Source organism: Delftia sp. DT-2 (genome assembly GCF_028401915.1).
Lineage (GTDB): Bacteria > Pseudomonadota > Gammaproteobacteria > Burkholderiales > Burkholderiaceae_C > Comamonas > Comamonas tsuruhatensis.
Genome location: NZ_JAQOTI010000003.1, coordinates 114,556 through 228,518, shown reverse-complemented (window position 1 = coordinate 228,518; position 113,963 = coordinate 114,556). Strand labels below are relative to the sequence as shown.

98 protein-coding genes, 2 tRNA genes and 1 pseudogene (2 of these 101 only partly in view) are annotated in these 113,963 nt (G+C 67.7%); 41 read left to right on the top strand and 60 right to left on the bottom strand.

Annotated features, from left to right (window positions below):
• Positions 1-756, bottom strand: the 5' portion of a protein-coding gene (locus PO605_RS05930) for a LysR family transcriptional regulator (RefSeq protein WP_012203593.1). Its footprint begins 135 nt before the window's first position; 756 of the gene's 891 nt are visible here — the first part of the coding sequence; its start codon is at positions 754-756; its stop codon lies off the left edge, out of view.
• A gap of 106 nt (positions 757-862) precedes the next feature.
• Between PO605_RS05930 and PO605_RS05925 the strand changes: the two genes are divergently transcribed.
• Both PO605_RS05925 and PO605_RS05920 read left to right on the top strand, forming a co-directional pair.
• Positions 863-1,462: a short chain dehydrogenase gene (locus PO605_RS05925; RefSeq protein ID WP_047474127.1), complete on the top strand. Its 600-nt coding sequence runs from the start codon at positions 863-865 to the stop codon at positions 1,460-1,462.
• 78 nt (positions 1,463-1,540) lie between these two features.
• A complete protein-coding gene (locus PO605_RS05920) occupies positions 1,541-1,999 on the top strand; it encodes a DUF1841 family protein (RefSeq protein ID WP_012203591.1) in 459 nt (152 codons plus the stop codon).
• A gap of 70 nt (positions 2,000-2,069) precedes the next feature.
• On the opposite strand, the gene PO605_RS05915 is transcribed toward PO605_RS05920, so the two are convergent.
• Complete coding sequence (locus tag PO605_RS05915) at positions 2,070-2,744, bottom strand: c-type cytochrome (protein WP_012203590.1); 675 nt, start codon at positions 2,742-2,744, stop codon at positions 2,070-2,072.
• Between the two features lie 116 nt (positions 2,745-2,860).
• Between PO605_RS05915 and PO605_RS05910 the strand changes: the two genes are divergently transcribed.
• From PO605_RS05910 to PO605_RS05870, 9 genes are all read left to right on the top strand, one after another.
• On the top strand, positions 2,861-3,715 hold the full coding sequence (locus tag PO605_RS05910; protein WP_016450128.1) for an AAA family ATPase: 855 nt from the start codon (positions 2,861-2,863) through the stop codon (positions 3,713-3,715).
• 8 nt (positions 3,716-3,723) lie between these two features.
• Positions 3,724-4,458, top strand: coding sequence for a GNAT family N-acetyltransferase (locus PO605_RS05905; RefSeq protein WP_047474128.1), 735 nt, complete (start codon positions 3,724-3,726; stop codon positions 4,456-4,458).
• Positions 4,459-4,489: 31 nt separating this feature from the next.
• A complete protein-coding gene (locus PO605_RS05900; protein ID WP_016453729.1) occupies positions 4,490-5,677 on the top strand; it encodes a vWA domain-containing protein in 1,188 nt (395 codons plus the stop codon).
• A 4-nt stretch (positions 5,678-5,681) separates the two neighbouring features.
• Entirely contained in the window at positions 5,682-7,604 is a 1,923-nt protein-coding gene (locus PO605_RS05895; RefSeq protein WP_374725853.1) for an autotransporter assembly complex protein TamA, read from the top strand.
• A gap of 2 nt (positions 7,605-7,606) precedes the next feature.
• Entirely contained in the window at positions 7,607-11,926 is a 4,320-nt protein-coding gene (locus PO605_RS05890) for a translocation/assembly module TamB domain-containing protein (RefSeq protein WP_272206187.1), read from the top strand.
• Positions 11,927-12,003: 77 nt separating this feature from the next.
• Positions 12,004-12,078, top strand: a tRNA-Arg gene (locus PO605_RS05885).
• Between the two features lie 599 nt (positions 12,079-12,677).
• On the top strand, positions 12,678-14,750 hold the full coding sequence (locus PO605_RS05880; protein WP_231574462.1) for an IPTL-CTERM sorting domain-containing protein: 2,073 nt from the start codon (positions 12,678-12,680) through the stop codon (positions 14,748-14,750).
• A 331-nt stretch (positions 14,751-15,081) separates the two neighbouring features.
• Positions 15,082-16,578, top strand: a complete 1,497-nt coding sequence (locus tag PO605_RS05875; RefSeq protein ID WP_272206186.1) for a tyrosinase family protein — start codon at positions 15,082-15,084, stop codon at positions 16,576-16,578.
• A 9-nt stretch (positions 16,579-16,587) separates the two neighbouring features.
• Entirely contained in the window at positions 16,588-17,346 is a 759-nt protein-coding gene (locus PO605_RS05870; RefSeq protein WP_047472867.1) for a copper chaperone, read from the top strand.
• Between the two features lie 19 nt (positions 17,347-17,365).
• Here PO605_RS05870 and PO605_RS05865 read toward each other — a convergent pair whose 3' ends face one another.
• Positions 17,366-17,818 carry a helix-turn-helix domain-containing protein gene (locus PO605_RS05865; protein ID WP_231574464.1) on the bottom strand — a complete coding sequence of 151 codons (453 nt, stop codon included), beginning with the start codon at positions 17,816-17,818 and terminating at the stop codon, positions 17,366-17,368.
• 222 nt (positions 17,819-18,040) lie between these two features.
• Between PO605_RS05865 and PO605_RS05860 the strand changes: the two genes are divergently transcribed.
• The gene (locus PO605_RS05860; RefSeq protein WP_047472869.1) at positions 18,041-18,700 is read left to right on the top strand and encodes a hypothetical protein; all 660 of its coding nucleotides are present in this window, start codon (positions 18,041-18,043) and stop codon (positions 18,698-18,700) included.
• A 407-nt stretch (positions 18,701-19,107) separates the two neighbouring features.
• Here the strand turns inward: PO605_RS05860 and PO605_RS05855 are convergent, their stop codons facing one another.
• A complete protein-coding gene (locus PO605_RS05855; protein WP_156136094.1) occupies positions 19,108-19,746 on the bottom strand; it encodes a hypothetical protein in 639 nt (212 codons plus the stop codon).
• Positions 19,747-20,428: 682 nt separating this feature from the next.
• Here PO605_RS05855 and yfcF point away from each other — a divergent pair.
• Positions 20,429-21,076, top strand: a complete 648-nt coding sequence (yfcF, locus tag PO605_RS05850) for a glutathione transferase (RefSeq protein ID WP_272206185.1) — start codon at positions 20,429-20,431, stop codon at positions 21,074-21,076.
• Between the two features lie 23 nt (positions 21,077-21,099).
• Positions 21,100-21,324 carry a hypothetical protein gene (locus tag PO605_RS05845; RefSeq protein WP_026062392.1) on the top strand — a complete coding sequence of 75 codons (225 nt, stop codon included), beginning with the start codon at positions 21,100-21,102 and terminating at the stop codon, positions 21,322-21,324.
• Positions 21,325-21,356: 32 nt separating this feature from the next.
• On the opposite strand, the gene PO605_RS05840 is transcribed toward PO605_RS05845, so the two are convergent.
• Complete coding sequence (locus PO605_RS05840) at positions 21,357-21,890, bottom strand: DUF2939 domain-containing protein (protein ID WP_047217496.1); 534 nt, start codon at positions 21,888-21,890, stop codon at positions 21,357-21,359.
• 442 nt (positions 21,891-22,332) lie between these two features.
• Between PO605_RS05840 and PO605_RS05835 the strand changes: the two genes are divergently transcribed.
• Entirely contained in the window at positions 22,333-23,940 is a 1,608-nt protein-coding gene (locus PO605_RS05835; protein WP_272206184.1) for a methyl-accepting chemotaxis protein, read from the top strand.
• A 103-nt stretch (positions 23,941-24,043) separates the two neighbouring features.
• On the opposite strand, the gene PO605_RS05830 is transcribed toward PO605_RS05835, so the two are convergent.
• The 11 genes from PO605_RS05830 to PO605_RS05780 form a co-directional block, all read right to left on the bottom strand.
• The gene (locus tag PO605_RS05830; RefSeq protein WP_047472769.1) at positions 24,044-25,075 is read right to left on the bottom strand and encodes a sensor domain-containing diguanylate cyclase; all 1,032 of its coding nucleotides are present in this window, start codon (positions 25,073-25,075) and stop codon (positions 24,044-24,046) included.
• A gap of 168 nt (positions 25,076-25,243) precedes the next feature.
• Entirely contained in the window at positions 25,244-26,704 is a 1,461-nt protein-coding gene (locus tag PO605_RS05825) for an ATP-binding protein (protein WP_272206183.1), read from the bottom strand.
• Positions 26,701-27,375 carry a response regulator gene (locus PO605_RS05820; RefSeq protein WP_017405435.1) on the bottom strand — a complete coding sequence of 225 codons (675 nt, stop codon included), beginning with the start codon at positions 27,373-27,375 and terminating at the stop codon, positions 26,701-26,703. Before PO605_RS05820 ends, PO605_RS05825 begins: the two co-directional genes overlap by 4 nt.
• 60 nt (positions 27,376-27,435) lie before the next feature.
• Entirely contained in the window at positions 27,436-27,840 is a 405-nt protein-coding gene (locus PO605_RS05815) for a hypothetical protein (protein ID WP_012203525.1), read from the bottom strand.
• 35 nt (positions 27,841-27,875) lie between these two features.
• Positions 27,876-29,411 (bottom strand): phosphatase domain-containing putative toxin, encoded by a 1,536-nt coding sequence (locus PO605_RS05810; protein ID WP_272206182.1) that lies wholly within the window; start codon positions 29,409-29,411, stop codon positions 27,876-27,878.
• A gap of 286 nt (positions 29,412-29,697) precedes the next feature.
• Complete coding sequence (locus PO605_RS05805; protein WP_016447917.1) at positions 29,698-31,251, bottom strand: Do family serine endopeptidase; 1,554 nt, start codon at positions 31,249-31,251, stop codon at positions 29,698-29,700.
• 95 nt (positions 31,252-31,346) lie between these two features.
• Positions 31,347-31,715 carry an arsenate reductase (glutaredoxin) gene (arsC, locus tag PO605_RS05800; RefSeq protein ID WP_016447918.1) on the bottom strand — a complete coding sequence of 123 codons (369 nt, stop codon included), beginning with the start codon at positions 31,713-31,715 and terminating at the stop codon, positions 31,347-31,349.
• 31 nt (positions 31,716-31,746) lie between these two features.
• Positions 31,747-33,063 (bottom strand): nucleobase:cation symporter-2 family protein, encoded by a 1,317-nt coding sequence (locus PO605_RS05795; RefSeq protein ID WP_047473117.1) that lies wholly within the window; start codon positions 33,061-33,063, stop codon positions 31,747-31,749.
• A 206-nt stretch (positions 33,064-33,269) separates the two neighbouring features.
• Positions 33,270-34,655 (bottom strand): 8-oxoguanine deaminase, encoded by a 1,386-nt coding sequence (locus tag PO605_RS05790; RefSeq protein WP_012203520.1) that lies wholly within the window; start codon positions 34,653-34,655, stop codon positions 33,270-33,272.
• Positions 34,656-34,767: 112 nt separating this feature from the next.
• Positions 34,768-35,676 (bottom strand): LysR family transcriptional regulator, encoded by a 909-nt coding sequence (locus tag PO605_RS05785; protein ID WP_016447921.1) that lies wholly within the window; start codon positions 35,674-35,676, stop codon positions 34,768-34,770.
• Positions 35,677-35,733: 57 nt separating this feature from the next.
• Entirely contained in the window at positions 35,734-37,380 is a 1,647-nt protein-coding gene (locus tag PO605_RS05780) for an ABC transporter permease (RefSeq protein ID WP_272206181.1), read from the bottom strand.
• 212 nt (positions 37,381-37,592) lie between these two features.
• Here PO605_RS05780 and PO605_RS05775 point away from each other — a divergent pair, with 212 nt between their 5' ends.
• From PO605_RS05775 to PO605_RS05760, 4 genes are all read left to right on the top strand, one after another.
• Positions 37,593-38,690 (top strand): ABC transporter ATP-binding protein, encoded by a 1,098-nt coding sequence (locus tag PO605_RS05775; protein ID WP_034347786.1) that lies wholly within the window; start codon positions 37,593-37,595, stop codon positions 38,688-38,690.
• Between the two features lie 97 nt (positions 38,691-38,787).
• Positions 38,788-40,161, top strand: coding sequence for a SpoIIE family protein phosphatase (locus PO605_RS05770; protein WP_047474746.1), 1,374 nt, complete (start codon positions 38,788-38,790; stop codon positions 40,159-40,161).
• Entirely contained in the window at positions 40,158-40,790 is a 633-nt protein-coding gene (locus PO605_RS05765) for a DUF6272 family protein (protein WP_047474749.1), read from the top strand. The genes PO605_RS05770 and PO605_RS05765 overlap by 4 nt, the downstream gene beginning before the upstream one ends.
• A 35-nt stretch (positions 40,791-40,825) precedes the next feature.
• Positions 40,826-41,212, top strand: coding sequence for a DUF1987 domain-containing protein (locus PO605_RS05760; RefSeq protein ID WP_016447926.1), 387 nt, complete (start codon positions 40,826-40,828; stop codon positions 41,210-41,212).
• Positions 41,213-41,237: 25 nt separating this feature from the next.
• Here PO605_RS05760 and PO605_RS05755 read toward each other — a convergent pair whose 3' ends face one another.
• The 7 genes from PO605_RS05755 to PO605_RS05725 form a co-directional block, all read right to left on the bottom strand.
• A complete protein-coding gene (locus tag PO605_RS05755; RefSeq protein WP_047474751.1) occupies positions 41,238-41,714 on the bottom strand; it encodes a GNAT family N-acetyltransferase in 477 nt (158 codons plus the stop codon).
• Between the two features lie 14 nt (positions 41,715-41,728).
• On the bottom strand, positions 41,729-42,478 hold the full coding sequence (locus PO605_RS05750) for a lysophospholipid acyltransferase family protein (protein ID WP_047474755.1): 750 nt from the start codon (positions 42,476-42,478) through the stop codon (positions 41,729-41,731).
• Positions 42,479-42,642: 164 nt separating this feature from the next.
• Complete coding sequence (locus PO605_RS05745; protein ID WP_016447929.1) at positions 42,643-43,938, bottom strand: dihydroorotase; 1,296 nt, start codon at positions 43,936-43,938, stop codon at positions 42,643-42,645.
• 274 nt (positions 43,939-44,212) lie between these two features.
• Positions 44,213-45,175 carry an aspartate carbamoyltransferase catalytic subunit gene (locus tag PO605_RS05740; protein WP_272206180.1) on the bottom strand — a complete coding sequence of 321 codons (963 nt, stop codon included), beginning with the start codon at positions 45,173-45,175 and terminating at the stop codon, positions 44,213-44,215.
• Between the two features lie 2 nt (positions 45,176-45,177).
• The gene (gene pyrR / locus PO605_RS05735; RefSeq protein ID WP_013804027.1) at positions 45,178-45,696 is read right to left on the bottom strand and encodes a bifunctional pyr operon transcriptional regulator/uracil phosphoribosyltransferase PyrR; all 519 of its coding nucleotides are present in this window, start codon (positions 45,694-45,696) and stop codon (positions 45,178-45,180) included.
• Positions 45,693-46,151: a Holliday junction resolvase RuvX gene (gene ruvX, locus PO605_RS05730; RefSeq protein ID WP_016447930.1), complete on the bottom strand. Its 459-nt coding sequence runs from the start codon at positions 46,149-46,151 to the stop codon at positions 45,693-45,695. The genes pyrR and ruvX overlap by 4 nt, the downstream gene beginning before the upstream one ends.
• The gene (locus PO605_RS05725) at positions 46,148-46,747 is read right to left on the bottom strand and encodes a YqgE/AlgH family protein (RefSeq protein ID WP_012203507.1); all 600 of its coding nucleotides are present in this window, start codon (positions 46,745-46,747) and stop codon (positions 46,148-46,150) included. The genes ruvX and PO605_RS05725 overlap by 4 nt, the downstream gene beginning before the upstream one ends.
• 24 nt (positions 46,748-46,771) lie before the next feature.
• Between PO605_RS05725 and PO605_RS05720 the strand changes: the two genes are divergently transcribed.
• Positions 46,772-48,253 (top strand): cryptochrome/photolyase family protein, encoded by a 1,482-nt coding sequence (locus tag PO605_RS05720; RefSeq protein WP_272206179.1) that lies wholly within the window; start codon positions 46,772-46,774, stop codon positions 48,251-48,253.
• 89 nt (positions 48,254-48,342) lie between these two features.
• On the opposite strand, the gene PO605_RS05715 is transcribed toward PO605_RS05720, so the two are convergent.
• Genes PO605_RS05715 through PO605_RS05690 form a run of 6 tightly spaced genes read right to left on the bottom strand, consistent with a single transcriptional unit; the run spans position 48,343 to position 58,488 of the window.
• Positions 48,343-54,660, bottom strand: coding sequence for an Hpt domain-containing protein (locus PO605_RS05715; protein ID WP_272206178.1), 6,318 nt, complete (start codon positions 54,658-54,660; stop codon positions 48,343-48,345).
• 50 nt (positions 54,661-54,710) lie between these two features.
• Positions 54,711-56,963, bottom strand: coding sequence for a methyl-accepting chemotaxis protein (locus PO605_RS05710; RefSeq protein WP_016447934.1), 2,253 nt, complete (start codon positions 56,961-56,963; stop codon positions 54,711-54,713).
• A gap of 18 nt (positions 56,964-56,981) precedes the next feature.
• The gene (locus tag PO605_RS05705) at positions 56,982-57,509 is read right to left on the bottom strand and encodes a chemotaxis protein CheW (protein ID WP_016447935.1); all 528 of its coding nucleotides are present in this window, start codon (positions 57,507-57,509) and stop codon (positions 56,982-56,984) included.
• 15 nt (positions 57,510-57,524) lie between these two features.
• Positions 57,525-57,890: a response regulator gene (locus tag PO605_RS05700; RefSeq protein WP_016447936.1), complete on the bottom strand. Its 366-nt coding sequence runs from the start codon at positions 57,888-57,890 to the stop codon at positions 57,525-57,527.
• Complete coding sequence (locus tag PO605_RS05695; RefSeq protein ID WP_016447937.1) at positions 57,890-58,288, bottom strand: response regulator; 399 nt, start codon at positions 58,286-58,288, stop codon at positions 57,890-57,892. Before PO605_RS05695 ends, PO605_RS05700 begins: the two co-directional genes overlap by 1 nt.
• Before the next feature lie 47 nt (positions 58,289-58,335).
• On the bottom strand, positions 58,336-58,488 hold the full coding sequence (locus PO605_RS05690) for a rubredoxin (RefSeq protein WP_017406135.1): 153 nt from the start codon (positions 58,486-58,488) through the stop codon (positions 58,336-58,338).
• A gap of 115 nt (positions 58,489-58,603) precedes the next feature.
• Between PO605_RS05690 and thiD the strand changes: the two genes are divergently transcribed.
• Positions 58,604-59,563: a bifunctional hydroxymethylpyrimidine kinase/phosphomethylpyrimidine kinase gene (thiD, locus tag PO605_RS05685; RefSeq protein WP_070080647.1), complete on the top strand. Its 960-nt coding sequence runs from the start codon at positions 58,604-58,606 to the stop codon at positions 59,561-59,563.
• A 74-nt stretch (positions 59,564-59,637) separates the two neighbouring features.
• Positions 59,638-60,954: a glutamate-1-semialdehyde 2,1-aminomutase gene (gene hemL / locus PO605_RS05680; RefSeq protein WP_370690594.1), complete on the top strand. Its 1,317-nt coding sequence runs from the start codon at positions 59,638-59,640 to the stop codon at positions 60,952-60,954.
• Between the two features lie 50 nt (positions 60,955-61,004).
• Here the strand turns inward: hemL and PO605_RS05675 are convergent, their stop codons facing one another.
• The 6 genes from PO605_RS05675 to PO605_RS05650 form a co-directional block, all read right to left on the bottom strand.
• Positions 61,005-61,604, bottom strand: coding sequence for a DNA-3-methyladenine glycosylase I (locus PO605_RS05675; protein ID WP_016447940.1), 600 nt, complete (start codon positions 61,602-61,604; stop codon positions 61,005-61,007).
• Between the two features lie 2 nt (positions 61,605-61,606).
• Positions 61,607-62,083 (bottom strand): c-type cytochrome, encoded by a 477-nt coding sequence (locus tag PO605_RS05670; RefSeq protein WP_047471706.1) that lies wholly within the window; start codon positions 62,081-62,083, stop codon positions 61,607-61,609.
• Positions 62,083-63,702: a bifunctional phosphoribosylaminoimidazolecarboxamide formyltransferase/IMP cyclohydrolase gene (gene purH / locus PO605_RS05665; RefSeq protein ID WP_272206177.1), complete on the bottom strand. Its 1,620-nt coding sequence runs from the start codon at positions 63,700-63,702 to the stop codon at positions 62,083-62,085. Before purH ends, PO605_RS05670 begins: the two co-directional genes overlap by 1 nt.
• A gap of 44 nt (positions 63,703-63,746) precedes the next feature.
• A complete protein-coding gene (locus PO605_RS05660; RefSeq protein ID WP_016447943.1) occupies positions 63,747-63,980 on the bottom strand; it encodes a Fis family transcriptional regulator in 234 nt (77 codons plus the stop codon).
• Positions 63,977-65,047: a tRNA dihydrouridine synthase DusB gene (gene dusB / locus PO605_RS05655; RefSeq protein ID WP_017406139.1), complete on the bottom strand. Its 1,071-nt coding sequence runs from the start codon at positions 65,045-65,047 to the stop codon at positions 63,977-63,979. Before dusB ends, PO605_RS05660 begins: the two co-directional genes overlap by 4 nt.
• Before the next feature lie 143 nt (positions 65,048-65,190).
• Positions 65,191-65,778, bottom strand: a complete 588-nt coding sequence (locus PO605_RS05650; RefSeq protein WP_016453185.1) for a hypothetical protein — start codon at positions 65,776-65,778, stop codon at positions 65,191-65,193.
• 107 nt (positions 65,779-65,885) lie between these two features.
• On the opposite strand from PO605_RS05650, the gene PO605_RS05645 reads away from it, so the two are divergent.
• Positions 65,886-66,407 carry a YqaA family protein gene (locus PO605_RS05645; protein WP_016447946.1) on the top strand — a complete coding sequence of 174 codons (522 nt, stop codon included), beginning with the start codon at positions 65,886-65,888 and terminating at the stop codon, positions 66,405-66,407.
• A gap of 39 nt (positions 66,408-66,446) precedes the next feature.
• Here PO605_RS05645 and PO605_RS05640 read toward each other — a convergent pair whose 3' ends face one another.
• Complete coding sequence (locus PO605_RS05640) at positions 66,447-67,370, bottom strand: LysR family transcriptional regulator (protein WP_034364263.1); 924 nt, start codon at positions 67,368-67,370, stop codon at positions 66,447-66,449.
• A 102-nt stretch (positions 67,371-67,472) separates the two neighbouring features.
• Here PO605_RS05640 and PO605_RS05635 point away from each other — a divergent pair, with 102 nt between their 5' ends.
• From PO605_RS05635 to PO605_RS05610, 6 genes are all read left to right on the top strand, one after another.
• Entirely contained in the window at positions 67,473-68,177 is a 705-nt protein-coding gene (locus tag PO605_RS05635; RefSeq protein ID WP_016447948.1) for a pirin family protein, read from the top strand.
• A 108-nt stretch (positions 68,178-68,285) separates the two neighbouring features.
• Positions 68,286-68,984, top strand: a complete 699-nt coding sequence (locus PO605_RS05630) for a hydrolase (RefSeq protein WP_016447949.1) — start codon at positions 68,286-68,288, stop codon at positions 68,982-68,984.
• Positions 68,985-69,023: 39 nt separating this feature from the next.
• Positions 69,024-69,296 carry a XapX domain-containing protein gene (locus tag PO605_RS05625; protein ID WP_012203487.1) on the top strand — a complete coding sequence of 91 codons (273 nt, stop codon included), beginning with the start codon at positions 69,024-69,026 and terminating at the stop codon, positions 69,294-69,296.
• 124 nt (positions 69,297-69,420) lie between these two features.
• Entirely contained in the window at positions 69,421-71,319 is a 1,899-nt protein-coding gene (locus tag PO605_RS05620) for an amidohydrolase (RefSeq protein WP_047471102.1), read from the top strand.
• 23 nt (positions 71,320-71,342) lie between these two features.
• Positions 71,343-71,786, top strand: coding sequence for a DoxX family protein (locus PO605_RS05615; protein WP_193615990.1), 444 nt, complete (start codon positions 71,343-71,345; stop codon positions 71,784-71,786).
• The gene (locus PO605_RS05610) at positions 71,776-73,428 is read left to right on the top strand and encodes an MFS transporter (RefSeq protein WP_272206176.1); all 1,653 of its coding nucleotides are present in this window, start codon (positions 71,776-71,778) and stop codon (positions 73,426-73,428) included. The genes PO605_RS05615 and PO605_RS05610 overlap by 11 nt, the downstream gene beginning before the upstream one ends.
• A gap of 50 nt (positions 73,429-73,478) precedes the next feature.
• On the opposite strand, the gene PO605_RS05605 is transcribed toward PO605_RS05610, so the two are convergent.
• The 9 genes from PO605_RS05605 to mdlC form a co-directional block, all read right to left on the bottom strand.
• Positions 73,479-74,111 (bottom strand): response regulator transcription factor, encoded by a 633-nt coding sequence (locus PO605_RS05605; protein WP_272206175.1) that lies wholly within the window; start codon positions 74,109-74,111, stop codon positions 73,479-73,481.
• Complete coding sequence (locus PO605_RS05600; RefSeq protein WP_272206174.1) at positions 74,104-75,204, bottom strand: sensor histidine kinase; 1,101 nt, start codon at positions 75,202-75,204, stop codon at positions 74,104-74,106. The genes PO605_RS05605 and PO605_RS05600 overlap by 8 nt, the downstream gene beginning before the upstream one ends.
• A gap of 218 nt (positions 75,205-75,422) precedes the next feature.
• Positions 75,423-76,742: a TolC family protein gene (locus PO605_RS05595; RefSeq protein WP_272206173.1), complete on the bottom strand. Its 1,320-nt coding sequence runs from the start codon at positions 76,740-76,742 to the stop codon at positions 75,423-75,425.
• Positions 76,743-76,753: 11 nt separating this feature from the next.
• Positions 76,754-79,927, bottom strand: a complete 3,174-nt coding sequence (locus PO605_RS05590; protein ID WP_272206172.1) for an efflux RND transporter permease subunit — start codon at positions 79,925-79,927, stop codon at positions 76,754-76,756.
• On the bottom strand, positions 79,924-81,123 hold the full coding sequence (locus PO605_RS05585; protein ID WP_272206171.1) for an efflux RND transporter periplasmic adaptor subunit: 1,200 nt from the start codon (positions 81,121-81,123) through the stop codon (positions 79,924-79,926). The genes PO605_RS05590 and PO605_RS05585 overlap by 4 nt, the downstream gene beginning before the upstream one ends.
• Before the next feature lie 441 nt (positions 81,124-81,564).
• A complete protein-coding gene (locus tag PO605_RS05580; RefSeq protein WP_016447958.1) occupies positions 81,565-82,563 on the bottom strand; it encodes a Bug family tripartite tricarboxylate transporter substrate binding protein in 999 nt (332 codons plus the stop codon).
• A gap of 68 nt (positions 82,564-82,631) precedes the next feature.
• Positions 82,632-83,606 (bottom strand): Bug family tripartite tricarboxylate transporter substrate binding protein, encoded by a 975-nt coding sequence (locus PO605_RS05575; RefSeq protein WP_272206170.1) that lies wholly within the window; start codon positions 83,604-83,606, stop codon positions 82,632-82,634.
• A 42-nt stretch (positions 83,607-83,648) separates the two neighbouring features.
• A complete protein-coding gene (locus tag PO605_RS05570) occupies positions 83,649-84,587 on the bottom strand; it encodes a ketopantoate reductase family protein (RefSeq protein WP_074922769.1) in 939 nt (312 codons plus the stop codon).
• Between the two features lie 29 nt (positions 84,588-84,616).
• Complete coding sequence (gene mdlC / locus PO605_RS05565; protein ID WP_442874696.1) at positions 84,617-86,263, bottom strand: benzoylformate decarboxylase; 1,647 nt, start codon at positions 86,261-86,263, stop codon at positions 84,617-84,619.
• Positions 86,264-86,393: 130 nt separating this feature from the next.
• Here mdlC and PO605_RS05560 point away from each other — a divergent pair, with 130 nt between their 5' ends.
• Entirely contained in the window at positions 86,394-87,323 is a 930-nt protein-coding gene (locus PO605_RS05560; protein ID WP_016453174.1) for a LysR family transcriptional regulator, read from the top strand.
• Between the two features lie 157 nt (positions 87,324-87,480).
• Complete coding sequence (locus tag PO605_RS05555; RefSeq protein ID WP_012203473.1) at positions 87,481-88,263, top strand: 3-hydroxybutyrate dehydrogenase; 783 nt, start codon at positions 87,481-87,483, stop codon at positions 88,261-88,263.
• Between the two features lie 37 nt (positions 88,264-88,300).
• Here PO605_RS05555 and PO605_RS05550 read toward each other — a convergent pair whose 3' ends face one another.
• The 5 genes and pseudogenes from PO605_RS05550 to PO605_RS05525 form a co-directional block, all read right to left on the bottom strand.
• Entirely contained in the window at positions 88,301-89,305 is a 1,005-nt protein-coding gene (locus PO605_RS05550; RefSeq protein ID WP_016453172.1) for a tripartite tricarboxylate transporter substrate-binding protein, read from the bottom strand.
• 194 nt (positions 89,306-89,499) lie between these two features.
• Positions 89,500-90,381 (bottom strand): carboxylating nicotinate-nucleotide diphosphorylase, encoded by an 882-nt coding sequence (nadC, locus tag PO605_RS05545; RefSeq protein ID WP_047474403.1) that lies wholly within the window; start codon positions 90,379-90,381, stop codon positions 89,500-89,502.
• A 124-nt stretch (positions 90,382-90,505) separates the two neighbouring features.
• Positions 90,506-91,456, bottom strand: a complete 951-nt coding sequence (locus PO605_RS05540; protein WP_013804059.1) for an NUDIX hydrolase — start codon at positions 91,454-91,456, stop codon at positions 90,506-90,508.
• A gap of 198 nt (positions 91,457-91,654) precedes the next feature.
• Positions 91,655-92,802 (bottom strand): annotated as a pseudogene (locus tag PO605_RS30960) (PDDEXK nuclease domain-containing protein).
• Positions 92,803-93,232: 430 nt separating this feature from the next.
• The gene (locus PO605_RS05525; RefSeq protein WP_047474405.1) at positions 93,233-94,132 is read right to left on the bottom strand and encodes an SMI1/KNR4 family protein; all 900 of its coding nucleotides are present in this window, start codon (positions 94,130-94,132) and stop codon (positions 93,233-93,235) included.
• Between the two features lie 277 nt (positions 94,133-94,409).
• Between PO605_RS05525 and PO605_RS05520 the strand changes: the two genes are divergently transcribed.
• Together PO605_RS05520 and PO605_RS05515 are read left to right on the top strand one after the other, a co-directional pair.
• On the top strand, positions 94,410-94,991 hold the full coding sequence (locus PO605_RS05520) for a hypothetical protein (protein ID WP_272206169.1): 582 nt from the start codon (positions 94,410-94,412) through the stop codon (positions 94,989-94,991).
• Positions 94,954-95,496, top strand: a complete 543-nt coding sequence (locus PO605_RS05515; RefSeq protein WP_156136146.1) for a hypothetical protein — start codon at positions 94,954-94,956, stop codon at positions 95,494-95,496. Before PO605_RS05520 ends, PO605_RS05515 begins: the two co-directional genes overlap by 38 nt.
• A gap of 131 nt (positions 95,497-95,627) precedes the next feature.
• On the opposite strand, the gene PO605_RS05510 is transcribed toward PO605_RS05515, so the two are convergent.
• The 3 genes from PO605_RS05510 to PO605_RS05500 all read right to left on the bottom strand — a co-directional run bounded on the left by PO605_RS05510 (position 95,628) and on the right by PO605_RS05500 (position 98,358).
• Entirely contained in the window at positions 95,628-96,170 is a 543-nt protein-coding gene (locus tag PO605_RS05510) for a CbrC family protein (RefSeq protein ID WP_047474407.1), read from the bottom strand.
• A 157-nt stretch (positions 96,171-96,327) separates the two neighbouring features.
• A complete protein-coding gene (gene ychF, locus PO605_RS05505) occupies positions 96,328-97,422 on the bottom strand; it encodes a redox-regulated ATPase YchF (protein WP_016447967.1) in 1,095 nt (364 codons plus the stop codon).
• 69 nt (positions 97,423-97,491) lie between these two features.
• Entirely contained in the window at positions 97,492-98,358 is an 867-nt protein-coding gene (locus tag PO605_RS05500; protein ID WP_047474408.1) for an MOSC domain-containing protein, read from the bottom strand.
• 175 nt (positions 98,359-98,533) lie between these two features.
• Here PO605_RS05500 and PO605_RS05495 point away from each other — a divergent pair, with 175 nt between their 5' ends.
• The 5 genes from PO605_RS05495 to PO605_RS05475 all read left to right on the top strand — a co-directional run bounded on the left by PO605_RS05495 (position 98,534) and on the right by PO605_RS05475 (position 103,659).
• Positions 98,534-99,679 (top strand): FAD-dependent monooxygenase, encoded by a 1,146-nt coding sequence (locus PO605_RS05495; RefSeq protein ID WP_026062153.1) that lies wholly within the window; start codon positions 98,534-98,536, stop codon positions 99,677-99,679.
• A gap of 144 nt (positions 99,680-99,823) precedes the next feature.
• The gene (locus PO605_RS05490) at positions 99,824-100,534 is read left to right on the top strand and encodes a DsbC family protein (protein ID WP_034364245.1); all 711 of its coding nucleotides are present in this window, start codon (positions 99,824-99,826) and stop codon (positions 100,532-100,534) included.
• Positions 100,535-100,655: 121 nt separating this feature from the next.
• Entirely contained in the window at positions 100,656-102,578 is a 1,923-nt protein-coding gene (locus PO605_RS05485; RefSeq protein ID WP_047474409.1) for a M61 family metallopeptidase, read from the top strand.
• Between the two features lie 95 nt (positions 102,579-102,673).
• A complete protein-coding gene (locus PO605_RS05480; RefSeq protein ID WP_047474411.1) occupies positions 102,674-103,453 on the top strand; it encodes an enoyl-CoA hydratase in 780 nt (259 codons plus the stop codon).
• A gap of 129 nt (positions 103,454-103,582) precedes the next feature.
• Positions 103,583-103,659 (top strand) — tRNA-Met (locus tag PO605_RS05475).
• 106 nt (positions 103,660-103,765) lie between these two features.
• Here PO605_RS05475 and PO605_RS05470 read toward each other — a convergent pair.
• The 4 genes from PO605_RS05470 to PO605_RS05455 form a co-directional block, all read right to left on the bottom strand.
• Positions 103,766-104,968, bottom strand: coding sequence for a DUF1513 domain-containing protein (locus PO605_RS05470; protein ID WP_047474413.1), 1,203 nt, complete (start codon positions 104,966-104,968; stop codon positions 103,766-103,768).
• Complete coding sequence (locus tag PO605_RS05465) at positions 104,952-106,037, bottom strand: imelysin family protein (RefSeq protein ID WP_047474415.1); 1,086 nt, start codon at positions 106,035-106,037, stop codon at positions 104,952-104,954. Before PO605_RS05465 ends, PO605_RS05470 begins: the two co-directional genes overlap by 17 nt.
• Positions 106,037-107,536 (bottom strand): di-heme oxidoreductase family protein, encoded by a 1,500-nt coding sequence (locus tag PO605_RS05460; protein ID WP_047474417.1) that lies wholly within the window; start codon positions 107,534-107,536, stop codon positions 106,037-106,039. The genes PO605_RS05465 and PO605_RS05460 overlap by 1 nt, the downstream gene beginning before the upstream one ends.
• A gap of 105 nt (positions 107,537-107,641) precedes the next feature.
• Entirely contained in the window at positions 107,642-108,838 is a 1,197-nt protein-coding gene (locus PO605_RS05455; protein ID WP_047474419.1) for an imelysin family protein, read from the bottom strand.
• 725 nt (positions 108,839-109,563) lie between these two features.
• Here PO605_RS05455 and PO605_RS05450 point away from each other — a divergent pair.
• Positions 109,564-110,721, top strand: a complete 1,158-nt coding sequence (locus PO605_RS05450; protein ID WP_231574542.1) for an MFS transporter — start codon at positions 109,564-109,566, stop codon at positions 110,719-110,721.
• 94 nt (positions 110,722-110,815) lie between these two features.
• Here the strand turns inward: PO605_RS05450 and PO605_RS05445 are convergent, their stop codons facing one another.
• From PO605_RS05445 to PO605_RS05435, 3 genes are all read right to left on the bottom strand, one after another.
• The gene (locus PO605_RS05445) at positions 110,816-111,226 is read right to left on the bottom strand and encodes a hypothetical protein (RefSeq protein ID WP_047474424.1); all 411 of its coding nucleotides are present in this window, start codon (positions 111,224-111,226) and stop codon (positions 110,816-110,818) included.
• Between the two features lie 96 nt (positions 111,227-111,322).
• Positions 111,323-111,598: a hypothetical protein gene (locus PO605_RS05440; protein WP_047474426.1), complete on the bottom strand. Its 276-nt coding sequence runs from the start codon at positions 111,596-111,598 to the stop codon at positions 111,323-111,325.
• Between the two features lie 170 nt (positions 111,599-111,768).
• Positions 111,769-112,620 carry a TOBE domain-containing protein gene (locus PO605_RS05435; RefSeq protein WP_047474428.1) on the bottom strand — a complete coding sequence of 284 codons (852 nt, stop codon included), beginning with the start codon at positions 112,618-112,620 and terminating at the stop codon, positions 111,769-111,771.
• 103 nt (positions 112,621-112,723) lie between these two features.
• Here PO605_RS05435 and modA point away from each other — a divergent pair, with 103 nt between their 5' ends.
• Together modA and modB are read left to right on the top strand one after the other, a co-directional pair.
• Positions 112,724-113,485 (top strand): molybdate ABC transporter substrate-binding protein, encoded by a 762-nt coding sequence (modA, locus tag PO605_RS05430; protein WP_047474429.1) that lies wholly within the window; start codon positions 112,724-112,726, stop codon positions 113,483-113,485.
• Positions 113,486-113,625: 140 nt separating this feature from the next.
• On the top strand, positions 113,626-113,963 hold the 5' end (the start) of the coding sequence (gene modB, locus PO605_RS05425; RefSeq protein WP_013804076.1) for a molybdate ABC transporter permease subunit. It continues 343 nt past the right edge of the window; the window shows 338 of its 681 coding nt (coding positions 1-338); the start codon lies at positions 113,626-113,628; its stop codon lies off the right edge, out of view.

Sequence of the window (113,963 nt, the reverse complement as noted above, 5' to 3'; positions counted from 1 at the left end):
GCCCGCGGCCATGTCGGCGGCCAGCAGCACCTCGGGCTGCAGGATCAGGCCCAGGCCGCGCAGCGCCGCATGGCGCAATCCATCGCCGCTGTTGCAGCGCAGGCGGGCGTCTTCGGGCCACTGCACCGAACCCGAGCCGTCGCCGCGCAGAATCCATTCCGAGCGGCGCTGCCAGACCGCGTAGCTCAGGCAGTCATGGCGCGCCAGATCGTCCACGCCACGCGGATGCCCGCGCCGCCGCAGGTACGAGGGCGCCGCCGCAATCACCATGCGATAGGGCTGCAGCGGCCGCGCCACCAGGCCTTCGCCGCCCACGGGGCCGATGCGCACGGCCACGTCGATGTTCTCGCCCACCAGGTCGGCCATGCTGTCGCTCAGTTGCAGGTCCACGCGCACCAGCGGATTGGCCAGCTGGTAGTCGGCCACCAGCGGCGCGATCACATGGTTGCCCAGCGTGGTCGGCGCGCTGATGCGCAGCAGGCCCTGGGGTGCGCTGCGGCTGCGCTCCACGGCAGACTCGGCCCAGCGCAACTGCTCGAAGACCTGGCGGCTGTCCTCGTAGAAGCTGCGACCCACCTCGGTCAGGCTGTGGCGCCGCGTGGTGCGCTGCAGCAGGCGCGCGCCCAGGTGGGCTTCCAGTTGCTGCACATGCTTGCCCACCATCACGGCCGAGATATCCAGGCGCCGCGCGGCCTGGGCAAAGCTGCCGTCCTCGACCACGGCCATGAAGACCTCCATATTGCGCAGCTTGTCCATGGATTGCTAACCAATGCTTAGTAGTACAAAAAGATTTCGCTACTTTATGGCATGAGCGATTTGCAAAACACTGGAGGCCTGTTCACTCCTTCCGAAAGAAAACCGCATGAAGATCCTGCTCATCGGTGCCACCGGCACCATTGGCCGCGCTGTCCACGCCCTGCTGGCCCCGCGCCATGAGATCGTCACCGTGGGCCGCAACAGCGGCGACCTGCGCGCCGACTTCACGCAGCCCGAGACGCTGCAGAAAATGTTCGAAGCCGCCGGCGAGGTGGACGCCATCGTCAGCACGGCCGGCAAGCTACATTTCGGCCCGCTGTCCGAGATGACGGCCGAGCAGTTCAACTCCGGTCTGCAGGACAAGCTGCTGGGCCAGGTGCGGCTAGCCCTGCTGGGCCAGCGCTGGCTGCGCGACGGCGGCTCCATCACGCTGACCAGCGGCGTCGCCGCCACCGAGCCCATCCGCCACGGCGCCAATGCATCGACGGTGAATGCCGCCCTCCACGGCTTCGTCACCGGCGCTGCGGTCGAACTGCAGCGCGGCCTGCGCATCAATGCCGTGAGCCCCACCCTGCTGACCGAATCGGCCCAGGCCTATGGCTCGGTCTTCCCCGGTTTCGAGACCGTGCCCGCCGCGCGCGTGGCCCTGGCCTACCAGCGCAGCGTGGAAGGAGCCCAGACCGGCAGGGTCTTCGAAGTGCTCTGATCCCTGTCTTGCGGCGGGCCCTCGGCAAAGTCCTTGCGTTCCCGCCCAAAAGGGCTGCGTGCTACGCTGCACGCCACCATGTTCAACCCCACCCAAGCCGATGTGCGGCGCTTTTTCTGCGGCGTGCGCACCAAGATGCTGAACGGCGCGCCGATGGAGGCCATAGAGACGCTGGCCAGCCTCTGGATTGCCGAGCATCCCGAGTATTTCGATGACCTCGCCGACGTGGACGCCGCCCTGCTGCGCGACTACGACGCCACGCCCGGCGTGACCAATCCGTTTTTGCACCTGTCCATGCACCTGTCCATCAGCGAGCAGTGCAGCATCGACCAGCCGCGCGGCATACGCCAGGCCGTGGAGCTGCTCAGCCGCCGCCTGGACTCGCTGCACGACGCCCACCACGCCACCATGGAATGCCTGGGGCAGATGCTCTGGGAAAGCCAGCGCTCGGGCCGCCCACCGGATGGCGAGGCCTACATTGCCGCCGTGCAGCGCCGCGCCACCAGCGACGGCGCCAAGGCCACGGGCGGCGCATAGTTCCGGCCCTTCATTGCCCTCAAGCAAAAGCCCGCAATTGCGGGCTTTTGCTTTGGAGGAAAGGCGCGACCTACTGCGATTTCTGGCCGAGGCGGAAATGGGGCTGGGGCAGGGTCTGCAGCTCGCCATCGAGGCTGCCGATGTAGTTGGCCAGCGCCTTGAGTTCGCTGTTGGTGAACTGCTTGGCAATGCCGGCCATCACGCCGTTGCTGCGGCCGATATGGGGGTTGCCTTCGGTCTTGTAGGACTTGAGGGCAGAGTACAGATAGTCCGCATACTGGCCCGCCACCTTCGGGTAGCTGGGGTCGATGGGTTTGGAAAAACCCTGGCCGTGGCAGGAGACACAGGCCCCTTTTTGCAGCAGCGCGGCAACCTGGGTGCTGGGCTCGCGGACCTTGGCGTCGGCGGCCTTGGCCACGCCATGCTCGGCGTAGTAGGCGGCCACGTCGGCCATGTCCTGCTCGGTCAGCGGATCGGCGATGCCGCGCATGGTGGGGTGCTTGCGTTCGCCCTTCTGGTAGGCCTGCAGCGCGGCCACGATGTAGGGTGCGCCCTGTCCTGAAATCTTGGGGACCTTGTACACCTCGGGGAAGCTGGCCTGGTAGCCCTGGATGCCATGGCAGCCAATGCACATGGCGATCTTCCCCTCCCCTGCCTTTGCGTCACCTTTGCTTTGCTGGGCCTGTGCCACAGGGGTCACAGATGCGACAGTCAGCGCCAATACCGTGGTCAAAGTTTTTATCATTTTGCGCGCACAATCCTTCAAGAGTTCTGACGGATGCCTACTGCTGAGCGGGTAGCGCGACCGATTATGGCAGTCACCGTCAAGCGTCCCCATCAATACTTACGCTGATACCGCCCATGAAATTTCAAGGTTCCGAGAACTACGTCGCCACCCAGGATTTGATGCTCGCGGTGAATGCCGCAGCCACCTTGCAGCGCCCGCTGCTGGTCAAGGGAGAGCCCGGCACGGGCAAGACCATGCTGGCCGAGGAAGTGGCCGCCGCGCTGGACATGCCGCTGCTGCAGTGGCACATCAAGTCCACCACCAAGGCCCAGCAGGGCCTGTATGAATACGACGCCGTCAGCCGCCTGCGCGACTCGCAACTGTCCGACATCGACGGCGGCGAGCGCGTCAAGGACATCCACAACTACATCGTCAAGGGCGTGCTGTGGCAGGCCTTCACGGCAGACCGGCCCGTGGCCCTGCTGATCGACGAGATCGACAAGGCCGACATCGAATTCCCGAACGACCTGCTGCGCGAGATCGACCGCATGGAGTTCTACTGCTACGAGACGCGCGAGATGATCCGCGCCAAGCACCGGCCGCTGGTGTTCATCACCTCCAACAACGAAAAGGAGCTGCCCGACGCCTTCCTGCGCCGCTGCTTCTTCCACTACATCAAGTTCCCCGACGCCGACACCATGCGCCAGATCGTGGCCGTGCACTTCCCCAAGCTGCAGGGCGAGCTGCTGGCCGCCGCGATGAAGGTGTTCTACGACGTGCGCAACCTGCCCGGCCTCAAGAAGAAGCCCTCCACCAGCGAGCTGATCGACTGGCTCAAGCTGCTGGTGGCCGAGGACATTCCCGTGGAATCGCTGCAGACCGCCGAGGGCAAGGTCTCCGTGCCGCCGCTGGTGGGCGCCCTGCTCAAGAACGAGCAGGACGTGAGCCTGTTCGAGAAGCTGGTCTTCATGAACCAGCGCAACCGCTGAGGCCAGCCATGCCGGATTCCAAGCCCGACACCGAAGGCCCCGACCACGCCGGCGCAGAATCGCGCGTGCCGGCCATCACCGGCCAGGTCACCACCATCCCCGTGGCTGGCGCCGTGGCGCACCAGGGCTTCGTGCAGCCCGTGGTCATGCGCTTCAACGGCGTGCGGCTCGAGCCCCTGGCGCTCAGCCATGAAGCGGGCCTGCGCGAGGCCGTGCAGGACGGCCAGCTGTGGCGCATCCGCGTGACCTCCGCGCCCGAGCCCGACGACGTGCGCACCTATATCGAGGCCGCGCTGGAGCAGCGCAGCCAGGGCAAGCGCTTCGCGTTTGCCGTGCTCGACGACGACAGCGGCCGCGTGCTGGGCACCAGCAGCTACCACGACATCCTGCCCGAGGTGCGCCGCGTGGAGATCGGCTACACCTGGTACGCGCGCAGCGTGCAGCGCACCCATGTCAACACCTCGGCCAAGCTCATGCTCATGGGCCATGCCTTCGACACGCTGGCCTGCCATGTGGTGGGCTGGCGCACGGACTGCTTCAACTTCGCCAGCCAGCGCGCCATCGAGCGCCTGGGTGCCAGGAAGGACGGCGTGATCCGCGGCCACGCGCTGCGCCGTGACGGCACCATCCGCGACACCGTGATGTACAGCCTGCGCAGCGGCGAATGGCCCGAGTCGCGCGCCCAGTTGCTGGACCAGTTGCAGCGCCATTCGGACGGCAGCACCGCCGTGGCGCGCACATGAGGGCGCGTACGCCGGGCCCTCGGGAGATGCCATGCTGATCGACTTCTTCTACACCATGCGCGCGGCCAAGCTGCCCGTGTCGGTCAAGGAGTTCCTGACCCTGCTGGAGGCGCTGCAGGCCGGCGTGGTCGGCCCCAGGAGCGAGGACGCCTGGAGCCTGGACGACTTCTACCACCTGGGCCGCACCGTGCTGGTCAAGGACGAGAAGCACTACGACAAGTACGACCGCGCCTTCGCTGCCTACTTCAAGGGCGTGGAGATGGTGGCCGACCTCACGCGCGAGATTCCCCAGGACTGGCTGAAGAAGCTGCTGGAGCGCGAACTCTCGCCCGAGCAGAAGGCCGCCATCGAAGCCATGGGCTGGGACGAGCTGATGGACACGCTCAAAAAGCGCCTGGAGGAGCAAAAGGAGCGCCACGAAGGCGGCAACAAGTGGATAGGCACGGGCGGCACCAGCCCCTTCGGCCACGGCGGCTACAACCCGGCCGGCGTGCGCATCGGCGGGCCGGGCCGCAACAAGAGCGCCGTCAAGGTCTGGGAGCAGCGTGCCTACCGCGACTACGACGACACGCAGGAGCTGGGCACGCGCAACATCAAGGTGGCGCTGCGCCGGCTGCGCAAGTTCGCACGCGAAGGCAGCGACCTGGAGCTGGACCTGCCCGACACCATCCGCAGCACGGCCGCCAACGCGGGCTACCTGGACATCAAGATGATCCCGGAGCGCCACAACAACGTGAAGGTGCTGCTGCTCATGGACGTGGGCGGCACCATGGACGAGCACGTGCAGCGCGTGGAGGAGCTGTTCTCCGCCGTCAAGAGCGAGTTCAAGCACCTGGAGTTCTACTACTTCCACAACTGCGTCTACGACTTCATGTGGAAGAACAACCGCCGCCGCTTCGCCGAGAAGTTTCCGACCTGGGACATCATCCGCAAGTACAACAAGGACTACAAGCTGATCTTCGTGGGCGACGCCACCATGAGCCCCTACGAGATCCTGCAGCCCGGCGGCAGCGTGGAGTACATGAACGAGGAGCCCGGCGCCGAATGGCTGCAGCGCCTGACGCATGCCTTCCCGCGCTTTGCCTGGATCAACCCCGAGCCGCCCGGCGTCTGGCAGTACCGCCAGAGCATCAGCATCATCCAGCAGCTCACGGGCAACCGCATGTACCCTTTGACACTCAAAGGTCTGGAAGACGCCATGCGCCTGCTGTCAAAATAGGCCGATGCCCAAGCTCCCCCCCGCGACAGCGCCGGCCCGAGGGCCGGCGTTTTTGTTTCTGTTGAGTGCAGCCCTGATGCTCGGCGGCTGCAGCCTCCTGCCGTCCAAGAATGATGACAAAGACACGGACCCATCGCTGATTGCAGCGACCGGCGACCCGGCCTTCTCCCTTGTCGTCGATGCGCCCAAGGAAGTGCGCGAGCTGCTGGAAAAGCACCTCGAACTGCGCCGCTACCGCTACCAGAGCGACCTGCAGCGGCGCGAGCTGACGCGGCTGCTGGGCGCCACCGACGCCAACGTGCGCGACCTGATCGGCACGCTGGGCTACTTCAGCCCCACGGTCACGGTGGAGATCAAGGAAACGCCCGAATCCGACGAGGCCCCGCTGGAGGTCACCGTCAAGGTGGACCCTGGCGAGCCCGCCACCATTGCGCGCAGCCAGGTGCGTTTTGCAGGCGTCAACGCCGACGATCCCGAAGGCGCCTCGCAGCGCGCCACCATCGAAAGCCAATGGCCGCTGCAGCCCGGCCAGCGCTTCAGCCAGGCCAGCTGGAGCCAGGCCAAGAGCCAGGGCCTGCGCACGCTGCAGTCGCGCCGCTACCCGCTGGCGCGCATCGACTCCAGCCTGGCCGACGTCGACGCCGACACGCACGAGGCCGACGTCAGCGTGGCCTATGCGCCCGGCCCGGCCTACACCTTCGGCCCGCTGCGCATCGAAGGCGCCCAGCGCTACGACCCCGTGGGCACGGCCCGCATCGCACGCCTGCCCGAGGGCGAGGAATACGACCAGACCGCCCTGGTCGATGCCCAGTTGCGCCTGGCCAGCAGCGGCTACTACGACTCCGTCTTCCTCACGCTGGCCAACGTGCCCCAGCAGGGAGACAGCGCCGCCGAGGACGAGGAAGCCATCAAGCGCAAGGGCGCCCAGGTCACCACGCCCGTCATCGCCCAGGTGCGCGAGGCCCAGATGCAGAAATGGGTCTTCGGCGTGGGCATGAGCACCGACACCGGCCCGCGCCTGAGCGTGGACCACATCCACAACCGCCTGCCCTGGCTGGGCTGGCGTGCCGTCACGCGCATGCGCTTCGACCGCAAGAACCCGCTGATCTCCACGCAGTGGACCGCCCTGCCCGATGAAACCCTGTGGCGCTGGTTCACCACGGCCAAGGCCGAGCGCGCGCCCTCGGGCGACTTCGATGTCAACAGCCTGCAGCTGCGCGCCGGCCGCACCAAGTCCGAAGACCACATCGACCGCAACTACTACCTGCAGTACGACTACGCCAAGACCCAGGGCGAGGGCGCGCCCCCGTCCAGCTCGTCGGTCACCGCCAACTACGGCTGGACGGGCCGCTACTTCGACAGCACGCTGGCGCCCTCCTCGGGCTTCGGCTTTGCCTGGGAAGTCGGCGCAGGCACCACGCTCACGCCCCAGCGCACACCGTTCGGCCGCGTCTCGGGCCGCTGGCTCAGCCTGATTCCCATCGGCGAGGTCGATCCCGAGACCAAGCGCCGCAGCCGCCTGGCGCTGCGCGCCTCCGGCGGCGCCCTGCTGGCCCGCAAGGATGCCGACCTGCCCGTCACCCAGCTGTTCATCACCGGCGGCGACAACACCGTGCGCGGCTACGGGTACCAGAGCATCGGTGCGCGCACCGACAGCGGCAAGGTCATCGGCGGGCGCTACATGGCCGTGGGCAGCATCGAGTGGCAGCGGCCCATCGTCATCAAGGGCAACACACAGGACTGGGAGCACGCCGTCTTCCTGGACGCCGGCACCGTGGGCGATGCGCCCGACTCCATGTACATGCGCGTGGGCGTGGGCACCGGCCTGCGCTGGCGCAGCCCCGTGGGCCCCGTGCAGGCCGACATCGCCTGGGGCGCCCAGGAAAAGCAGCTGCGCCTGCACCTACGCCTGGGCTTCAACTTCTGACCATGGTGGATTCCCGCTTGAATACCCCTGCCTCCTCCGCCGCGCCAGACCAAAACCCCCAGGCGTCCCCTCCGTCGCCTGCGCCCCGCCGCCGCTGGCTGCGCTACCTGCTCTGGTTCTTCCTGGTCCTGGTCCTGCTGCTGGCCGCCCTGCTGGGTTCCGCCTGGTGGTGGAGCGGCCGTGCCGATTCGCTGGCCTACACCCTGCAGCGCGTGGCCGGCTGGCTGCCCGCAGGCCAGAGCCTGCAGGCCAAGGAAGTCACCGGCACCGTGCGCCAGGGCGGGCGCATCGGCTGGCTGCAATGGCAAAGCCCCACCATGAAGGTGGAGCTGCGCGACGCCACCATCGGCTGGCAATTGCGTCCCCTGCTGTCGCGCACCGTGCGCCTGGGCGATGTGCGCATCGCCGAGCTGAACATTGCCAGCACGCCCGACCCCGAGGACAAGAAACCCGTCGAGCCGCTGCAGCAGCTCGTGCTGCCCGTGAAGATCGACGTGCCCTTCCATGTGGAGCGCATCGTCTGGCAAGGCCCGCCCCAGGCCGAGGTACTGGGCCTGCAAGGCCACTACGCCTACGACGGCAGCGAGCACCAGCTGGACGTGCGCGACCTGCAATGGGCCGATGGCAGCTACCAGGCCAGGCTGCGCCTGCAGGCCCGCGCGCCCATGGCCATCCAGGCCGAGCTGCAGGGCGACCTGCAGGCGCCTGCCCTGGCTTCGGACGACGAGGCCTCCACGGCCAAGGCCCCCAAACCTGCACCGCTGGCCGTGCAGGCAAAGGCCCGGATCGACGGCACCCTGGCCACCGCCGCTGCGCAACTGGGCATCAAGCTCCAGGTTGATGCCAAGCCCGGGACGGTGCCCGAGGAAACGCCTGCCCCTTCCGCCGTACAGAAATCCGCCAGGGCCGATGGCAAGAACGGCAAGGCCAGGGAGCGCAAGGAAGCCGCCCCCGTGTCCGAACCCATGCACGCGGACATCGAGGCCAGCATCCGGCCCTGGCAGCCCCAGCCGCTGCAGACCGCGCGCGCCCAGCTCAGCCAGATCGACATCGCCGCCTTCTGGCCCCAGGGACCGCGCACCCGCATCAGCGGCGAATTGCAGGCCGGGCCGGATGGCAAGGCAGCTGATACAGCCCAGGCACCCGCCACGGAACAGCCATCGGACCAGGCACCAGGCTCGGCCATCGCCACCACCGCCTGGCAGCTGACGACACGCCTGAACAACGCCATGCCCGGCCCCTGGGACCGCCAGCGCCTGCCGCTGGACCAGATCGAGGCCGCAGTGCGCTATGACGGCCAGCAGTGGCTGCTGGAGCAGGCGCAGATCGCCATAGGCTCGGGCAGCATCGACGCCCAGGGCCGCTTCGAGCCCGGCACCAAGGTCTTCGAAGGCCAGGCCAAGGTCCAGCGCCTGGACCCCGCCGCGCTCTACAGCCTCCTGGAAGCAGCGCCGCTGCAGGGCGAGCTGCGCGCCAGCACCACGGCCGAGCAGCAGGTGGACTTCAGCGTGGACATCCAGGCCGCAGCAGCGCCCGCAAGCGCCAAGCGCCAGCCCCTGCGCATAGAAAAACTCGCCACCAAAGGCCGCTGGGCCCAGCCCGTGCTGTCGCTGGAGAACCTGCAGCTTGATGCGCTGCAGGCCTCGGTGCGCAGCCGCAGCCTGCAGTTCGACACCGAACAGCAAAAACTGCAGACCGTGCTGAAGGCCCAGCTGCCCGGCGCCGAACTCTCGCTGGACGGCCACATCAGCCCTGCCGCAGGCCAGGGCAGCAGCCAGCTCAAGCTGTCGTCACTCACCTCCCTCACACAGTGGCTGCGCAAGCTGCCCGGCATGAAGGACCCGCTGGCCGGCGCCCTGATCGAAGGCCAGGCCCAGCTGGACGCCAGCTGGCGCGGCGGATGGGGCGCACTGCAAAAGCGCATGAAGGCCGCCGTGGGCGACCCCCTGCCCGCCAGCGGCCTGCAGCTGCAGGCCGACCTGCAGGCCGCCAAGCTGCGCTACCTGCCCGCCAACACGCCGCCCGAGCAGGCGCTGGAGCTGCCCGAGCTGCGCCTGGCCCTCAAGGGCTCGCCCGAGCAGGCCAGCCTCACCCTGGCCGGCCAGGCGAAGCGCGGCACGCAGACCGCGCAGATCGACACGGCCCTGCAGGCAGGCCTTGCCACGGCGCGCGGTGCCGCGCCCCTGGACTGGCAGGCCAGCATCGACAAGCTGCAGGCCCGGCTGAGTCCGGGCCAGGACCTGCCCGGCCCATGGCAGCTGCAACTGGCAGGCAACCAGCCCGTACGGATCGCCCAGCGCACCACGGGCCGCACCGTGCTGTCCACCGCCTTCACGGCATCGGCCGGCAGCCTGCAGGTCACGCCGCCCACCCTGCCCCAGCGCCGCACCAATGCCCAAGCGCCCCAGCCCGTGCTGCTGGCCTGGGATGACACCCGCGCCACCCAGGGCAGCGACGGCCGCTGGGCCCTGCGCAGCACCGGCCGCGCCCAGGCATTGCCGCTGGCCTGGGTCGATGCCCTGTCCATGGCCGAGGAGCCCCCGCTGGCCGCCATGGGCCTGAGCGGCGACCTGAGCTTCAACGCCCGCTGGGACATCGACACGACGGGCCCCGCGCTCAAGGCCGAACTGCTGGTCGAGCGTGCAGCCGGCGACCTGCGCCTGGCCGTGGAAGACGGCTCGGGCACCACCGTCATCCACACCACGGGGCCGCGCTCCAGCAAGCCCGGCGAAGTGCGCACCCGTACCGTGCGCGGCGCCGGCATGCGCGCCCACATCAAGCAGGCCCGCCTGAGCGTGCGCGCCCAGGGCGACGACGTGCAGGCCAAGCTCGACTGGGACAGCGAACGCGCCGGCACCCTGACCGCGCAGCTGGGCACGCGCCTGGCCCAGCAGGACGGCACCTGGACCTGGCCCGAGAAGGCCCCTCTGTCCGGCCAGATAGACGCCCGCATGCCCGACATCGGCATCTGGGCGCTGTTCGCCCCGCCCGGCTGGCGCGTCACCGGCTCGCTGCAGGCCAAGGCCGAGATCAGCGGCGACCGCCAGAACCCGCAGTGGCAGGGCAATCTCTCGGCCGACGGCCTGAGCATCCTGTCCGCGCTGGACGGCATCGACCTGCAAAACGGCGTGCTGCGTGCGCGCCTGCAAGGCAACCGCCTGGACCTGACCGAGCTGCGCATGCAGGGCGGGCGCGGCAGCAATGCGCGCATCCTGGGCTACAGCGGCAACCTCACCACGGCACCGCGCGAAGGCGGCGAACTCACGGGCTCGGGCTTCGTGCGCTGGGACCCGCCCAACGCCGATGGCAGCAACTCCGGCCTGAGCATGGACCTGCGCGCCCAGGCCACCAGGCTGCAGGTGCTGGTGCGCGCGGACCGCCAGGTCAGCGTCTCGGGCGGCCTGCAGGCCAAGCTGGAGCAAGGGCAGTTCACGCTGCGCGGCGACCTCACCACCGACCGCGCCACCATCATCCTGCCCGAGGAATCCGCGCCCTCGCTGGACTCCGACGTGGTCGTGCACTCGGCCGCCTCGCGCAAGGCCGAGCAGGAAGCGGCGCGCAAGCAGCAGCAGGCCGACCGCAAGGCCCAGGCCCGCGCGGAAACCATCAAGCTGCCCGACATCCTCGTCAAGCTCGACCTGGGCCGCGACTTCGCGCTGCAGGGCTACGGCATCACCACCCGCCTGGAAGGCGCGCTGGAAGTGCAAGGCCCCACCGTGGCGGGCGGCCCGCCGCGCATTACCGGCGAGATCCGCACCGTGCAGGGCCGCTACCGCGCCTGGGGCCAGTCGCTGGACGTGGAGACCGGCCTCATCCGCTTCAACGGCCCCTACGCCAACCCCTCGCTGGACATCCTGGCGCTGCGCCCGAACATCGCCGTGCGCGCAGGCGTGCAGGTGCAGGGCACGGCCAACGCCCCGCGCGTGCGCCTGTACTCCGACCCCGAAATGCCCGATGCCGAAAAGCTCTCCTGGGTGGTCATGGGCCGCGACCCCGCCACGGGCGGCGCCGAAAGCGCCCTGCTCCAGCAGGCCGCGCTGTCCCTGCTCAGCGGCGGGCGCAACAACAGCGGCAAGATCGCCAGCAACCTGGGCCTGGACGAGATCGGCTTCAAGGGCCCGGGCGGCGAGGGCTCCACCGGCGCGGCCCTCACCCTGGGCAAGCGCCTGTCCAGCGACCTCTATGTCACCTACGAGCAAAGCCTCTCGGGCGCCATGGGCACGCTGTACATCTTCTACGACCTCTCGCGCCGCCTCACCCTGCGCGGCCAGACCGGGGAAACCAGCGCGCTGGACCTGATCTACACCGTGCGCAAGGACTGACGCCCCACCCCTGCGCAGCCGCCCTGCCGGCGCTGCGCGGGGCGGACCCGCCATGGGTTTACAATCGCCGTTTGCTCCTCTCCGTAGTTCAATGGATAGAACGGGCGCCTCCTAAGCGCCAGATACAGGTTCGATTCCTGTCGGAGGGACCATCAGATGGTTTTTGCATTAATCATTTGCGCGCACTGTAAATGGTCTGGTGACATACCGGGGACATGAATAGTGCAGAAACGACAAGAGCCCCTCGACACCGGATAGGGTGTTGAGGGGCTTTTTTGCATCGCACACCGTCATAGATCGCGATTCGCCCCGCTCCCGTTCGGGGCGATCGTCCAGAGCCAGTCCTGGTACGGAACTGATAGCACAGGCTGACGAGCTGCTGCAGCCTCGGCGCACCCATCAAGCACGCGGACTGAGTCGCTTGCGGTTTGGCATGAATTGGATGGAGCCTTTGCCCGACTGCCGCAGCATGGAGACTCAATGGCCGCAGGACCCTGCACCTGCAGCAAAAACACAACAACTGGGGGGGACTCTCTCCTACCCCAGCACCCCCTGATGACGCGCCTGGCAACGCGATCTGCTCAGACTTGCTCAGATTCAGAGTGTTTCTTTTTGTTCTAATTTGTAGCAAAAGTCTCACTATGAGACCAAGGCCCAAACCTCCGGTCTAAGCAGGTCTTCTTTCCAGCCTCCCCAATCCTCAAGGCGTGCATTGCAAGCTTTCAGGGGTTTTTCTCAAAGGTGTCCACACATGATTCAGCGCCGTTCTTTGCAGCACGTCCTCGCCGCCGCTTCGCTCTCACTCATTGCCTGTGCCGTAAGCGCCGCCGATTACGCCTATATTCCCAATTCAAACAGCAGAACAATTTCGGTCATCAATACCGCGACTGGAGAACTCGCCACCACATTAAGTCCAGCAAGCATGGACGCAACGTTAAATGCTAACATCTACACTCTTGCATTGCGACCAGGCGCCAACAATGAGTCATGGTTCGGGCAATACGGATCCAGCAACAAACTGGGAGTTATTGACACAACAAACAACTCCCTAAAAGCAGTTATCGCTAACACTGGGCGCTCTGTCTCCATCACCTTTTCTGCAAATGGCACCATCGCCTACGTCAGTGATTACGACAACCAAAAGCTGCATGTCATTGACGCCACCTCCAAACAGATAACGAACACCCTAAGTACCGGATGCTTGACAATCGCCTCTGCACTAAGCGCTGATGGCGCATCGCTTTATGTGCTGTGTGCAAACGCTGGTGAGATCAAAAAACTGGATACTGCCACCAACACGTTATCCACACTGGGAAACGTCTCAAATTCGGGATTTGGCTTGGCTTATGACCCGACAGGAGCCGGAAAACTATACACATCGAACAATAATGGCACCACGGTTGGCCTCCTCAATTTGGCAGATAACACGGTTACTCAGATCACAATAAGCGGCATTAATGGCACCGCCAGGGCAGTAGCAGTTCGAAAGAATGGCAGCAAACTATATGTTGGCGGAAACAACAATGTATTGCACGTCGTTGACACTGCCAACACTTCAACACAGAAAACGCTCACACTGAGCGGTGCGGTCTCAAGTATCACGGGCCTTGGTATCTCGGCAAACGATGCGGCGCTGTATGCTGTAACAGCGAATGGCACAGTCCATGTCATTGATGTCGCCACCGACACGGAAACCAAGACGATATCTGCCGCTGCCGGCGCCTCTTCTTCCTGGATCTGGGGTGACTTCCTTGGCAACGTCGCCGCCAGTGCCACGCCGGGCGGGCCCTCGGTGGCATCGATTGCCCCTCAGGGCACACCATCAGCCAGCGCCACAAGCATCAATTTCGCAGTGACCTTCAGCGAAGCGGTCAACGGAGTTGACGCCACAGATTTCGCGCTGACCACTACAGGCACCGCCACCGGCACGATGGGCACGCCATCCAGTGCCGACAACGGCATCACATGGACTGTACCCGTCACTGCCATCAGCGGCACGGGCAGCCTGCGCCTGGACCTCAACAGCAGCGGCACCGGCATCGAGAGCACCGCAGCAGCCAAGCCCATTGCAGGGGGCTTCGCGACAGGAACCGTGCACAACGTTGATGTACAGGTGCCAGTCGCTGGCGCTTGTGGCACGGCGGCGGGCCAAGCCACGGCACTGGCCCCTGCAGCGGGCCTGTGCAGCGCGGGCACGGCTACGGCGATCTCCAGCGCCAGTGGCAAATACACCTGGCAGTGCCAGGGCTTGAACGGTGGCAGCGCCAACAGCTGCGAAGCCCCCTGGTCCACCGCTGGAGGCAGCAAGGCAATGGTCGCACTGCAGACAGCCAACGGTTGGCAGGTGAGCAACGCCAGCTTCAGCACCACGCCACCCGCGACCGCTCCGCAAGGCGTGACTTTCCCCTCTGGACTGCTCTCGCTGAATCTCAGCAGCGGCAACCTGGGCAGCGATGCAACCGTCACCCTGAACTTCAGCACACCGGTGCCTGCAGGCGCGGTATACATGAAGTACGGCCCCAGCCCTGATGGTTTCAACTGCCAAGGCGCAGCATGTGCTCAACCACACTGGTACCAACTGCCTGCCAACCGTGCTGTGCTGGCATCGGACCGGCTGAGCGCCACGTTGACGCTGACCGACGGCGGGCTCGGCGACAACGACGGCATAGCCAACCAATCCATCCAGGATCCGGGAGGCTTTGCACTGCTGGCAGCACCCGCCAGCACTGCGGCGATTCCCACCCTGTCTGAATGGGGCATCATCGCGCTGTCGTCCCTTCTGGCCATGTTCGGCATCGCAAGAATGCGCCGCCGCCAGGGCTGAAAACAAAAGCCACCTTCGGGTGGCTTTTTTCATTTCACCGGCCGCGAAACGAGCAACCGGGCTTACCGCTCTCTGCCGTCCCTCAATGCATTTCCTTGATAGCTCCATGGCAAGAACCCAGAACCCGGCTCCAACACAAAAAATCGTCACCGTCAGCTGACTCAATGCTTACCATGGGTCAATACTGGAAATCATCAATTCAATCCCATTGAGATGAACGCAATGTGAATGCGATCTCAATATCAATTGAAATGCCCTACCCGACACAATAAAACAAAACAATTCCTTGCAAAATAAAATCCGCCTTCATACACTCCAGTCTCCAACTTTCATGGAGGAGATCGCAATGACTGGAATTCGTCGTGATGTCAATCAAGGTGGAACTGTCTGGAATGAAACGCTGATCTGGTATTCCAAGGCCGTGGGGCACCTTTACTCTCTTCCCATTACGGACAGGACCAGCTGGAGATATCTTGCCGCCATTCATGGCATCAACAAGAGCGGCTGGATCAGTGCCGGCGTGCTTTCGGCCAAGGACCCTTTGCCACCCACATCCGAAACCGAGGAGATGTGGGACCAATGCCAGCATGGCACCTGGTACTTTCTTCCCTGGCATCGCGGCTATCTCGCCGCATTCGAAGCGATTGTGGCGAAGACCGTCAAGGAGCTTGGCGGCCCTGCGGACTGGGCGCTTCCCTATTGGAACTACCTGAATTCCAGCAATCAGGCCGCACGCAACATACCCCAGGCTTTCCTGGAAGAGAAATTGCCGGATGGTTCTCCCAATTTCCTGGCCAAGGCCAGGCGCAATGGGTCAAAGCGCCTGGGACCAACGCCTGACATTCCCCGTGATATCACGCTGGGTTGCCAGGACTACCACCGCTTCACCAGCGCTCCCGGCACCTTGGAATACGGCGGTGGCATCACCGCCTTTTCCCATGACGGCAGCGACACTGGCGCCATTGAATCCAATCCGCACAATCTGGTTCACATCATGGTCGGCGGACTGCAGGAGCCCTATGGATTCATGTCAGACCCGGACTATGCCGCCCTGGACCCGATTTTCTGGGTGCACCATTGCAATGTGGACCGGCTTTGGGCAGCCTGGCTGACCCAGCCCGGCAACATCCAGGACAACAGCGCCGCCTGGAGCAACGGCCCTGCCGGCCGCGGCTTCGTCATGCCGGACACCGAAGGAATGCTGGCCTCCTATGATCCGGGTGAAACCCTGCCGGGCGGTGCGCTGGCCCCTGACTATGACAATCTGACCAGCGGCACGGGCGCCACCACGCTCACGGCCAGCACGGCAGGCCTCACACCGCAGGAGATCGACATGCCCGCAGAATTCTCGACGGTCCCGCCGCCCGCGCCGCGTGTACTGGGCTCCAATGCGGAGCGGGTCATCGTGGGCCGCACGCCGCGGCTGACCACCGTATCGATCGCGGACCCCGGTGCCGCAAAGGTCGAGTTGCTGCAGGCAGGCGCCGCGCTGCCGCGGCCACAGCGCTACTTTCTTCACCTGGAAGGCATTCGCGGCAATGCGCCCAGCGGCGTGCTGACGGTCTCCATCGGCTCGCCCGGGGCGGCAGCGCGGCATGCCGACACCGTCGCCCTGTTCGGATTGGCCAAGGCCTCGGCCAGCGACGGACCGCATGGAGGCAACGGACTGGGCGCCACCATCGACATCACCGATGCCACGCAGGCCATCCTGGACGCAGGCGGCAGTCTGGACCAGTTGAACGTGGCCATCGAACAGCCCGAAGCCGACCCCGGGCGCGAAATCACCGTGGACCGCGTGAGCGTGGTCGCACAGGACGCCACCCGCTAAGGCCCGCGTATGGACGCGCTGCTGAGAGACCTGCGGACCGCTCCCGCGCCAGCACTGATGGCCGTGTCGGGGGCAGGCTTCATCAGCCTGGCCATCAGCCCGCCTGCCGCGCCCGGCCTGTCGCTGTGCGGCTCGCTGTCCTCGATCACGCTGGCCGACCTGTCGCCGCTGGTGCTGGACGGGCACACGCTCGGCATCCTCGGTGTGGCATGGCTGGCCATGGTTCTGGCCATGATGCCGCTGCTGGCACTGCGGCAGGTGCGCCACGCCATGCGATCGAGCGTGGCCCGCCGGCGCCTGCTGGCGGCGGGCCTGCTGCTTGCGGGCTATGCGCTGGTGTGGATGGCAGCCGGCCTGGTTATGGTGCCGCTTGCCGCCCTCTTGCACGCAGCCGCGCATCCCGCGCTCATTCTTGCCTGCATTGCCGTGGCGGTCCTGTGGAGTTCATCGCCCGCAGGAACGCGCGCCCACAATGCCTGCCACAGGCTGTACCCCGTGGCCGCCAGCGGCCCCACGGCCAACCGGGACAGCCTGCAGCACGGACTGCGAACCGGCGTGGCATGCGCCACGGCATGCTGGCCGTGGATGCTGGCGCCCTTTGCCTTTCCCGCGGCCTGGCACCTGCCGGCCATGGCTGTTGCTGCCGTTTTGCTTTTTGTCGAGCGCACAGGCCCATCGCTGCGGCCCGCCTGGCGCCTGCCCTATGTCCTGCGGCGCCTTCTGCACGGCAAGCCGCGCACGTCGCTGGGCCGGGCGACAAGACACTGAACCCTGTGGAGGGTGAGCCTCACCCCCGCCCGGCCAGCTCCGCCACCCCTCGCACCAGCGCGCGCCCAGCGTCCGTCGCCTTGCCGTAATGCGCCAGCAGTGCCTGTACATCGGCGTCGGGCGCATGGGAGCGCAGGGACAGCAGCACGTAGCCGATATCGACGCCGGCAAGGTGCAATTGCTGCAGCGCCGTGGCGTCGGGGACGAGGGCGCCGGACTCGAATTGCTGCAGGACCTGTTTGGCTTGGCCGGCCTTGCGGGCGAGTTCGGCTTCGCTGAGGTTCAGGCGCCGGCGCTCCTGCTGCAGGCGGGCCGCGAGGGTGGGTTCGGGGCGCTCGTGCTGGATGGCGTTCGGGTCAAACAAACGTTGACCTGTCAGCAGGTAGGCGACGTCCACTCCCTGCTCGGCGACAGCCATGAGGTAACCCGCATCAGGCTTTCTGACGCCCTTCTCATAGTTGAGTTGGGACATCTTTGACACTCCCGCGATAGCGCCAAACGCCTCTTGGCTCAGGCCCAGCCTATTTCTTTCCTCCGTCAGGCGCGCAGAGAAGTCAAACATTTTTTATATAAACTATTGACGATCAAATTTTCGTTTGATAGCCTATGGAGCGTTGTCACTACAAGCGCCAAATACTACCTGACCCCTCAGGCGGCTCCTTTGCTGCGCCTGTACGTTGCTCGAAGGAGGTCCATGAAGCATGTCGCCGCAAAACCATCGCGCAAGAAACTCGCCAAGGCGGACCGCGCGCTGTTCCTGCAGGCCGCTGAAGCACTCACGCAGGCCGCGATGACCGACGAGAAGCACCGGCACAGCGGGGAGTCCGACCGCCTGCTGCGCATCGCCAGCGATGTGGCACGCCACGCGGCGCAGCCCGGCTCGACGTGCGATCTGCAGAACACGGCGTTTGACGTGGCCGCCTGCATCAATTCGGCGCGGCTGGTGCCCGGCGATGCGGAGTCAGGCCCACGCACCCGCCTGCTGGCAGTAGCGGCCCAGGCGCTGGCTCAGATATCAGAGACGCCGGTGGACGGGATCGTGTTTCCGCGCACCACGCTGTACGAATTGCAAGCGAGGCTGGACACCGGTGCAACGCCATCGCAGTGGCGCGAACTGGCCCGCGAGGCCAACTACGAGGTCCAGCAGTTGGCGCAGGTGCTGATGCAAATGGGCGACTACCAGAACACGGAGAGCCATATCGTGGCGCACGGCATGGCGGCACGCATCTCGCAGTTGTCGGAGATCGTTTACGTGGCGGCCGCCCTGCATGGCGAGCACCGTGATGAATGGGGTTCACAGACCTTTCGTGACGTGCGCGATGTCTTTGAAGGCGGCATGGGCCGCCCGGGGTGAACCGGGTGCGGATCAGCCCTGAACGACCACGTTCTCCAGCCGCAGCACGGCCTCGCGCACTTCGCCCAGCCGCGTGTCCTGCGCCTGCGAGGCCTGCCACGCCACACCGACCCACAAAGGCCTCGCCACGCGCAAGCCGCGTCTGCACATCGGCGTCGGGCGTGGCGGAGCGCAGAGACAACAGCACCTAGCCAATATCGACTCCAGCAAGGTGCAGTTGCTGCAACGCCGTGGCGTCAGGGACAAGGTCGCCGGACTCGGACTGCTTCAGGGTCCGTTGGTCCTGGCCGGCTTTGTGGGCCATTCGGTGAAGTTCAAGCGCTGGAACTCTTGGTACAGGCGGGAGGCGAGGGTTGGTTCGGGGCGCTCGTGCTGGACGGTAAATGAGTTCCTTATGCTATCTTTGCTTAATATTGAGGTGAATAACAGCAGCAATCATGCGCAATATCATTTTGCCAAACTGGATAGCTATCGGGATCCCTGAGACAGCACATAATTGCGCCACAACAGGTTCCATTAAGAGATTGGCAACGAATATCGCAGCAGCCATACGTTCCTGATGCACTCTGAGATTTCAGGACAATAGGACTTTCCAAGCTCAAATCGCAGGTTTTTCTAGGCATATTTTTCAAGTATCCCTCTTCGTCCTGGATGTCAGCTATGGTTACCTCCACCTGCATCTCGTCAGATGCTTCGTCAAGTCTGAAAAAGGCAGGAACTGATTTTTCCACAACTGCAAAAATATCGCGCTTGGACAACCAAGTTTCACCACCCTCTACACCAGAGTATAAAGTCGCAGATAAGCTATATTTCTTCAAATTATTCACTTGAATATTTTTTATCACATATTCTATAGCAACAATCATTCCTTCTTGACTGGATGTGAGCTTTATTGAATCACCCAAACCCACGACGGCACTCCTTTTAACCACCTCACCCTTGAAATGAGTGGATATTTTTACCTGCACGACCTCTTCATTCGCCAGGACGGTATCAGGAAAAATCGCACTCAATATTACAAAGAAAAAAACAAGTAAACTTTTCATAATTCTCCCCCAGAAAGATTAAGAACCATAGAAATATCGCCTATTGATTTAATACAGGCGAGTTGCTCAACTTGCGCCAAGCAGCCTTCGAGAGGGCACATGGTCCAATCAATTGAATCCTAAAACTCCAGCTTGGGAAAAGCTGAGAACTGGATAATCAAAAGCACCAAAAACCCAACTCCAAAGGTGGGCGGCATTGTTCTGGCGTGACCATCCGCCAAGAGCGGACCGGCGCAGCTGGAGTCAGCGTACGGCTACTGATTTTTAGGGGCTGGCCCAATGCTATAGGGAAACTCTATAGATGCAATAAATGCGTGCAAACAGGCTATCGATAGTTTAAGAATTTTCTTAGGAATCCTCTGCAAAAATCGACTTTTTCTGTGACAGCCAACTTCAGGCATGAACTATCTATCGTTGCAATCGCAACGACTTACAGGCGACTGGCTGTCTGGACAGTGTTGTGATGAATGGTGCGTAGCAGATCGTTTTTGATCTGTGCAGAGGACCCTTAACCTTCTGACCGATGCTGCCGATCCATGTACAGTGCCCACCGGTTGGCAAAGTTCATGGCGTGGGCCAGTCGGCGAGGCTGACTTGGACAATCGGAGTCACAAGGTGAGGCAGACTGCCTACTCGGGCCATAGGCCCCGAGTGCTCAGCTACCATCAGTGCCCCCATCCCCATGCAGTTTCCCCGAAAGGCCCTCATGCTGCTGTACGCCGATTCGCAATTCGCCTCTCCCTATGCCCTGTCCGTGTTCGTGTCGCTGAAGGTCAAGGGGATTGACTTCGAGCTGCGCACGCTGGACCTTTCGGCGGGACAGAACACCGGGGCGGACTATGTGGCCGCGTCACTGACGGCACGGGTGCCCACGCTGGTGGACGGCGATTTCAGCCTGTCGGAGTCTTCGGCGATTTGCGAGTACCTGCAGGACCGCTTTGGCGGCGCACCGCTCTACCCCCAGGATGCGCAGGCGCGCGCCCGTGTGCGCCAGGTCCAGGCCTGGCTGCGCAGCGATCTGATGGCCTTGCGCTCGGAGCGCAGCACCGAGGTGGTGTTCTACCGCCCCACGCCCACGCCGCTGTCGGATGCGGGCCAGGCGGCGGCGCGCAAGCTGTTTTCGGTGGCCGGTGCCTTCATCCGCGCGGAAGATGACCACATCGCCGGCCCATGGTCGATTGCCGATGTGGATCTGGCGCTGATGCTCAACCGCCTGGTGCTCAACGGCGACGCCGTGCCTGCGCTGCTGGCCGCCTATGCGCGCCGGCAGTGGCAGCACCCCGCCATCCAGCAGTGGCTGGCCCTGCCGCGCCCGCCGCTGGCAGGCTGAGCCCCCCGGGATATTGGCAGGCCATGGACAGTCTTCTCTACATGGGCGTGCGGATCACGCCAGCATCACTGCCCAGCGATGTCACGCCCGGCGCCTGGCTGCCCCGCGCCACGCTGCTGGAGGTGGCCAGCGGCAAGGCCCTGGGAGCGGTCACCGAAGACCAGGGCTGCGACACGCGGCAGGAGGCCGATGCCCGTGCGCTGCGGCTGGGCAAGCGCCATGTGATGAAGGTGCTGCATCAAGGCTGAGGTGCCAGGGTGCTGGCGCCTGCCCGCGCCCCTCAATCCATCTTCACGGCCACCAGCTTCCACCCCATCAGGCCTTCGCGCCTGAAGATAAAGCCGCCCGGCTCGCCGCGCGGGTGCACGAAGACCTTGGACCAGCCCTGGTACTCCACGGAGTAGTCCTTGCGCGGCGGCCCGCCCTGGGTGTCCACGCCCACGCCTGCGGCGGCCACGTCCGTAGGTTTGCCGGGCTTGCCTTTTTCCAGCATGAGCATGACGCCGTCGGGCGAGACCAGCGCCTCGGTGAACTGGCTGACCAGGCCCTGGGCCAGTTGCTGGCCAAAGCCGGCCAGGGGGTTGGAGGCGCTGTCGCCCGAGCCGCCCATCTGGGATTGCAGCCTGGCCATCATCTGGCCCTTGATGCTTTCGCGCAGCGCAGGGAAGTCCACGTAGCCGGACAGGGCCTGGGCGTCGCGGCGCTCCACGGCCTTGCCGATCTGGTGCAGGGCGATATAGGGCGATGCATAGAGCAGTCCGGCCGCAGCCACGCAGAGGGCGGCCAGCGCACCGGCCAGTGTTTTGGGTTTCATGGATCTCTTTCGTGAAAGCGTGCCAGCGGCCACGCGCAAACGCGGATTCTAGGCGGGCCCGTCCGGCGCGAGGCGCCGGCCAGGGACGGCCCCGGGCACAGGCCGTCTCTTCCTGCCGCAGCAATGGGCAGAGAACCCCTATCAGGCCAGGGCGAATACCTGAAAAGCTGGTATTGCCTGCCCCATCAGATTCATACTATAGTTTGTAACAAATAGTTTACAAACCAATACAACATGGATCGCCATTGGCCACGCAGGCCATCGGCAAGCCAGCATCGCCGTTTCCGGGTGCCTGTGAGCCTTTGTGCAGACCGGGCATTTACCGTGAATGAAATCTCATTTTCACGACCGAGTTCTTTTTGCGAGAGATGTGAGCAATCACGGGGCGGCCTGACAACGCGAGTACCCACCAACCATCCGCAATGCATGCAAAGGACGCAGTATGAATAATTTCAAGTTATCGACTCGCCTGACCGCCTTGATTGGTTTTCTCTCACTGCTCATGATCGTGATCGGCGCTTTCGGACTTTATGGAATCAGCGAGTCCAACCGCCGATTCAAGGTGGTCTATGAAGAGCGCCTGGTCGCACTGGGCGATCTGCTGGAAGTGCAGCGCCTGCTGCTGCGCAACCGCAATGCGGTCTCGGGCGCCATTGCCGTGCACCTGCCCGAATACACGCAGCAAAAGCAGCAGGAGATACAGACCAACATCAACGACGTGAACAAGGCCTGGGCCTCGTTCCGCCAGACCCGGATGACCGAGGAAGAGGCGCAGCTGGCCGACCGCTTCGAGGCCGTGCGCGCGCTGTTCCTGCAGGGCTTTCTGAAGCCGGCCCAGCAAGCGCTGCTGTCCGGTGACCTGGAGCTGGCCCGGCAGTTGCTGATCGACAAGGACGAGGCGCTGTACGCGCCGCTGCGTGATGTGATCGTGCAGCTGACCGCGCTGCAGACCCGCGTCGCCAAGGAGGAATACGAGGCCGCGCAATCGCTGTACCAGGTGATTTTTGCGGTGGCCGTGGGCTCCATCATCGGGGGCGTGCTGCTGGGAGTGCTGCTGGGCTGGTCCATCATCCGCAACATGGCGCGGTCGCTGCGACAGGCCATCCATACGGCCGATGCCGTGGCGGCGGGAGACCTGACGCGGCACATCGATGTGCGCGGCAAGGACGAGGTGTCCATGCTGCTGCGCGCCCTGCAGACCATGCAGGAGGGGCTGCGCGGCGTGGTGCGCCAGGTGCACCAGGGATCGGTCAGCGTGGCGGCGGCCAGCGGGCAGATCGCGCAGGCCAACCAGGACCTGTCCTCGCGCACCGAAAGCCAGGCCAGCGCGCTGCAGCAGACGGCAGCCTCCATGGAGCAGCTCAGCTCCACCGTGCGCCAGAACGCCGACAACGCGCAGATGGCCAACCAGCTGGCCCTGGGCGCCTCCACCGTGGCCGAGCAGGGCGGCGAAGTCGTGCGGCAGGTGGTCGACACCATGCGCGGCATCAGCGAATCGAGCCGGCAGATCGCCGACATCATCAACGTGATCGATGGCATTGCCTTCCAGACCAACATCCTGGCGCTGAACGCGGCCGTGGAAGCGGCACGCGCCGGCGAACAGGGCCGGGGCTTTGCCGTGGTGGCCACCGAGGTGCGCGGCCTGGCCAGCCGCAGCGCCGAGGCCGCCAAGCAGATCAAGCAGCTCATCACCGACAGCACCAGCCGCGTGCACAACGGCAGCGCGCTGGCCGACCAGGCCGGCACGACCATGGCCGAGGTGGTGGACGCCATACGCCGCGTGACGGACCTGATGGGCGAGATCAGCGCCGCCAGTTCCGAGCAAAGCTCGGGCGTGGCCCAGATCGGCCAGGCGGTCACGCAGATGGACCAGGCCACCCAGCAGAACTCGGCGCTGGTGGAGGAGATGGCCGCCGCGGCCTCCAGCCTGCGCGGCCAGGCCGGCGACCTGGTGCGCACGGTGGGCGCCTTCAAGCTGGAGGCGGCAAGCGACCATCAGCATGCCGCCGTGGAGCTGCAGCGCAGGCAGCCCATGCTGGCAGCAGGCTGAGACGGAAAGAAACAAGAGCGAAGAGCGCGCGCGAGAAGCCGCCAGACAGGCCAGAGCAAGGCAGCAACAGGCCCTGGCCGCCGGGCCAGTGCCTGCGGCTGGCTCAATGCAGCGCGGTGCCCCTGGCGCCGCGGCTGCGCGCCATCTTGACGCGGTACATGGCCGCATCGGCCTTTTGCAGCGCGTCGTCGGCGTCAATGGAGTCCGGCCGCAGGCAGACCACGCCCACGCTGGCGCCGCCGTAGTCCAGCGTCTTGCCATCGTGCAGCTCGACCTTCATGACCGAGGCCTCCGACAGGCGCTGCTGCAGGTCGCGCGATACGGCGTCGGCCTCGCTGCCGAACAGCGGGCCCACGCCGATGAAGACGAACTCGTCACCGCCGAAGCGCGCCAGCATGTCGGCGCTGCGCAGATGGGAGGACAGGCGCTCTCCCATGGCGCGCAGCAGTGCGTCGCCGGCCTCGTGGCCGTGCTCGTCGTTCACGTTCTTGAAGCGGTCCAGGTCGATGAAGCCCACCACCACGCATTCCTGGCTGCGTGCGCAGCGTGCAATGAGCCGGCCCAGCTCGTCGGTGAGGCAGCGCCGGTTGGGCAGGCCGGTCAGCGGGTCCAGCAAGGCCAGTGCCGCCAGCTCCTGGTTGGCCTTGCTCAGGCTGGTGATGAGCTGCTCGCGCTCCACGCGCTCGGCGATAAGGTTGGCGAACAGGCGCAGCAGGCCCTGGGCCTCGGTGCTCAACGCCTGGGAGGTCTTGCTGGCCGCGCACAGCGTGCCGTAGAGCTGGCCGTCGGAAAAGCGTACCGGGGCGCTGGCGTAGGTGCGAATGCCCAGTTCACGCGCGGCCTCGGAGTCGCCCCAGCAGGCACCGACATCGGGCGTGTACATGCGGCCTTCGTCCAGGGCGCGCTTGCACAGCGTGTCGCCCCAGGGGACGACCAGGCCTTCGGGAATCTGCATCTCGCTCGCGTTGCGCGCGTACAGCACGCGCTGCTGGCCCTGTTCTTCGTTGATGGTGGTGAGATAGGTGGACTCCAGATGCGTACTCTCTTCGAGCATTTGCAGCAGGGGCCGCGTCAACTCTTCCAGAGAATGCGCCTGGGTCACGGACTGGGACAGGCGCTGGACAAGGGACTCCATGAAATACCTCTCGAAATGACGACGGAAGCAGACTGCCCGCGCGCCTGATGAGGGAATGGGAAGGCAGGCGGGCCGGCACCAATTTGGGGATTGTGACCCGGCCAGACGCAGGCGGGAAGCATCCCGGCCGCGCTGCAGGCCGACAAGCCTGCGCGCCACGCGCCGCTGTCAGCAGGCCGACACAGGCGGCCATATCACCTGCACGCGCAGGCCGCCCAGCGTGGGCGAGCGGTCGAGCAGCAGGCGTGCTCCATGCCGCTGGGCAATGGTCTGCACGATGGCCAGGCCCAGTCCGCTGCCCTGCGCCTGCTGGCCCGCAGAAGCCGCTGAAGCCGCTGAAGGCCCACGCACAAAGCGCCGCAGCACCAGTTCGCGCTCGCTTTCGGCAATGCCGGGGCCCGAGTCCTCGACCACCAGCGCGCGGCCCTGTGCATCGCTGCGCCAGCCCACATCGACGCGGCCGCCTTGCGGCACGTACTTGATGGCGTTGTCCAGCAGGTTGCGCACCAGCATCTGCAAGGCCTGTGCGTCGCCCGCCACGGCAAAGGACTGCCGCAGATGCGGGGACTCGCTCAGGCCCATGTCCAGGCCGTGCTGCTGGGCCGCCACGGCCTGGTCCGCCAGGGCCTGCTCCACCACCTCGCGCAAGTCCACGTCCGCAGGTGCGGCCGTGGCAGCGCCGTGCGGCCCCTGCATGCCTTGCGGGCCTGGGGCCGTGCCTTGTACCGTGCCTTGGGCTTCCTGCCGCGCCAATGTCAACAATTGTTCGACGAGCCGTGTGGCCCGGTCTATGCCGGCCGAAAGACGCTGCACGGCCTCGTCATGCGCGGCCGCATCGGGCGCGCGCTGCAAGGCCACCAGTTGCAGCTTGAGCGCGGCCAGCGGAGAGCGCAGCTCGTGCGCGGCGTCCGCCACGAAGTGCTGCTGCGCCTCGAAGGCCTGGCCCACGCGCTGCAGCAGCGCGTTGAGCTCGGCCACCAGGGGCCGCACCTCGTCGGGCAGGCCCTCGGCAGGCACGGGGGCCAGGTCCTGCGGGCGGCGCGCGGCCAGCTCGCGGCGCACGCGCTGCACGGGCGCCAGCGAACTGCGCACCACCCACCACACGGCCAGCGCCAGCAAGGGCGCCAGCAAGGCGATGGGCAGCAGGCTTTGCCAGGCGGCATCGCGCGCCAGCGTGCGGCGCACGCGCATGTCCTGCGCCACCTGGATCACCTGCGAGCGCGTCTGCAGCGAGAACACGCGGTAGACGGTGCCGCGCGCGGGCACATCGGCAAAGCCCAGCACGGCCATCTGCGGCAATGCCGCACCCAGCGCGGACTCGAAAATGCGCAGGCCCTCGTTGGTCCAGACCTGGACGATGAATTCGTGGTTCTCATCCTCGGGCGGCGTGCCCTGGGGCCTGCCGCGCGCATCCACCGGCAGGCCGGCGCGCAGCGCGAAGGCGGTCTGCTGCATCTGGTAGTCGAACAGGGTGTCGGTCTGCAGCAGCGCGTTGCGGTAGGCCAGCAGGCCCTGCAGCAGCGCCGTGAGCACGATGGCCGCCCCCAGGAACAGGAGCAGCCGCGTGCCCAGTGCGCCGGGCAGGCGGCCGCGCAGCCGGGCGATGACAGAGGAAGCAGGCGCCGTCATGGCTTGGGCACCATGTAGCCCACGCCGCGCACATTGAGGATCAGCCCCGCGCCCAGCTTCTTGCGCAGGCCGTGGATGTAGACCTCGATGGCGTTGCTGCTGACCTCGTCGCCCCAGCCGTAGAGCTTGTCCTCGATCTGCTGGCGCGACAGCGTGCTGCCCGGGCGCGCCAGCAGCGTCTCCAGCACCGCCCATTCGCGGCCCGAGAGCACCACGTCGCGCCCCTCGACACTGGCCTCGCGCGTGGCGGGATTGAGCCGCACGCCTTCGCGCTCGTACAGCGGATCCATTGCGCCCGACGCCCGGCGCGCCAGCGCACGCAGCCGCGCGAGCAGCTCGTCCAGGTCATAGGGTTTGACCACGTAGTCGTCGGCCCCCGCATCCAGCCCGGCTATGCGGTCGCGCACGGCATCGCGCGCCGTGGCCACCAGCACCGGCGTGCGGTCGCGGCGCCCGCGCAGGCGGCGCAGCACCTGCAAACCGTCCTGCCCCGGCAGGCCCAGGTCCAGCAGCACCATGTCATAGCCATGGCCGCCACCCGGGCCGGGGCACAGGGCCGCATCGGCCTGCAGGCCGTCACGGACCCAGTCCACCGCATGGCCCTCGCCGCGCAGCAGGGTCTGCACGGCCTCGCCGATCATGGCGTCATCTTCGACAAGCAGTAAGCGCATGGCAGAAGAATAGCTCCCTGGAAGGCTGGCTCAGTTGGCGACTCAGGGGGTGAGCGGCGGCTACACCGCCGCTTCAATCTTCGGCATGGCCATCCGGGCCTTGGTCAAGGCCATGCCCAGGTTGGCGGTACGCCGGCAGACGAAGACGGCCACGTAGTCGGGCATGAGCTTGCCGCGCAGGAAGACGTGGATGAGGTTGTCGCTGTTGACGATGAGCTCCTGGAAATAGTGGTGGCCGTCGTCCTTGAGGCCGCGCGACTTCTTGAACAGGCTCTCGATCATCGAGACATTGGGGCCGTTGAACAGGTCGGCCGTGGCGGCGGCCACCAGGTCGATGACTTCGCGCGGATGCGAGTCCACCGTGCGGATGGCCAGCAGCATGCCGGAGGCGGCATCCACGTAGCCGATGGCCAGGCACTCGGGCACGGACCCGGCCACCTCGCTCAAAACGTTATCCAGGCTCATTGCAGCTTTCCTTTTTTGTGAATGGATGTGATCGGTCAGCCCATCTTCAGCAGCAGTGCCACTTCGTACGCATACAGCAGGTCCTCCTGGGCCTGGGACTGCACGTACTGGGCATCGATGAGGCGCACGCGGCGCAGCGCCTCGTCGGCGGTGAGGCCCTCGCGCACCAGCCATGCGGCCAGCACCGTGCCCGTGCGGCCCAGGCCGGCCAGGCAGTGCACGGCCAGCACCTCGCCCGCGCGCAGCATGGCCGACATGCGCGCCAGCAGCATCTGGATCTGGGCCACCGACGGTGATTCGTGGTCCCGCACCGGCAGGTGCAGGTTGCGCAGGCCATGGCGCTGCAGCGGCTCCTGCGGCAGGTCGTTTTCGGTCAGCGTGATCAGCACGGTGACGCCGCAGCCGCGCAGGGCCTTCAGGTCGAAGTCCATGGACTGCACCACGCCCGGTTGCGGCGCGCCCGCCAGCCGGCCCGGCACCAGCCAGGCAAAGCCGCTGGGGCCACGGCTGGCCGGCACGGCCTGCGGGTCGGCCACCAGCGGCTGCCAGTCCACCAGCACGGAGGGATTGACGGCGCGCGGCCGGGCTGCGGCAGCGGCAGCGGCAGCGGGTGTCGGTGCGGGTGCGGGTGCGGGTACTGGCGCAGGCACGGGTACGGGCTCAGGTGCAGGCATGGGCTCGGATGCAGGCTCGGCGGCCACTGCGTCCGACAGGAATTCGGAGATCGCGGCCACGGCCGCTGCAGGCAGCGGAGGAGGCAGGGGCACGCCCTCCTCCAGGTCTTCGGCCCGCGCATCGGGCGAGGCCACGGCACAGCTGCCGGTGCGCAGGAACTGCTGGCCCGCCAGCGACAGCGGCGCACGCTGGAAGGCTTCCATGGATTGCGCCTCGGCAATGCGGCCGCCGGCCAGCAGCAGCATGTCCTGCGCCACGGCCTGTGCGTGCTGCTGGTGGTGCGTGCTCATCAGCACGGCCGTGCGCTGGGCCACCTGGCGCAGCAGCTCCAGCAGCACGAAGGCCTCGTAGCCCTCAAGCTCTGCCGTGGGCTCGTCCACCATCAGCAGGGCCGGCTCGGCCAGCGCTTCGCGCAGGATGGCCACGGCACGCTGCTGCACGGGGGACAGCTGCAGCGCCGGCTGGTCGAACATCAGCGCAAGCTCGGGAAAGCCGAAGGCCTGCACCTGCGCGCGGCACCAGTCGCGCAGCGCATGCGGCACCAGCTTGAGGCGGGGCCGGGCCAGCTCGACGATGGCGTCGAAGGTGCTGGCCATCATCAGCCGGGCCTGCTGCTGCACCAGGCGCGGCGCCTGCATGGTGCCGGTCCATTCCTGGCCCGCGTAGCGCACGCTGCCCCAGCGGCGAAAGCGCGGATTGGCGGCATTGAGATCGGCCAGCGTGCGCAGCAGCGTGGACTTGCCCGAGCCGCTGGGGCCCAGCAGGGCCGTGATGCCGTGGGTGGGCAGCGTGAAGTCCACCTCAGCCAGGATGACGCGCGCGCCGAACGATGCGCCCAAACCCGCCGCCTGCAAGCTGTAGTCCTGCTTCAAAGCATGCCCTTCCTGTTTTGCCATGGGCCCTTGCGGGCGCTTCTTCCTGAAACCAGAACGGTGCACGCCCGCCTGGATGGGCCGGCAGTCTAAGCGTATTCGCTCTATCTCAAATCGTCACAATTTGAAACACCGCTAACGCAAAAGGATGTGAATTCACAGAATACAACCATCACATTGCCGCACGAATGCAGGAATAGCCAGCCACTGGCCGGTTGAATTCCCATGCAATAAGCCCCGGCACATTCGTGCCGGGGCTGTGCGATCAATTCAGTGTGCAGGTGCTTTTCAGTCCCTTACCTCCTTTCGCTTACCCGAGACGTACGGGAACAAATATCCTGTTGCCATCGCGCCAAATCAGCACGGCCACGGTCTTGCCGGCCTTGGCCATGGCGGCGCGCACGGCCTCGATATCACCGGCAGGCGAGCCGTTGATGGACAGCAGCACATCGCCCTGCGTGATGCCGGCCTCGGCCGCCGGGCCTGCAGCGTCGGCAACGACCAGGCCGTCCTTCACGCCGATCTGCTGCTTTTCCTCGGGCTGCAGCGGGCGCAGGGCCAGGCCCAGCTTGCCCTTGCCGGCGTCGGGCTTGTCCTTGGCCACCTTGGCGGCCTTGTCGCTGGCATCGCCCAGCACGGCGCTGAGCGTGCGGGCCTCGCCGTTGCGCCATATCTCCAGCGTGACCTTCTGGCCCGGCAGCGCCTGGCCCACAAAGGCCGGCAGATCGCCCGAGCCCACGATGGGCTGGCCATCGATCTTGCGCACCACGTCGCCGGGCTCCAGTCCCGCCTTGGCGGCAGGGCCGTTCTTGTCCACGCTGGACACCAGGGCGCCTTCGGGACGGTCGAGCTTGAAGGAATCGGCAAAGGCCTGGTTCACCTCCTGCACGGCCACGCCCAGCCGCGCATGCTGCACCTTGCCTGTGGCCACGATCTGCTGCTGCACGCGCGTGGCCACCTCGATGGGAATGGCGAAGGACACGCCCTGGTAGCCGCCCGAACGCGAGTAGATCTGGCTGTTGATGCCCACCACCTCGCCGCGCGCATTGAACAGCGGGCCGCCCGAGTTGCCGGGGTTGATGGCCACGTCCGTCTGCAGGAAAGGAACGAAGCTGTCGTCCGGCAGGGTGCGGCCCTTGGCGCTGACCACGCCGGCCGTCACGCTGCTCTCGAAGCCGAAGGGCGAGCCGATGGCCAGCACCCAGTCGCCCACGCGCAGATCGGCCGTCTTGCCCAGCGACACCGTGGGCAGGTTCTTCGCCTCGATGCGCAGCACGGCCACGTCGGTCTTGGGATCGGCGCCCAGCACCTTGGCGCTGAACTCGCGCCGGTCGGTCAGCTTGACGGTCACTTCCTTGGCGCCGCGCACCACGTGGGCGTTGGTCAGGATCAGGCCGTCGCTGGAGACGATGAAGCCCGAGCCTTCGCCGCGCGTGGGCACATCGCGCTGGGGCTGGCCCTGGCCCATGCCCGGCATGCCGGGCACGCCGAAGCGGCGGAAGAATTCAAAGAACGGATCGTTGGGGTCCATGCCCGGCACGCCCTGCTGCCCCTGGCGCGCTGCGGCCTCGTCGCCGTCCTCGCCCATGGCACGCGAGCTGCCGACCACGCTGATGTTGACCACGGCCGCGCCATTGCGCGCCGTGATGTCGGCAAAGTTGGGCGCCGCCACGGCGCCGGCGGGAGAAGCAGGAGAAGCGGCAGAAGCAGGCTGTGCTGCAGGCGCAAACAGCGACGTGGCGGCACGCGCATCGCCATGCACCACACCAACCAGACCGGCGCCCGTGGCGCCCAGGGCGCCGATGGCACCTGCGGCCACCAGGGCCAGCACCAGACGGCGGGGAGTCGACAGAATCTTGTTCATGGCAGACCTTTCCTCAAAAGCAGCGTTCCTTGCTGCGTTGGGGAGAAGTCTGAAGGGGCAGACTTAGGCGAGGCTTAGAAGCCTCGCCGTGCCTCTCAGATCAGCGCCAGCACCTTCTCAGGCGGGCGGCACAGCGCCGCGCCCTTGGGCGTGACGACGATGGGGCGGTTGAGCAGCACCGGGTGCTCGGCCACGGCGGCGAGCAACTGCGCATCGCTGGCCAATGCATCGCCCAGGCCCAGCTCGGCGAAGACGGCTTCCTTGCTGCGCAGCAGCTCGCGCACGGGCATGCCCAGCTGCCGGACCAGGGCCTGCAGTTGCTCAGCGTCCAGGGGCTGGGCGATGTAGTCGACGATGGTCGGCTCTATGCCGTTGTCGCGCAGCAGGGCCAGCGCGCCGCGCGAGTTGCTGCAGCGGTTGTTGTGGTAGATGGTGATGTCGGTGCGGGGGGCGGTGGTGTTCATGGGCCGCAGTGTAGGCCCATGAAAATGCGCCTCAGGCCACGGCTTCTTCGGGATGGGCATCGACCTCGCGGCCGGGCAGCAGCAGGTTCAGCCCCACCGCGACCAGGGCGCCGACGGTAATGCCCGAGCCGAAGACTTCGCGCACGAAGGCAGGCATGCGGGCCAGCAGGTCCGGGCGCACCGTGACCGCCAGGCCGCAGCCCAGCGAGACCGCGATGATCAGGCTGGCACGCCGCGAGTGCTCGGCGCCGCTGAGCATGCGGATGCCGGCAGAAATGATCATGGCAAACATCATCAGCCCCGCGCCGCCGAGCACGGGCTGCGGAATCGTCACCACCAGTGCGCCCAGCACAGGAAAGAGGCCGGCCAGCAGCAGCATGACGCCCGTCAGCATGACCACATGGCGGCTGGCCACGCCGGTCAGCGAGACCACGCCCACGTTCTGGGCGAAGGTGGACAGCGGAGGGCTGGACATCACGGCCGCGAAGGCCGAGCCCACGCCGTCGCACAGCATGCCGCTGGACAGGCGCTTGCCGTCGATGCGCGTCTGCGTGGCCGCGCCCAGGGCCATGAAGGTGCCCGTGGTCTCGACGATGGTCACCAGAAAGGCGATGGACATGGCGACGATGCCGGCCACCGGGAACGTCATGCCGAAGCTCAGCGGCTGCGGGATGGCGAAGACCGCGGCCTCGCTCACCTGGGTGAAGTCGATCAGGCCCAGCGCAAGGCACAGCACATAGCCGCAGGCGATGCCCAGCACCACGGCCGAGGCAGAGACGATGCCCCTGCCCCACTGCACGAAGCCGATCACCAGCACCAGCACGAAGCCGGCGATGGCCAGGTGGCCGATCGCGCCGTAGTCGCTGCGGCCCATGCCGCCCGCAGCCCAGTCCACGGCGACGGGGGTCAGCGACAGGCCGATCATGGTCACGACCACGCTGGTCACGGTGTGCGGGAAGAAGCGGCGGATCACGGGCATGAAGTAGCTGCCCACGATCATCACCAGCGACCCTACCAGCGAGGAGCCCAGGATGCCGGCCACACCATGCTCCAGCCCCACGCTGATGCCCGCGCCCACGAAGGCGAAGCTGGTGCCCATGACGCAGGGCAGCCGTATGCCCACGGGCCCCACCCCCCTGCACTGGACGATGGTGACCACGCCCGAGCCCAGCAGCGCTGCATTCACCAGCGCCACGATCTGGTCGGCCGGCAGCTTGAGCGCCCCGCCGAAGACCAGGGGCACGGCGATGATGCCGCCCAGCGCCGCCAGCAGGTGCTGCAGCGACAGAAGGACCGTGGTGATGAGCATTGGCGGACGGTCTTCCACCTTGTAAAGCAGTTGTTCCATTGTCTTGTCTCCTTGTGTCCTGGCCGTCGGCCTCTTCAGAGGCGCTTGTATGTATGTCGGGGCAGTGGTGCCGGAAAAGGGTGGGGGTCCTGAAAGTGCTGTCCGGGTCTTCGAGCCTCCTGGAGATGCTTCGGGGGAATGGCGCAGCGCGGCAGGTCGGCACCCGCGATGGCCTGGGTGCCGGCCTGCCGCGCTGCAGGGATATGTCAGTGGCCCGCTGCGCGCTCGAACAGCGTGCGGGCCAGTTCGCGGTGGCGGGTCAGCACGCGCGGCAGGTCGGCCGTGAGCAGGTGGCCGTCACGCACCACGACACGGCCGTTGATGACGCTGGTGGACACGTCGGTGGGCGTGCAGAACACGAGCGCGGCCACGGGGTCATGGCCTGCGCCCGCGTAACCCACGCCCGACATGTCGAAGGCCACGAAGTCGGCCGACATGCCCGGCGCCAGCGCGCCGATGTCGTCGCGCCCCAGCACGCGCGCGCCGCCCAGCGTGGCGATCTCCAGCGCCTCGCGCGCGCCCATGGCGGCAGGGCCGTGGCCCACGCGCTGCAGCAGCAAGGCCTGGCGCGCCTCGCCCAGCATGTGGGCGCCGTCGTTGGAGGCGCTGCCGTCCACGCCCAGGCCCACGGGCACGCCCGCATCGCGCATGGTGCGCACGGGTGCGATGCCCGAGGCCAGGCGCATGTTGGAGCACGGGCAATGCGCCACGCCCGTGCCCGTGCGCGCGAACAGCGCAATGCCCTCGGCATCGAGCTTGACGCAGTGGGCATGCCAGACATCGGGGCCGACCCAGCCCAGGCTTTCGGCGTACTGCGCGGGGGTGAGTCCGAATTTCTCGCGCGAGAAGGCGACGTCGTTGTCGTTCTCGGCCAGGTGGGTGTGCAGCGACACGCCGTGCGCACGCGCCAGCACGGCGGACTCGCGCATCAGCTCGCGCGTCACCGAGAACGGCGAGCATGGCGCCAGCACCACGCGCAGCATGGAGTGGCGTGCGCTGTCGTGGTATTGCTGGATCAGGCGCAGGCTGTCGCGCAGGATGGCTTCCTCTTCCTCCACCACCGCGTCAGGCGGCAGGCCGCCCTTGCTGCGGCCCAGGCTCATGGAGCCGCGCGCCGCATGAAAGCGCATGCCCATCTGCTGCGCCGCGGCGATGGAGTCATCCAGCCGAGCGCCATTCGGATACAGGTACAGGTGGTCGCTGGTGGTGGTGCAGCCCGACAGCATCAGCTCGGCCATGGCGGTCTGGGTGGAGACGTGGATCATCTCCGGCGTGAGGTGCGACCACAGCATGTACAGGTTGGTCAGCCACGAGAACAGCTCCGCATCCTGCGCGGCCGGCACGGCGCGCGTGAGGCTCTGGTACATGTGGTGGTGCGTGTTGACCAGGCCCGGCATCACCACGCGGCCGCGCATGTCCAGCACCTGGGCCGTGCCGTCGTCCACCATGCGGCGGTACTGCGGCGGCAGTTCGGCCGTGGCGCCCACCCATTGCACGGCCGGGCCGTCGGCCACCAGGGCGCCGTCGCGGATCTCGCGGCGCTGCGCATCCATGGTGACGAGTACATCGGCGTTCAGTGCGATCAAGGTCATGGCGTTCTCTTCTTCGAAATGGAAAAGCCGCCAGTCTAGGAAGGACACGCCATTGCCGATAGCGCTGAATTCCGCCCGATGTGTCCACAAAAAGTGGACAAGTGCCTAAGACTCACCGCCCCCCGGCAAACAGCCTTGCCAGCGCCTGGCCGATGGACTGGGCCATCAGCTCGCCCGCCGCGCTCAACTGCCCCCTGGCCCGGCCGGTCAGCACCAGCGTCTGCCGCCGCAGATGCGCATCGCGCAAAGGCACGAAGACCAGGGCATTGCGGCTGCGCTCCTCCATCACGTCCAGCGGGTTGAGCAGGGCAATGCCCTCGCCCAGCATGACCAGGCGCTGGATCAGCGCCATGGAGGTGGACTCGGCCACGGGCGTGACCTCGATGGCGTTGCGCGCAAAGGCTTCGTCCAGCAGGCTGCGGATGGACAGCGGCGGCGCGGGCAGGATGAGCGGATGGCCTATGCACTCGCTGAGCAGCACCGACGATTGGCGTGCCAGCGCATGCCGGGGCGGCACGATGGCGCCGATCTGCCATTCGCTGATGGCCAGCGCGCGCAGCGCGGGGCGTTCGGACAGGTCGTAGGCCAGACCCAGGTCGGCGTCGCCGCCTTCCACGGCAGCCGCGATGTCGCTCAGGGGCAGGTCGATGATGCGCACCACGATGCCCGGGTGGCGCTGGCGGAATTCATGCACCAGCGAGGGCAGCAGCGAGCCGGCCAGCCCCGTGGTCGCGGCCACGGTGATCTCGCCGCTGCGCGCGCCCTGCAGTTCGGCAATGCGCTCGCGCAGCGCCGCATGCTCGCGCAGCGTGGCGCGCACATGGGCCAGCACCATCTCGCCCGTCGGGGTGAGGCGCAGGCGCTTGTGGATGCGCTCGAACAGGGGCGTGCCCAGCTCGGCCTCCAGGTCGAGGATCTGGCGGTTGACGGCCGTGGGGGCCACGTGCAGATGTTCGGCCGCCTTGCGGATGGAACCGCGGCGGACTACTTCGTCGAGATAGCGCAGGACTCTGGCGTGCATGGCACGAGCGTAGCGGGGTTTGCCGGGCCGCGCTTTGCAGCGCCCGGCAGCCCAGGCTCAGCGGGCCGTGCCCGGGCGCTCGGCGCGCAGCGTGCGGCTGAGCATGATCACGGGGATCAGGCCCACCAGCACCAAGGCCAGCGACGGCAGGGCGGCCTCGCCCAGGCGTTCGTCGCGCGCGAGCTGGTAGGCCACGACGGCCAGGGTGTCGCTGTTGAAGGGGCGCAGCACCATGGTGGCGGGCAGCTCCTTCATCACATCGACGAAGACCAGCAGCGCCGCCGCTGCCGTGGAGCGCCTGAGCAGCGGCCAGTGCACGCGCGACAGCATGCCCCAGGCGCCCGTGCCCAGCATGCGGGCCGAGTCGTCCAGGCTGGGCGCGATGCGCGCATAGCCGCTTTGCATGGACTGCAGGGCCACGGCGCAAAAGCGCACCAGGTAGGCCCAGACAATGCCCACGGCGGTGGCCGTGACCAGGCCGGCAAAACCCCATTCGGGTCGCACCTGCTGCACCCAGCCCACGGGCAGCAGCAGGCCGACGACGACCACGGCGCCCGGCACCGCATAGCCCAGGCTGGCCAGTTGCACCACGCCGCGCGTGACGGCCGACTCCTTGTGGCGGCGCACGGCAAACGCCAGGGCCACGGCGATGATGACGGCCAGCACCGAGGTGATGGCGCCCAGGCGCACGCTGTTGAGCGCCCAGTCGAGGAAGCGGTCCCAGGGCAGCACCGACCAGTCGGCCGCCAGCGGGCGCAGCATGAAGAACACGGGCGCCACAAAGCCCATGAGCACGGGCAGCAGGCACGCCAGCCAGGCCAGCGCGCAGCGCCAGCCGCGCAGGCGCAGCGGCTGCGCCTCGGCCGAGCCGGCACGGCCCGCGCCGCCGGTGACGAAGCGCATGCGCCGCTGGGCGCGCAGCTCCAGCTGCAGCAGCAGCACCACCAGCACCAGCAGGAAGGTGGCCAGCTGCGCGGAGGCAATGCGGTTGTCCATGGACAGCCAGGCCTTGTAGATGCCCGTGGTGAAGGTCTGTATGCCGAAATAGCTGACCACGCCGAAGTCGGCCAGCGTCTCCATCACCACCAGGGCCACGCCAGCGGCCACGGCCGGGCGCGCCAGCGGCAGCGCCACCGACCAGATGCGCCGCGACAGCGGCGCACCCATCAGGCGCGCGGCCTCCATCAGGTGCGCGGCGCGTTCGCCCAGCGCGGTGCGCGCCAGCAGGTAGACATACGGGTAGAGCGAGAAGATGAAGACCCAGACCGCGCCGCCGAGGCTGCGCACCTCCGGCAGGAGCCGGCCTTCCAGGCCATAGGTGTCGCGCATCCAGGTCTGCAGCGGGCCGCTGAACTGCAGGAAGTCGGTATAGGCATAGGCAGTGACATAGGCCGGCATGGCCAGCGGCAGCAGCAGCAGCCATTCCAGTTGGCGCCGGCCGCGGAAGTCGAACAGCGTCACGGCCGCCGCCGTGCCCGTGCCCACGATGGCCGCGCCCAGCGCCACCAGCAGGCCCAGCCAGACCGTGGTCCACAGATAGCCGGGCAGCACGGTGGCCGCCATCTCGCGCAGGATGGAGCCGGCCAGGGCATCGCCCTGCCCCAGAGGCAGCCAGGAGCCGAGCACGGCCAGCACGGGCAGCATCAGCACCAGGGCCAGCAGGAGCAGGGGAAGGGAGCGGAGTACGGACGACAGACGGCGCAAAGCGGAGGTCTCGGCTAGAGGATGAGGGGGAGGATCTGGCTGCCGGGCTATGGAACGGGCCGGGGTCCGCGGCAGCCACCGGCCTGTGGGCCGAGGTGCCGCCGAGACCGGACGTGCCTGCGGGCTGCTGGAGTCGGCGGGCTCCGGGCATGCCCCTGGCCCGCCAATGCAAATGCGAATTCTATTCATTTGCGCGGTTCTACAATCGCCGCATGTTTTTGACCGTCTCCCAACTCGAGGTGCGCTACCCGGGCCGCGACAGGCCTGCCGTGCAGGGCGTCACGCTGAATCTGGCCGCTGGCGACATCGGCGTGCTCATCGGCCCCTCGGGCTGCGGCAAGACCACGCTGCTGCGTGCCGTGGCGGGCCTGGAGCCCGTGAGCGGCGGCGAGATCCGCATCGACGGCCAGCTCGTGGGCAGCGCGGATTTCTCGCTCCCTCCCGAGCAGCGGCGCATCGGCATGGTGTTCCAGGACTATGCGCTGTTCCCCCATCTGAACGTGGGCCGCAACGTGGCCTTCGGCATCCACCATCTGCCCAAGGCGCGCCAGGCCGAGCGCGTGGCCGAGGTGCTGGAGCTGGTGGGCCTGGCCGGCAGTGCAGGAAGGTTTCCGCACGAGCTGTCAGGCGGCCAGCAGCAGCGCGTGGCGCTGGCCCGCGCGCTGGCGCCCAGCCCGCAGCTGATGCTGCTGGACGAGCCGTTTTCCAACCTCGACGTGGACCTGCGCGAGCGCCTGGCGCATGAGGTGCGCGGCATCCTCAAGGCCGCAGGCGCCACGGCCCTGTTCGTCACGCACGACCAGCTGGAGGCGTTTGCCATCGGCGACATGATCGGCGTGGTCCACCAGGGGCAGCTGCAGCAGTGGGACGACGCCTATTCGCTGTACCACCGGCCGGCCACGCGCTTCGTGGCGGACTTCATCGGCCACGGCGTCTTCGTGCCGGCCACGCTGGCCCACAGCGGTGCCGGCGGCGTGGTGGCGCGCACGGCGCTGGGCGATCTGGTCGATCCGGCCACCTGCCCGCTGCCTGCGCAGTTTGCGGACGGCGAGTGCGATGTGCTGCTGCGCGCCGACGATGTGGTGCACGACGATGCCTCGCCCGTGCAGGCGCGCATCCTGCGCAAGGCGTTTCGCGGCTCGGAGTTCCTCTACACGCTGGAGCTGGCCAGCGGCCACAGCGTGCTGGCCCATGTGCCCAGCCACCACGACCATGCGGTGGGCGAGTGGGTGGGCATACGGCTGGACATGAATCACGTGGTCGCCTTCCCGCGAGAGAGACAGGGCACTGCGCAGACCGCAGCGGCCTGAGCAGGCGGCCGCCGCCGCGCCGTCCAGGCCTTTGTCATCCGACGGTCATGGGTGAAACCCAGAATCTGTCACATCTTGTGACAATTCAAGGCCACCCATGTTTGCTCTGGACCCCTCCTCCACGCAGCACGCTGCATCTGCTCCGACACCGGTTCCGGCGCTTGCCCCTGCGCCCGCCGCGCCACGCCTGCTGGCCCGCGCAGGCCAGCTCAGCCAGCCCACGGCGCCGATTCCCCCCGACACCAGCAACGAGGACGTGCACCGGCTGTTCAGCGAGCAGCCCCTGCTCGAAACCCTGGCCGTGGTGGCCGACGACCGGCCGCTGGGCCTGATCAACCGCCAGCGCTTCATGGAGCAGTACGCGCGGCCCTTTGCGCGCGACGTGTTCGGCCGCCGCAGCTGCCTGGTATTCACCGACACCGCGCCCATGGTGGTGGCGGCCGGCCTGCCCATCGACCAGCTGGTGCAGCAGGCGCTGGCCAGCGGCAGCCGCGTGCTCAAGGACGGCTTCATCACCGTCGAGGAAGGCCGCTATGCAGGCATAGGCACGGGCCACGCGCTGATGACCGCCATGTCCGACATCGAGGCCGACAAGACGCGCCAGCTCATGGCCAGCATCGACTACGCCAGCCTGATCCAGCGCTCGCACCTGGTCGAATCCGACCGCGTGCTCGCCAGCCAGCTGGAAGACCACGGCCTGCTGTGGGAGCCGCGCGACGTGGTGGGCGGCGATGCGTATTTCTTCCGTGCCACACCGCAGGGCCTGCTGGGCTGCATGTTCGACTGCACGGGCCACGGCGTGCCGGGCGCCTTCATGACGCTGATTGCCCTGTCCTTCCTCGAACAGGCCGTGGCGCCTGCAGGTATCGGCACTGGAACCGGCACCGGCACCGCCATCGACCCCGGCGCCCTGCTGGGCCAGATGAACCGCTACATCAAGCGCGTGCTGCAGCAGCGCACCCGCGACGCCCAGCCGGCCTGGGGCGCACCAGCGGCCCCCGCCGACGGCCTGCCGGCGGAGAAGACCTCCAGCGATGGCCTGGACGCCGCGCTGTTCCTGCAGTCGCCCTGCGGCACGCAACTGCGCTTTGCATCGGCCCGGCTGGACCTGCTGGTGGCGCCGCCCGGCGTGCAGGAGGCGGCCCAGGTGCAGATCCATGCCGGCGACAAGCTGGGCATAGGCTATGCGACCACGCCCGACGACGCAGCCTGGAGCACGCAGGTGCTGGAGGTCGCGCCCGGCTCGCTGCTGATGGTGGCAACCGATGGCGTCATCGACCAGTTGGGTGGGCCGCGCCAGATCGCCCACGGCAGAAAGCGCCTGGCGCGCTTCCTGCACGAGCAGCAGTACCGCCCCGCCGCCCAGGCCTGCGCCGAGTTCCGGCAGGCCTTCGCCCAGTGGCAGGGCACGCAGCGCCGGCGCGACGATGTCTCGCTGCTGGTGTGGCGCAACCAGGCCCTGCAGTCATGAGCCCGGCCGAATTCGCTCAGCTGCGCGCCCAGGCCGAGCACAACGGCCTGCTGCTGTACTACGCGGGCACCTTCAACCCCAATGTGATCCAGGCGGCGGCCGACACGCTCAAGAGCCGCCTGGCCAGCGAGGACGGATCGAGCAGCGCCAAGCGCAAGCTGTTTTCCACCTTCATCGAGATGGCGCAGAACGTGCTGCACTACGCAGCGCCCCTGCCTGCGGCCGACACCGGCCCCCGCCAGGCGCTCAGCGCGCCCGTGCCACAGGGCGCCATCGGCGTGGGCCGCATCGATGCGCTGGCCTGCGCCCAGGAGGCGGGCGCCGAGCCGGCGCCTGCCCGCTTCTGGATCGCCTGCAGCAATGCCGTGCGCAGCGAGCATGTGCCGCGCCTGGCCGCCAAGCTGGACGCCGTGCGCGCCATGAGCCACCCCGAGATCAAGGCCGCCTACAAGGCCCAGCTGCACAACACGGACCACGGCACCAGCGACGACATCAGCCGGGGCGCGGGCCTGGGCTGGCTGACCATTGCGCGCGATGCCTCGGCGCCGCTGCAGTACCACATCGCCACGGGAGAGGACGCCGCCGAGACCGCGCCCCATGCCGTATTCCACGTCAAGGCGCTGATCTGAACGCCGGGCGTCCTTCAACGAACCGACCTGCCGCCATGCAAGCATTGAAATCCGAACGCACCTCCGTCACGCCCGAAGTGGTCTTCTCGCCGGCCGAGCAGCTTCTGCGCATCGAAGGCGAGTGCTATCCCGAAAACCCCCTGCCCTTCTTCAACCCCATCCTGTCCATGCTGGGCCGGTATTTCGAGGCCAGCCAGCCTCCTCGCTTCGTGGCCGAGATGAAGCTGCAGTACATCAACAGCGCCTCCACCATGGGCCTGCGCTCGCTGTTCGCGCTGCTGGACCAGGCCGGGCAAAAGGGCACGGACATCCGCGTGGTCTGGGCCTTTGACGAGGAGGACGACGCCATCGAGGAACTGGGCGCCGACCTGGTGGAGGACTTCGCCAACCTGGTGCTGGAGCGACAGCCCTACAGCAACTGAGGGCAGGCCTGCTCCGCCCTGGCCTTCAGGCCAGCGGCTTGCCCATGAGCACCGTGGTCAGGCCGCAGTCCCATTCCTCGTCGGGATAGGTGTCCAGCGTGGCATATCCCTGCGCCGTGTAAAAGCCCAGGGCCTGGGTGTTGAAGCTGTCGGTCTCCAGCCGCACCTGGGCGTGGCCGTCGGCGCGCATGGCCTGCTCCGCGTGGGCCAGCAGCGCACGGCCCACGCCGCGCCCCTGCCAGGCCGGCAGCACATGCAGGGCGCCGATGAAGTCATCCACGCGGTCCACGAAGCCTGCCACCACGCCATCGCACTCGGCCACCCAGAACAGGTGGCCGCGCGACTGCACGTACTGCGCGGTGCGGCCCGAGGCGCGGAACCGTGCATCCTTGTCCGCCGTCAGCTGGGGCTTCCAGGTGCTCTCGTAGGTGGCCCAGAGAACGGCGTTCAGGGCAGCGGTGTCATCAGGCCGCGAGGGCCGAAGCGAGAAGGTGTCTGTCATGTCGCTGGCAAGGTTCAGGCCTGGCGCAGCCGGTCCACCTCGGCATGCAGGTCCTGGGCCCAGACGCGGCGGTCGCGGCCATCGGCCGTCTGCGGCTGGCCATAGTGGACGGCGGCGACCAGGTCGTCGGCGCACAGCGTGCGCCAGATGGAGCCCAGCAGGGTTTCATCGCCCTCGTAGCTGGGCGCGTGGCTGATCTGGCCGGTGGCGCCGTCGATGAAGCGCAGGCCCACGGGCAGCACGGGCGCACCGATCTGCACGGCCGCCTGCAGCAGGTTGGCATGGAAGGGCAGCAGCTTGCGGCCGTCGCCCGTCGTGCCTTCGGGGAAGATGGCCAGGATCTCGCGGCGCTGCAGGGATTCCTCCATGCTCTGCACCATGCGCCGCGCATCGCGGCGCGAGGTGCGCTCGATGTACAGCGTGCCCGCCGCCGTGGCCAGCGTGCCGATCAGCGGCCAGCCCTTGACGTCGGACTTGGAGATGAAGCGGCAATGCCGCGCCGCATGCAGCACGGGAATGTCGAGCCAGGAAATATGGTTGCTGACCATGAGCATGGGGCCCTGGCTCGGCGGCTCGCCCTGGATCTCCAGGCGCACGCCCGCATGGGCCAGCAACTGCAGGGCCCAGGCCTGCACATGGGCGTGCTGGCGCTCCTCGGGCAGCTGCGGAAAGCGCAGGGCCACGATCCACAGCCCCTTGCACACATGGCCGAACAGGCGCGCTGCGCGCAGCGTGGCGCGCCCTCCATTACGCAAGCGTTTCATTTCAGCCATTCAGAGCGTTTGGCAACGCCCATGCCCGTGAAACAGGCACGCTCCATCTCAGGGACACCGAGGAAGGGCCGCCCCGCACCGAGGGTGTCGTCCCCCTCCCTCGCGTAGCGAGTAGAGAGGGGGAAGTCGCGAAGCGGCTCAGGGGGCGCTTCATTTCAGCGGCGTTCGTAAGCGATATGGCCGTCGACCAGCGTGCAGCGCACGCGGGCCGGCAGTTCGTAGCCGCCGAAGGGCGTGCTCTTGCCCTGGCTGGCCAGCTCCTGGGGCTTCACGGTCCAGGCCGCCTGCGGATCGACGATGCACAGGTCGGCCACGCCGCCCTCGGCCAGCCGGCCCAGCTGCCCCTGCAGCTCGCCCAGAGACGAGCCCAGCACCTGCACGGGCGATGCCGTGATGGCGGCCAGGGCACGGTTCAAAGGCACGCCACCGTCCTGCGACCACTTGACGGCCAGCGACAGCAGCAGCTCCACGCCCGTGGCGCCGGGCTCGGCCTCGGCAAAGGGCAGGACCTTGGCATCCTCATCGACGGGCGTGTGGTCGGAGACCAGGGCGTCGATGGTGCCATCGGCCAGCGCGGCAGACAGCGCATCGCGGTCGCGCTGCTGGCGCAGCGGCGGCGTGACGCGGGCGCTGCTGTCGAAGTAGCCGATGTCGGTATCGGTCAGGTGCAGCGAGTTGATGGACACGTCGGCCGTGACCTGCAGGCCTTCGGCCTTGGCACGGCGCACCAGTTCCACGCCTGCGGCGCTGGACAGGCGGCACAGGTGCACGCGCGCCTGGGTGCCGCGCATCAGCTCGAAGATGGTGTGCAGGGCAATCGTCTCGGCCGCCACGGGCACGCCGGACAGGCCCATGCGCGTGGCCAGCGGGCCGCTGGCGGCCACGCCCTTGCCCAGGTACAGCTCCTGCGGGCGCAGCCACACGGTGTAGCCGTAGGTGGCCGCATACGCCAGGGCACGCTGCAGGGTCTGGGTGCTGGTCATGGGCACCTCGGCCTGGCCGAAGCCGATGCAGCCGGACTCGGTCAGCTCGGCCATCTCGGTCAGCACCTCGCCCTTGAGGCCCAGCGTCAGCGCGCCCAGCGGGAACAGGCGCGACTGGTGCAGCTTCTCGGCGCGGAACTTGAGCATCTCCACCAGGCCCTGCTCGTCGAGCACGGGATCGGTATCAGGCGGGCAGACCAGGCTGGTCACGCCACCGGCCACCGATGCAGCCATCTCGGACTGCAGCATGCCTTCGTGCTCGTGGCCGGGCTCGCGCAGGCGCACGGCCAGATCGACCAGGCCCGGCAGCACCCAGCAGCCGGCCGCATCGATCTCGCGTTCTGCGGCAAATCCCTCGGGCGCCTTGCCGATGGCCAGCACCTTGCCGCCGTCGATGGCCACGTCGGCCTGCTGGTCCAGGCCCCGTGCCGGGTCCATCACTCGGCCGTTGCGGATGAGTATCTTCATGGTTTGCTACCCCGTAGACCGCAGGCGGCGCATGGGCTGCGGCCTGCGGCGATCAAAAACATTTGCATTCACAAAAAGCGCCTGGACTCAGTCCAGGACACCGGGCATGGAAAAAGCATGGCCCATCTCAGGGACGCCGAGCAAAGGCCTAGGCCGGCCGCGCCGCCCTGCAGCGAGGGCGTCGCCGGCTGCCCGTACGCCCCCCTCCCGCGTAGCGAGAGAGGGCGCCGTGCATACGGGGGAAGCGACGCAGTCGCTCAGGGGGTGCTTCATTTCAAGCCTCGTTGCCGGCGACGATGGACATGACGGCCATGCGGACCGCGATGCCGAAGGACACCTGCGACAGGATCACGGCCTGCGGGCCATCGACCACTTCGGAGTCGATCTCCACGCCGCGGTTGATGGGGCCCGGGTGCATGACGATGGCGTCCGGCTTGGCCAGGCGCAGCTTCTCGGCCGTGAGGCCGAAGCTCTTGAAGTATTCCTGGCTGGACGGCAGCAGGGCGCCGCTCATGCGCTCGTTCTGCAGGCGCAGCATGATGATCACGTCGCAGTCCCGGATGCCCTCTTCCAGCGTGTGGAAGACGCGCACGCCCATCTGCGCCAGGTCCTGCGGCACCAGGGTGCGCGGGCCGACGACGCGCACTTCGGCCGCGCCCAGCGTGGTCAGCGCATGGATGTCGGAGCGCGCCACGCGCGAATGCAGCACATCGCCCACGATGGCCACGCGCAGGTTGGCGAAGTCCTTCTTGTAGTGGCGGATGGTGTACATGTCCAGCAGCCCCTGCGTGGGGTGGGCGTGGCGGCCGTCGCCGGCATTGACCACGTGGACATGGGGCGCCACATGCTGGGCGATGAGGTAGGGCGCACCCGACTCGCTGTGGCGCACGACGAAGATGTCGGCGGCCATGGCCGAGAGGTTGGCGATGGTGTCCAGCAGCGACTCGCCCTTGCTGGCCGAGCTGCGCGCGATGTCCAGGTTGAACACGTCGGCCGACAGGCGCTTGGCCGCGATCTCGAACGTGGTGCGCGTGCGCGTGCTGTTCTCGAAGAACAGGTTGAACACGCTCTTGCCGCGCAGCAGCGGCACCTTCTTGACCTCGCGGTCATTGACGCTGACGAAGTTGGCCGCAGTGTCCAGGATGTGGGTCAGGATGTCCTTGGACAGTCCTTCGGTGGACAGCAGGTGGATCAGTTCGCCGTTCTTGTTGAGCTGGGGATTGCGCTTGTACAGCACGGTCAGGCCTCTTGGATGCGGAATTGGAAGACGCCGGCGTCATCGCGCGCCAGCGACAGCAGGCGGTCGGCCGGCAGCGCGATGCGCGCGGCGGCAAAGTCGGCCTGGAAGGGCAGCTCGCGCCCGCCCCGGTCCACCAGCACCGCCAGGCGCACGCAGGCCGGGCGGCCGTAGTCATAGAGTTCGTTGAGCACCGCGCGCACGGTGCGGCCGGTGTAGAGCACGTCGTCCAGCACCAGGATGTCGGCGCCGTTGACGTCAAAGTCGATCTGCGTCTGGGCGCTGGTGGCCATGCCGCGCTGCGCGAAGTCGTCGCGGTGCAGGGCCGAGGACAGCACGCTGGGGTTGCCGGGCAGGTTCAGGTCCTTGTGCAGCCGCTCCACCAGCCAGGCGCCGCCCGAGGTGATGCCGGCCAGGCGGGTTTCAGGCCCCATGAGGCTGCGCACGCCGCGCAGCAGTTCGCGGTACAGGGCCTCGGCGTCCAGCACCAGACTGCCGGCTCCCGCAATGGATTCACTCATGGAAGACTCCTCAAAAACTGTTCAAGAATGATGCAGGCCGAGGCCGCATCGGCATCCCTTGCGCCACCGGCCAGGGCCTCGGTGGTGCTGTAGCGCTCGTCCACCTCGTAGACAGGCAGGCCGAAGCGGCTCTTGAGCTGGCGGCCGAATTTCTTCGCCCGCGCCGTGTTCTCGTGCGCATTGCCGTCGGGGTGGTAGGGCACGCCGATGACCAGGGCATCGGGCTGCCACTCCTTGATGCGCTCGCCGGCCTGGGCCAGGCGGGCCTCGCCGGCCTCGGCGCGGATGGTGGGCAGCGGGTTGGCCGAGCGCAGCAGGCGCGTGCCCACGGCGCAGCCCGTGCGCTTGGCCCCGAAATCGAAGGCCACGAAACTCTGGAAATGGGAGGGAACGGTGGGCGGCACGGCCGTGCCGGCTGCCGCTGCTGCCTGGGACTCGGGAGCGGGCAGGCTCATGCGCGCCCCGCTTCGGGCGAGATCATCCAGCGCTGCAGGCCCAGCAGGCCCAGGGCGCGGTCATAGCGGTCGTCGACCGGGGTATCGAAGATGACGTTGGCGTCGGCGCCCACCGTGAGCCAGGCGTTTTCGGCCAGCTCCGACTCCAGCTGGCCCTCGCCCCAGGAGGCATAGCCCAGGGTGACCAGCAGGCGCTTGGGGCCTGCGCCGTCGGACAGGGCTTCGAGCACGTCCTTGGAGGTGGTCATCTCCAGGCCGCCGGGAATGGTCATGGTCGAGGCGTAGGCGGACTCGTCGTCGGGCGCGCCTTCGATCACCATGGGATCGTGCAGCACGAAGCCGCGATCGGTCTGTACGGGCCCGCCGTTGAAGACGCGGTTGCCGCGAAGGTCCTCGCGGCCCAGGGCCAGATCCACCTTTTCCAGCAGGCCTTCCAGCGTAAGCTGCGAGGGCTTGTTGATAATCAGACCGAGCGCACCGCGCTCGCTGTGTTCGCACAGGTAGATCACACTGCGCGAGAACGCTTCGTCTTCCAGGCCAGGCATGGCAATCAGGAAGTGGTGCGTCAGATTGATAGGCGCAGTTTCAGCAGACATAACGACGGATTTTACCGGCGATCCATGCCACCTTCTTACCCTGTGGGCTTGGTCTGGCTGCGGCGCGACCTGCGCCTGTCCGACCATGCCGCCCTCTACCATGCGCTGCGCCAGTGCCGGCAGGTGCATTGCGTGTTCATCTTCGACGACGACATCCTCGCCCCCCTGCCCCGTGCCGACCGGCGCGTGGAGTTCATCTGCCAGAGCCTGACGGGCCTGGACGATGCGCTGCGCGAGGCCTCGGGCCGCGCCGACACCGGCCTCATCGTGCGCCGCGGCCGGCCCGCTGAGCAGATCCCGGCCCTGGCCAGGCAGCTCGGCGCCCAGGCCGTGTTCTGCAACTGGGACGACGAGCCCGACGCCCTGTCCCGCGACGCCCGCGTGCGCCAGGCCCTGGCCGCCGAGGGCGTGGCCCTGCACAGCTTCAAGGACCACATGGTCTTTGCGCGCGACGAGGTGCTGACCCAGGCCGGCGCGCCGTTCTCGGTGTTCACGCCGTACAAGAACGCCTGGCTGCGCCAGGTCACGCCCTTCTTCCTGTCCGCCTACCCCAGCGAGCGCGACCTGCCCGAGCGCCTGGCGCCACGCCCCGAAGGCGAGCGCCGCGCCGTGCCCACGGCAGCCGACCTGGGCTTCGAAGCCGGCACGCTGGACGGCCTGCGCCTGCCCACGGGCTGCGCTGGCGCCGAGGAACTGCTGGCCGACTTCCTGCCGCGCCTGCCGCGCTACAAGCAGGCGCGCGACTTTCCCGCCGTCAAGGGCCCCAGCTACCTGAGCGTGCACCTGCGCTTCGGCACGGTCTCCATCCGCCGCCTGGCAAGGCTGGCCTGGGAGCAGACGCAGCAGCAGCCGCACGACAGCGAGGGAGCCGCCACCTGGCTGTCCGAGCTGATCTGGCGCGACTTCTATTTCCAGATCCTGGCCCACCATCCGCACGTGGTGCACGCCAGCTTCAAGCCCGCCTACGACGCCATCGTGTGGGATACCGGCCCCGAGGCCGATGCGCTGTACGCCGCCTGGTGCGAGGGCCGCACCGGCTATCCGCTGGTCGATGCCGCCATGCGCCAGCTCAACACCACGGGCTACATGCACAACAGGCTGCGCATGGTGGCGGCCAGCTTTCTGGTCAAGGATCTGGGCATAGACTGGCGCCGGGGCGAAGCCTGGTTTGCGCGCCAGCTCAACGACTTCGACCTGGCGGCCAACAACGGCGGCTGGCAGTGGGCGGCCTCCACGGGCTGCGACGCCCAGCCCTGGTTCCGCATCTTCAACCCCATCACGCAAAGCCAGAAGTTCGATGCCGACGCGCGCTTCATCGAGCGCTACGTGCCCGAGCTGGCCCGCCTGCCCGCCGCGCTGCGCCACGCGCCCTGGCAGGCCCGGCCGCTGGAGCTGGCCGAGGCCGGCGTGGTGCTGGGCACGGACTATCCCCATCCCGTGGTGGACCACGCAGCCGCGCGCGAGCGCACGCTGGCCCGCTACGGCGTGGTCAAGCAGGCCGGCTGAAGGAAGCCGGTGCAAAGGCACCGGAGCCAAGAAAAAAGGAGCAGCGCTGGCTGCTCCTTTTTTGCGGGGCGAGGGCTGGCCGCCGAGGCTCAGGCCTCTTCGCCCAGCACCTGCGTCTCCGTCTGCAGTGACAGCGGCGCAGGCTGGGTGCTGTTCCCTTGCAGGGAATAGTGCTGGATCAGGCCCAGCAGTTCCTCGTCCGAATAGGGCTTGCCCAGGTAGTGGTTGGCGCCCAGCTGGCGCGCCATCTCGCGGTGCTTCTGGGCGATGCGCGAGGTGATCATGACCACGGGCAGGTCGCGCAGGGCCTCGTCGGCGCGGATGTTGCGCAGCAGGTCGAAGCCGTCCATGCGCGGCATCTCGATGTCGGACAGCACCAGGGTCGGGCGCTCCTCGGCCAGGCGCTCCATGGCCTGCAGGCCGTCGGCCGCCAGGGCCACGCGGTAGCCTTCGCGCTGCAGCAGGCGCTGGGTGACGCGGCGCACGGTGATGGAGTCGTCCACCACCAGCACCAGCGGCACCGAGACCGGTCCCGCGCTGGCCGGCACGGCTTCGCCGTCGCCCTGGCCGGCGGCACGCTCGGCCTCTTCGGTCCGGGCGCGCACCTCGTCGCCATAGACGTTGGCCAGCGCCACAGGGTTGTAGATCTGGACCACGGCGCCCGAGGCCAGCACCGACATGCCGGTCAGGCCGGGCAGGCGGGCCAGCTGGGGGCCGAGGTTCTTGATCACCACTTCCTGGTTGCCCAGCACTTCGTCCACGTGCAGCGCAATGCGCTGCGACGCGCTGCGCAGGATGACCACGGGCCGGGTGCGGCCCACGGTTTCCTCGCTGCGCAGGGAGGACTGCCACAGCGCGCCCGCCCAGTAGAAAGGCAGGGTCTCGCCGCCATCTTCAAAGCCGTGGCTGGCATAGGCCTGCTGCAGCAGATCCAAGGGCGCACGGCGCACGATTTCCACCAGGCTGGCCGGCACGCCGACCAGCAGCCGGCCCGCGCGCAGCATGACCACCTGGGTGACGGCCGTGGTCAGCGGCAGCACGAGGCGGAAGGCACTGCCCCGGCCCGCTTCGCTGTGGGTTTCGATGCGGCCGCCCAGCGCGTTGACCTCGGAGCGCACCACGTCCATGCCGATGCCCCGGCCGGCCACGCCGGTCACCTCGGTGGCGGTGGTGAAGCCGGGCTCGAAGATCAGGCGGCCGGCGTCCTGCTCCGTCAGCGTCTGGTCCTCGGGCCACAGGCCCTGGGCCACAGCCTTGTCGCGGATGCGCTGCAGGTTCAGGCCGGCGCCATCGTCCTCCACCGACAGCGCCACGTCGTTGCGCTCCTGGCTCAGGATGATTTCGATGGTGCCCATGGCCGGCTTGCCGGCAGCGGTGCGCTGCTCGGGCGGCTCGATGCCGTGGGCCACGCAGTTGCGCAGCAGGTGCTCGAAGGCCGGCATCATGCGGTCCAGCATGCCCCGGTCCATTTCAATGGTGCCGCCGAGGATGTTCAGCCGCACCTGCTTGCCCATTTCCTTGGAGGTCTGGCGGACCACGGCATACAGGCGCTCGGCCAGGGAGTCGAACTCCACCATGCGCGTGCGCAGCAGGTCGCGCTGCAGCTCGCGCGCCTGGCGGCCCTGGGCGACCAGGTCGTCCTCGGCGCCCGCCATGTCGCGCTGCAGGTTGCGCTGCACGGTGGCCACGTCGTTGACCGACTCGGCCATCATGCGCGTGAGTTCCTGCACCCGCGTGAAGCGGTCGAACTCCAGCGGGTCGAAGCCGGCCGCCGAGTCCTTGGACAGGGCCAGGCGCGACTGCATCTGGCTCTCGGCCTGGACCTCGATGTCGCGCAGCTGCATGCGCAGGCGCTCCAGGTTGCCGGCCAGCTCGTCCAGCGAGCCACGGGCCTGGGCCAGGCGCGCATCGACACGCGAGCGCGCAATCAGCACCTCGCCGGCCTGGCTGATCAGGCGGTCCAGCAACTGGGCGCGCACGCGCACCGTCTGCTGGGCACCGGCGCGCAGCGGCGCAGTGACAGGCGCTGGCACAGGGGCCGCAGCCGCCGGTGATCCAGCCGCTGCCGATGCGTCGGAGGCCGCAGCCGCTGCGGGCTCGTCGAGGGAGATTTCATCGCCCAGGTCCAGCGGCGCTTCCTGCGCCTGCTCACCGGCCACGCGCAACACGTCGAAGCCGGCCTGCAGCGCGTCGAAGCTGCCCAGCAAGGGCTCGATCTGCTCGGCGGTCGGAGATTCGCCATCGACCCGCTCCACGGCAGATTCAAGGCGGTGGGCCATCTCGCCCAGGCGCATGGCGCCCGCCAGCCGCGCACTGCCCTTGAGCGTGTGCAGGGCGCGCAGCGTTTCGTGGCGCGCCTCGTCCAGGGAAGGCCGGCCATGCCAGCGACGCAGCGCAGCGCCCAGGCGGGGCAGCAGCTCGATGGCCTCTTCCTCGAAGATGGGGAACAGGTCGGGGTCCACTTCGTCCAGGGCGTCGATGTCGTCGTCCAGATCGTTGCCCACGGCCACCGCATGGGCGATGGCCTCATCGATGCGGCGCTGCAGCTCGGCTTCCTGGCGTGCGTCGTTGACCAGGGGGCGCATGGAATAGGCCAGCGGCGCCACGTCCTGTGCCTGGGCCTGCGCATGGGCGCCGGCGTCGAGCACGGCATCCGTGCCAGGCTGCGGCAACGGCTCCGGCAGCAGCGCATCGAGCCGGCTGTCCGGAGCGTCCGCGACTTCGATATCCAGCGCCAGCAGTGCCTGCAGGGCTTCTTCCACGCCCGGCTGGGGTATCTTGAGGAAGCCGGCCGCGAACTGGTGCAGCAGGCGCTGCACCTCGTCGGAAGCCGCAATGCAGGCGGCGACCTGCTCAGGCGTGCCGCAGCGCTGCGGCTGCAGATGGGCCAGCGCATGCTCCAGCAGGCGCGCCAGGTCCGACAAGGCCTTGAAGCCCACGGTGGCCGAGCTGCCGGCCAGCGAATGCGCGAAGGCGATGGCGTCATCGGGCACGGGCTCGCCGGGCTCGGTCGCCCATTGCTGCAGCGACAGGTCCAGGCGGCGCGACCATTCGTCGGCCTCGTTGAGATAGACGTTGTACAGCGGCGCGCTGATGCGCAGGCCGTCCACGACCTTGAAGCCATCGGCATCGACGCCGGACGGCTCCTGTGCGCCGGACTCCTCAGCCACCGCAGGCGCCTCATCGGCCACGGATTCGGCATGCAGCTCCTGCGGGGTTTCCGCCTCGAAAGCTTCTACGGCTTCGATGGCCTCGGCAGGTGCGGCTGCCGGAGTCAGGTCCAGATCCAGCCCCTCGAAAGGCGCCAGCGGCACGGCGGCGTGCGGAGCCTGCTCTTCGGCTTCGGCTTCTGCGCCTGCTTCTGCTTGCAGCTCGGGCAGCGCGTCGGCATGTGCCTCGGGCACGGTCTCTGTGCCGGGCAGCGCGGGCTGGTCGCCCGAGACAACGGCCAGGGCTTCCTGCTCGCTGTCGCGCATGGCCGCCTCGAAGGCGGCGAAGTCCAGCTCCTCCACCGCGTCGGTGGCCAGCGCGGCGGGTGCCTCGGCGGTCTCCGGCTGCGTTGAACCCTGCGACTGTTCGGGCACGGCCGCCGCAGGCTGGGGGTCCAGGTCCAGCAGACCGAAGTCCAGCGCAATGTCCAGGTCACCGGCGGGCCCGGCGGTCTCGGCGGGCACGGCCGGCTCGGGGGCTTCCCGCTGCTCGGCCTGCAGCTGCTGCTCCACTGCGGCGAAGGGCTCCACCGGCGCATCGACCGCGGCAGGCTCGGCCTGCGTGCGGCGGTCGGCACGCGGCACCAGGGCCACGTCGGCGCGCACGCCTTCCAGGCGCATGGCATCGGCTGCGGCGCGGAAGGGCGTGGCCAGCCAGGCATCGGCCTGCTGGCGCTCGATGGCCGAAGCCCAGGCGCCAAAGGCGCGCAGCGCGTCGCTGGCCAGCTCCTGCATGGGCTGGGGCATGGGCTTTTGCTCGGCCAGCCAGGCATTGAGCATTTGCTCCATGGCCCAGCCGGCTTCGCCGAATTCATCCAGGCCGACCATGCGCGAGCTGCCCTTGAGCGTATGGAAGGCGCGGCGCAGCGTGGTCTGCTCGCTGAGGTTGCCGGGCTCATCGGCCAGGGTGCGCAGCGCCTGCAGGCCGTTGTCCACGACCTCGCGGGCCTCTTCCAGGAAGATGCTCAGGATTTCGTCGTCAGAATCATCTTCCGAGACGGTCAGACCGGCCAGCGGGGGAACGGGTTCAGGCAGGGGTTCGGGCTGAGCCGTGGCGGCAGCGGCAGCAGGGCCGGGCACCGGTTCGGCCGCTTCAGCCACGTCAGCTGCTTGAGCCGCTTCGGCGGGTATCTCGAGCGCCTTGGCGAATTGCGCCAGTTCGGCATCGTCGGCCAGCGCTTGCTGCCCGGCGGCAGTCGCCTGCGGCAGGGGCTCGGGCACAAGGTCCACGGAGGGTGGCGGCGGCGCCGGCACCGACGGTGCTGCCGCAGTGGGTTCGGCAGGCAGGTCGTGTGCAGTCTCGGCGGGCTGGATCTGGGGCACGGGCAGCGGCTGGGCCACGGCAACGGCTTCGCGCTGCGGCGGCACGGCGGCGGTGTCCAGGGCCGGCAGCTGCTCGGGCGCCTTGCCCGCGTCGTCGGCGCGGTGGCCACGGCGGCCCATCAGGATGCGCAGGCCGCCTTCGGCCTCGTCATAGACAAAGAGCTTGCGCGCCATGCTGCGCTGGTAGCTCAGCATGTCGATCAGGAAACCCATGGCGCCCAGGCTGTTGCCCAGCTTGTCGAAGACCTGGGCACGTTCTGACTCGGCGATCTCGCCCAATACCAGCCGCTCCACGGTTTCGCGCATGCGCTGCATGGCCTGGGTGGCCTGGTCCAGACCCAGCACGGACAGCACGCCGCGCATCTGCGCCATCTGGCCAGACACCGGCGCCAGCACGGTGGCATCGGCGGGGTTGCGGAAATACTGGTCCAGGTGCCGCTCGGCCTCGGCCAGCGTGGCACGCAACTCCCCCACGACCGAGCCCATGGTCTGGTGGTCGCTGGCCTGACGGTACAGCTCCTCCATCCACGGCTCCAGCGGACGCGCGGGCGCGCCCTGCAGGGATTCCTCCAGGCGCTGTACCAGGTTGGCGGATTGCTCGGCCAGTTCCTCGTCGCCCATGTCCATGGTGGCAAAGGCCGCCTGCAGATAGAGCACGGAGGTGGCCACTTCCATGGCCAGTTCCGCCGGCGGCGGCTCGCCGATGCGGGCCACGGTTTCGGCCACCTTGATCAGCATGCGCGCCAGGCCATGGCTGGCCGGGTGCAGCTTGACCAGGGATTCGGCCACCTGGGCGAACTGGTCCACCACGATCTTGGTGCGCGCACGGTCGCCGCCTGCCAGGGCGGACCAGGTCTCCGCCGCCGTGGTGATGCGCTTGCGCGCCTGCACCAGCACGGCCGGGTCGTAGCGGCCAAAGCGGGTCTGCTGGTAGTCCACCTGCGGCTGGGCCTGCATGCCATAGGCCTGGCGCACGGCCTGCAGGGCAGCGCCGGCCTGCTCGGCCGGGCGCGCCTGAGCGCAGAAGAACAGCAGGTCCTGCAGCAGGCGCGCAGGCGGCGTGCGGTCGCCCTTGGCCATGGCCGCGTACTGCAGCAGCACGCGCGAGGCCATGCGTTTCACATAGAGGTCGACAACGATCAGGCCGCGCGACTGCGCGTCGAAGAAGCCAGCGGCCACCTTCCAGAAGCTGCGTGCAGTGACATCCTCGGTCTGGGCCACGGCAAAGCGCAGGCACAGGTCACGCATCTGGGCGGCGGCCTCGCGGTCATCGCTCTTGACCATGCGCAGCACCACGCCGTCGAGCAGGGCACGGGCATCGGGCCCGTAGGCCAGCGGCTCGGCCTGGCGCGCCCATTCGGGCTCGCGCGCGCGGCGCTCGGCAGGCCACAGATCGGCCGGATGCACCTTGTCGTTGCCGGCCAGCGCCTGGGTGTCGCGGTATTGGGGAAACAGGGCCACGGCCGAGACGGTCTTGCCGGCCAGCACGGTTTCCAGGTATTCGATCAGGGCAAAGCTGGCGCGCTCCAGCGTGGCGGCAGCCTGGTCGGTGCACAGCTCGGGGCGCTGCACGAAGCGCTGCACGGCGCTTTCCATGCCGCGCAGCACCAGGGCCGGAGAGCCCAGGCCCACCATTTCGAGGGCGCCGCAGGCCTGGTGCAACTGCTGGCGGGCGATGCGCAGGGCCGAGGTGTCAAGCTCCTCAAGGTCCGAGGCGCGCGCCGCATCGGCATCGCGCACGAAACGCGCCACGGCCTTGCTCGCGCCTTCCAGCGACTTGCGCAGCTCATCGAGCACCCAGGCCAGCGGGCCCAGGTCCTGTTCGGTGTGCGCGGCCTGCGCCGCGCCCGTTTGCGATTCGTCAACCACTGACATGGACAGTTCCCCAAGCCCCTAGGGCCTGTGCATAGCTATGTTGGACCGGGTCAGGCAATCTTGAAACGCGCCACCGACTGGCGCAGTTCCTCGGCCATGTGCGAGAGTTCGCGCACCTGCTGCGCCGTGGTGCGCGTGCCTTCGCCCGTCTGCTCCGTCACCGCGAAAATGTGCTGGATGTTCTCGGCCACGTCGTTGGCCAGGACGGCCTCGCGCGAGGTGGACGAGGAGATCAGCTCGATCAGCTCGGCCAGGTGGCGCGACACGGTATCGATCTCGGTCAGCGCGGTACCTGCGGAGTCGGACAGTCGCGCCCCCTCGACCACACCCTGGGTGGAGCGCTCCATGGCGGCCACGGCATCCTGGGTGTCGGTCTGAATCGCCTTCACCAGCGCCGCGATCTGGCGCGTCGCATCTGCCGAGCGCTCAGCCAGGCGCTGCACTTCTTCGGCCACCACCGAGAAGCCGCGACCGGCTTCACCGGCCGATGCGGCCTGGATGGCGGCGTTCAGCGCCAGCACGTTGGTCTGCTCGGTAATGTCGGAAATCAGCTCGGTGATTTCGCCGATCTCCTGCGAGGATTCGCCCAGCCGCTTGATGCGCTTGGAGGTTTCCTGGATCTGGTCGCGGATGGAGTTCATGCCGCCGATGGCGTTCTGCACGGCCTTCAGGCCCAGGTCCGCAGCTTCCAGCGACTGGCGCGCCACCTGGGCAGATTCCTGCGCCTGGGTCGAGACCTCGTTGATGCGGCCTGCCATGTCCAGCACGGAGCGGCCGGTTTCGCGGATCTCGCGCAGCTGTTCGGTCGACGCGGCCAGCAGTTCGGTGGAGTTGGCATCCACCTCGGCCGTGGTCTGTGCCACGCGCGTTGCCGTGTTCTGTACGCTGCCCACCAGGGCGCGCAGCTCTTCCACCGTGTAGTTCACCGAGTCGGCGATGGCGCCGGTGATGTCCTCGGTCACGGTCGCTTCCTGCGTCAGATCGCCTTCGGCCACCGATTGCAGTTCGTTCATCAAGCGCAAAATCGCGGCCTGGTTGGCATCGTTGATGCGCTTGGCTTCATGCTCCTGCACGCGGGACTCTTCCTGGCGGCGTTCGGCCGCTTCCTGGCGCAGACGGCTGTCGAGCAGCTGCACGCGGGACAGGCCTACGCCGCACAGCAGCACCAGCACGGTGGCCAGCGCCAGCAGGCCCATGGGCAGCGAGCCGATGCCGGCGCCGCTTTGCAGCTTGTTCTGCAGGTCTTCCAGATGGCGGCGCAGCGGTTCGCTGTCGGCGTTGATGGCGGTCTGGGCTTCGCGGGCGGACACCAGGCCCTGCAGGTTGCCCAAAATGGCGCTGGCCTCGCTGCGGGTCTCTTCGTAGAGCTTGATCAGCGCCTCGATCTGCTCGCGGGTCTGGGCGTCGCGCGTGGGAGGCAGGCGCAGCTCGCTGCTGCCGCTCAGCAGGCTTTCGGAGATTTCCTTGAACGAGTTCAAGTCCTTGCCCAGCAGGAACACGGCCTCGGGGCTCACGCCTTCGGCGGTCTGGAATTCGTTGGCCGACTTGCCGATACGCTGGGTCAGCATCACGAGCTGGCCGGCAGCGGAGATTTCCGCCGGGCTGGCGCCCTGCTGCAGCTTCAGCGAGGAGATGGTTTCGGCGATCTCCAGCAGGTCCGAGGACTGCCGGTTGATGGTGCGCAGCGCGTCGCCGACCTGGGTCAGGATCTGCTTTTGGTCCATCACCACCTTGGCGCTTTGCTCGGCGCGCTCCATCAGCGGCGTGATCTGGGCCAGTTCGTCGGCATAGGCGCCGCCCAGCGGGCGCACGCCCATGGAGTCGTCGCCCGAGGCAATGGCGCGCACGTTGCGCGCCAGCACGCCGGAGCTGTCCTGCACGTCCACAAAGGAGGATGCCGCGCCCGTCAGCGCCTGCGAGACCGACTTGGCCAGACGCTGCGACTGCATCAGCGCCTGGCCGGTGGCGGCCAGCTGCTGCGCCGAGCCGTCGGCCTGGCGCAGGGCCCAGGCCGCCGCCAGCACCAGGGCCAGCACCGACACCCCCAGCAAGGTGGACAGCGTGCGCTGGTGGCGCGCGGCAGGCGCGCGGCCCAGCAGCGGCAGGGCCACCATGTCGTGGTCAACGGCTGCGCCGCCGTCGCGGCCCGGCATGGCGTCGGGGGCGCCCTGCACGGTCAGTGACGCATCGAGTGCGTACATATCCTGGGAGACGGTGTCTCCGAGCATGCTGTTGTCCGCACCGGAGCCGGCGTCGGCCGGCTTGCGTTGGAAGCGATTTGCAAGACGTTGCAAGAATGACATGGGACGACCTTCAGAAACTCAGGCGCGAATGCTCAGAAACTCGGAGGTTTGGGACAGGCGCTGCAGTTGCAGCTCCTGCCAGCGGTGGCCCGCTTCATCGATATGCACGGGGCCGAAAAAGGCGGGAGAGTGCTCGGGCGCAGGCTCGGTGCGCACGAATGCGTCGGCGCTGCGCAGGCCCTGCAGGCGGTCCACGAGCAGGGCCGCATTCACTTCCAGCGCGGCATTGAACGCCAGCAGGCTGGACTCGGCCAGCGCCGGTTCGCTGCGTGTGACGCCGTGGCCCAGCAGGCTGGCCAGGTCGATCACGCCGGCCAGGGTGCCGCGCAGGTTGGCAATGCCCAGGAACCAGGGCTTTGTATAGGGCACAGGCTGCACGCCGGCCCAGGGAAAGATCTCGCCGGACTGGCCCAGCGGCATCAGGTAGTTGCGCCCGCCGGCCTGGACGGCCAGCCAGGCCGCCACCTTGACGCCTTCGCTGCGTGCGGCCTGAAGGCGGCCAGCCAGACGGGACTGCAGATCGCGCAGTGCTTCACGGTTCGCCATGGGCAGCGCACCAGATCAGTTCAGCGCCGCGATCTTGGCCTGCAGCTCATCGGCATCCACAGGCTTGGTGATGTAGTCCCGCGCACCCTGGCGCATGCCCCAGACCCGGTCGGTCTCCTGGTTCTTGCTGGTGCACATGATGATGGGCAGGTCGGCGTACAGCGGGTCGCGCGTGATGGCACGCGTCAGTTGAAAGCCGTTCTGGCCGGGCATGACCACGTCCATCAGGATCAGGTCGGGACGGTCTTCGGCCAGGCTGCGCATGGCCTCTTCGCCATTCTCGGCCGTGCGTACCTGCAGGCCCTGCTTTTGCAGCATGTCGGACAGAAACATCAGTTCGGTCTTGGAGTCGTCCACGACCAGGACTTTGCGGATGGGCATCAAAGTGCTCCTATGGTTTGCTTGCCGAACTGCTCCACGGCCTGCAGCAGCTGGTCTTTGGTGAAGGGTTTCGTGAGGTAGTCCTGGCAGCCCACCATGCGCCCGCGCGCCTTGTCGAATACGCCGTCCTTGGACGAGAGCATGACCACAGGCGTGTCAGCAAAGCGCGCGTTGCGCTTGATGATGGCGCAGGTCTGGTAGCCGTCCAGCTTGGGCATGAGGATGTCGCAGAAGATCAGCTGGGGCTGGTAGTCGTTGACCTTGGACAGTGCGTCGAAGCCGTCGTCGGCCAGGAGCACTTCGTGCCCGCCCTGCTTGAGGAAGATTTCTGCGCTGCGGCGGATGGTATTGCTGTCATCCACCACGAGTACGCGCAAGGGTGCGCCCGATGTCGTCACTGAGAAACCTCCCGGAAATGTATGAGTCGGCGCGGGTGGTCCCGCGCTCAGATTTCGACCATCTCAAAGTCTTCTTTACGTGCTCCGCACTCGGGACAGGTCCAGTTCATGGGCACGTCTTCCCAACGCGTCTGGGGTGCGATGCCATGCTCGGGGCAGCCTTGCGCCTCGTCATAGATCCACCCGCAGATCAAGCACATCCAAGTTTTGGGGTCGGTCACAGCTTAAAGGGCCTTCACATAGAATGCAACGATTGTATCTAGTCACAACCACCCGCCACGGCCTTCGCTGGCGGGGCGCACACTGGGCTGAGCCATGGCATTGAACCCCTCCAACTCCCCCAGTCCCGACACCGAGCCGATGGACGAAACCGCGCCCGTCTGCGTGCTGGTCTTCAACGCCAGCGACCCCAGCGGGGCGGGCGGCCTGTCGGCCGATATCGCCACCATCGCCTCGGTCGGCGGCCATCCGCTGCCCGTGGTCACGGGTGCCTACGCACGCGATTCGGCCAAGATCTTCGAGCATTTTCCCTTTGACGACGAGGCCGTGGCCGAGCAGGCGCGCGCCGTGCTGGAGGACATTCCCGTGTCCGCCATCAAGGTCGGTTTCGTGGGCAGCCCGGGCAACCTGGCAGCGATTGCCGAGATCGCCTCCGACTACCCCGACATCCCCATCGTCTGTTACATGCCCGACCTGTCGTGGTGGGAGGAAGACCCGCTCGACCAGTACATGGACGCCCTCAAGGAACTTGTTCTTCCGCAAACGTCTGTGTTGGTTGGAAGCCACAGTACGCTGTCGCGCTGGCTGCTGCCCGACTGGACCAACAGCCGCAGCCCCACGGCGCGCGACATCGCCATGGCGGCCGAGGCCCTGGAAGTGCCCTACGTGCTGGTCACCGGCATTCCCCTGCCCGACCAGTTCGTGGACAACGTGCTGGCCACGGCGCAGTCGGTGCTGGGCAACAGCAAGTACGAGATGTTCGACGCCACCTTCACCGGCTCGGGCGACACCCTGTCGGCCGCGCTGACGGCCCTGGTGGCCAGCGGCAACGACCTGGGGCTGGCCACGCAGGAGGCGCTGGAGTACCTGGACCGCAGCCTGGACAGCGGCTTTCGCCCCGGCATGGGCCACTACATCCCGGACCGCATGTTCTGGGCCCAGCCCGAGCCCGAGGATGAAGATGCCGAGGCCGCCGCCGAGCCCCTCGCCGAACTGGACCCCGACGCCCAGGCCATCGAAGGCTTCGTGATGCCCCCTCATGACACCAAGCATTGAGGCAGGCCACCGCCTGAGCGGCTGCGCGGCCGGCACAGGCCCTTGGCTTGGCACCTCTGGCTTGTACCCCGCACATGGCAGACTCCTGCACTATGACCACTGACCTGAATATTCCCCTGTTCGAACGCGCCAAGGCCGTGATCCCCGGCGGCGTGAATTCACCCGTGCGCGCCTTCAACGCCGTGGGCGGCACGCCGCGCTTCGTGCGCCGTGCCCAGGGCGCGCATTTCTGGGACGAGAACGCCCAGCAGTTCACCGACTACATCGGCTCCTGGGGTCCGATGATCCTGGGCCACGGCCACCCCGAGGTGATGGCCGCCGTGCAGGCCGCCGCGCTGGAAGGCTTCTCCTTCGGCGCACCCACGGAGCGCGAGGTCGTGCTGGCCGAGAAGATCCTCTCGCTCATGCCCTCCATGGACATGGTGCGCATGGTCAGCTCGGGCACCGAGGCCGGCATGAGCGCGCTGCGCCTGGCGCGCGGCTTCACGGGCCGCAACAAGATCATCAAGTTCAACGGCTGCTACCACGGCCATGCCGACGCCCTGCTGGTCAAGGCCGGCTCGGGCCTGGCGACGTTCGGCGCCTCCTCCTCGGCCGGCGTGCCGCAGGACGTGGTCAAGGACACCGTGGTGCTGGAATACAACGACGTGGGCCAGCTCGAGGAGGCCTTCGCCCAGTTCGGCGATCAGATCGCCTGCGTGATCATGGAGCCCATTGCCGGCAACATGAACTTCGTGCGCGCCAGCGTGCCCTTCACGCGCCGCATCCGCGAACTCACGCGCGAGCATGGCGCGCTGATGGTCTACGACGAGGTGATGACCGGCTTTCGCGTGGCCCTGGGCAGCGCCCAGAGCCTGTACGCCCAGCAGATCGAAGGCTTTGCGCCCGACATCACCGTGCTGGGCAAGGTCATCGGCGGCGGCATGCCCATGGCGGCCTTCGGCGCGCGCCGCGAGATCATGGAAAAGCTCTCGCCCCTGGGCCCGGTCTACCAGGCAGGCACCCTGTCGGGCAACCCCATTGCCACGGCCTGCGGCCTCAAGACGCTGGAGCTGATCAGCGAGCCGGGCTTCCACGACGCCCTGCACGCGAAGACCGGCCGCCTGATGGCCGGCTTCAAGGCCGAGGCCGACGCCGCCGGCGTGCCCTTCAGCGTGGACCACCAGGGCGGCCTGTTCGGCTTCTACCTGCTGCCCGAGCTGCCCAGCACCTGGACCGAGGTCATGAAGACCGATGGCGCACGCTTCAACCGCTTCTTCCACGGCATGCTGGAGCGCGGCCACTACTTCGCACCCGCCCTGTACGAGGCCGGCTTCGTGAGCGCCGCGCACACGGACGAGGACATCGACAAGACCATCGAAGCCGCACGCGAAGTGTTCAAGACGCTCTGACGCTGGCCCGTACCTGCCGATCGAGCCCGCCCTTGCGGGCTCTTTTCACGTCAGGGCCGAAGAAAAGCCTGGCGCGCCTGTTCGACCTCATCGCGCACGGCACAGCCCTGCGCATGGTCGTTGACCAGGCCCATGGCCTGCATGAACGAGTAGACAGTCGTAGGCCCCACGAACTTCCAACCGAGCTTCTTCAGCTCCTTGGACAGCGCCCGGGACTCGGCCGTCTCGGACACGGGCCCGCCACCGGTCACGGGCTCCGGCGCATGGCGCCAGAAGAAGGCCGACAGCGAGCCTTGCGCCTCCACCATCTCCAGCGCCCGCTGCGCGTTGTTGATCACGGCCTCGATCTTGCCGCGATGCCGCACGATGCCCGCATCGCCCAGCAGCCGCAGCACGTCGTCCTCGGTGAAGCGCGCGACCTGGTGGAAGTCGAAGCCGGCAAAGGCCGCGCGGAAGTTCTCGCGCTTGTTGAGGATGGTCAGCCAGCTCAGGCCGGACTGGAAGCCTTCGAGGCTGAGCTTCTCGAACAGGCGCCGGTCGTCGGTGACGGGAAAGCCCCATTCACGGTCGTGGTAGGCCAGGTAGCTGTCCGTGGCCGCGCACCAGTGGCAGCGCGGCCGGCCGTCGGGGGCGGTGAACAGGCGGGACATGGTCAGGATTCCCCGGGTTCGGGAGAAGGGAGGGACAGCAGCCAGGCCGCCATCTGCAGGGATTGCGCCGTATCGATGTGCGGGTGGCGCGGCATGATGGCGCGGCCCCATTCGCCGGCCCCGCCCTCGCGGATCTTGCGCGCCAGGTAGTCGGCGGCATCTTCGCGGCCACGGTAGCGGCCGGCGATCTGCTGGAAGGACGGGCCCACGTAGTGACGCACCAGGCCGTGGCAGCGCAGGCAGTCATTGCCTTCCACCAGGGCCTTGCCGGCGGCCAGCTGCGCGTCGGCTGTCACGGCAGCTGCGGCCGCCGCCGTGGTGGCCCCGACAGCCGGCCCGCGCATGATGCGCCAGCCGATGTTGAAGACACCCAGCGCCACCAGCAGCATGAAGACCACGAGCGCCCAGCCCAGCCAGCGGGGCCGCTGGGGGGCGTCGTCGCCCTCGTCGTCTGCGCCAGGAGGCAGTTGGCCGGCCATCAGTGGCGGAAGTGGCGCACGCCGGTGAAGACCATGGCCACGCCGCGCTCGTTGGCGGCGTCAATGACCTCCTGGTCGCGCATGGAGCCGCCGGGCTGGGCCACGCAGGTGGCGCCTGCGTCAACGACCACGTCCAGGCCGTCGCGGAAGGGGAAGAAGGCATCGCTGGCCACGACCGTGCCCTGCAGGCTCAGCTTGGCGGCCTCGGCCTTGATGGAGGCGATGCGCGCCGAGTCCAGGCGGCTCATCTGGCCTGCGCCCACGCCCATGGTCATGCCGTTCTTGCAGAACACGATGGCATTGCTCTTGACGTACTTGGCGACCTTCCAGGCGAACAGCAGGTCCTGCAGTTCTTCGGGCGTAGGCTGCTTGACGGTGACGACCTTGAGGTCGGCCAGGGCCAGCTCATGGTTGTCGGCGGTCTGCAGCAGCAGGCCCGATCCGACGCGCTTGGCGTCCATGGCGTTGCGGCCCTGGTCCCAGGCGCGCTCGCCGCCCGTTCGGGACGAACCCGCAGCGTTCGGCAGGGCGATCTTCATGAGGCGCACATTGACCTTGGGCTTGAAGATTTCCAGCGCCTCGGCCGTGAAGTCGGGGGCCATCAGCACCTCGACGAATTGCTTGACCACGGCCTCGGCCGCCGCCTTGTCCACCGTGCGGTTGAAGGCGATGATGCCGCCGAAGGCGCTGGTGGGGTCGGTCTGGAAGGCCTTGGCATAGGCTTCGTGCGCGTCCTTGCCCACGGCCACGCCGCAGGGGTTGGCGTGCTTGACGATCACGCAGGCGGGCTGCTCGAAGCTCTTGACGCATTCCCAGGCGGCATCGGCGTCGGCGATGTTGTTGTACGACAGCTCCTTGCCCTGCAGCTGCTCGCCCGTGACCAGGGAGCCGGGGGCCGGATACAGGTCGCGGTACAGGGCGGCCTGCTGGTGGCTGTTTTCGCCGTAGCGCAGGTCCTGCACCTTGGTGAAGTGGCCGTTGCTCTGGCCGGGGAAGGCGCTGCGCTCTGGCACGTAGGTTTCGGAGAGCTTGTCGTCCTCGAACTTCACGCTGGACAGGTAGTCGCTGATGGCGCCGTCGTACTGGGCAATGCGGTTGAAGGCGGCCACGGACAGCGCAAAGCGCAGCTTGTCGGAGAGCTTTCCATTGGCCTTGAGTTCGGCCAGCACGGCCTCGTACTGGCCGGCATCGGTGATCACGCCCACGTCGGCCCAGTTCTTGGCGGCAGAGCGCACCATGGCCGGGCCGCCGATGTCGATGTTCTCGATGGCGTCGGCCAGCGTGCAGCCGGCCTTGGCCACGGTGGCCTCGAAGGGGTAGAGGTTCACCACCAGCAGGTCGATGGTGTCGATGCCGTGCTCCTTGAGGGCCGCCATGTGGGCGGGCAGCTCGCGGCGCGCCAGCAGGCCGCCGTGGACCTTGGGGTGCAGGGTCTTGACGCGGCCGTCCAGCATCTCGGGGAACTGGGTGACTTCGGCGACCTCGGTCACGGGCAGGCCGGCCTCGGCCAGCAGCTTGGCGGTGCCGCCGGTGGACAGCAGCTTGATGCCCAGGGCGTGCAGGCCTTGGGCGAATTCGACAATACCGGTCTTGTCAGAGACGGAGAGCAGGGCGTTCATGGGCGTCGGTGCAGGGAGTTTGAAAAAAGGGGAATTCGTGCCGCTCAGAGCATGTCGTGCTCAAGCAGCTTCTTGCGCAGCGTGTTGCGGTTCAGGCCCAGCCAGTCGGCGGCGCGGGACTGGTTGTTGTCGGCCTGGCTCATCACCACTTCCAGCAGCGGCTTTTCGACCAGGTGGATCAGCATGTCGTACATGCCATTGGGCTTTTCGCCGTCGAGATCGCGGAAGTACCCCTCCAGGCTTTCACGCACGCATTGTTCGATGTTCTGGTTGCTCATACTGTCATTCCTGCGGGCTCTGCGAATTCGGCGCTTGTGGCGCCGGCATCGATGGCGGCTGGTATCCGGTCCATCTGCGCGCCCAGGGCGTCCAGATAGTCGGCCACGGCCTGCCATTGCACCGCGCAGTCCTCGATGGTGTTGATGTGTTGTCTGAATGCCTCGCCGCCCGGCAGGCTGCGCAGGTACCAGGCGATGTGCTTGCGCGCACTGCGCACGCCGGTGCCTTCGCCGTACAGGCTGTAGTGGTCCTGCAGATGCTCCAGCAGCAGCCGGCGCAGCTCAGCCACCAGGGGCGGGGCCATGTGCTCGCCCGTGGCCAGGAAGTGCGCGATCTCGCGGAAGATCCATGGCCGGCCCTGGGCGGCGCGGCCGATCATCACGGCATCGGCGCCCGTGTAGGCGAGCACGTCGCGTGCCTTCTCGGGGCCGGTGATGTCGCCATTGGCCACCACGGGCACGCGCACCGCCGCCTTGACGGCAGCGATGGTGTCGTACTCGGCAAAGCCCTTGTAACCCTGCTCGCGCGTGCGGCCGTGCACGGTGAGCATCTGTATGCCCACCTCCTCGAAGCGGCGGGCCAGCACCACGGCGTTCCTGTGCGCGTCGCACCAGCCGGTGCGCATCTTCAGCGTGACGGGCACGCCGTGCGGGGCGCAGGCCTCTACCACAGCCTGGGCAATCTCCACGGCCAGGGCCTCGTTCTGCATCAGGGCCGAGCCGGCCCATTTGTTGCAGACCTTCTTGGCCGGGCAGCCCATGTTGATGTCGATGATCTGGGCGCCACGGTCCAGGTTGTAGCGCGCGGCCTCGGCCATCATCTCGGCGTCCGTGCCCGCGATCTGCACCGCGATGGGCCCGGGCTCGCCCTCATGGTTGGCGCGGCGCGAGGTCTTGAGGCTGTTCCACAGGTCCTTGCGCGAAGTCACCATCTCGCTGACCGCATAGCCCGCGCCCAGGGCCTTGCACAGCTGGCGGAACGGCCGATCCGTCACCCCCGCCATGGGGGCGACGAACAGGCGGTTGGCCAGGGCATGGGGGCCTATGGACAGGGGAAGGGAGGACATCGGGAAAGCCGGAGAAAACGCGCGCGCCGATCACAAAACGGGCGGCAACAAAGGACCAAGATTGTACCTGCCCAAATTTTCAGCAGGGCTAAAACCGGGCCGTCAAGGCGGCCAAGCGGCGAAAACAAGACAGCGCAGCGGTTTCATGGTGTGGGAACGAAGGTGCGCACCTGGCCCGGAACGGCCTGCAGCCCGTAGGCACCGAGCCGGCCCTGCCACCAGCGGCGGTTGAATTGCACGTCAGGAGAGACCTGGTCGTCGGGCATGGGGCGCAGGCCGACCTTCTGCAGCCCGGCTTTCTGCTGCCCAGCCTCAAGCCCCAGGTCCAGCGCCTCGCCGTCGGCCAGCGGGCCGCGCACCACGGCCATGGCCTTGCGCCCGTCGGTCACCCAGGCGTCCAGCACCAGGGCCGGGCGGGGCTCGGGACCGGCCAGGCTCACGCAGCCTTGCAGACGCGGCTCCAGGCCCAGAGGCTCCAGCTCGCGCTGCAGCTGCTCCAGCCTGTCGGCCACGGCCGGGTCCGGCAGGGTGCAGCCCTTGGCCTGCAGCGCCTTGCCCCAGGCCGAGGTCGGTGCGGCCTCCTGGGTCGGCGGCGCCTGGGCAGCGGCCTGTGCCACCACGGTGGTGTCCTTGCCCGGCGATGGCTGCAACGCGGCGCAGCCGGCCAGGCCGGCTGCTGCCATTCCCAATGCCGCCCATCCCGCCCATCCTGCAATCCGCCCTGTCTGCATGACGCCCCCTGTTCTTTGTGGTTCCGGACCAGGCCCCACGATAGCTTCAGGCCGACAAGGCGTCAGCCAGCGCAGACCTACACTTGGCAGCACCTATGGAAGTCTGGATGCATCAATTGCTGGGCTGGCTGGCGCTGCCGCAGTTCGGCCTCAGCACCGTGTTCATCGTGGCCCTGATCTCGGCCACGCTGCTGCCGCTGGGCTCGGAGCCTGCGGTGGTCGGCCTGCTCCAGCTCAATCCCGATCTGTTCTGGCAGACGGTTTTCGTGGCCACGGCCGGCAATACGCTGGGCGGGGCCATCAGCTGGTGGATGGGCCTGGGCGCGCACAAGGCCTGGCGCGCGGCACGCGAGCGGCGGCTGGCCGGGCTGCCGCCTGAACGGGCCAAGCCGCCGCGCAATCTGTCACGCCACGAGCGCCGCGCCCGCGTCTGGCTGCGCCGCCTGGGCGCAAAGGCCTGCCTGCTGAGCTGGCTGCCCGTGGTGGGCGATCCGCTGTGCGCCGTGGCCGGCTGGCTGCGCCTGCCGTTCTGGCCCTGCGTGTTCTACATGGCCATCGGCAAGTTCCTGCGCTATGTGGTGATGACGGTGGTGCTGCTGCAGCTGCTGCCGGCCTCCTGGGCCAGCTGAGGCCGAAGCCCCCCACCGAAGCCCTCCCCTTTTTGCGATCTACGCCTGCGGCTCGCGCGCCCAGGGCGCCAGCGCGAAGTGCGCGGCCAGGAAATCGATCAGCGCCTGCACGCGCGCCGGCCGGGCGCGCCCCGGCGGCGTGACGATGTGCAGGGCGATGGAGGGCACCTGCCAGTCGTCCATGCAGGTCTGCAGCGCACCCGATTGCAAATCTTCCCAGGCCAGGAATTCGGGCTGCAGGGCCAGGCCCAGCCCGGCGCGCAGGGCCGGCGCCAGGCCCTCGGCATTGTTCACGCGCATGGCCGTGGGCACGACCTGGGCGAACTCGCCGCGGCGCGCATGCACGAAGCGCCAGGCCTCGCCCAGGCGGCTGTGCACATAGCGCAGCGCCCGGTGCTGCGCCAGCTCGCGCGGATGGGTGGGGCGGCCGTGGCGCTCGAAGTATTCGGGTGATCCCACCAGCAGCAGGCGCACCGTGCACAGGCGCCGCGCCAGCAGGCTGGAGTCGGGCAGCGAGGAGATGCGCAGCGCGATGTCGAAGCCCTGGGCCACGACGTCGATCAGCTCGTCGCTGAAGTGCAGGTCCAGCGTGACTTCCGGGTGCTCGGCCATGAAGGCGGGCACGGCCGGCGCCAGGTGCGAGATGCCGAACGACATGGGCGCCGCAATGCGGATGGGGCCGCGCAGGCTCTTGGACTGCTCGCTGATCTCGGCCTCCACGGCCTCGCCCTCGGCCAGGATGCGCGCGGCCCGCTCCAGAGAGGCCTGGCCGCCGGCCGTCAGCGACATGCGCCGCGAGGTGCGGTGCAACAGGCTGGTCCTGAGCCGCGTCTCCAGCCGCGTGATGGCCTTGGAGATGGTGGGCTGGGAGACGCCCAGCTCGGCGGCGGCCTTGGCGAAGGAGCCCGTCTCGGCCACCTTGGCGAAGACGGCCCAGGCTTCGAGGTCAGGAAGTCTTGGCATGAAAGTTTTGGAATAGATGTCTTTGCATATTTTCTATTCTCTTCTTGATCGGCAAAACATAAAGTTCATCCATCGCAACACACAACGCAGCAGGAGAACACCATGATCGAACGCCGTCCCTTCCAAGCCCTTGGCGGTGCCAACCACGGCTGGCTCGATGCCAAGCACCACTTTTCCTTCGCCGGCTACCACGATCCGGCCCGCATGGGCTGGGGCGCGCTGCGGGTGTGGAACGACGACACCATCGCCGCCGGCACGGGCTTCCCGCCTCATGCCCACGCCAACATGGAAATCATCACCTATGTCCGTGAAGGCGCCATCACCCACCAGGACAGCCTGGGCAACAAGGGCCGCACCGAAGCGGGCGATGTGCAGGTAATGAGCGCGGGCACCGGCATCCGCCACTCGGAATACAACCAGGAAAAGGGCACGACGCGGATCTTCCAGATCTGGATCATGCCCGACGAGCGCGGCCAGCAGCCCCCGTCCTGGGGTGCCAAGCCCTTCCCCAAGGGCGAGCGCTCGGGCAGCTTCGTGGCCCTGGCCAGCGGCCTGCCCGGTGACGAGGACGCCCTGCCCATCCGCACCGCCGCCCGGGTGCTGGGCGCCACGCTCAAGGCCGGCGAGAGCACGGAGTACCGCATCGGCCGTGATCGCCTGGGCTACCTGGTGCCGGCCAGCGGCTCGGTGCAGATCGACGGCGTGACGCTCCAGGAGCGCGACGGCGCCGCCATCAGCGACGTCGAGACCCTGCGCGTCACGGCCCTGACCGACGCCGAGCTGGTGCTCGTCGACACGGCGCGCTGAAGCGCCCTTGCCGCCCCGGCTCCGGCCGGGGCCCACCTGCCCCAACTGTCTTTCCGAATTTCCGCTGTCCCTTCCTTCACCCAACCCACTGCCTCACAGGAGATCACCATGACCGACCGCAAGTACCTCGAAGTCCTGACCCCCGCCAACAGCCAGATCATCTTCATCGACCAGCAGCCCCAGATGGCCTTCGGCGTGCAGTCCATCGACCGCCAGGTGCTCAAGAACAATGTGGTGGGCCTGGCCAAGGCGGCCAAGGCCTTCGACATTCCCGCCACCATCACCACGGTGGAGACGGGCAGCTTCTCCGGCCACACCTATCCCGAACTGCTGGCCGTGTTCCCCGAGCACAGGCTGCTGGAGCGCAGCTCCATGAATTCCTGGGACGACCAGAACGTGCGGGATGCGCTGGCCGCCAACGCCGCCCAGGGCCGCAAGAAGATCGTGGTCTCCGGCCTGTGGACCGAGGTGTGCAACACCACCTTCGCCCTCTCGGCCCTGCATGACACGGACTACGAGATCTACATGGTGGCCGACGCCTCGGGCGGCACGTCGCTGGACGCCCACAACTACGCCATGGACCGCATGGTGCAGGCCGGCGTGGTGCCCGTGACCTGGCAGCAGGTGCTGCTGGAATGGCAGCGCGACTGGGCCCGCCGCGAGACCTATGACGCGGTGATGGACATCGTGCGCGAGCATTCCGGCGCCTACGGCATGGGCGTGGACTATGCCTACACCATGGTGCACAAGGCCGCCGAGCGCGTGCAGCATGGCGAGACCGTGGGCCCGAACCCCGCCAAGGCCTGAGCACCAGCGCCGCCGCCGGCCCGCCAAAGGAGTCTCGCCATGAAGCTCTATGCACTTTCCCTTGGGGCCGGCCTGCTGGTCGGCGTGGTCTACAGCCTGCTGCAGGTGCGCTCGCCCGCACCGCCGCTGGTAGCCCTGGTCGGCCTGCTGGGCATCCTGGCCGGCGAGCAGATCGTGCCCGTGGGCCGGCATCTGCTGCAGGGCATGGACCTGCGCAGCGCCTGCAGCAAGACGCAGGCCACCGAGCATGTGCTGGGCCAGCTGCCCGGCCGCAAGAACGCCGATGCCGATGCCGATCGGCACCACGGCTGACCCCTCCCCCTCTCTCCAAGAAAACTGCACCATGACCACGCGCAGAAAAGTCCTGGGCTCCGCCGCCACCCTTGCCATGGGTGGACTGCTGGGTTGCACCACCAACGCTCGCCAAGGAGCCTCCATGTCCGATTCCACGCCCGAAGTCGTCTTCCACAACGGCCGCTTCACCACCCTGAACAAGGCCCAGCCCACGGCCACCGCCGTGGCCGTGAAGGACGGCCGGTTCATCGCCGTGGGCACGGACGCCGAGGTGCTGGCCCTGGCCGGCAGCGGCACGCGCCGCATCGATCTGCAGCGCCGCAGCGTGCTGCCCGGCCTGTTCGACAACCACACGCACGTGATCCGTGGCGGCCTGAACTTCAACCTGGAGCTGCGCTGGGACGGCGTGCGCTCGCTGGCCGATGCGCTGGACATGCTCAAGCGCCAGGTGGCCAACACGCCCGCGCCGCAGTGGGTGCGCGTGGTCGGCGGTTTCACCGAACACCAGTTCGTGGAAAAGCGCCTGCCCACCATCGAGGAGATCAACGCCATCGCGCCCGACACGCCGGTGTTCCTGCTGCACCTGTATGACCGCGCCCTGCTCAACGCGGCCGCCCTTCGCGCCGTGGGCTACACCCGCGACACGCCCGAGCCCGCAGGCGGCGAGATCACGCGCGATGCCAACGGCAACCCCACGGGCCTGCTGCTGGCCAAGCCCAACGCCACCATCCTCTATGCCACGCTGGCCAAGGGTCCCAAGCTGCCGCTGGACTACCAGGTCAACTCCACGCGCCACTTCATGCGCGAACTCAACCGCCTGGGCGTGACCGGCGTGATCGATGCGGGCGGGGGCTTCCAGAACTACCCCGACGACTACGACGTGATCCAGAAGCTCAGCGAGGCCAACCAGATCACCGTGCGCCTGGCCTACAACCTGTTCACGCAAAAGCCCAAGGAGGAGAAGGCCGACTTCCTCAACTGGACGCAAAGCGTGAAGTACAAGCAGGGCAACGACTATTTCCGCCACAACGGCGCGGGCGAGATGCTGGTGTACTCGGCCGCCGACTTCGAGGACTTCCGCCAGCCGCGCCCCGACATGCCGCCCAGCATGGAGGGCGACCTGGAGGAAGTGGTGCGCGTGCTGGTGCAGAACCAATGGCCGTGGCGCCTGCACGCCACCTATGACGAGACCATCTCGCGCGCGCTCGATGTCTTCGAGAAGGTGCACCGCGACACGCCCATCGACGGCCTGAACTGGTTCTTCGACCATGCCGAGACCATTTCGGACAAGTCCATCGACCGCATTGCGGCCCTGGGCGGCGGCGTGGCCGTGCAGCACCGCATGGCCTACCAGGGCGAATATTTCACCGAGCGCTACGGCGCACGCGCCACCGAGGCCACGCCGCCCGTCAAGAAGATCCTGGAGCGCGGCGTGAAGACCTCGGCCGGCACGGACGCCACGCGCGTGGCGTCCTACAACCCCTGGGTGTCGCTGTCGTGGATGGTGACGGGCAAGACCGTGGGCGGCCTGCAGATGTACCCCCAGCGCAACCTGCTGGACCGCGAGACCGCGTTGCGCATGTGGACCGAGAACGTGGCCTGGTTCTCCAACGAGGAAGGCCTGCGCGGCCGCATCCAGGTGGGCCAGCTGGCCGACATGATCGTGCCCAGCAAGGACTACTTCGCCGTGCCCGAGGACGAGATCTCGTTTCTCACATCCGACCTCACCGTGGTGGGCGGCCGCGTGGTCTATGGCGCAGGTCCCTTCCAGCAGCATGACGACAACCCCCTGCCGCCGGCCATGCCCGACTGGTCACCCGTGCGGCGCTTTGGCGGCTACGGCGCCTGGGGCGAGCCCGAGGGCGCTGGCAGGAACTCGCTCAACCCCGCGCGCTACCGCAGCCTGGCGGCGGCCTGCGGCTGCGGCACCAGCTGCGGCATGCACGGCCACAGCCATGCCGACGCATGGGCATCGAACGTGCCGACCTCGGACCCCCGAAGCTTCTTCGGCGCGCTGGGCTGCTCCTGCTGGATGGCCTGAGGAGCACACGCATGACACCCGCCATGACCCAAGCCAGTACGTTCTCCGGCCGCCTTGCGGCCGCCGCACGCCCGGTGTTCGGCAGCCAGGCCGTGCGCCTGGTGGCCTACCTGGGCCTGTGCGCCGCCTATCTGCAGGGCGGCCTGGTCAAGCTCACCGACTTTCCCGGTGCGCTGGGCGAGATGGCCCACTTCGGCCTGTCGCCGGCACCGCTGTTCGCGGTCCTGGTGATCGCGCTGGAGCTGGGCGCCTCGGCCATGATCATCACCGGCCAGCTACGCTGGCTGGGCGCCCTGGCGCTGGCCGCGTTCACGCTGCTGGCCACCTTCGTCGCGCTGCGCTTCTGGGAGCTTCCCGCAGGGCAGGAACGCTTCATGGCAGCCAATTCCTTCTTCGAGCATCTGGGCTTGGTCGGCGGCTTCCTGTTCGTCGCCTGGCATGACCTGGGAGAGCGCCATGACCGCTGATTCGAGCGCACCCGCAACCACCGCCTCCGGCAGCTTCGCGCCGCTGCGACAGCCCGTGTTCGCCGTGCTGTGGGCGGCCACGGTGCTGGGCAATATCGGCAGCTTCATGCGCGATGTGGCCAGCTCCTGGATGGTGACCGAACTGTCGGCCAGCCCGGCCGCCGTGGCCCTGATCCAGACGGCGGCCACGCTGCCCATCTTCCTGCTGGCGATTCCGGCCGGTGTGCTGTCCGACATCCTGGACCGCCGACGCTTCCTGATCGGCATCCAGATCCTGCTGGCCGCCGTCAGCGCCAGCCTGCTGCTGCTGGCACGCACCAACACGCTGACCGTGGAGTACCTGGTGGCGCTGACCTTCGTGGGCGGCATAGGCGCGGCGCTGATGGGGCCGACCTGGCAGTCCATCGTGCCCGAGCTGGTGCCGCGCAGCGACCTCAAGAACGCGGTGGCGCTGAACTCGCTGGGCATCAACATCGCACGCGCCCTGGGCCCTGCGGCCGGCGGCCTGCTGCTGGCCAGCTTCGGCGCGGCGGCGGCCTATGGCGCGGACGTGGTCAGCTATGTGTTCGTGATCGCCGCGCTGGTCTGGTGGAAGCGTCCCAAGGCCGAGGCATCGGCGCTGAACGAGCAGTTCTTCGGCGCCTTCCGCGCTGGCCTGCGCTATGCCCGCTCCAGCCGCGAGCTGCATGTGGTGCTGCTGCGCGCCGCCGTGTTCTTCCTGTTCGCCAGCTCGGTCTGGGCCCTGCTGCCGCTGGTGGCGCGGCGCATGCTGGGCGGCTCGGCAGGCTTTTACGGCGTGATGCTGGGCGCCGTGGGCGCAGGCGCCATCCTGGGCGCGCTGGTGCTGCCGCGCCTGCGCAAAAGGCTGGATGCCGATGGCCTGGTGCTGCTGTCCTCCGTGCTCAGCGCCGCCGTGATGGCCGCGCTGTCCACGGCGCCGTCGCAATGGGCCGCCGTGCTGCTGATGCTGGTGCTGGGCCTGGGCTGGATCATTGCGCTGACCACGCTCAACGGCGTGGCCCAGGCGGTGCTGCCCAACTGGGTGCGCGGCCGGGGACTGGCCATCTACCTGATGGTGTTCAACGGCGCCATGGCGGGCGGCAGCCTGGCCTGGGGGCTGTTTGCACAGGGCGTGGGCATTCCCACGGCGCTGCTGATCGGCGCGGCGGGCCTGGTGGCCATCTCGCTGGTGTTCCACCGCATCAAGCTGCCCACGGGCGAGGCGGACCTGCAGGCCTCCAACCACTGGCCCGAGCCGCTGCTGGCCGAACCGGTGGCCCATGACCGTGGCCCGGTGATGATCCAGGTGGAGTACCAGGTGCGCCGCCAGGACCTGCCGGCCTTCATCGAGGCCATGCAGCATGTGGCACGCGAACGCCGCCGCGATGGCGCCTATGCCTGGGGCATCGCCGAGCACACGGGCGAGCCGGGCCGGGTGATCGAGTGGTTCCTGGTGGAGTCCTGGGCCGAGCATCTGCGCCAGCACCAGCGCGTGTCCAAGGCCGATGCCGATCTGCAGGCCCAGGCGCTGCGCTTTCACATCGGCCCCGGGCGGCCCGTGGTCCACCACTTCCTGGCGCTGGATGCCGCCAGTGCCGCAAGCGGGCCTGCGCAGGCACCGGCGCACGGCCACGCCCACTGAAGCGTTGCGGCAGGCCGGCCCCTGGCCTGCGCCCGGCCTGCCAGGACACCTCAGCGGATATCCAGCCGCTCCAGCGCACGCACCAGGTCGGCCAGCGTGCGCACCTGCATTTTGCGCATGGCCTGGCTGCGGCGCACCTTGACCGTGATTTCGCTCACGCCCAGGTCTGCCGCGATCTGCTTGTTCAGCAGGCCGCGCACCACGCCCACGACCACTTCCTGCTCGCCGGGCGACAGCGACTGCCAGCAGGCGTGCAGCGCCTGTTGGCCGGCGTCCAGCGCACGGCGCTGCCGGTCCAGGGCAACGCCCTGCTGGATGGCGTCGAGCAGGTCCTGGTCGCGGAAGGGCTTGGTCAGGAACTCGATGGCGCCGGTCTTCATGGCCTCCACGCTCATGGGAATGTCGCCATGGCCGGTGATGAAGATGGTGGGCAGCCGCAGGCCCAGCTCCAGCATCTGGCGCCGGAAGTCCATGCCGCTTTGCCCCGGCATGCGGATGTCCAGCACCAGGCAGGCCGGTCCCTGCGGCGGCTGCCAGTGGTCCAGAAACTCGCGCGTGGCGCCGAAGGCGCGCACGCACAGGCCCACCGAGGCCAGCAGGTCCTCGATGGCTGCGCGCACCGAGGGGTCGTCATCGACGATGTAGACCAGTGCCTCGGCTTCGGCGGTGGAGGGTTCAGCCATGGCGCAATCCCGTGGAAGGCCTGTCGCCCGTGGCCGGGGCGCAGGCGATGGTGACGTGAAAAGCCGTGCCCCCGCGCCCGTCCTCGCGGTCCGTGGCCCAGATGCGGCCGCCGTTGGCCTCGGCCATGTGGCGGCAGATGTTCAGGCCCAGGCCCATGCCGTCGGGCTTGGTGGTCCAGAAGGCATCGAACAGGTGGGTGCGGGCCAGCGGCGACAGGCCTTCGCCCACATCGGCCACGGTCAGCACCAGCTGCTGGCCCAGGGCCTGCGTGGCGATGGCGATGCGCCGCTGCGCGGCCGGTGTGTGCTGCATGGCGTCCATGGCATTGAGCAGCAGGTTGGCCAGCACCTGCTGGATCTGCACGCGGTCGGCCCAGGCCGGCTGCAGCGCGGTCGCCAGCTGCAGGTCCAGGGCCACGCCGCGCCGGTCCAGCTCTGCGACGGACAGGCGGGCCATTTCGCGCACGGCCTCGTTGAGGTCGAAGGACTGCCGGCTGGGTGCGTCTCCGCGTGCCATGCTGCGGATGCGGGCGATGACATCGCTGGCGCGCTGCGCATCGCCCAGGATGCGCTCCAGCGCCTGGCCGGCCTTGGTGAGGTTGGGCGGCTCCTGGGCCAGCCAGCGCTGGCAGGCGTTGCCGCTGGTGACGATGGCCGCCAGCGGCTGGTTGACCTCATGGGCGATGGAGGCCGTCAACTGCCCCAGGCTGGTGGTCTGGGTGACGCGCATCAGCTGGGTGCGCGCCGCATGGGCCGCGTTCTGGGCCGCCACCATCTTCAGGCCCAGATAGGCCGTGATGGCAATGGCCAGGATGCTGATCACCATGTTGATCAGTCCGGTGCGATAGGCACCGGCAGGCGTGAGCGCAAAGCTGGCCAGGGTCAGCACGATGCACAGCGCCGTGAGGCCGATGACCACGCGCGGGCTGAACCAGCGCACCGCCACCAGGATGATGGCGGTGTGGAACACGGCGGCCGCCACGGCGTAGTCGGTCAGCGTGTCCAGCGCGAAGATCGCGGCCATGGCGACGCCCATGGCCGCCAGGATCAGGGCCCGGGGCCAATGGGGAAAGCGGCGCAGAGCGGTGGTCATGGCGTGCAGGGAAAAGGAATGGACTGTCAGCTGCCAATTCTCATTCAAGAAGCCGCTGCACCTGAATGCAAGCTATACCCGAACCGTACGATACTGGCGCGACCCAAAACAAGGGACACCGAGGAAGGGCCTGGGCCGGCCGCGCCGCCCCGCACCGAAGGTGTCGTCCCCCTCCCGCGCAGCGAGAGAGGGGGAAGCCGCGCAGCGGCTCAGGGGGTTCACAACACTGGCCGGCGGCCCACGCTCAGTTGGAGCTCCACCGTGGCCTTGGCCAGCTCGGTCTCTGCCTCCAGCGATCCCAGGTAGGCCTCGTCGGCCGAGCGCTGGGCGGACAGCAGCTCCAGCAGCGAAGCCTCGCCATGCCGGTAGGACAGGCGCATGCCTTCGAGCACGCGCTGCGCATCGCGCAACACGCCGTCGCGGTAGCGCTGCACGTTCTCGCGCGCGGCGCTCAGGCGAAAGCGCGCGCCGCGCACATCGGCCTCGGCCCGGTTCTGGGCCTGCTGCAGGGCCAGCATGGCCTGGGTGACGGCCGCCTCGGCCTGCACCAGGTCGCCCCGGTCCAGGCGCGACAGCGGCAGCGGCACGCTGACCGAGACCGACAGCGTGCGCGAGCGCCCGCCGCCATCGAAGGGATTGCCCTGGGCATCGGTGCCGGCCGCCGTGGACGGCACGGCGGCCATGCCCACCGCCAGCGTGGGATTGACCCAGCGGTTGGCCCGGGCCAGGCCCGCGTTGTCGCGCGCATGCTCCAGCGCCGCCTGGGCGATGCGCACCTCGGCGCGCGACTGCAGCGCCTGGGCGACCAGGGCGTCGGCATCCTCCAGCCCCGAGTCTTCGGCCAATTCCATGAAGCCGCATTGCAGCGTGTCGCTGGCAAAGACTTCGGACAGGCGGCGCCCCAGCGGGACGGACAGCGCCAGCCGCGCGGTCTGCGCCTCGGCGCGCGCCTGCACCACCTCGGCCTGGAAGCGGTCGCGCTCCACGCGCGACTGCAGCCATTCCACGCCGCCTATGTCGCCGGCCTTGCGCCGCAGCTCGTTGGCCTGCACCACGTCGCCCAGCGCCTTCAGCGTCTGCTGCTTGCGCTCCAGCGCCAGCGAGTCGCGGCAGGCCTGGGTGTAGTCCTGGGCGGCATCGGAGAAAAGCTGGCTGCGCACGCCTTCAAGGCCGGCCTCGGACAGGCGCACCTGGCTGCGTGCGGACTGGATGCGCGCGGCGCGCTTGCCGCCCGTCTCCAGCTCCATGCTGATCTCGTAGTTGCGCGTGGTGGGCCGGGGCTGGCCGGTGCGCACCTGCTCGCGCGAGGCGCCCAGCGTGAGGCTGGGGTCGGGGCGTATGCCGGCGATGCCGATGCCGGCACGCGCGGATTCCACGCCCTGCTCCTCCGAGCGCAGCAGGGGGCTGTGCTGCTCCACGGCGTTGAGGTAGTCGGAAAAGCGCAGGCCGGCGGACGGCGCCGTCTGCGCCTGGGCTGCGGCGCCAAGGCACAGCAGCAGGGCCAGGGCCTGCCTGGGGAAGAAAGGGGTCGTTTGCATGGCGACTCGCATCAATGGGGTTGGCTCGTTGCGGTGCGATGCCCGCCCTCGTCCTCGGCGGCATCCGGATCGCCACTCTCACCGCGTTCAGCGGCACGACGCTGGCGGCGCTCGGCCGCGCGGACGGCACGGGCCTCGATCACGTAGTAGAGGTTGGGCAGCAGCAGCAGGGTCAGCAAGGTGGCGCTGAACAGGCCGCAGACCACGACCGTGGCCAGGGGCCGCTGCACGTCGCTGCCCAGGCCCGTGGCCAGCATGGCCGGCGTGAGGCCGAAGGCGGCGACGGTGGCCGTCATCAGCACGGGGCGCATGCGGCTGGAGGCGCCTTCGAGCACGGCTTCGCGCAGGCCCAGGCCGTCCTCGCGGCGCAGCCGGTTGATCTGCGAGACCATGAGCACGCCCGAGAGCACGGCCACGCCGAACAGCGCGATGAAGCCCACGGCGCTGGAGACGTTGAGCGTCATGCCGCGCAGGTGCAGGCCCGCAAAGCCGCCGATCATGGCCAGCGGCACCACGCCCAGCACCAGCAGCGGCTGGCGCAGGTTGCCGAACTCGCCGAACAGCAGCACCAGCATGATGCCCAGCGTCAGCGGCAGGATCATGAGCAGCCGCGCCTCGGCACGCTGCAGGTTCTCGAACTGGCCGCCCCACTCGATGTGCAGCTTCTGGCGGTCGTAGTCCAGGTGCTGGTCGATGGCGGTGTGCGCATCCTTGAGGAAGCCCGCCAGGTCGCGGCCGCGCACATTGAGCTTGACGAGGATGTGGCGCTCCCCGCCCTCGCGCACGATGACGCTCTGGCCCACGGTGGTGGTGATGCGCGCCACGTCGGCCAGCGGCACCTGGGCGCCATTGGCGGCCGACAGGCGCAGCGCGCCGATGGCCTCGGGGCTGCTGCGCGTGTCGGGCGTGAAGCGCACGGCCATGTCGTAGCTGCGCTCGCCCACGTAGAGCTGGCCGATGGAGGCCCCGCCCACGCCGGTGGAGATGAGCTGCGCCACGTCGGAGGCATTGATGCCGTAGCGCGCGGCAGCGGCGCGGTCCAGCGCAATGCGCAGGTTGGGCAGCGGCGGCTCCACGTCCACGGCCACATCGGCCGCGCCGGGCACTTTCTCCAGCACGGCCACCAGGGCATCGGCCACGCGCCGGTCTTCGGCCAGGTCCTGGCCGAAGACCTTTACCGTGAGGTCGCTGTGCGCGCCGGACAGCTTGTCCTGCACGCCGTCGATCATGGGCTGCATGAAACCCACGGAGTAGCCGGGCAACTGGTCGAAGCGCGCGGCCATCTTCGCGATCAGCTGCTGCTTGGTCAGGCCCGACTTCCATTCGCCATAGGGATGCAGGCCCACGCTGGCCTCGATGTGCGAGGGCGTCCAGTAGTCGGTGCCGTCATCGTTGCGCCCGGTCTGGGTGACGATGTAGGAGACCTCGGGGAACTCCAGTGCGGCGCTGCGCAGCGCGTCGGCCATGTCGCGCGCCTTGTCCAGCGTGATGCCGGGCGGCATCTGCACCTGCAGCCAGATGGAGCCTTCGTCCAGGTACGGCAGGAAGTCGCGGCCCATGGTGCCGGCCAGCACGCCCAGCGCCAGCAGCGAGGCCGCCACGGCCCCCGCCAGCCAGCGCACGCGGCCCACGGCCGCGCCCAGGAAGCGGTCATAGCCCACGCCCAGCCGGTGCAGCACGGGGTTGTGGAAGATCCTGCGCGGCCTGCGGAAGGCCAGCCAGGCCAGGGCCGGCGTGAGCAGCAGGGCCACGGCCAGCGCCCCCACCAGGGCCGCGCCCACGGCGCTGGCCATGGGCGAGAACAGCTTGTACTCGATGCGCTCGAAGGCGAACAGCGGCAGGTAGGCGGCCGCGATCACGCACATGCCGAAGAAGATGGGCCGCGCCACCTGCAGCGTGGCCGTGATGGCGTCCCTGGGCGTGAGCGGCCGGTTCTGGTCGGCCTCGCGGCGCCGCAGGATGTTCTCGACCACGACCACGGCCCCGTCCACCAGGATGCCGAAGTCGATGGCGCCCAGCGACAGCAGGTTGGCCGGAATCTTCGCGTGGTGCATGAAGATGAAGGCCAGCAGCAGCGCCATGGGAATGGTCAGCGCCACGATCAGCGCCGCGCGCGGGCTGCCCAGGAAGACCAGCAGCACCAGGGTCACGACGATCAGGCCTTCGGCCAGGGTCTTGCCCACGGTGTGGGTGGTGCGCTCGATCAGCGTGGTGCGGTCCAGGTAGGGCACGACCTTCACGTCGGGCGGCAGCAGCTTGCCGTTGAGCTCCTCCACGGCGGCATGGATGCCCTCCAGCGCCTGCGAGGGGTTGGAGCCCTTGAGCAGCAGCACGATGCCCTGCAGGGTGTCGGAGTTGCCGTCCTTGCCCAGGATGCCGCGCCGCTCCACGTTGCCGTAGGTCAGCCGCCCCAGGTCCTTGACCAGCACGGGCGTGCCGCTGTCCGTGGTCTTGACGACCACGTTGCCCATGTCGTCCAGCGAGCCCAGCAGGCCCACGCCGCGCACCACATAGGAGACATCGCCCCGGTCGATGACGCTGCCGCCGCCGCTGGCGTTGTTGGCATTGATGGCCTCGACCACCTGGGACAGCGCCAGCCCGTACTGCAGCAGCCGCGCGGGGTCCAGCTCCAGCATGAACTGCGTGGTCAGGCCGCCGAAGTTGGTCACGTCCACCACGGACTGGGCCTTCTTCAGGCGCGGGATCACCACCCATTGCTGCAGCTCGGACAGCTCGCGCAGGCTGCGCACGGGGCTTTCCAGCGTGTAGCGGTAGACCTCGCCCGTGGGCGAGCTGTAGGGGTCCAGCCCAGCGCGGGCACCATAGGGCAGCGTGACCTCGTCGATGCGCTCCTTCAGGCGCTGGCGCGCCCAGTAGCCGTCCACGCCGTCCTCGAAGACCACGGTGATCAGGGACAGCGCGAACAGGCTGCGCGAGCGCAGCACGTGCATGCCGGGCGTGGCCAGCAGGGCGCGCTCCAGCGGGATGGTGATCTGCTGCTCGATCTCCTCGGCCGCAAGGCCTGGCACCTGGGTGACGATCTGCGAGGTCACGTCGGCAATGTCGGGATAGGCCTCCAGCGGCAGCTGCTTCCAGCTGAACACGCCATACAGGGCCGCGAAGCAAAAGACCAGCCAGACCACGCCGCGGCGCGAAAAGCCGATGTTGACGATGCGCTCGATCATTGCAGCAGCACTCCCCCGTTGACCACCACGCGCTCGCCGGCCGCCAGGCCCGAGAGGATCTCGGCCTGGCCGTCCTGCTGCGCGCCGACCTGCACGTCGCGCGGCTCGAAGCGCCAGCCGCCCCTGTCCACGAAGACGCGCGTGCTGACCTGGCCCTGCAGCAGGGCCGCGGCCGGCACCATCACGGCCTGGCGCGCCGGGGCGTCGAAGCCCACGCGCGCAAACATGCCGGGGCGCAGCCGCCCTTCGGGGTTGTCCACGGCCACGCGCACCTTGACGCTGCGCGTGGCGGTGTCCACCAGCTCGCCCACGTACTGCACGCGGCCCTGCAGCTGCAGGTCGGGATAGGCGGCCAGCGCGATGTGGGCCTGCTGGCCCACGTCCACATGGGCCAGGTCGCGCTCGCTGACGCTGGCGCTGAGCCAGACCTTGCGCAGGTCGGCCACGGTCATGACGGAGGCATTCACATCGTTCCAGTAGCCGCCCTGCGAGCCCGCCATCTCGACCACGCGGCCGCTGATGGGCGACTTGACCACGTAGCTGCCGCGCGAGCCTTCCTGCACGGCCGCACCCAGCTGGGACAGGTGGTCGGAGGCGGCTCGCGCATCGGCACCTGCTGCGGCCAGCGCCTGCTGCGCGGCCTCGTAGTCCTTGCGCGCGGCGATCTCGACATCGAACAGCAGCTTCTGGCGGTCGAACTCCTGGCGCGCGTGTAACAGCGCGGCCTGGGCCTTGGCGTGCTCGGCACGCACGCTGGAGATCTCGGAGGAGTCCATGGTGATCAGCGCATCGCCGGCCTTCACCGCATCCCCCAGCTGGTGGTGCAGGCGCACCAGGCGGCCCGCCACCGGCGGCGTGATGCGGACCAGCTTTTCAGGCTCGGCCTCGATGGTGGCGGGGGCCGACAGGCGGGTCTGCAGCGGCTGCAGCGCGATCTCGGCCACCTGCAGGCGCTCGCGCAGCGGCGAGCCTTCGGGCACCACGATGAGGTTGCCTTCGCGGCGCACGGGAGCCGGCTGCGGGGCGGCGGTGGCGGGGGTTGCCACTGCAGCCTGGGTTTCGGCCGGGCCGTTGCAGGCGGCCATGGCCACGCTGATCAGCAGCCCGCCCACAGGCCATGCAGCCGCCAGCAAGGGATGGCGCTGGTGCAGGCCATGGGGTCGGCCTGGTCGTTCGGAAGCGAGAAAGCGGGTCATCCTGAGGTCTCCGGGCGCCACGGACCCGCGCAGACCTCTCGCCCCTTCAGGCGATCACAGGCCTCCGCCCAGGTCCGGGCAGATCAAGAAATGGAAGAAGGGAAAGGCGGAAAGGGGCGGCGCGGCAGCGCCTGGCAGGATCGGAATCAGGATCGGGGTCCATGGGGTACTCCTTTGCGTGTGGGTGGCGCAGTCCCCGTACAGGCCGGGAGCCCTGTTTGCTGCAGTGCAATATGTGCCCGGAATTATCAAAGGCGAAAGTGCCTGCGGCCAGCCTTTGTTGGGAAGGCTGGCCTGTTCATTGGTGGATGCGGGATATACCTTGGTATAGAAGATGGCCGGCACCTGGCCCGATCGGCCCGGCCACATAGGCCCCGCCCGGAAAGAAAAAAGCCGCCAGCGCGGAGCGGGCGGCTTGCGGGCGATGGCCTGCAGGAAAGCTCAGTCCACTTTCAGGCCGATGGCTTTCACCAGTTCGCCGAAGCGCTCGCGCTCGGTGGCGTGGTGGTCGATGAAGGCCTTGCGGCTCAGGGGCGCGGGCGTGGCGCCCAGGGTGAGGATGACGTCGTTGACGTTCTTTTGCTCCAGCGCCTTGGCCACGGCAGTGCGAACGGCCTCGATCACCGATTCGGGCGTGCCCGTGGGCGCGTAGAGGCCGAACAGCGTGTCCGCATCAAAGCCCGGCAGGCCGCTTTCGGCCAGCGTGGGCACGTTGGGGTACTGCGGCGAGCGGTGCGGGCTGCCGATGGCCAGCAGGCGCAGCTTGCCGGCCTCGACCTGCTTGAGGCCCGGACCCGGGTCGAACCAGAACTGCAGCTGCCCGCTGAGCACGTCGCTGAGCGCCGGGCCCGCGCCCTTGTAGGGGGCGTGCACGGCATCGACACCGGCCATGCGCTTGAACATCTCGCCGGCCAGGTGCGGCGAGCTGCCCTGGCCCGGCGAGCCGTAGGACAGCTTGCCGGGGTTGGCCTTCAGGTGCTTGATGAACTCGGCCACGTTGGTGGCGGGCACGGCGGGATTGGTCTCCAGGAACACATGCACGCGCGCCACGGCAGCCACGGGCGTCAAGTCCTTTTCGGGATTGAAGGCCAGCTTGCTGTAGATCATCGGGTTGATGGTGATGGCCCCGCCCGAGCTGAGCAGCAGCGTGTAGCCATCCTTGGGCGCGCGCACGGTTTCGCTGATGCCGATGTTGCCGCCCGCGCCGGGCTTGTTGTCCACCACCACCGACTGGCCCAGCACCTGGGACATGGTGGGCGTAATGGCGCGTGCCAGCACATCGGCCGCGCCGCCGGGCGCGAAGTTCACCACCAGGCGCACGGGGCGCTCGGGCCATTTGTCGCCGGCCTTCTGCGCCAGCGCAGGGACCGAGGCCGTCGCGCCCAGCAGGGCCAGCAGGCCCAGGCGGCGCCAGCGGCTGAAGGGGGTTGTCTTGTGCATGAACTGTGTCTCCTTGGGTTGTGAATTCTTGAAAGCGTGATGGGAGCCCGGCGGCGGCGGGGCTGCAATCAGTCCAGCCGAATGCCCGCCGACTCGATGACCTGGCCCCAGCGCCGGCTTTCGCTGCGCCAGTAGTCGCGCATCTGCGCAGGCGTGCCGGGCAGCGGCTCCAGCGACAGCGCCTCGAAGCGCGCCAGCACCGCAGGCGAGCGCAGCGCCTGCTGCAGCGCCACGGACCAGGCCTGCACGGTGGCGTCGTCCGTGCCGGCCGGCGCCACCAGGCCCTGCCATGCATGGGCCTCGAAATCCTTCACGCCCTGCTCGGCCAGCGTGGGCACGCCCGGGTGGTTCTTGAGACGCTCGGCGCTGGCCACGCCGATGACACGCAGCTTGCCGGCCGCAATGTGCTGGGCCGCCGCCGCGCTGTCGGCCAGCATGAAGGGGATCTGGCCGCCGATCACATCGATCAGGGCCGGCCCCGCGCCGCGATAGGGCACATGGGACATCTTCACGCCCAGGCGCTGGGCCAGCAGTTCGGTGGCCAGGTGGTGGGGCGTGCCCAGGCCCGGGCTGCCGTAGCTGACGGGGCCTGGCTGGGCCTTCACCCACTGCGTGAACTCCTGCAGGTTGTGCACCGGCAGCTGGTTGCCGACCACGAGGAACAGCGGAAAGCGCGCCAGCAGGCCGATGGGCACGAAGTCCTTCTCGGCGTTGTAGGCCAGCTTGCGAAACAGGTGGGGGTTGGCCGCCAGCGTGGCGAAGTCGGCCGTGAAGACCAGGCTGCCCAGCTCGCGCGTGCGCGCCGCGTATTCGGCGGCGATGTTGGTGCCTGCACCGGGCTTGTTCATGACGACCACGGTGCGGCCCAGGGCCTTGCCCCAGACTTCGGCCACGCCGCGCGCCACGGCGTCCGAGCCGCCGCCTGCGGCAAAGCCCACCACCCATTCGACGGGCTTGCCGGTCTGGGCGTGTGCCGTGCCCATGCCCAGCAGGGGCGGGGCGCCTATGGCCAGTGCGGCCTTGAGTGCTTGTCTGCGCAGCATCTTGTCTCCTTGTTGTAGTGGCTCGTTTTGCCTTGAGCGCGTTCAGCGCGGTGCGACGGCGCCCGCGTTCTCCGACAGGCTGACCAGTGCATGCAGCGTGCGCGTCACGGGCACGGCAATGCCCAGCCGGTCGGCCACCTGCAGCACGGCGCCGTGGATGGCGCCCGTCTCGGTGGCACGGCCGGCCAGCAGGTCCTGCAGCATCGAGGGCTGGTGGCCCCGGTGGTGGTCCAGCGCATCGCGCACGGCCGCGCCCACGCGCTCGGCACTGGCGGCGACGCCATGGGCATGGGCGACGGACAGCACCTCGTCCAGCACGCGCTGCAGCAGGGCCTCGCCCTGCGGATTGGCCAGTCCGTCCACGGTCTGGCGCGTCACGGCGCACACGCCGTTGAAGGCGGCATTGAAGGCCAGCTTTTCCCAGATGGCTTCCTGCACCTGCGGGTCGATGCGGCAATGCATGCCTGCGCGGTTGAGGTCGTCCGCCAGCAGGTCGAAGACCGCGCTGCGCTGGCCATCGCAAGGCATGAAGCGGATACCGCCCTGCCCCATGGAGCTGACCTCGCCCGGCGACATCACGCGCGCAGGCCAGGTGGTCACGCCCACGGCGATGCGTTCGAGCGGCACCATTTCACGCAACACATCGGCATGGCCTATGCCGTTTTGCAGGCTCAGGAAATGCGTGTCCGGCCCGATGAGGTGGGCGATGCCCTGCAGTGCAGCGCGCGTATGGGCCGACTTGGTGAAGACCAGCCACAGCGCGGGCCCCGCCGTGAGCTGCTCGGCCCGCGCGGCCTGCACGCGGGCCTGCAGCAGCCCCTCATCGGTGTGGCAGCGCGCGCCATCGCGGTTCAGGGCCTGCAGCAGCTCGTCGTTCACGTCGACCAGGGTCACGTCCAGGCCGATGCGGGCCAGCCGCGCCCCGAACAGGGTGCCCATGGCGCCTGCGCCGAGGATGCCTATGCTTCTTGTGTTTTCCATGGCTTTGTCTCCTGTCCCGGGGCCTGCGCTCAGGCGACCTCGACCTCGACCACGATGGGCTTGGGATGGGCCAGCGCGCGGGCCAACACATCGGACAGCTCGGCGGCGTTCTCCACATGCACGCCGTCGCAGCCCTGGCCACGCGCCAGCGCCACGAAGTCGATGTCGGGCAGTTCCGTGCCCTCGACCTTCTCGCCCTCGCGGTAGCCGAAGACATGGGCGAAATCCTGCAGCGCCGCGTAGCGGCGGTTCTTGAGGATCACGAAGCTGATGGGCAGGCGCAGCTGGGCTGCACTCCAGAGGGCCTGGATGGCATACATGGCCGAGCCGTCGCCGATGACGGCGACCACCTTCGCCTCGGGCTGCGCCAGTGCCACGCCCACGGCGGCCGGCATGCTGTGGCCCAGGCCGCCGCTGCACATGGTGTAGAAGGTGCCCGAATGGAAGATGGGCAAATAGGTCTGGATGGTGGAGCGCGAGCTGGGCGCCTCTTCCACCACGATGCTGTGGCGGTCTCGCACCTGGGCCAGCGTGTGCATGGCAAAGGCCACCGACATGCGCTCGCCTGCGGCGGGCGCGGCCGGCACGGGCGCTGCGGGCCGGGGTGCGGGCGCCTGGCGCGGTGCGGGCGCGGGACGCTGCAGCAGCTCCTCCACGCCCATGCGCACATTGCCCACGGCGGCCGTGCCCACGGGGGCCCAGGCGGCAATGGCCGGGTCTTCGATCAGCTGGTAGAGCGCCGTGCCTTCGGGGATGTGCGGGCCCTCGCCTTCCACGTGGTAGGTGAAGGCGGCCGCGCCCACGGCGAAGACCACGTCATGGCCGGACAGCAGCTGCACGATGCGCTCGCGCATGGCGGGCAGGAAGCCGGCGAACAGCGGATGGTCCTCGGGGAAGCTGCAGCGCCCGCTCATGGGGGCCACGAAGACGCGGGCCTGGTGGCGCTCGGCCAGCGCGACCACGGCATCCCAGCCCTGGGCCCGGTCCACGGCCGCGCCCACGACCAGGGCCGGGGCACGCGCCGCATCCAGCGCATCGCCGATAAGGTCCAGCGTGCGCGGATCGGGCAGCGTCTCGAAGCCCACATGGCGCAGCGTGACGGGCTCGGCCGGCTTGTCCCAGTCATCGGCGGGAATGGAGACCAGCACGGGGCCGCGCGGCTCCTGCATGGCGATGTAGTAGGCGCGCGCCAGCGCCTGGGGCACGTCTTCGGCGCGCGCGGGCTCGCAGCTCCACTTCACATAGGGCTTGGGCAGCTCGGCGGCCTGGTTGGAGTGCAGGAAGGGGTCGAACTGCAGCAGCGAGCGCGCCTGCTGGCCCGCCGTGATCACCAGGGGCGTGCGGTTCTTGAAGGCCGTGAAGATGTTGGCCATGGCGTGGCCCACGCCCGCGGCCGAGTGCAGGTTCACGAAGCTGGCATTGCGCGTGGCCTGGGCGTGGCCGTCGGCCATGCCCACGACCACGGTTTCCTGCAGGCCCAGCACATAGGAGAAGTCTTCGGGGTAGTCGCGGAACAGCGGCAGCTCGGTCGAGCCCGGGTTGCCGAAGATGCGCGTCATGCCCAGCTCGCGCAGCATGGCGATCACGGCATGGCGCACGGTGTAGGTCGCGGTGCAGGTCGCGGTGGAAGAGGATGCCTCGGCGGGCTGGCTGCGCGGTGTGGTGGGTGCTTGCAAGATGGGGTCTCCTGGGAAATGGGCCGGCCGCCCGGTGCGTGCCGCGCGGTGGCCATGGAAGTCGGTGCCCATGGTGCAGGCGCTTATGATTTCCAGCAATTGAATAAACTATCTAAGAGATATTCACCAAATGGATATCAAGAACCTGGACCTCAACCTGCTGCGCGTCTTTGACGCCGTGTACCGCCACTGCAGCGTCAGCCGCGCGGCCGAGGAGCTGGGCATGTCTCAGCCCGCCGCCAGCCAGGCCGTGACGCGGCTGCGCCTGCTGCTGGGCAATCCGCTGTTCGAGCGCGCGCACGCAGGCGTGCGCCCCACGCCGCGTGCCGAGCGCCTGGCGCTGGCCGTGCGCCAGGCGCTGGAGGTGCTGGAAGTGGCCATGTCCGAGGCCCAGAGCTTCGAGCCGCTGCAGGCGCGCCAGCGCTTTCGCATCCACCTGAGCGACATCGGCGAGGCGCGCTTTCTGCCGCCGCTGATGCAGGCGCTGCACCAGCGCGCCCCGCATGTGCAGCTGGAGACCCTGCCCATGCCGCTGGACGGCATTGCCGATGCGCTGGACCGGGGCACGCTGGACATCGCCATCGGCTTTCTGCCGGGTGGCACGCGGACCCGGCAGACCGTGCTGCTGTCCGACCACTACGGCGTGCTGCTGCGCAGCGGCCACCCCGCGCTGGCGCACCTGCCCGAAGACGCGCCACTGGCGCTGGCCACGCTGCGCCAGCTGGATTTCGCGGCCGTGCGCTCGCATTCGGAGACGCTGCGCATCCTGCAGGCGCTGCGGCTCGATGAGCGCATCCGCCTGTCGGCCGCGCATTTCATGGCCGTGCCCTCCATCGTGGGCAAGACCGACCTGGCGGTGATCATGCCGGCCGAGATCGCGGCCGGCTTTGTCGAGCGCGGCGGCTATGCGGTGCGCGATGCCGACCTGCCCGATCACCGCTTCGACGTGTCGCTGCACTGGAGCTGGCGCTTCGAACAGGAACCGGCCAAGCGCTGGCTGCGCGAACTGGTCTGCGAGCTGTTCCAGCAGCCCCGGCACCGCGAGGCCGCCGCGCCCTGAAGGGCCGGTCGTCACGGGCATGACTTGCGGGCCTGCCGACTCAGTTTCGTCTAAGAAACCGGCGCCAGACTGGTCCCTGCGCCGACAAGGGCACGCGGCCGGCCCCGCCGAAGATGGGCACCGGCCTGTTTCATCCACTCTCCAGGAAAGACTCACCATGCAACTCAAGGACAAGGTCGCCTTCATCACCGGCTCGGCCAGCGGCATCGGCAAGGAGATCGCCACGCTGTTCGCCAGCGAGGGCGCGCGCATCGTCATTGCCGACCTCAACAAGGAGGCAGCCGACGCCACGGCGGCCGAGCTGCGCGCCACGGGAGCGCAGGCCATGGGCGTGGCCGTGGACGTGACCGACGAGGCCCAGGTCAACGCCTCGGTCGAGGAGGCCGCCCGGGCCTTCGGCGGCATCGACATCCTGGTCAGCAATGCCGGGATACAGATCGTGCATCCGGTGGAGGAATTCAGCTTTGCCGACTGGAAGAAGATGCTGGCCATCCACCTGGACGGCGCCTTCCTCACCACGCGCGCCTGCCTCAAGCACATGTATGCGCAGGGCCGCGGCGGCAGCGTGATCTACATGGGATCGGTGCACTCCAAGGAGGCCTCGCTGCTCAAGGCGCCCTATGTCACGGCCAAGCACGGCCTGATCGGGCTGGCCAAGACCGTGGCCAAGGAAGGCGCCAAGCACGGCGTGCGCGCCAATGTGATCTGCCCGGGCTTCGTGCGCACGCCGCTGGTGGACAAGCAGATTCCCGAGCAGGCCCGCACGCTGGGCATCAGCGAGGACGAGGTCATCAAGAACGTGATGCTCAAGGAAACCGTGGACGGCGAGTTCACCACCACCGAGGACGTGGCCCGCGTGGCCCTGCTCTTCGCGGGCTTTCCCAGCAATGCGCTGACCGGCCAGTCGCTGGTGGTCAGCCACGGCTGGTTCATGCAGTAAGTCGCCAATCGGCTCTTCTCGGGCTCTTCTCTGGCCCTCAATCGGCCTTCAGGCCCAGCGCCCGGGTCACAGCCGCATAGCGGTCGATGTCGGCCGCGATCAGCGCCTGGAATTGGCCCGGTGTCTGCCGCGCCAGGGTGTAGCCCTGGTCGCGCAAGCCAGCGCTGACGGCGGGATCGGCCAGCGCCTGCTCCAGCGTGTCATGCAATGCCTGCACCGTGGCCCGGGGCGTGGCGGCAGGTGCCAGCAGGCCATGCCACTGCTCCACCGCAAAGCCCGGCAGGCCGCGCTCGGCCACCGTGGGAACGCCGGCCAGCTGCGGCAGTCGCTGCGGCGCCGTGACGGCCAGGGCGCGCACGCGGCCTGCAGCGATCATGGCCGCAGCACTGCTGGCCGTGACCATGCCCGCCGCCACCTGGCCTGCCGCCACGGCCGTGATGGCCGGGCCGCAGCCCTTGTAGGGCACATGCTGCACAAAGCGCTTCGCCTCCCGGGCCAGCATTTCGCCGGCCAGGTGCTGGGGCGTGCCGTTGCCGCAGGAGGCGAACAGCAGCGGCCGTTCCTGGCGCGCCTGGGCCAGCGCATCCTCCAGCGTCTGCAGCGCACTGTCTGCAGGCACGACCAGCACCGAGGCGATGGAGCCGGCGTTGAACACTGCCGTGAAGTCCTTGCGCGGGTCGAAGTCCAGGCGTTCGTAGACACCGGGGTTGATGGCGAACGAGCTGTTGGCCATCAGCAAGGTGCTGCCGTCCGCTGCGGCCTGGGCCACGGCATGGGCGCCGATGTTGCCGCTGGCGCCGGGACGGTTCTCCACCACCACGGTCTGGCCCAGGCGCTGCTGCAGCTGCTCGCCCAGGCGCCGCGCCAGCAGGTCCGTGCCGCCGCCCGGCGGAAACGTCACGACGATGGTGATGGGCCGCTCCAGGCGCGTGCCGGCCTTGCCCGGCGCCGCCAGCCACAGCCCCGATGCGCCCGCCAGCAGCGCGCAGGCCGCCAGCGTCCAGAGTCTTCGTCGCTTCAAGGTACACCCTTCAAAAAACATGGCAACTGCTCCACTGGGCTAGGTGCAAAAAACCGGCGCAGCCCAACTCAGGGACACCGAGCAAGGGCCTGAGCCGGCCGCGCCGCCCCGCAGCCAGGGTGTCGCCGGTTGCCCGGACGCCCCCCTCCCGCGCAGCGAGAGAGGGTGCCGTGCACACGGGGGAAGCCGCGCAGCGGCTCAGGGGGTGCCTCATTTCAGGTGTCAAGGCCGATGTCGAGAACCCGGGCGCTGTGCGTGATCCAGCCCACGGCGATCTGGTCCACGCCGGTCTCGGCCACGGCGCGCGCCGTCTCGGGCGTGATGCGGCCCGAGGCTTCGGTCACCGCGCGCCCGCGCGCCATGGAGACGGCCGTGCGCAGCGTGTCCAGGTCCATGTTGTCCAGCAGCACCACTTCCACGCCCAGGGACAGCGCCACCTCCAGCTGCTCCAGCGTGTCCACCTCCAGCTGGATCTGCACCATGTGGCCCACGCCCGCGCGCGCCCGGGCCAGGGCTTCGGCCACGCCGCCGGCCAGCGCGATGTGGTTGTCCTTGATCAGCACGGCATCGTCCAGGCCGAAGCGGTGATTGCTGCCGCCACCCACGCGCACCGCGTACTTCTGCAGCGCGCGCAGGCCCGGCATGGTCTTGCGCGTGCAGGTCACGCGTGCGCCCGTATCGGCGATGGCCCGCGCGATCGATGCCGTGGCCGTGGCCACACCGCTCAGGTGGCACAGGTAGTTGAGCGCCACGCGCTCGGCGGTGAGGATGGCGCGCGCGCTGCCGTGGATGCGCGCGATCTCCTGGCCGGGCGCCAGTTCGCTGCCATCGCGCAGCACCGGCTCGAAACGCGACTGCGCATCCAGCGCACGGAACGCCAGCCGCGCCATGTCCAGCCCGGCCAGCACGCCCTCCTGGCGCGCCACCAGGCGCAGTTCGGCCTGCGCGTCCGCAGGGACGATGGCATCCGTGGTCAGGTCGCCCGCGCGGCCCAGGTCCTCCAGCAGGGCCGAGCGCACCAGCGGCTCCAGCATCAGGTCGGGCAGCGGCGGCACAGACAGGCGGGCACTGAGGGCATTGGCAGTATTAATGCTCATTTTGAGTATATGTAGGTCAAAAAAATGTGGCGCGCGGCCTTGCGGGCTTGAGCGAGGAACTTATGCTAGATACGAGCATAAGTGCTGTCAAGCCATTGTCACAATCGGGCAAGTACCGTGCAGCTCAGGGGGAACCGTCGATGCCCTTGGCCAGCGGCAGCTTGCTGCCGGAGATGGCCCGCTCCAGCAGCACATCGCTGCGAAAGCGGAACAGCTTGGCCGGCCGGCCCGCCGAGCCCACCGTGAGCTGGCCGGTTTCCTCGACCAGATCCTGCTGCTCGATCAGGCGGCGGAAGTTCTGCTTGTGCAGCCCGCGCCCGGCCAGGGCCTCCACCGTCTGCTGCAGCTGCAGCAGCGTGAACTCGGGCGGCATCAGCTCGAACACCACGGGCCGGTACTTGATCTTGGCGCGCAGCCGCGCCATGCCCGTGGCCAGGATGCGGCGGTGGTCGTGGTGCATGGCCTCGCCAGGCAGCATGGCGGCCGCGCCATGGACGCGGTGGGCCGCCTCCTGCACCAGTCCGGCCTCGTACAGCAGCTCGTAGCGCTGCAGCACCATGTCCTCGTTCCAGGGCCCGCCGTCCAGGCCGAAGGCGATGTCCGCGCGCTGGCGCCGCAGCGCACGCTGGGCGCCGCGCGCCTCGGCCATCCAGGCATGCAGGCGCGGAGCGATGTGGGAGCGCAGCAGGGCCGGCTCGCCGCCGCGCCAGTCTTCCCAGGGAAAGTAGCGGTACCAGTCCTGCCAGACGGCCTGCCCCGCGCTGCGGTCCGCGGATTCGCGCGTCAGCCCCAGGTAGCTGACCGAGATCACGCGCGCCCCGCTGGCATCGGTGCGATCGCCATCGGCAAAGGTGTAGAGCTGCTCCATGTAGCCCAGCGGGTGATGGGTCTGCTCCTCCACCCAGGCGCGCAGGCCGGCCTGCAGCGAACGGTGCCCCACCTCGAACGGCCCCGCCGGCAGCAACTGCCCGTCCGCCGTGGTCAGCACGCGCGGTGTGCCCTGGGTCACCGCCGCCAGCACGGCAACGAGTTCGGCATGGATGGGAGAGGCTGCGGGACTGGTGGGGTGGGGCACGAAGGTGAGGGAGGTCGGTTGGCGGGATGGGTGATTATGGTGGGTTGCAGGGGCGGCTTCGAGCCCGGCACAGCAGACCGCCACGGGCCATCGGACGGTCAAATTCAACCTGTTGAGCGCTGGCGTGTTTTTCTATCGCATGACTACCCGCGGCGTTCGAGCTGTCGCAGGTACTTTTCCAGCAACCCGGCGGTGTGCTCATTCATGCCCGCCTCCCAGCTCGCGCTCGATCTGTTCGATGCTGGGCAGGCTGCTTTGCAGGGTTTTTGGCAAGGCACGGGTGAGCTCGAAACCGGAAACGCCGATGGGCTTGTCCACGCCGCGCAGCGCATACTCGGCCAGCACGTGATTGGGTTTCTGGCACAGGATCAAACCGATGGTGGGTTGGTCGGTTGCGTGTCGCAACCTGTCGTCCACAACGTTGCAGTAGAAGTTCATCTTGCCCGCGTATTCCGGCTTGAAATCGCCCCGCTTGAGGTCGATGACCACGTAGCAACGCAGCTTGAGATGGTAGAACAGCAGGTCTATGTAGAAATCGTCTCCGGCAAGGTCCAGGTGGTATTGGCGCCCCACAAAGGCGAAGCCCTGACCCAGCTCCAGGAGAAATTTTTCCAGATGGGTGATCAGACCGGTTTCCAACTCACGCTCATGGAAACCTGATTCCAGCGTCAGGAAGTCGAACAGGTAAGGGTCCTTGAGCGTTTGCTGTACCAGGTCGGAATCCGGCGGAGGCAGGCGCAAGGCGAAGTTGCTGGCAGCTCTGCCTTGTCGCAGGTGCGCGGCTGTCTCGATCTGCATCAGCAGGACACTGCGGCTCCATCCGTTTTCGATGGCTGCGCACATGTACCAATGGCGTGCGCCCGGCTCCTTGACCTTGGCGATCAGCTCGGCATGGTGGCCCCACGGCAGGGACAGCAGAACATCAGGAGAAAACACCTGTGCGCCATCTGCCGCCACCCCCGGCGCCAGGCGGCTTTGTGCCACAGCCTGTGGCACTTTTTCGCTGGGGGCAAGTTGTGCCACGGCCTGTGGCACTTTCTCTGTGCTCCCGGCTGTGGCAGCCAGAGAGGGATACTCGCGATAAAAAGCCAGCATGCGCTTGATGTTGCGCTCGGAAAAACCTTTTCCTCCGGCAGTTCGTTGTGCAGATCCCTGGCCAGCCGAGGGATGACTGCGGCACCCCAGCCTTCCCGCTTCTGGCGCTGGTCGATCAGTGCCCCGATATCCCAATACAGGCGGATCAATTCGGCATTGACCGCCAGCATGGCCCGCGTCTGGGCATGGCGGACACGCTGCTTGATATCGGCCAGCAGCGCCGGATAGTCGGCGGGCAGGTGGGTGCTCATACTGCGCCCCCGCTGGTGGCCCTGAGTCCGTCCGGAGGGAATTCTTCGCGCACCTCGGTCCGGGCGTCCCATCCAGCCTTTTCCATAGCCTGCGTGATGAACTTGGTACAGATATCGCGTTCGCCAAGCGCCTGCTTATCCATAGGACGTGATTCCTTTCTTGCTGGCGTTACCGTGCTCGGGCCTGTCTTTTCACCCTGTCGGGTGACGACGGGTCATCTTACGGCGCTCGCTCCGAAACAGCCTGGGCCTCTGCAGAGCGATCCGGCACGATCGGAAGTTCAATGTCCAGGCCCCCACGGAGCATCTGCCTTGCATTCCCGAAGAAGAGTTCGGCACGGATGGGAGGGACTGCGGAACTGGAGGGTGAAGGCGGTCGGTTGGCGGGATGGATGGCTATGGTGGGTTGAAGGCGCCGGCGTGCCCCCGGTCAGGCGTGCGCGTTCACACGGCCGCCGAGGTGCTGGTCCACCATGGCCTTGGCCTGTCCCAGGCTGCAGCCATGCTCGCTCTGGCAGGCCCTGATGGCCGCCATCTTCTGCAGGGGATCGGCGGCAAGGGTACGCCAGTCGATCTTTGCGGGCTCTGGCTCTGGCTCTGGCGCAGGGCCGGACCGCGTGCCGCCCTCCTCCACCGAACGCACTTCCCAGCGCGCCACGACGGGAAAGGAAAGGTCCACGGCGGGCAGCCTGTCCAGTTCGGCCGCCAGTTCATCCTGTGAAATCAATGAAGCCACCTGGCGAACACGCGCCCGGGGCCCGTCGCGCCAAGGCCTGATCTCCAAGGGACGCCGGCAGAAATCCTGCAGATAGTCAGCCAACTCCTGCTTCATGAAGCGCGTGGTCTGTGCGACATCGGCCCGCAACAATTGCAAAGCCTCCGGCTCCGAGAATTCATCCAGCTGATCGCTCAGGTCCGCAAAGGCCTGCAGAAATCCCGCGCAGACAAAGACATCGAAGCAGGCGTGCGAAAGACTGCTGGCCTCGTCATCGTGCAACACCAGCGCCACACCCACGCCATGCGCGTCCAGCGGTGTCAGGCACCAGGCATCGCCGGCGCCCGACTGGGCGAATGGCAAAAAGCTCCGGCCGTTCTGTGCGCCAGGATGAAGCCAGCCCTCGATGATTTCCCGGCTGCCTTCGGCGTCTATCCATTCGAAGTCCTGCCAACTCATGAACAAGGGCGGGTCCTGCAGGCAGCGCTGGCGCCAGGTGGCTGCCCAATCCGGGCCGTAGACGGTCTTTCCCGATGCCAGGAGGTCGCTCAACAGTGGCGGCAGCGCAATGCCGGTCTGGTTGGAGAGATTGGCGTAGTCGATGAGGGGATTCATGGTCAATTGACGAGCAATAGAATTTTCTGGAGACTCAAATTCATGTTATTTCAGACATCGCGCTCTTACCATTCAGACGGCTGGAAATCATACAGCTCCAGGTCCAACCCTCGCATCAGCCGACGACCTCTTACCCGGACACATCGAGCATGAACCTCACACCCGATAGGCGATAGCACGACACCGAATTGCAAAAAGTTACCCTTTGTAATTTGAAGAATTGGAAAAATATCGTTTAAAAGAAAAATTAATCCAACTAAAAAAGGAGAGGCTACATATGCCAAAAAAGCGATATGTAACAGGAGGATCTGATGGATGGTTACGCGTCAAACGTGATCCCACGGGGGAGATTATTTCCATCCCTGAGCATTTGCAGATTGACTTGACCACATCAAGTGGCGGGAGAGATTACTTCACAATCACGAAAGGTGTACATAGAAACAAAAAATTCTCCGTAATTTCTGGAAACATCAGCTCTCAACGACCTGAATACAAAAGCTCTGCAAATTTGACATTCAGCCTCAGCAGAAAGACTCTCAACTACCGTTTTGGCTCGGTCAAAGCCTTCACTTGGCCAGAAAATCCGATAGAGATTGGAGTACATCCAATTCAAATCCCGGACCATCCTCATGATGGTGGCATCAGATATTCAAGCATCACACCCTATGCAAAAACATGGTTCTATCTTGGCCGTGGAGAAGCGATCGCGTTCCAGGACGACCGCTATCTGCACCCGGGAAGAGAAAGCGCCGGCTGCATCACAGTGGAGCCAGCTGCCTGGAATCAACTTTATCGCTACCTTATTCTCTGCAGGACCGGTGATGGCAAAACTGTTGGCAATGTTGCTGTTGTGCGTTAGTACAACCCACCTGTCATGGGCTTCTTCCAAAGAAGCCATGGCGCCCATGCTCTCCAAGGAGGAGGAGGGCAATCCACAGGCTGTGGCTGATTGGCTCAGGACGAATGGTTCCAAGGCAGACCAGGTGACTGCAAGAAAATCCTTCGAAGAAGGGCTGAAACGCAAGCAACGCAAGGACTGGGGCGCTGCCATCAAGGCATTTGGCGACAGCGTTGGTTTTTATCCCACTCCGCGTGCATTCAATGAGCTTGCCGAAGCGAGATTGCAACTGCTGCGGGAGATCAGGCAGCGAAAACCCGCACAGAATTCTGATTGGCGCCGGCATATCCAGGAAGCAGAGATTTCTTATCGCAATTCGCTTGCAGCCGATGCAGTCATCAAGCAATTGACCAAGGAAGAACGGCATCAAACCGAGCTGAACGTGGAGTGCTTGAACCGCTATGTGGAATCTGAGGCAAAACCGCACAACTGCCCGCCGTTGACGCTCTATGGACTTGGACCATGAGACCGCTGCTTTGAGCCTTCAACGCGCGCATCCTGTTTCCACGCGACGCTGGCCAGTACCTATCCAAGCCTCCAGCGGCGGCAGCGCAATGCCGGTCTGGGTGGAGAGACTGGCGTAGGTGGTCATTGGATTCATCCCACGTCCATATGCAGCCGATGCCTGTCGCAATGCACGCATTGGAAAAGGCAGCCGGAAATCATGCCGTCCGTGGACATGCGCTCCAGCATCCACTGCGCATTGTTCCTGTAGATGCCTTCAATGTCGGGCAGGACTTCAGCAAGGAAAGGCTCGATGGTCTGCCTGTCGGCGTGACCCAGGAAGACACAGGGTGCATTGCAGTGCGTGAGCCACACAGGCTGCTGCCAGGCCCTGTAGCCAGGCGTGCGCTGCGCTACTTCCAGCAGCAGTTCCCTGGCGATGGTGGGCTCGGGGTCGGCCGGATCAGGCGACACGCCTTCGATATCGGTGTATCCCACAAGTTCGCCGTCGTATGTCTCGCAAGCCTGCCCGCTGGCAATGCACCAGGGACACAGGTAGTCGGGGCTTTGCTGGCTGTAGAACGGGCCCTCGTACTTGAGGCTGCGGTTTTGTCCGCAGCAGGAACACACACCCTCTTCCTGCTCGAAGACGGCTTCGTAGGCGCCGGGATGGAATCTGAAATGCGGGCGGTCCATTTCAAGGTCTCTCTTTCCCCAATGGAAAGGCGCCATTGTCCATGGCGGCTCAGCGCGTGGAAATGAAACGTTCCTGGCAAGAAAAAACCGCGCAAAGCGCGGTTTTTCCGAGAAGCGCGGGAGCTGCTTTAGCAGCCCCGCTGCAGCATGTGCCGCCTCAGACGTTGAACAGGAAGTTCATCACGTCGCCATCCTTGACGACATATTCCTTGCCTTCGGCGCGCATCTTGCCCGCGTCCTTGGCGCCTTGCTCGCCCTTGAAGGCGATGAAGTCGTCGAAGGCGATGGTCTGGGCGCGGATGAAGCCGCGCTCGAAGTCGCCGTGGATGACGCCTGCGGCCTGGGGGGCGGTGTCGCCGACCTTGATGGTCCAGGCGCGCACTTCCTTGACGCCGGCCGTGAAGTAGGTCTGCAGGCCCAGCAGGCCGAAGCCGGCGCGGATCAGGCGGTTCAGGCCGGGCTCTTCCAGGCCCAGTTCCTGCAGGAACATGTCGCGGTCCTCGTCGCTCATCTCGGCCATTTCAGCCTCGATCTTGGCGCAGATGGCCACGACGGGAGCGCCCTGCGCCTCGGCATAGGCCTTGAGGCTGTCGAGCAGCGGGTTGTTCTCGAAGCCGTCTTCGCTGACGTTGCCCACGAACATGGCGGGCTTGGCGGTGATCAGGCAGAACTGCTTGAGCAGGGGCGCGTCTTCCTTGGAGACGGGAACCGTGCGTGCGGGCTTGCCCTGGTCCAGCGCAGCCTGGATGGGGGTCAGCAGCGCCACCAGCTTGGCCGCTTCCTTGTCGTTGCCCGACTTGGCGGCCTTGCTGTAGCGGTTCAGCGCCTTCTCGACGGTGGCCAGGTCGGCCAGGCACAGCTCGGTCTGGATGACCTCGATGTCGGCGATGGGGTCCACCTTGTTGGCCACGTGGATGACGTTCGGGTCTTCGAAGCAGCGCACCACGTTGACGATGGCGTCGGTTTCGCGGATGTGGGCCAGGAACTGGTTGCCCAGGCCTTCACCCTTGGAGGCGCCGGCCACCAGGCCGGCGATGTCCACGAATTCGACGATGGCCGGGACGATGCGCTCGGGCGTGATGATGTCGGCCAGCTTCTGCAGGCGCGGATCGGGCACTTCCACCACGCCGGTGTTCGGCTCGATGGTGCAGAAGGGATAGTTCTCGGCGGCGATGCCGGCCTTCGTCAGCGCGTTGAAGAGAGTGGACTTGCCCACATTGGGCAGGCCCACGATGCCGCATTTGAGGCTCATGGCAGGGCTTTCTACAGGGATTCTGGGGACAAACCCCGTATTTTAGTCAACCGGGCATTTCCTGTCGTTTCAGGCGAACTGCCAGTCGCCGGCCACGGACTGGCCAACAGCCAGTTCAGCCCCGTCGTGCAGGCCTTCCAGCACGGCATTCATGCCGAAGGTGATGGCACCATCGACACGGTCGTCCTGGCGGTAGGCACGGATGGCATCACCCACGGCGGTGCCCTGCACGGCCGTGACGGGGTCGATGTCGGGAATGGGGCAGCGTGTGCAGGGCTTGGCCATGCGCAGCCGCAGGCCCCGGGCATCGAGCACGTCGAACCCGTCGACCCGGTCCTCGTCGTGGGCCTCGAGGCCCTCGATCACGATGTTCGGTCGGAAGCGGCGGGCATCGACGGCGGGCTGGCCGGCGGCCTGCAGGCGCTGGTTGAGCTCATCCACGGCCGCCTGGCTCAGCACCAGCAGCGGGTAGCCGTCCGCAAAGTGCACGGGCGCGGCCTCGCCGCCTGTCCAGCGCTCGCTGGTGCGGCGCGGCGCGGCCGGGTCGAAACGCACCAGGGCGCAATCCGCGCCCAGGGCCTGGGTCAGCCAGCGCGCTGCCTCCGGCCCCATGTCCCAGGTTTGGACCCCATCCGACCAGACGCGCGCCTGGCGCACCGGACCCGTGGCCTGCAGCGGGATGCGCAAGGGCGGGAGCTGGGGGAAATGCAGGACCAGGTGGCCGGCCTCCAGCTCGGGGCGTATCCAGGCCATGCGCGGATGGTCGCGCTGGGTCAGGAATTCGCCGTTGGCATCGACCACCATCCAATGGCGGTCCCAGGCCAGGCCCGTGGCGCCGACGCCGCTGCTTTGCAGCGCGATGCCCGCGCAGGATTTGACGGGATATACCCACAACTGGGCAATGCGGCCCTGCACGTCTCTTTCTTGGTCAAACATCGGATAGCTCTTTTTGGGGAAATCTGGAGTGTGTATGCCATCCATGGCGCGAATGGCGCCATGCGATGGGCGGCAATATGCCAGATGGCGACGCAGGCTGCGGCACATCACGCCAAAGCCGGAGTTTGCGCCAGTTGGAATCCCCGGCATGGCCCGGACTCCTACAATGCCGGCCATGGCGCAAACCTTTGATGTATGTATACGCGGGGCCGGCATCGCAGGCCGGACCCTGGCTCTCCTGCTGGCCCGGGAACGGCTGCGCGTGGCCCTGGTGGTGGCCGCTCCCACCGGCAACGCGCCCGATGTGCGCGCCTACGCGCTCAATGCCAGCGCACGCGGCCTGCTGGACAGCCTGCGCTGCTGGCCGGACGACGAGCACGCCACGCCCGTGACGCAGATGGAAGTCTTTGGCGACCTGGACGGCCATGTGCTGTTCGACGCTGCCCGCCAGGACGTCGACGCCCTGACCTGGATCGTCGATGTGCCCGCGCTGGAGCAGCGCCTGGCCGAGGCCGTGCGCTACCAGCCCATGGTCGAGGTGGTGCACCAGCCCGTGGCCGCGCCGCTGACGGCCATCTGCGAAGGCCGTGCCAGCCGCACGCGCAGCGAGTTCGGCGTGGACTTCGCCGTCACGCCCTATGCACAGCACGCCATCGCCACCCGGCTGCACTGCGAGCTGCCGCACGGCCAGGTGGCGCGCCAGTGGTTCACGCCCGAAGGCATCCTGGCCCTGCTTCCGCTGGAAGGCCCCCAAGGCCACAGCGTGGCCGTGGTCTGGTCCATTGCGCGCGAGCTGGCCGATGGCTGGCTGGCCGCCGACACGCAGGATTTCACGGCGCGGCTGGAAGCCATCAGCCAGGGCGCACTGGGCCGGCTGGAGCTGAGTGCACCGCGCATGGCCTGGCCGCTGCAGCAGGCCGTGGCCGACCACTGGTGCGGCTCCATGCCCGACGGCGATGCACGCTCGGCCCGCAGCTGGGTGCTGGTGGGCGACGCGGCCCACAACGTGCACCCGCTGGCAGGCCAGGGCCTGAACCTGGGCCTGGGCGATGTGCAGGCGCTGGCCCGCGTGCTGCAGGAGCGCGGCTACTGGCGCAGCACGGGCGATCTGCGCCTGTTGCGCCGCTACGAACGCGAGCGCAAGGCCGCGCTGGCGCCCATGGGCCTGGCCATGGACGGGCTGCAGCAGCTGTTCAGCCGACCGGAGGTGCCGGTGCAGATGCTGCGCAACTGGGGCATGAAGGGCTTCGAGCGCTTCGGCCCGCTCAAGGACTGGATGGCGCGCCAGGCCATGGGCCTGGACCCGCGCAGCGGCGCCTGAGCCCGGCATGCAGGAATGCTTGCCGTTGAACCCTTTGCCGATTTGCGACTCGTACCCGTGCTCCGTGGCGCACTGCGCTGCGCACTCCCCCCTCAACCACGGCGCGGCCGGCCTGAACGCGGCCCCGCCCACCTCCGCATTGCCATGAAACTCTTCGCCTGCCTGCTGACGGCTGCCAGCCTGACCTGGAGCCTCGGTGTTCACGCCCAGGACGCCAACCTGCGCAAGACGCTGACCGAGCGCATTCCCCAGCTGGAAAAGATCGACGAAATCCGCCCCACGCCCATGTCCGGCCTGTTCGAGGTGCGCATTGGCACGGATCTGTTCTACACGGACGCCAAGGGCAACTACCTGATCCAGGGCGAGCTGATCGACACCAAGGCACGCCGCAACCTCACCGAAGACCGCATGAACCAGCTGACGGCGGTGGACTTCAAGCAGTTGCCGCTCAAGGACGCCGTGACCATCGTCCACGGCAAGGGCGAACGCAAGATGGCCGTGTTCGAGGACCCCAACTGCGGCTACTGCAAGCGCTTCGAACGCGACCTGCAGAACGTGGACAACGTCACCATCTACCTGTTCCTGTACCCCATCCTGAGCCCCGATTCGGCCGAGAAATCGCGCAACATCTGGTGCGCCAAGGACCAGGCCGGTGCATGGGCCGACCACATGCTGCGCGACAAGGTACCGGCCGCTGCCCAATGCGACACCTCGGCCGTGCAGCGCAACCTGGCCTTCGGCCGCAAGTACAAGATCACGGGAACGCCCACCGTCATCTTCACCAACAACACCCGAGTGCCTGGCGCCATCAGCGCCCAGGAAGTCGAGAAGAACCTGGCCGCAGCCGCGCGCTGATCGCCACCTCGCGGGCCTGATGCCGGGCCCGCCCCTCTGATTCCCCTTGGCCGGAGCTTCCCGGCTCCAGCCCGCCGCAGCGGGCCCGGGCAGCCTCCAGGCCACACCTGCAGGAGCCCGAATGACCTCTCCCCTCGCCGCCACCGCCGCTGCCACTGCCGCAGCGGACATCCACTACCGCGTGCAGGCCCTTGATGTGGACGCGCACCTGTTCAGCGTGCAGCTGCACATCGCCCGCCCGGCCGCCGGCCAGACCCTGTCGCTGCCAGTCTGGATTCCCGGCAGCTATCTGGTGCGGGAGTTCTCCAAGAACCTCCAGGACCTGTCTGCCGAGCAGGACGGCCGTCCCGTCGCGCTGGCCCAGCAGGGCAAGAACCTCTGGCAGGTCGACTGCGCAGCCGGCGTGCCGCTGGTGCTCAGCTACCAGTTCTGCGCCTACGACAGCTCGGTGCGCACGGCCTGGCTGGACCGCCGCCGCGGCTTCTTCAACGGCACCAGCCTGTGCCTGCGCGTGCACGGCCAGGAAGACACGCCGCATACGCTGCAGCTGCTTGCATCGGACGCCACGGCATCGTGGCAGGTGGCCACCGGCCTGGACGCCGTGGACGCCGATGCGCGCGGCTGGGGCCTGTACCGCGCTGCCCACTACGACGAACTGGTGGACTGCCCCGTGGAGATGGGCAGCTTCTGGCGTGGCGACTTCGTGGCCGCGGGCGTGCCCCACAGCTTCGTCGTTGCGGGCGCCGCGCCCAGCTTCGACGGCGCGCGCCTGGTTGCCGATGCACGCAGGATCTGCGAGACCGTGCTGGCCTTCTGGCACGGTACGGGCGAGCAGGCCACGCCCGCGCCCATGCAGCGCTATGTGTTCATGCTCAACGTGGTCGATGACGGCTATGGGGGCCTGGAGCACCGCAACTCCACGGCCCTGATCTGCGGCCGGCGCGACCTGCCGCGCGTGGGCGAGCGCAAGGCCGCCGAGGGCTACACCACCTTGCTGGGCCTGATCAGCCACGAGTACTTCCACACCTGGAACGTCAAGCGCCTGCGCCCCGCAGAATTCGCACGTTACGACTACGGGCAGGAGAACTACACCGAGCTGCTGTGGTTCTTCGAAGGCTTCACCAGCTACTACGACGACCTGCTGCTGCGCCGCGCCGGCCTGATCGACAACGCCCAGTACCTCAAGCTGGTCACGCGCACCATCAACCAGGTGCTGCAGACACCGGGCCGCCGCCTGCAGTCCGTGGCCCAGGCCAGCTATGACGCCTGGGTCAAGTACTACCGCCAGGACGAGAACACGCCCAACCAGACCGTCAGCTACTACACCAAGGGCTGCCTGGTCGCGCTGGCCCTGGACCTGCAACTGCGCCGCGAAGGCCGCAGCACGCTGGACGACGTGATGCGCGCGCTGTGGCAGCGCTGCCAGGGCGGCCCCATGCGCGAGGCCGATGTGCTGGCCGTGCTGCAGGAGCTGGGCGGGCGCAGCTTCGCCCCCGAGATCACGCAATGGGTGCACGGCACCGACGACCTGCCGCTGGCCGAGCTGCTGGCCGCCCAGGGCGTGCAGGCCAAGGCCGAACCGGCGCAGACTGCCCAGCGGCTGGGCCTGCGCGTACAGGAAAGCCAGGGCATCACCGTCAAGACCGTGCTGCGCGGCAGCCTGGCCGAGCGCGCAGGCTTCATGGCCGGCGACGAATGGCTGGCCATCGAGCTGCCCACCGGGGCCGAGGATGCACAGCCCGCACGCTGGCGCATCACCCGCCTGGACGATGTGGCGCTGTACGCAGGCACGGCGCTGGAGATGGTGGCCTGGGTGGCCCGCGACCGCCAGATCCTGGCCTTCACCCTGCCCTGGGGCTCGGCCCTGCTGAGCGAGGCCGCCATGGTCGAGAAAACGGACAACGGCGATGCAAAAGCTGCCATCTCCAGCGCTCCACAGCTCCCGTCTCCCAGCAACCTCGCCCTGGAAATCACCGACGAAGAGGCCGTGGGACGCTGGCTGGGCGGCCGCGCCGACAGCCCGCAGGCTCCCGGCACGCCGTGAAACGCGGTGCAGGCGCGCACATGCACACACGCGCACCCGCGCCCCTGGCCGGTTATTCTTGAGCATCACGACGACAACCCCAGCAGGAGACTCCCTTGGCCTACGAAATGATTGAAGTTCGCGTCGAAGCCGACAAGGTCGGCATCATCACGCTCAACCGCCCCAAGCAGCTCAACGCGCTCAACGACCAGCTTATGAACGAGCTGGGCCAGGCCCTGCAGGCCTTTGATGCCGACGAAGCCATCGGCTGCATGATCATCACCGGCAGCGAGAAAGCCTTTGCGGCCGGCGCCGATATCGGCGCCATGGCCAAGTACAGCTTTGCCGACGCCTACAAGGGCGACTACATCACGCGCAACTGGGAGACCATCCGCAGCATCCGCAAGCCCGTGATCGCCGCCGTCAGCGGCTTTGCCCTGGGCGGCGGCTGCGAGCTGGCGATGATGTGCGACTTCATCATCGCCGCCGACAACGCGAAGTTCGGCCAGCCGGAAATCAAGCTGGGCGTCATCCCCGGCGCCGGCGGCACGCAGCGCCTGCCACGTGCCGTGGGCAAGTCCAAGGCCATGGACATGGCCCTCACGGCCCGCATGATGGACGCCACCGAGGCCGAGCGCGCCGGTCTGGTCAGCCGCGTCGTGGCCTTCGACAAGCTCATGGACGAAGCCCTGGGCGCCGCCATCATCATCAGCGGCTTCTCGCAGATCGCCGTCATGGCGGCCAAGGAATCGGTGAACCGCGCCTTCGAGGGCTCGCTGGCCGACGGCGTCATGTTCGAGCGCCGCCTGTTCCACGCGCTGTTCGCCACCCAGGACCAGAAGGAAGGCATGGACGCCTTCGTCAACAAGCGCTCCGCAAACTTCAAACATCTCTGAACCTGCTGAAAGACACGCTACAATGCGCGTCTTCCGGCAAGGCACTGCAGGCCTCTCGCAAAGAAATTTCGAGAAATTTGCACAACTTCCCGGATCGACCAAAAATTCTGCATATAATTTAGGTCTTACGGCGCTTTAGCTCAGTCGGTTAGAGCGATGGAATCATAATCCACAGGTCCGCGGTTCGAGTCCGTGAAGCGCCACCAAACAAAGAAAAGGGTCTACGTGCAAGCGTAGACCCTTTTTTCTTGCCCGACGAACAGAGCGCGGGCACGCCGGGAGCGCACCCTGCTCGCCGCCCTCCCCCGGCTGCTAGCGGCGGCTCTTCAGCTCAATCCAGTGGTTGTCCAGCGCCATTCCAGGCACCGCCACCGTGCGCAACACCTGGCCGCGTTGTCGCAGCTGGGCCTGGCGCGCACCGCCCATCCACAGCGCGGGCTCGGCAGGCAGGGGCCGGCCGTTGGCATCGAGCGAGACGCTTGCGTTGGCCACGCAGTACACGCCTGGCATGGCATCGCCACGCAGCCAGCGTCCGCTGGCCTGGCCGTTGCCGGGCACCTGCCACCAGGTGACGGTGTTCACGCGCGGGCAACTGACGGCGAAGAGCTGGCCGTCGCAACCGATGTCGCCGCCATAGCCGGCCAGGGGCTCGCGCCCTTCGGGCAGGGGCACGGCATGCAAACGGTGGCCATCGAACAGGGCCAGCACGGGCGCGGCGGCGCGCGCTTCGGTGTCGCGGTGCTCGGCCTGCAGCGCAATGCCCAGCCAGCGGCGCGCGGGCGCGTGGGCGACCTGCGGGCCCCAGGCCAGGTGGCGCAGGCTCAGGCGGCTGTCGTCCAGCTTCCACAGGCCGGCACGGGCGCCGCCTTCTGCCGGCAACAGCCGCGCGATGGACGAGTCCATGTGGTCCAGCTGCAGCTTGCGCCGGCCGGTCTCGGACTGCGTGGGAATGCCGCCGTTGGCGACCATAAGCGTGCCGTCGGCGTCCAGCAGCAGCTGGTGCGGGTCCATGCCGCCCGTGCGCCATTCGGCGATCTTCTCCAAGGTGATGGCATCGCGCACGCCGATCAGTCCCTGGGCATCTTCCAGGTCGGTCTCGGTGGTGTAGAGATGGCGGCCATCGGCGCTTTCGATGACATGGCCGTTGAAGAAGCGGTCGGGCTCTATCCACTGCCATTGCGCATCCTCGGCGGCCTGTCCGGGCTTCAGGCGCACCAGCCAGTCACCAGGGCGGCGGCTGGCAAAGACCACGGAGCCGTCGCGCAGCGCGGCCATGCCGTGGGCGCGCGTGGGCACATCCAGGGCCTGCAGCACCTGCAGCGGCCTGTCCACCTGCGCACTGGCCTGCACGATGCCGACACGCATCTGGTCACCCTGCATCCAGGCCGCAGCCAGCGACCGTGCCGGTCCAGACGGCCTGGCCGCATGGGAGTTTGCCAGCGGCATGGCAGCCAGCAGACCCAGGCCCTGCAGCCAGCGGCGGCGATTCAGCGCCTGCTCAATCCCCGTCGGCATCCGAGAACCCGATGTTGACTTCCAGCGCAGGCGCCACCTCGCCTTCCATGAGGCGCTTGAGGCGCGACAGCGGCTTGGTGCCGGCATCGACGGCCTTGGCGCTCGGCTCGGTCAGGGCGCGCATGCCGGCATCGGCCTCGTTGACGGCCGTGAGCCAGCGGTCGGCCAGCGGGTTGAGGCCACGGCCGCGCAGGTAGGACTCGATGGGCACGATGTCCACGCCGGGCCGGGGCACCTTGCGGTCCACGCTCACGGCCAGCGTACGCAGGCCCTGCCAGTGCGCGCGCCAGACCTCGACGGTGCTGCCGCTGGCCAGGTGCTCCCAGGCGGGGGGCTTGCTGCCTGCACTGCCCGCACTGCGCAAGGGCTTTTCCATGTCCGCCCAGCGCAGGCGCTCCAGGCCGCCGACCCACTGGTTGATGAACTCGGCCATGGCTTCGGTGGTGGCATCGCCGTCCTCGGACCAGTCCTGGGCGGCAAGCTTGGCAAAGCCATTGCGGAGGATGCCCATCTCGGCGCCGATTTCCTCGGACACCAGGGTGGCATAGGCGCAGGCCGGCGTCTGCGGCTCCACGGGCTGGGTCCACAGCAGGTTCTCGAGCGCCGGGTATCCCTTGGCGGGTGCGCCGATGCGCTCCATGGCGGCCAGATCGGCGGGGGCCGACTGTATGGCCTTCTTGAGCAGGGCCGGGCGCATGGGGCGGAAGTCCACCAGGCGTGCCGAGCGGCGCTCCACCAGCGGCCCCAGGGCCACGGCCGAGAGGCTGCTCCACTGCCGCGACGATTGCACATAGGCCTGGCGCGCCGTCTGCAGCGTGGCGGCAGCCGATCCCGCAGGTGCCGCGCAGTGTGCGCGCAGCGCCTGGCTCAGCGCCTGGGCGGATGCCTGCGCGGCCTTGGCCTCGGGCGAGAACCATTGGCCGTACAGCCCCTGCACGGCGTGGGCCGTGTTGTAGAAGGGAATGGCCATGTTGGCATCCACTTCCTGGGCATGGACAGGGGCTGCGGCCAGCAGCGCCAGCGCGGCGGCACAAAGGATTTGGCGAGGGGTCATGCGCATGTCTTGCATCAGAGGGACTCCACAAATTTGACCAGGGCTTCACGGTCTTCGGCGCTGAACTGGCGCACCTGTTCGCGCGCGGCTTCGGCCTCGCCGCCGTGCCAGAGGATGGCTTCCAGCACGCCGCGCGCACGGCCGTCGTGCAGCAGGCGCTGGTGGTTGTTGACATCGGGCAGCAGGCCTATGCCCCACAGCGGCGGCGTGCGCCACTGGCGGCCTGAGGCCTTGAAGTCGGGCCGGCCATCGGCCAGGGCCTCGCCCATGTCGTGCAGCAGCAGGTCGGTGTAGGGCGCAATGGTCTGGCCCGACAGCGCCTGGCTGCTGAGCGCCGGCGACAGCGCGGGGAACAGCGCGCCGCCGGTCTTGTACGAAGGCCGGTGGCACTGTGCACATTGGGCCTGGTGGAACAGTGCCTCGCCACGGCGCACGGCAGGGTCGCTGGCGTTGCGCCGTGCAGGCGGCGCCAGCGTGGCCTGGTAGAAGATCACGTCGTCCAGCACGCGGTCCTCGATCTCCACGCCTTCGGCGCCGTTGCCGTTGGGCGCGGCCAGGCAGTCCTTTTGCGCGGGCGTGCAGGTCTGGTGCGGGAAACGCTTCGATGTGATGCCGATATCGCCCAGGAAGGCCGAAGCCGTCTGGTGGGCAATGGAGGCCACGTTGGCCTTCCAGCCGAAGCGGCCCAGCATCATGCGTTCGCCGTAGGCATCCCAGACATAGTTGGGCTGGCCCTTGATGGGGCCGCCCAGGGCCGCCTGGGCGGCAGCGTTGGCCAGGATCTCGGACTCCGGGATGTGCTCCAGCAGGCCCAGGCCGATGACCTGGGGCGCAATGCGCGGGCTGGTCATCAGGTTGGCAGCGAGGGGGCCGTAGTTGAGCGCAGCCAGCTCGTAGACCGGCTTTTCCAGCGTGTAGGCCGTGCCGTCGGCAAAGCGGCCATGCACCTGTTCATAGCGGATGCGCAGCTGGCCCTCGCCCCTGACGCCCAGCACGCCCTCGGTGTTGAACTGGTCGCCATAGACCGGTTCCGGCACCGGGCTGCCGTGCGGGCCTTCGCCCGGAATGGACAGCCGCATGAGCAGGCCCGCGAACGGCTGGGGCTTGAGCGGGTTGTGGAAGTCGGGCGGCTGGGCGCGGCCATCCTGCACATGGCAGCCGCCGCAGGAGCGCGCCAGGAAGTGCGGGCCCAGGCCATCGCGCGCCGTGGTGGAGGCCGGCGCCTGCACCCAGTTGCGCTTGAAGAAGGAGTTGCCGATGACGAAGCGCGTGCGCTCTGCATCGTCCAGGTTGGCGGCGGGCAGCGAGAAGGCGTTGCGGCCCGTGGCGTGGACCGTGGTCTGGCCGCCCGGGGGCAGGGGCTCGCCCGGTGCCGCGAACAAAAGAGCTGGATCGGGAGCAGGCTGCGGTACTGGCGCGCGCGCTGGCGCGGCAGCCACCGTGTCCTGCTGTTGGGCCGAGCAGCCCATCAGGACCAGGGAGGCAGCGACCAGCAGCGAGGGGGAGAGATTCATGGGTGGGGACGTCCCTGGAAAAGCCATGGCCGCCGAACCCTTTCGGGGGCGGCGGCCTTGGCGCATGGGCGTGAGAGGGGTTGGACGCTTGGGGTGAATGCTCTTTTAGTTGGCCTTGGGGTCCACCAGGTTGAGCTGGGTGATGCCGACGGCATTGGCCGCCTCCACCAGGTCCTTGCTCTGCTGGACCAGGCTGTCGATGGTGGCCTGGATCTTGGCGCGCGAGGCCGAGTCGCGCGCGCCCTGGATGGCCTGGTCGAACGGCGCGGGAATGGCCTGGGCCGCCTGCACCGACTGCGTGATCTGGCGCGTGGTCCTGTCGGCCAGCGCGCTGTCCTTGGAGGCCACCCAGTCCCTGATGCCCGGGCCTTGCAGCTCGCTGCCGTCCAGGCGCTTGTAGCTGCCCTGCCAGACGTTGAGGATGCCCTGGGCATTGGTCACGGCATCGCGGTGCGTGTTGTCCGAGAAGCAGGAGTGCTCGTCTTCCTGGTCGCGGCTGGCCAGCGCCACTTCCAGGCGCTCGCCGGCCAGCTCGCCGCGCGACAGCGAACCCAGGCCCACGAAGATGCGGCGCAGCGCGTCGTCGGGCTTTTTCTCGAACTGGGCGCGGAAATTCTTGGGCGAGCCGGGCTTCCACTGGTCGGCCACCGACTGCAGATCCTCGATCAGCAACTCGGTCACCACCTTCAGGTACTCGCGGCGGCGGTCGGCATTGGATTTCTTGCCATCGACGAAGTCGGTGTAGGGACGCGCGCCCGGTCCCTTGTCATTCAGGTCCTGGCCCCAGAGCATGAACTCGATGGCGTGCCAGCCGGTGGAAACGTTCTCCTCGCCGTCATGCTCGTTGAGTTCGGCCAGGCGCTTCTTGGTGATGGCTTCCTTGCGGTTGTTGATGATGCCGGCATTGGGGTTGCCTTCCACATAGTCCACATAGGACTCGTCCATGGGCCAGGCGTTGATCTGGCCTTCGGGTCCTTCATCGTTGTCGATGGGACCGGCGTAGAAGCGGAAGGCCTCGGTCTGGCCGTAGTACTCCCGGGCATCCAGCCAGGCCTTGCGTGCCTGGTTCAGGCCCTGCTCGCTGGGCGCCGCCAGAAAGGCCGCAATGGCTTTCTGCATGGTCTTGGCGGAGCTGATGGAGTCCGAGTAATTGGCGTGCACCAGGGTGCCGTAATGCTTGACCACCTCTGCAACGGAGAGACTCTTCTTCACGGGCTGTTGAACGGTGCCGGCGGCTGCGGCCTGGCTCATCGGGGCGGCCGCGCCCAGGGCCAGGGCGGCTGCAATCAGGATGGGATGCATGGCAGAAAGGATCGGAGGTTGGAGAACTCGGAATGCCAAACTGTAATGAGAATTGTTTTTATTGGCAAAACCTGCGAGATATCGCCGCACTGCACCGCAAGGTCATAGGCGGACCCGGGCAGAAATGGGGCGCGCCAGCGGCGCAATGGCCGCAGCGGGCGCCAGCCTAGCACGAGCACCCTTGGCGCCCCGGCCAAAGACCCAGCACCCTGGCATAAGCCCCGCAGCTTGCCTTGGCTGGCGACTTGCCTTACCATCTCGCCCGCTCGCATGGGCCGCCCTCTCCTCTCAGGGCCTGCCCACGACCTCCAAGCCCTGATCGCCCAGCCGATTCAGGGCTTTCGCTTTTTGCAGAAGCGGTCTTTTGGCGCTGCACCTTGCGCTCTGTCTTTGCGCGCAGCCCCTGCCATGCCCCGGCATGCCGGCCGCCCAGCTTGTTTTCCCACCAGGACTCCCGTGCCCATCGCCTTCCCAGGATGCAGCACACGCGCAGCGTGCCCGCACGCCGGCTCAGCCGGCGGCGCAGGCGTTTTGCGCGGTGCCGCACCCCAGCGAGAGCGCGCGCCGTCCTGGCTTTCAAGGATCTTCACGTGACCACCACTTCCTCCGGGGCGCTCGCAGCCAATGCTGCCGGCGCCAGCACAGACACGCATGCCGGCGCCCATGCCACCCAGGTCAATGGCTACAGCTGGAAGGCCCTGGCCGGCTCGGCCGTCGGCTATGCCATGGACGGCTTCGACCTGCTGATCCTGGGCTTCATGCTGTCGGCCATCTCGGCCGACCTGCACCTCACGCCGGGCCAGGCCGGCTCGCTGGTGACCTGGACGCTGATCGGTGCCGTGTTCGGCGGCATCTTCTTCGGCCTGCTCAGCGACCGCTACGGGCGCATCCGCGTGCTGACCTGGACCATCATGCTGTTCGCCGTGTTCACGGGCCTGTGCGCCTTCGCGCAGGGCTACTGGGACCTGCTGGCCTACCGCACGATTGCGGGCATCGGCCTGGGCGGCGAGTTCGGCATCGGCATGGCACTGGCTGCCGAGGCCTGGCCTGCCCGCCACCGCGCGCGCGTTTCGTCCTATGTGGCCCTGGGCTGGCAAATGGGTGTGCTGGGTGCGGCGCTGCTGACGCCGCTGCTGCTGCCCCTCATAGGCTGGCGCGGCATGTTCCTGGTGGGCGTGATACCGGCCGTGGTGGCCTGGGTGATCCGCAACAAGCTGCACGAGCCCGAGGTCTTCGTGAAGCGCCAGCAGTCCGCCACGCCCTCGGCCCGCATGCCGGTGCTGCAAAGCCTGAAGCTGCTGGTGAAGGACCGCGCCACGGCCAAGGTCAGCCTGGGTGTGATCGTGCTGACCTCGGTCCAGAACTTCGGCTACTACGGCATCATGATCTGGATGCCCAGCTTCCTGTCCAAGCAACTGGGCTTCAGCCTGACCAAGTCTTCGATCTGGACTGCCGTGACCGTGGTGGGAATGATGGTCGGCATCTGGGTCTTCGGCCAGCTGGCCGACCGCATCGGCCGCAAGCCCAGCTTCCTGATCTTCCAGCTGGGCTCGGTCATCATGGTCGTGCTCTATTCGCAGTTGTCCGATCCCACGGCCATGCTCTGGGCAGGCGCCCTCATGGGCCTGTTCGTCAATGGCATGATGGGCGGCTACGGCGCCGTGATGAGCGAGGCCTACCCCACCGAGGCGCGCGCCACCGCGCAGAACGTGCTGTTCAACATCGGCCGCGCCGTGGGCGGACTGGGCCCGGTGGTGATCGGTGCGCTGGCCATGAGCTATTCGTTCCAGGTAGCGATCGCCCTGCTGGCGGCCATCTATGTGCTGGACATGCTGGCCACGGCCTTTCTGATCCCCGAACTCAAGGGACGCGAGCTGTCCTGAGCGGCTCAGATCCTCCGGCTCAGAAGAAGGCCCCACAATGCAAAGAGCTGCCGATGGCAGCTCTTTTTTTGTCCGGCAACCGGCGTGCCCAGGCTCAGCCGCCTTCGCTGCACTCCAGGTTTTCGATGCGGTCTGCCGCCTCGCGGATGTCTTCCTGGAACATCTGGTCTCCCAGCATCACGGAGATCTGGCCCTCAAAGCCGCGCAGCTTGACCAGCGCAGCCTCGTAGCCGCCGCTGCCCAGGCGCTTGAGGCCGCACAGCGCATAGAGCTTGGCCACGGGAGATCGGCGCGGATCGTCGATCACGGACAGCAGGACGGCATTGGCCTCAGGCCGCCTGAGCATGGCTTCCAGATGCCGCTCGGCGGGCGAGATCTGGCCTGCAAAGCCGACCAGTCCCAGGTTGAACTGCGAAGCATCCAGCGGCGCCGGGTCCAACGGACGGGCCAGGGCCGGGGCGGACAGGAGCAGGCAGATCAGGGCGGTGGACAGGGTGGTCTTCATGGCGGAGGCAAGGCCGTGGATGGCTTGATGAGGCAGTCGGAAAGGCTCTTCGACGCAAAGCATGGCGACAGGTTCCCATCACCGCCATTGCAGCCATCACCCGCCAAACAGCCAGCCTGCGACGAGCGTGCCGCCATAGAACAGCAGCAGGGTGACCGGCACCAGATGCCAGCCCCAGACCCTGAACCACCAGTGATTGAACAGAGTCACCAAGGCGCCGATGGCGATGCAGATGGCCAGCGCACCCAACCGTTGCTGCAAGCTGTCGGCAACACCTTCGGATGCAAAGAAGATGAACGCCGCGATGAGGGAGCACAGCAAGGCGGTATAGACCGCCACTTTCTCTTTCCTGCGGAATTTCAGGATGCTCATGGAGGGGCCAGGGATGTTTCGAGGAATCAGTCACCAGGAAAACCTGCGCCACCGGGGCGCGCAGGTTCATAGCGGCATGATTTTTCGTATCTCGCCCTGAATGCGCCATAAGACCCGTCTTAATCTGCAGCCGCTGCAGCGCATGCGCAACGTGCTGCGGCCCACCAGGCTCAGTCAGCCACGGCCAGCACCACGGCGGACTCCGGCACCCACAGCCAGACCTTGCGCCCTGCGCGCAAGGTCCAGGACCCGCCCTCTTCCGACTCGGCCGCGTAACCCACGCCGCTGCCACCCCAAGGCAGTCGGGCCACCACTTCGCGCGGCCCGGCCTTGGCGGCGCGGGCCACGCGCTGGACCTGGGCGGGCCAGGCATTCAACATGCCCTGCACATTGGCCTGCACATCGCCCTGACTATCGGAGTGCGGCCCCCAAGGCAGCACCTGCACGGCCGTGGCCTTGCACAGCGCCATCACGGGCAGGCCCGGCGCCAAGCCCAGCAACTGGGCGCTTTCTTCGGTGATGCGTGCGGCAATGCCTGATGCATCCCCGCCGCCATCGGGCAGCAGCCAGACGCGGACTTGGGCGCCCTGCGCCTGCAGGGCACCAACCCGGCAAGGCCACAGATTGCGCATGCTGGTGCGCAGGCCCAGCCCCAGCCCGGGAGCCGCCGAAGAAACGCCGGCGGGCCCGCCAAAGCGCTGCAGCACCTGCGCGCGCGCCTGCTCCAGCGCATCGGCCATGGCCAGCAGGGACTGCCCGGCCTCGGTGATGCGCGCGCCACCACCGCCGGCGCCGCCCACCGAGCGCTCCACCAGGGCACGGCCCGCCAGATTGGTCAGCACATCCAGCGCCTGCCAGGCCGCCTTGTAACTGACACCCGCCTCGCGCGCGGCCTGGGAAATCGAATGCCCTGCCGCGATATGCCGCAAGATGGCAATGCGCCGGTCGGCCAGGTCATGGCCCAGCGCGGGCACCAGGTCTGAGGGAGAAGCGGGGGTTGCGGCAGTCATGCGCAGCATCATGCCCGCCAAGCGTTATTTCCCGCCAAGCAAAACGCCTGCACCCTGCATGCGCATTTTCAGGTCGTTACACTGCGCTATTCACCAACGGAATAGCGAGAGACCCATGAACGTGAACCAGCCCCTGCGTGCCACCGCCTTCGCCGCCCTTGCCCTGTTCGGCTGGGCCGCTGCGCAGGCCGCCGAAGTGTCGGTGGCCGTCGCCGCCAACTTCACGGCGCCCATGCAGAAGATCGCCGCCGAGTTCGAGAAGGACACCGGCCACAAGGCCCTGCTGTCCTTCGGCGCCACGGGCAAGTTCTATGCGCAGATCGTCAACGGCGCGCCCTTCCAGATCCTGCTGGCCGCCGACGACACCACGCCCGAGAAGATCGCCAAGGAGGGCCGCGGCCTGCCCGATTCGCGCTTCACCTACGCCATCGGCCAGCTGGTGCTGTGGAGCCCCAAGGCCGGTTATGTGGACGACAAGGGCGAGGTCCTCAGGACCGGCGACTACAGGCACATCGCCGTGGCCAATCCCAAGCTTGCGCCCTACGGCACGGCAGCCATGGAAGTGCTGAACAAGCTGGGCATCACGGCCCAGGTGCAGCCGCGCATCGTGATGGGCGAGAACATTGCCCAGACCTACCAGTTCGCGGCCACGGGCAATGCCCAGCTGGGCTTCGTGGCCCTGTCGCAGGTGATGGAAAACGGCAAGCTGCGCGAAGGCTCGGCCTGGCAGGTGCCCGGCTCCATGCACGAGCCCATCCGCCAGGACGCCATCGTGCTCCACAGCGGCAAGGACAACGAAGCCGCCACCGAGCTGATGAAGTACCTGCGTGCTGACAAAGCGCGTGCCATCATCCGCTCCTACGGCTACGGGCTTTGACCCCCTGAGCGGCTACGCCGCTTCCCCCTGAAGGGGGACGACAGCCTCGCTGCGGGGCGGCCCTTGCTTGCTGTCTCTGACTTGGGCCGCGCCGGTTTCTCGGGCTGTGTTTTCCTACGGACACCTGCTATTTGCCCCGCATGATTCTTACCGCCGACGACTACGCTGCCATACGGTTGACGCTCAAGCTTGCCAGCGTGACCACGGTGCTGCTGCTGACGCTGTGCACGCCGCTGGCCTGGTGGCTGGCGCATACGCGCTCGCGCTGGCGCGGCCCGATTGGCGCCGTGGTGGCGCTGCCCCTGGTGCTTCCGCCCACGGTGATCGGTTTTTACCTGCTGGTGACCATGGGTCCCAACGGCCCCGTGGGGCAGCTGACGCAGGCGCTGGGGCTGAGCACCCTGCCCTTCACTTTTCCGGGCCTGGTCATCGGTTCGCTGGTCTATTCCATGCCGTTCACGGTGCAGCCGCTGCAGCG

Excerpts from the sequence above, each read along its gene's own strand:
- PO605_RS05925 (WP_047474127.1), top strand. The coding sequence starts at position 863 with ATGAAGATCCTGCTCATCGGTGCCACCGGCACCATTGGCCGCGCTGTC.
- PO605_RS05920 (WP_012203591.1), top strand. The coding sequence starts at position 1,541 with ATGTTCAACCCCACCCAAGCCGATGTGCGGCGCTTTTTCTGCGGCGTG.
- PO605_RS05915 (WP_012203590.1), bottom strand. The coding sequence starts at position 2,744 with ATGATAAAAACTTTGACCACGGTATTGGCGCTGACTGTCGCATCTGTG.
- PO605_RS05910 (WP_016450128.1), top strand. The coding sequence starts at position 2,861 with ATGAAATTTCAAGGTTCCGAGAACTACGTCGCCACCCAGGATTTGATG.
- PO605_RS05905 (WP_047474128.1), top strand. The coding sequence starts at position 3,724 with ATGCCGGATTCCAAGCCCGACACCGAAGGCCCCGACCACGCCGGCGCA.
- PO605_RS05900 (WP_016453729.1), top strand. The coding sequence starts at position 4,490 with ATGCTGATCGACTTCTTCTACACCATGCGCGCGGCCAAGCTGCCCGTG.
- PO605_RS05895 (WP_374725853.1), top strand. The coding sequence starts at position 5,682 with ATGCCCAAGCTCCCCCCCGCGACAGCGCCGGCCCGAGGGCCGGCGTTT.
- PO605_RS05890 (WP_272206187.1), top strand. The coding sequence starts at position 7,607 with ATGGTGGATTCCCGCTTGAATACCCCTGCCTCCTCCGCCGCGCCAGAC.
- PO605_RS05880 (WP_231574462.1), top strand. The coding sequence starts at position 12,678 with ATGATTCAGCGCCGTTCTTTGCAGCACGTCCTCGCCGCCGCTTCGCTC.
- PO605_RS05875 (WP_272206186.1), top strand. The coding sequence starts at position 15,082 with ATGGAGGAGATCGCAATGACTGGAATTCGTCGTGATGTCAATCAAGGT.
- PO605_RS05870 (WP_047472867.1), top strand. The coding sequence starts at position 16,588 with ATGGACGCGCTGCTGAGAGACCTGCGGACCGCTCCCGCGCCAGCACTG.
- PO605_RS05865 (WP_231574464.1), bottom strand. The coding sequence starts at position 17,818 with ATGTCCCAACTCAACTATGAGAAGGGCGTCAGAAAGCCTGATGCGGGT.
- PO605_RS05860 (WP_047472869.1), top strand. The coding sequence starts at position 18,041 with ATGAAGCATGTCGCCGCAAAACCATCGCGCAAGAAACTCGCCAAGGCG.
- PO605_RS05855 (WP_156136094.1), bottom strand. The coding sequence starts at position 19,746 with ATGAAAAGTTTACTTGTTTTTTTCTTTGTAATATTGAGTGCGATTTTT.
- yfcF (WP_272206185.1), top strand. The coding sequence starts at position 20,429 with ATGCAGTTTCCCCGAAAGGCCCTCATGCTGCTGTACGCCGATTCGCAA.
- PO605_RS05845 (WP_026062392.1), top strand. The coding sequence starts at position 21,100 with ATGGACAGTCTTCTCTACATGGGCGTGCGGATCACGCCAGCATCACTG.
- PO605_RS05840 (WP_047217496.1), bottom strand. The coding sequence starts at position 21,890 with ATGAAACCCAAAACACTGGCCGGTGCGCTGGCCGCCCTCTGCGTGGCT.
- PO605_RS05835 (WP_272206184.1), top strand. The coding sequence starts at position 22,333 with ATGAATAATTTCAAGTTATCGACTCGCCTGACCGCCTTGATTGGTTTT.
- PO605_RS05830 (WP_047472769.1), bottom strand. The coding sequence starts at position 25,075 with ATGGAGTCCCTTGTCCAGCGCCTGTCCCAGTCCGTGACCCAGGCGCAT.
- PO605_RS05825 (WP_272206183.1), bottom strand. The coding sequence starts at position 26,704 with ATGACGGCGCCTGCTTCCTCTGTCATCGCCCGGCTGCGCGGCCGCCTG.
- PO605_RS05820 (WP_017405435.1), bottom strand. The coding sequence starts at position 27,375 with ATGCGCTTACTGCTTGTCGAAGATGACGCCATGATCGGCGAGGCCGTG.
- PO605_RS05815 (WP_012203525.1), bottom strand. The coding sequence starts at position 27,840 with ATGAGCCTGGATAACGTTTTGAGCGAGGTGGCCGGGTCCGTGCCCGAG.
- PO605_RS05810 (WP_272206182.1), bottom strand. The coding sequence starts at position 29,411 with ATGGCAAAACAGGAAGGGCATGCTTTGAAGCAGGACTACAGCTTGCAG.
- PO605_RS05805 (WP_016447917.1), bottom strand. The coding sequence starts at position 31,251 with ATGAACAAGATTCTGTCGACTCCCCGCCGTCTGGTGCTGGCCCTGGTG.
- arsC (WP_016447918.1), bottom strand. The coding sequence starts at position 31,715 with ATGAACACCACCGCCCCCCGCACCGACATCACCATCTACCACAACAAC.
- PO605_RS05795 (WP_047473117.1), bottom strand. The coding sequence starts at position 33,063 with ATGGAACAACTGCTTTACAAGGTGGAAGACCGTCCGCCAATGCTCATC.
- PO605_RS05790 (WP_012203520.1), bottom strand. The coding sequence starts at position 34,655 with ATGACCTTGATCGCACTGAACGCCGATGTACTCGTCACCATGGATGCG.
- PO605_RS05785 (WP_016447921.1), bottom strand. The coding sequence starts at position 35,676 with ATGCACGCCAGAGTCCTGCGCTATCTCGACGAAGTAGTCCGCCGCGGT.
- PO605_RS05775 (WP_034347786.1), top strand. The coding sequence starts at position 37,593 with ATGTTTTTGACCGTCTCCCAACTCGAGGTGCGCTACCCGGGCCGCGAC.
- PO605_RS05770 (WP_047474746.1), top strand. The coding sequence starts at position 38,788 with ATGTTTGCTCTGGACCCCTCCTCCACGCAGCACGCTGCATCTGCTCCG.
- PO605_RS05765 (WP_047474749.1), top strand. The coding sequence starts at position 40,158 with ATGAGCCCGGCCGAATTCGCTCAGCTGCGCGCCCAGGCCGAGCACAAC.
- PO605_RS05760 (WP_016447926.1), top strand. The coding sequence starts at position 40,826 with ATGCAAGCATTGAAATCCGAACGCACCTCCGTCACGCCCGAAGTGGTC.
- PO605_RS05755 (WP_047474751.1), bottom strand. The coding sequence starts at position 41,714 with ATGACAGACACCTTCTCGCTTCGGCCCTCGCGGCCTGATGACACCGCT.
- PO605_RS05750 (WP_047474755.1), bottom strand. The coding sequence starts at position 42,478 with ATGAAACGCTTGCGTAATGGAGGGCGCGCCACGCTGCGCGCAGCGCGC.
- PO605_RS05745 (WP_016447929.1), bottom strand. The coding sequence starts at position 43,938 with ATGAAGATACTCATCCGCAACGGCCGAGTGATGGACCCGGCACGGGGC.
- pyrR (WP_013804027.1), bottom strand. The coding sequence starts at position 45,696 with ATGAGTGAATCCATTGCGGGAGCCGGCAGTCTGGTGCTGGACGCCGAG.
- ruvX (WP_016447930.1), bottom strand. The coding sequence starts at position 46,151 with ATGAGCCTGCCCGCTCCCGAGTCCCAGGCAGCAGCGGCAGCCGGCACG.
- PO605_RS05725 (WP_012203507.1), bottom strand. The coding sequence starts at position 46,747 with ATGTCTGCTGAAACTGCGCCTATCAATCTGACGCACCACTTCCTGATT.
- PO605_RS05720 (WP_272206179.1), top strand. The coding sequence starts at position 46,772 with ATGCCACCTTCTTACCCTGTGGGCTTGGTCTGGCTGCGGCGCGACCTG.
- PO605_RS05715 (WP_272206178.1), bottom strand. The coding sequence starts at position 54,660 with ATGTCAGTGGTTGACGAATCGCAAACGGGCGCGGCGCAGGCCGCGCAC.
- PO605_RS05710 (WP_016447934.1), bottom strand. The coding sequence starts at position 56,963 with ATGTCATTCTTGCAACGTCTTGCAAATCGCTTCCAACGCAAGCCGGCC.
- PO605_RS05705 (WP_016447935.1), bottom strand. The coding sequence starts at position 57,509 with ATGGCGAACCGTGAAGCACTGCGCGATCTGCAGTCCCGTCTGGCTGGC.
- PO605_RS05700 (WP_016447936.1), bottom strand. The coding sequence starts at position 57,890 with ATGCCCATCCGCAAAGTCCTGGTCGTGGACGACTCCAAGACCGAACTG.
- PO605_RS05690 (WP_017406135.1), bottom strand. The coding sequence starts at position 58,488 with ATGTGCTTGATCTGCGGGTGGATCTATGACGAGGCGCAAGGCTGCCCC.
- thiD (WP_070080647.1), top strand. The coding sequence starts at position 58,604 with ATGGCATTGAACCCCTCCAACTCCCCCAGTCCCGACACCGAGCCGATG.
- hemL (WP_370690594.1), top strand. The coding sequence starts at position 59,638 with ATGGCAGACTCCTGCACTATGACCACTGACCTGAATATTCCCCTGTTC.
- PO605_RS05675 (WP_016447940.1), bottom strand. The coding sequence starts at position 61,604 with ATGTCCCGCCTGTTCACCGCCCCCGACGGCCGGCCGCGCTGCCACTGG.
- PO605_RS05670 (WP_047471706.1), bottom strand. The coding sequence starts at position 62,083 with ATGGCCGGCCAACTGCCTCCTGGCGCAGACGACGAGGGCGACGACGCC.
- purH (WP_272206177.1), bottom strand. The coding sequence starts at position 63,702 with ATGAACGCCCTGCTCTCCGTCTCTGACAAGACCGGTATTGTCGAATTC.
- PO605_RS05660 (WP_016447943.1), bottom strand. The coding sequence starts at position 63,980 with ATGAGCAACCAGAACATCGAACAATGCGTGCGTGAAAGCCTGGAGGGG.
- dusB (WP_017406139.1), bottom strand. The coding sequence starts at position 65,047 with ATGTCCTCCCTTCCCCTGTCCATAGGCCCCCATGCCCTGGCCAACCGC.
- PO605_RS05650 (WP_016453185.1), bottom strand. The coding sequence starts at position 65,778 with ATGCAGACAGGGCGGATTGCAGGATGGGCGGGATGGGCGGCATTGGGA.
- PO605_RS05645 (WP_016447946.1), top strand. The coding sequence starts at position 65,886 with ATGCATCAATTGCTGGGCTGGCTGGCGCTGCCGCAGTTCGGCCTCAGC.
- PO605_RS05640 (WP_034364263.1), bottom strand. The coding sequence starts at position 67,370 with ATGCCAAGACTTCCTGACCTCGAAGCCTGGGCCGTCTTCGCCAAGGTG.
- PO605_RS05635 (WP_016447948.1), top strand. The coding sequence starts at position 67,473 with ATGATCGAACGCCGTCCCTTCCAAGCCCTTGGCGGTGCCAACCACGGC.
- PO605_RS05630 (WP_016447949.1), top strand. The coding sequence starts at position 68,286 with ATGACCGACCGCAAGTACCTCGAAGTCCTGACCCCCGCCAACAGCCAG.
- PO605_RS05625 (WP_012203487.1), top strand. The coding sequence starts at position 69,024 with ATGAAGCTCTATGCACTTTCCCTTGGGGCCGGCCTGCTGGTCGGCGTG.
- PO605_RS05620 (WP_047471102.1), top strand. The coding sequence starts at position 69,421 with ATGTCCGATTCCACGCCCGAAGTCGTCTTCCACAACGGCCGCTTCACC.
- PO605_RS05615 (WP_193615990.1), top strand. The coding sequence starts at position 71,343 with ATGACCCAAGCCAGTACGTTCTCCGGCCGCCTTGCGGCCGCCGCACGC.
- PO605_RS05610 (WP_272206176.1), top strand. The coding sequence starts at position 71,776 with ATGACCGCTGATTCGAGCGCACCCGCAACCACCGCCTCCGGCAGCTTC.
- PO605_RS05605 (WP_272206175.1), bottom strand. The coding sequence starts at position 74,111 with ATGGCTGAACCCTCCACCGCCGAAGCCGAGGCACTGGTCTACATCGTC.
- PO605_RS05600 (WP_272206174.1), bottom strand. The coding sequence starts at position 75,204 with ATGACCACCGCTCTGCGCCGCTTTCCCCATTGGCCCCGGGCCCTGATC.
- PO605_RS05595 (WP_272206173.1), bottom strand. The coding sequence starts at position 76,742 with ATGCAAACGACCCCTTTCTTCCCCAGGCAGGCCCTGGCCCTGCTGCTG.
- PO605_RS05590 (WP_272206172.1), bottom strand. The coding sequence starts at position 79,927 with ATGATCGAGCGCATCGTCAACATCGGCTTTTCGCGCCGCGGCGTGGTC.
- PO605_RS05585 (WP_272206171.1), bottom strand. The coding sequence starts at position 81,123 with ATGACCCGCTTTCTCGCTTCCGAACGACCAGGCCGACCCCATGGCCTG.
- PO605_RS05580 (WP_016447958.1), bottom strand. The coding sequence starts at position 82,563 with ATGCACAAGACAACCCCCTTCAGCCGCTGGCGCCGCCTGGGCCTGCTG.
- PO605_RS05575 (WP_272206170.1), bottom strand. The coding sequence starts at position 83,606 with ATGCTGCGCAGACAAGCACTCAAGGCCGCACTGGCCATAGGCGCCCCG.
- PO605_RS05570 (WP_074922769.1), bottom strand. The coding sequence starts at position 84,587 with ATGGAAAACACAAGAAGCATAGGCATCCTCGGCGCAGGCGCCATGGGC.
- PO605_RS05560 (WP_016453174.1), top strand. The coding sequence starts at position 86,394 with ATGGATATCAAGAACCTGGACCTCAACCTGCTGCGCGTCTTTGACGCC.
- PO605_RS05555 (WP_012203473.1), top strand. The coding sequence starts at position 87,481 with ATGCAACTCAAGGACAAGGTCGCCTTCATCACCGGCTCGGCCAGCGGC.
- PO605_RS05550 (WP_016453172.1), bottom strand. The coding sequence starts at position 89,305 with ATGTTTTTTGAAGGGTGTACCTTGAAGCGACGAAGACTCTGGACGCTG.
- nadC (WP_047474403.1), bottom strand. The coding sequence starts at position 90,381 with ATGAGCATTAATACTGCCAATGCCCTCAGTGCCCGCCTGTCTGTGCCG.
- PO605_RS05525 (WP_047474405.1), bottom strand. The coding sequence starts at position 94,132 with ATGAATCCCCTCATCGACTACGCCAATCTCTCCAACCAGACCGGCATT.
- PO605_RS05520 (WP_272206169.1), top strand. The coding sequence starts at position 94,410 with ATGCCAAAAAAGCGATATGTAACAGGAGGATCTGATGGATGGTTACGC.
- PO605_RS05515 (WP_156136146.1), top strand. The coding sequence starts at position 94,954 with ATGGCAAAACTGTTGGCAATGTTGCTGTTGTGCGTTAGTACAACCCAC.
- PO605_RS05510 (WP_047474407.1), bottom strand. The coding sequence starts at position 96,170 with ATGGACCGCCCGCATTTCAGATTCCATCCCGGCGCCTACGAAGCCGTC.
- ychF (WP_016447967.1), bottom strand. The coding sequence starts at position 97,422 with ATGAGCCTCAAATGCGGCATCGTGGGCCTGCCCAATGTGGGCAAGTCC.
- PO605_RS05500 (WP_047474408.1), bottom strand. The coding sequence starts at position 98,358 with ATGTTTGACCAAGAAAGAGACGTGCAGGGCCGCATTGCCCAGTTGTGG.
- PO605_RS05495 (WP_026062153.1), top strand. The coding sequence starts at position 98,534 with ATGGCGCAAACCTTTGATGTATGTATACGCGGGGCCGGCATCGCAGGC.
- PO605_RS05490 (WP_034364245.1), top strand. The coding sequence starts at position 99,824 with ATGAAACTCTTCGCCTGCCTGCTGACGGCTGCCAGCCTGACCTGGAGC.
- PO605_RS05485 (WP_047474409.1), top strand. The coding sequence starts at position 100,656 with ATGACCTCTCCCCTCGCCGCCACCGCCGCTGCCACTGCCGCAGCGGAC.
- PO605_RS05470 (WP_047474413.1), bottom strand. The coding sequence starts at position 104,968 with ATGCCGACGGGGATTGAGCAGGCGCTGAATCGCCGCCGCTGGCTGCAG.
- PO605_RS05465 (WP_047474415.1), bottom strand. The coding sequence starts at position 106,037 with ATGCAAGACATGCGCATGACCCCTCGCCAAATCCTTTGTGCCGCCGCG.
- PO605_RS05460 (WP_047474417.1), bottom strand. The coding sequence starts at position 107,536 with ATGAATCTCTCCCCCTCGCTGCTGGTCGCTGCCTCCCTGGTCCTGATG.
- PO605_RS05455 (WP_047474419.1), bottom strand. The coding sequence starts at position 108,838 with ATGCATCCCATCCTGATTGCAGCCGCCCTGGCCCTGGGCGCGGCCGCC.
- PO605_RS05450 (WP_231574542.1), top strand. The coding sequence starts at position 109,564 with ATGGACGGCTTCGACCTGCTGATCCTGGGCTTCATGCTGTCGGCCATC.
- PO605_RS05445 (WP_047474424.1), bottom strand. The coding sequence starts at position 111,226 with ATGAAGACCACCCTGTCCACCGCCCTGATCTGCCTGCTCCTGTCCGCC.
- PO605_RS05440 (WP_047474426.1), bottom strand. The coding sequence starts at position 111,598 with ATGAGCATCCTGAAATTCCGCAGGAAAGAGAAAGTGGCGGTCTATACC.
- PO605_RS05435 (WP_047474428.1), bottom strand. The coding sequence starts at position 112,620 with ATGATGCTGCGCATGACTGCCGCAACCCCCGCTTCTCCCTCAGACCTG.
- modA (WP_047474429.1), top strand. The coding sequence starts at position 112,724 with ATGAACGTGAACCAGCCCCTGCGTGCCACCGCCTTCGCCGCCCTTGCC.